The 115,343-nt window shown below is 52.9% G+C and carries 101 protein-coding genes and 2 pseudogenes (2 of these 103 running past the window's edge); 42 read left to right on the top strand and 61 right to left on the bottom strand.

What is annotated here, in order from left to right; genetic code table 11:
• Positions 1-430, top strand: partial view of an AraC family transcriptional regulator gene (locus E1N14_RS09410; RefSeq protein ID WP_037436471.1) — the final stretch only. Its footprint begins 461 nt before the window's first position; the window shows 430 of its 891 coding nt (coding positions 462-891); the start codon falls outside the window, past its left edge; its stop codon occupies positions 428-430.
• A 127-nt stretch (positions 431-557) separates the two neighbouring features.
• Here E1N14_RS09410 and trhO read toward each other — a convergent pair whose 3' ends face one another.
• Positions 558-1,538, bottom strand: coding sequence for an oxygen-dependent tRNA uridine(34) hydroxylase TrhO (gene trhO, locus E1N14_RS09405; RefSeq protein ID WP_025009513.1), 981 nt, complete (start codon positions 1,536-1,538; stop codon positions 558-560).
• A 305-nt stretch (positions 1,539-1,843) separates the two neighbouring features.
• Between trhO and E1N14_RS09400 the strand changes: the two genes are divergently transcribed.
• A complete protein-coding gene (locus E1N14_RS09400; protein ID WP_025009512.1) occupies positions 1,844-2,488 on the top strand; it encodes a glutathione S-transferase in 645 nt (214 codons plus the stop codon).
• Positions 2,489-2,543: 55 nt separating this feature from the next.
• On the opposite strand, the gene E1N14_RS09395 is transcribed toward E1N14_RS09400, so the two are convergent.
• On the bottom strand, positions 2,544-4,331 hold the full coding sequence (locus E1N14_RS09395; protein ID WP_062793667.1) for a SulP family inorganic anion transporter: 1,788 nt from the start codon (positions 4,329-4,331) through the stop codon (positions 2,544-2,546).
• A gap of 268 nt (positions 4,332-4,599) precedes the next feature.
• Here E1N14_RS09395 and E1N14_RS09390 point away from each other — a divergent pair, with 268 nt between their 5' ends.
• The 3 genes from E1N14_RS09390 (at position 4,600) to ilvN (ending at position 8,535) form a co-directional block, all read left to right on the top strand.
• Positions 4,600-5,832: a multidrug effflux MFS transporter gene (locus tag E1N14_RS09390; protein ID WP_025009511.1), complete on the top strand. Its 1,233-nt coding sequence runs from the start codon at positions 4,600-4,602 to the stop codon at positions 5,830-5,832.
• A gap of 484 nt (positions 5,833-6,316) precedes the next feature.
• Positions 6,317-8,038 carry an acetolactate synthase 3 large subunit gene (locus E1N14_RS09385; protein WP_025009510.1) on the top strand — a complete coding sequence of 574 codons (1,722 nt, stop codon included), beginning with the start codon at positions 6,317-6,319 and terminating at the stop codon, positions 8,036-8,038.
• Positions 8,038-8,535 (top strand): acetolactate synthase small subunit, encoded by a 498-nt coding sequence (gene ilvN / locus E1N14_RS09380; protein ID WP_025009509.1) that lies wholly within the window; start codon positions 8,038-8,040, stop codon positions 8,533-8,535. Before E1N14_RS09385 ends, ilvN begins: the two co-directional genes overlap by 1 nt.
• A 73-nt stretch (positions 8,536-8,608) precedes the next feature.
• Here ilvN and E1N14_RS09375 read toward each other — a convergent pair whose 3' ends face one another.
• On the bottom strand, positions 8,609-9,481 hold the full coding sequence (locus E1N14_RS09375; protein WP_025009508.1) for a flagellar protein MotY: 873 nt from the start codon (positions 9,479-9,481) through the stop codon (positions 8,609-8,611).
• A gap of 141 nt (positions 9,482-9,622) precedes the next feature.
• Between E1N14_RS09375 and rnt the strand changes: the two genes are divergently transcribed.
• Positions 9,623-10,285 carry a ribonuclease T gene (gene rnt, locus E1N14_RS09370; protein WP_025009507.1) on the top strand — a complete coding sequence of 221 codons (663 nt, stop codon included), beginning with the start codon at positions 9,623-9,625 and terminating at the stop codon, positions 10,283-10,285.
• A 220-nt stretch (positions 10,286-10,505) separates the two neighbouring features.
• On the opposite strand, the gene E1N14_RS09365 is transcribed toward rnt, so the two are convergent.
• Both E1N14_RS09365 and E1N14_RS09360 read right to left on the bottom strand, forming a co-directional pair.
• Positions 10,506-11,522, bottom strand: a complete 1,017-nt coding sequence (locus E1N14_RS09365; protein WP_025009506.1) for a DUF3137 domain-containing protein — start codon at positions 11,520-11,522, stop codon at positions 10,506-10,508.
• A 144-nt stretch (positions 11,523-11,666) separates the two neighbouring features.
• Entirely contained in the window at positions 11,667-12,272 is a 606-nt protein-coding gene (locus E1N14_RS09360; RefSeq protein ID WP_025009505.1) for a peroxiredoxin, read from the bottom strand.
• Between the two features lie 313 nt (positions 12,273-12,585).
• Here E1N14_RS09360 and E1N14_RS09355 point away from each other — a divergent pair, with 313 nt between their 5' ends.
• Positions 12,586-13,905, top strand: a complete 1,320-nt coding sequence (locus E1N14_RS09355) for a Na+/H+ antiporter family protein (protein WP_062793666.1) — start codon at positions 12,586-12,588, stop codon at positions 13,903-13,905.
• A 113-nt stretch (positions 13,906-14,018) separates the two neighbouring features.
• Here E1N14_RS09355 and E1N14_RS09350 read toward each other — a convergent pair whose 3' ends face one another.
• The 3 genes from E1N14_RS09350 to E1N14_RS09340 form a co-directional block, all read right to left on the bottom strand.
• Positions 14,019-14,468, bottom strand: coding sequence for an Hsp20 family protein (locus E1N14_RS09350; RefSeq protein ID WP_025009504.1), 450 nt, complete (start codon positions 14,466-14,468; stop codon positions 14,019-14,021).
• A gap of 268 nt (positions 14,469-14,736) precedes the next feature.
• Positions 14,737-16,431 carry a bifunctional UDP-sugar hydrolase/5'-nucleotidase UshA gene (gene ushA / locus E1N14_RS09345; protein ID WP_044734341.1) on the bottom strand — a complete coding sequence of 565 codons (1,695 nt, stop codon included), beginning with the start codon at positions 16,429-16,431 and terminating at the stop codon, positions 14,737-14,739.
• Between the two features lie 677 nt (positions 16,432-17,108).
• Positions 17,109-17,780, bottom strand: coding sequence for an alpha/beta hydrolase (locus E1N14_RS09340; RefSeq protein ID WP_025009503.1), 672 nt, complete (start codon positions 17,778-17,780; stop codon positions 17,109-17,111).
• A 180-nt stretch (positions 17,781-17,960) separates the two neighbouring features.
• On the opposite strand from E1N14_RS09340, the gene E1N14_RS09335 reads away from it, so the two are divergent.
• Positions 17,961-18,971: a glutathione S-transferase family protein gene (locus E1N14_RS09335; protein WP_025009502.1), complete on the top strand. Its 1,011-nt coding sequence runs from the start codon at positions 17,961-17,963 to the stop codon at positions 18,969-18,971.
• A 4-nt stretch (positions 18,972-18,975) separates the two neighbouring features.
• Here the strand turns inward: E1N14_RS09335 and E1N14_RS09330 are convergent, their stop codons facing one another.
• The 4 genes from E1N14_RS09330 to E1N14_RS09315 form a co-directional block, all read right to left on the bottom strand.
• Positions 18,976-19,203: a DUF3389 family protein gene (locus tag E1N14_RS09330; protein ID WP_025009501.1), complete on the bottom strand. Its 228-nt coding sequence runs from the start codon at positions 19,201-19,203 to the stop codon at positions 18,976-18,978.
• Positions 19,204-19,273: 70 nt separating this feature from the next.
• Positions 19,274-19,756: an FKBP-type peptidyl-prolyl cis-trans isomerase gene (locus E1N14_RS09325; RefSeq protein WP_025888361.1), complete on the bottom strand. Its 483-nt coding sequence runs from the start codon at positions 19,754-19,756 to the stop codon at positions 19,274-19,276.
• Between the two features lie 70 nt (positions 19,757-19,826).
• Complete coding sequence (locus tag E1N14_RS09320) at positions 19,827-20,711, bottom strand: WYL domain-containing protein (RefSeq protein WP_243899610.1); 885 nt, start codon at positions 20,709-20,711, stop codon at positions 19,827-19,829.
• Between the two features lie 136 nt (positions 20,712-20,847).
• The gene (locus E1N14_RS09315) at positions 20,848-22,059 is read right to left on the bottom strand and encodes a lytic murein transglycosylase (RefSeq protein ID WP_420877391.1); all 1,212 of its coding nucleotides are present in this window, start codon (positions 22,057-22,059) and stop codon (positions 20,848-20,850) included.
• A 209-nt stretch (positions 22,060-22,268) separates the two neighbouring features.
• On the opposite strand from E1N14_RS09315, the gene E1N14_RS09310 reads away from it, so the two are divergent.
• Both E1N14_RS09310 and E1N14_RS09305 read left to right on the top strand, forming a co-directional pair.
• Positions 22,269-22,628, top strand: coding sequence for a DUF2750 domain-containing protein (locus tag E1N14_RS09310; RefSeq protein WP_025009498.1), 360 nt, complete (start codon positions 22,269-22,271; stop codon positions 22,626-22,628).
• Positions 22,629-22,699: 71 nt separating this feature from the next.
• A complete protein-coding gene (locus tag E1N14_RS09305; RefSeq protein WP_025009497.1) occupies positions 22,700-23,338 on the top strand; it encodes a hypothetical protein in 639 nt (212 codons plus the stop codon).
• Here E1N14_RS09305 and E1N14_RS09300 read toward each other — a convergent pair whose 3' ends face one another.
• The 15 genes and pseudogenes from E1N14_RS09300 to E1N14_RS09230 form a co-directional block, all read right to left on the bottom strand.
• Entirely contained in the window at positions 23,339-24,277 is a 939-nt protein-coding gene (locus tag E1N14_RS09300; RefSeq protein ID WP_025009496.1) for a chemotaxis protein CheV, read from the bottom strand.
• 233 nt (positions 24,278-24,510) lie between these two features.
• On the bottom strand, positions 24,511-25,122 hold the full coding sequence (locus tag E1N14_RS09295; RefSeq protein ID WP_025009495.1) for a class I SAM-dependent methyltransferase: 612 nt from the start codon (positions 25,120-25,122) through the stop codon (positions 24,511-24,513).
• 64 nt (positions 25,123-25,186) lie between these two features.
• Positions 25,187-25,780 carry a C40 family peptidase gene (locus E1N14_RS09290; protein ID WP_025009494.1) on the bottom strand — a complete coding sequence of 198 codons (594 nt, stop codon included), beginning with the start codon at positions 25,778-25,780 and terminating at the stop codon, positions 25,187-25,189.
• A gap of 148 nt (positions 25,781-25,928) precedes the next feature.
• Positions 25,929-26,600, bottom strand: coding sequence for an exonuclease domain-containing protein (locus E1N14_RS09285; protein WP_037436465.1), 672 nt, complete (start codon positions 26,598-26,600; stop codon positions 25,929-25,931).
• 1 nt (position 26,601) lies between these two features.
• Entirely contained in the window at positions 26,602-28,449 is a 1,848-nt protein-coding gene (locus tag E1N14_RS09280) for a DUF294 nucleotidyltransferase-like domain-containing protein (protein ID WP_025009492.1), read from the bottom strand.
• 220 nt (positions 28,450-28,669) lie between these two features.
• Positions 28,670-30,403, bottom strand: a complete 1,734-nt coding sequence (locus E1N14_RS09275; RefSeq protein ID WP_025009491.1) for a sodium:solute symporter family protein — start codon at positions 30,401-30,403, stop codon at positions 28,670-28,672.
• Positions 30,404-30,414: 11 nt separating this feature from the next.
• Positions 30,415-30,681: a DUF4212 domain-containing protein gene (locus E1N14_RS09270; RefSeq protein ID WP_025009490.1), complete on the bottom strand. Its 267-nt coding sequence runs from the start codon at positions 30,679-30,681 to the stop codon at positions 30,415-30,417.
• 439 nt (positions 30,682-31,120) lie between these two features.
• Positions 31,121-31,741 carry a thiol:disulfide interchange protein DsbA/DsbL gene (locus tag E1N14_RS09265; protein ID WP_025009489.1) on the bottom strand — a complete coding sequence of 207 codons (621 nt, stop codon included), beginning with the start codon at positions 31,739-31,741 and terminating at the stop codon, positions 31,121-31,123.
• 35 nt (positions 31,742-31,776) lie between these two features.
• A complete protein-coding gene (locus tag E1N14_RS09260) occupies positions 31,777-32,598 on the bottom strand; it encodes an SDR family oxidoreductase (RefSeq protein WP_025009488.1) in 822 nt (273 codons plus the stop codon).
• A gap of 117 nt (positions 32,599-32,715) precedes the next feature.
• The gene (locus E1N14_RS09255) at positions 32,716-33,924 is read right to left on the bottom strand and encodes a cyclic di-GMP phosphodiesterase (protein WP_062793665.1); all 1,209 of its coding nucleotides are present in this window, start codon (positions 33,922-33,924) and stop codon (positions 32,716-32,718) included.
• Positions 33,925-34,202: 278 nt separating this feature from the next.
• Entirely contained in the window at positions 34,203-34,682 is a 480-nt protein-coding gene (locus E1N14_RS09250) for a DUF2919 domain-containing protein (protein WP_037436491.1), read from the bottom strand.
• A 325-nt stretch (positions 34,683-35,007) separates the two neighbouring features.
• Positions 35,008-35,289 (bottom strand): annotated as a pseudogene (locus E1N14_RS09245) (IS4 family transposase); the annotation flags it as partial.
• Positions 35,290-35,437: 148 nt separating this feature from the next.
• Complete coding sequence (gene ligA, locus E1N14_RS09240) at positions 35,438-37,444, bottom strand: NAD-dependent DNA ligase LigA (RefSeq protein ID WP_025011789.1); 2,007 nt, start codon at positions 37,442-37,444, stop codon at positions 35,438-35,440.
• A 74-nt stretch (positions 37,445-37,518) separates the two neighbouring features.
• Positions 37,519-38,487: a cell division protein ZipA gene (zipA, locus tag E1N14_RS09235; protein WP_062793862.1), complete on the bottom strand. Its 969-nt coding sequence runs from the start codon at positions 38,485-38,487 to the stop codon at positions 37,519-37,521.
• A 21-nt stretch (positions 38,488-38,508) separates the two neighbouring features.
• Positions 38,509-41,934 carry a chromosome segregation protein SMC gene (locus E1N14_RS09230; protein WP_062793863.1) on the bottom strand — a complete coding sequence of 1,142 codons (3,426 nt, stop codon included), beginning with the start codon at positions 41,932-41,934 and terminating at the stop codon, positions 38,509-38,511.
• Positions 41,935-42,177: 243 nt separating this feature from the next.
• Here E1N14_RS09230 and cysZ point away from each other — a divergent pair, with 243 nt between their 5' ends.
• A complete protein-coding gene (gene cysZ / locus E1N14_RS09225) occupies positions 42,178-42,948 on the top strand; it encodes a sulfate transporter CysZ (RefSeq protein WP_025011788.1) in 771 nt (256 codons plus the stop codon).
• Between the two features lie 73 nt (positions 42,949-43,021).
• On the opposite strand, the gene E1N14_RS09220 is transcribed toward cysZ, so the two are convergent.
• Both E1N14_RS09220 and E1N14_RS09215 read right to left on the bottom strand, forming a co-directional pair.
• Positions 43,022-44,146 carry a beta-ketoacyl-ACP synthase III gene (locus E1N14_RS09220; protein WP_025011787.1) on the bottom strand — a complete coding sequence of 375 codons (1,125 nt, stop codon included), beginning with the start codon at positions 44,144-44,146 and terminating at the stop codon, positions 43,022-43,024.
• A gap of 11 nt (positions 44,147-44,157) precedes the next feature.
• Complete coding sequence (locus E1N14_RS09215; RefSeq protein WP_062793864.1) at positions 44,158-45,342, bottom strand: RDD family protein; 1,185 nt, start codon at positions 45,340-45,342, stop codon at positions 44,158-44,160.
• Positions 45,343-45,554: 212 nt separating this feature from the next.
• On the opposite strand from E1N14_RS09215, the gene cysK reads away from it, so the two are divergent.
• The 5 genes from cysK to E1N14_RS09190 all read left to right on the top strand — a co-directional run bounded on the left by cysK (position 45,555) and on the right by E1N14_RS09190 (position 55,192).
• Positions 45,555-46,523, top strand: coding sequence for a cysteine synthase A (gene cysK, locus E1N14_RS09210; protein ID WP_025011786.1), 969 nt, complete (start codon positions 45,555-45,557; stop codon positions 46,521-46,523).
• A 232-nt stretch (positions 46,524-46,755) separates the two neighbouring features.
• Positions 46,756-47,826 carry a methyltransferase gene (locus tag E1N14_RS09205; protein WP_025011785.1) on the top strand — a complete coding sequence of 357 codons (1,071 nt, stop codon included), beginning with the start codon at positions 46,756-46,758 and terminating at the stop codon, positions 47,824-47,826.
• Positions 47,827-47,917: 91 nt separating this feature from the next.
• Positions 47,918-48,925: a TDT family transporter gene (locus E1N14_RS09200; protein WP_025011784.1), complete on the top strand. Its 1,008-nt coding sequence runs from the start codon at positions 47,918-47,920 to the stop codon at positions 48,923-48,925.
• Positions 48,926-49,350: 425 nt separating this feature from the next.
• Positions 49,351-52,245: a TonB-dependent receptor gene (locus E1N14_RS09195; RefSeq protein ID WP_062793865.1), complete on the top strand. Its 2,895-nt coding sequence runs from the start codon at positions 49,351-49,353 to the stop codon at positions 52,243-52,245.
• A 301-nt stretch (positions 52,246-52,546) separates the two neighbouring features.
• On the top strand, positions 52,547-55,192 hold the full coding sequence (locus E1N14_RS09190; RefSeq protein ID WP_037437496.1) for a TonB-dependent receptor plug domain-containing protein: 2,646 nt from the start codon (positions 52,547-52,549) through the stop codon (positions 55,190-55,192).
• An 82-nt stretch (positions 55,193-55,274) separates the two neighbouring features.
• Here E1N14_RS09190 and panF read toward each other — a convergent pair whose 3' ends face one another.
• Together panF and E1N14_RS09180 are read right to left on the bottom strand one after the other, a co-directional pair.
• Positions 55,275-56,723, bottom strand: coding sequence for a sodium/pantothenate symporter (gene panF / locus E1N14_RS09185; protein WP_025011782.1), 1,449 nt, complete (start codon positions 56,721-56,723; stop codon positions 55,275-55,277).
• Positions 56,720-56,932, bottom strand: a complete 213-nt coding sequence (locus E1N14_RS09180) for a DUF997 family protein (protein WP_025011781.1) — start codon at positions 56,930-56,932, stop codon at positions 56,720-56,722. The genes panF and E1N14_RS09180 overlap by 4 nt, the downstream gene beginning before the upstream one ends.
• Positions 56,933-57,879: 947 nt before the next feature.
• Here E1N14_RS09180 and focA point away from each other — a divergent pair.
• The 3 genes from focA to pflA are packed head-to-tail and all read left to right on the top strand — an operon-like array spanning position 57,880 to position 61,871.
• The gene (focA, locus tag E1N14_RS09175) at positions 57,880-58,761 is read left to right on the top strand and encodes a formate transporter FocA (protein WP_062793866.1); all 882 of its coding nucleotides are present in this window, start codon (positions 57,880-57,882) and stop codon (positions 58,759-58,761) included.
• A gap of 29 nt (positions 58,762-58,790) precedes the next feature.
• Positions 58,791-61,073, top strand: coding sequence for a formate C-acetyltransferase (pflB, locus tag E1N14_RS09170; RefSeq protein ID WP_028779374.1), 2,283 nt, complete (start codon positions 58,791-58,793; stop codon positions 61,071-61,073).
• 57 nt (positions 61,074-61,130) lie between these two features.
• Complete coding sequence (gene pflA / locus E1N14_RS09165; protein WP_025011778.1) at positions 61,131-61,871, top strand: pyruvate formate lyase 1-activating protein; 741 nt, start codon at positions 61,131-61,133, stop codon at positions 61,869-61,871.
• 1 nt (position 61,872) lies between these two features.
• Here pflA and yfbV read toward each other — a convergent pair whose 3' ends face one another.
• On the bottom strand, positions 61,873-62,316 hold the full coding sequence (yfbV, locus tag E1N14_RS09160; protein WP_062793867.1) for a terminus macrodomain insulation protein YfbV: 444 nt from the start codon (positions 62,314-62,316) through the stop codon (positions 61,873-61,875).
• A 158-nt stretch (positions 62,317-62,474) separates the two neighbouring features.
• Here yfbV and ackA point away from each other — a divergent pair, with 158 nt between their 5' ends.
• From ackA to xthA, 6 genes are all read left to right on the top strand, one after another.
• Positions 62,475-63,674 (top strand): acetate kinase, encoded by a 1,200-nt coding sequence (gene ackA, locus E1N14_RS09155; RefSeq protein ID WP_025011777.1) that lies wholly within the window; start codon positions 62,475-62,477, stop codon positions 63,672-63,674.
• 94 nt (positions 63,675-63,768) lie between these two features.
• Positions 63,769-65,910 carry a phosphate acetyltransferase gene (gene pta, locus E1N14_RS09150; protein ID WP_028779376.1) on the top strand — a complete coding sequence of 714 codons (2,142 nt, stop codon included), beginning with the start codon at positions 63,769-63,771 and terminating at the stop codon, positions 65,908-65,910.
• A gap of 564 nt (positions 65,911-66,474) precedes the next feature.
• On the top strand, positions 66,475-66,915 hold the full coding sequence (locus E1N14_RS09145) for a hypothetical protein (RefSeq protein ID WP_025011776.1): 441 nt from the start codon (positions 66,475-66,477) through the stop codon (positions 66,913-66,915).
• Positions 66,916-67,010: 95 nt separating this feature from the next.
• The gene (locus E1N14_RS09140; RefSeq protein WP_025011775.1) at positions 67,011-67,556 is read left to right on the top strand and encodes a septation protein A; all 546 of its coding nucleotides are present in this window, start codon (positions 67,011-67,013) and stop codon (positions 67,554-67,556) included.
• Positions 67,556-67,855, top strand: coding sequence for a YciI family protein (locus tag E1N14_RS09135; RefSeq protein WP_025011774.1), 300 nt, complete (start codon positions 67,556-67,558; stop codon positions 67,853-67,855). The genes E1N14_RS09140 and E1N14_RS09135 overlap by 1 nt, the downstream gene beginning before the upstream one ends.
• Positions 67,855-68,661: an exodeoxyribonuclease III gene (xthA, locus tag E1N14_RS09130; protein ID WP_025011773.1), complete on the top strand. Its 807-nt coding sequence runs from the start codon at positions 67,855-67,857 to the stop codon at positions 68,659-68,661. Before E1N14_RS09135 ends, xthA begins: the two co-directional genes overlap by 1 nt.
• 148 nt (positions 68,662-68,809) lie before the next feature.
• Here xthA and E1N14_RS09125 read toward each other — a convergent pair whose 3' ends face one another.
• The 4 genes and pseudogenes from E1N14_RS09125 to E1N14_RS09110 form a co-directional block, all read right to left on the bottom strand.
• Positions 68,810-70,225 carry a methyl-accepting chemotaxis protein gene (locus tag E1N14_RS09125; protein WP_062793868.1) on the bottom strand — a complete coding sequence of 472 codons (1,416 nt, stop codon included), beginning with the start codon at positions 70,223-70,225 and terminating at the stop codon, positions 68,810-68,812.
• A gap of 56 nt (positions 70,226-70,281) precedes the next feature.
• Complete coding sequence (locus E1N14_RS09120) at positions 70,282-70,785, bottom strand: DUF1097 domain-containing protein (RefSeq protein WP_025011772.1); 504 nt, start codon at positions 70,783-70,785, stop codon at positions 70,282-70,284.
• Positions 70,786-71,005: 220 nt separating this feature from the next.
• Positions 71,006-71,315, bottom strand: a pseudogene (locus tag E1N14_RS09115) (transposase).
• 162 nt (positions 71,316-71,477) lie between these two features.
• Entirely contained in the window at positions 71,478-72,125 is a 648-nt protein-coding gene (locus E1N14_RS09110; RefSeq protein ID WP_025010510.1) for an MBL fold metallo-hydrolase, read from the bottom strand.
• 193 nt (positions 72,126-72,318) lie between these two features.
• Here E1N14_RS09110 and E1N14_RS09105 point away from each other — a divergent pair, with 193 nt between their 5' ends.
• Positions 72,319-73,605 (top strand): alpha/beta fold hydrolase, encoded by a 1,287-nt coding sequence (locus E1N14_RS09105; RefSeq protein WP_062793795.1) that lies wholly within the window; start codon positions 72,319-72,321, stop codon positions 73,603-73,605.
• Positions 73,606-73,809: 204 nt separating this feature from the next.
• Here the strand turns inward: E1N14_RS09105 and E1N14_RS09100 are convergent, their stop codons facing one another.
• Genes E1N14_RS09100 through E1N14_RS09090 form a run of 3 tightly spaced genes read right to left on the bottom strand, consistent with a single transcriptional unit; the run spans position 73,810 to position 77,461 of the window.
• Complete coding sequence (locus tag E1N14_RS09100; RefSeq protein WP_025010509.1) at positions 73,810-74,193, bottom strand: cytochrome c3 family protein; 384 nt, start codon at positions 74,191-74,193, stop codon at positions 73,810-73,812.
• A 44-nt stretch (positions 74,194-74,237) separates the two neighbouring features.
• Positions 74,238-75,875 carry an HAL/PAL/TAL family ammonia-lyase gene (locus E1N14_RS09095; RefSeq protein ID WP_025010508.1) on the bottom strand — a complete coding sequence of 546 codons (1,638 nt, stop codon included), beginning with the start codon at positions 75,873-75,875 and terminating at the stop codon, positions 74,238-74,240.
• A 26-nt stretch (positions 75,876-75,901) separates the two neighbouring features.
• The gene (locus tag E1N14_RS09090) at positions 75,902-77,461 is read right to left on the bottom strand and encodes a flavocytochrome c (protein ID WP_025010507.1); all 1,560 of its coding nucleotides are present in this window, start codon (positions 77,459-77,461) and stop codon (positions 75,902-75,904) included.
• A 167-nt stretch (positions 77,462-77,628) separates the two neighbouring features.
• Between E1N14_RS09090 and E1N14_RS09085 the strand changes: the two genes are divergently transcribed.
• Positions 77,629-79,152, top strand: a complete 1,524-nt coding sequence (locus E1N14_RS09085; protein ID WP_025010506.1) for a sigma-54-dependent Fis family transcriptional regulator — start codon at positions 77,629-77,631, stop codon at positions 79,150-79,152.
• A gap of 171 nt (positions 79,153-79,323) precedes the next feature.
• Here E1N14_RS09085 and E1N14_RS09080 read toward each other — a convergent pair whose 3' ends face one another.
• Both E1N14_RS09080 and E1N14_RS09075 read right to left on the bottom strand, forming a co-directional pair.
• The gene (locus tag E1N14_RS09080) at positions 79,324-80,076 is read right to left on the bottom strand and encodes a nucleoside-specific channel-forming Tsx family protein (RefSeq protein WP_152134900.1); all 753 of its coding nucleotides are present in this window, start codon (positions 80,074-80,076) and stop codon (positions 79,324-79,326) included.
• A gap of 158 nt (positions 80,077-80,234) precedes the next feature.
• Entirely contained in the window at positions 80,235-81,407 is a 1,173-nt protein-coding gene (locus E1N14_RS09075; RefSeq protein ID WP_025010504.1) for a porin, read from the bottom strand.
• A gap of 523 nt (positions 81,408-81,930) precedes the next feature.
• Here E1N14_RS09075 and E1N14_RS09070 point away from each other — a divergent pair.
• Positions 81,931-82,122, top strand: coding sequence for a DUF4250 domain-containing protein (locus E1N14_RS09070; RefSeq protein WP_025010503.1), 192 nt, complete (start codon positions 81,931-81,933; stop codon positions 82,120-82,122).
• A 10-nt stretch (positions 82,123-82,132) separates the two neighbouring features.
• On the opposite strand, the gene E1N14_RS09065 is transcribed toward E1N14_RS09070, so the two are convergent.
• The 3 genes from E1N14_RS09065 to E1N14_RS09055 all read right to left on the bottom strand — a co-directional run bounded on the left by E1N14_RS09065 (position 82,133) and on the right by E1N14_RS09055 (position 85,139).
• The gene (locus E1N14_RS09065) at positions 82,133-84,169 is read right to left on the bottom strand and encodes a DNA topoisomerase III (RefSeq protein WP_062793796.1); all 2,037 of its coding nucleotides are present in this window, start codon (positions 84,167-84,169) and stop codon (positions 82,133-82,135) included.
• A 174-nt stretch (positions 84,170-84,343) separates the two neighbouring features.
• Complete coding sequence (locus E1N14_RS09060; protein ID WP_025010502.1) at positions 84,344-84,718, bottom strand: hypothetical protein; 375 nt, start codon at positions 84,716-84,718, stop codon at positions 84,344-84,346.
• Positions 84,719-84,824: 106 nt separating this feature from the next.
• Positions 84,825-85,139, bottom strand: coding sequence for a VOC family protein (locus E1N14_RS09055; RefSeq protein WP_025010501.1), 315 nt, complete (start codon positions 85,137-85,139; stop codon positions 84,825-84,827).
• 364 nt (positions 85,140-85,503) lie between these two features.
• Between E1N14_RS09055 and E1N14_RS09050 the strand changes: the two genes are divergently transcribed.
• The 3 genes from E1N14_RS09050 to E1N14_RS09040 all read left to right on the top strand — a co-directional run bounded on the left by E1N14_RS09050 (position 85,504) and on the right by E1N14_RS09040 (position 88,426).
• Complete coding sequence (locus E1N14_RS09050) at positions 85,504-85,731, top strand: hypothetical protein (protein ID WP_025010500.1); 228 nt, start codon at positions 85,504-85,506, stop codon at positions 85,729-85,731.
• Positions 85,732-85,757: 26 nt separating this feature from the next.
• Positions 85,758-87,995, top strand: coding sequence for a TonB-dependent receptor (locus E1N14_RS09045; RefSeq protein ID WP_062793797.1), 2,238 nt, complete (start codon positions 85,758-85,760; stop codon positions 87,993-87,995).
• A gap of 107 nt (positions 87,996-88,102) precedes the next feature.
• On the top strand, positions 88,103-88,426 hold the full coding sequence (locus E1N14_RS09040) for a hypothetical protein (RefSeq protein ID WP_025010499.1): 324 nt from the start codon (positions 88,103-88,105) through the stop codon (positions 88,424-88,426).
• An 80-nt stretch (positions 88,427-88,506) separates the two neighbouring features.
• On the opposite strand, the gene E1N14_RS09035 is transcribed toward E1N14_RS09040, so the two are convergent.
• The 3 genes from E1N14_RS09035 to E1N14_RS09025 all read right to left on the bottom strand — a co-directional run bounded on the left by E1N14_RS09035 (position 88,507) and on the right by E1N14_RS09025 (position 91,482).
• Positions 88,507-89,058 carry an AAA family ATPase gene (locus E1N14_RS09035; protein ID WP_025010498.1) on the bottom strand — a complete coding sequence of 184 codons (552 nt, stop codon included), beginning with the start codon at positions 89,056-89,058 and terminating at the stop codon, positions 88,507-88,509.
• Between the two features lie 106 nt (positions 89,059-89,164).
• Positions 89,165-89,590, bottom strand: coding sequence for an HIT family protein (locus E1N14_RS09030; protein WP_174539799.1), 426 nt, complete (start codon positions 89,588-89,590; stop codon positions 89,165-89,167).
• A 92-nt stretch (positions 89,591-89,682) separates the two neighbouring features.
• Entirely contained in the window at positions 89,683-91,482 is a 1,800-nt protein-coding gene (locus E1N14_RS09025; RefSeq protein WP_025010496.1) for an acyl-CoA dehydrogenase C-terminal domain-containing protein, read from the bottom strand.
• A gap of 205 nt (positions 91,483-91,687) precedes the next feature.
• On the opposite strand from E1N14_RS09025, the gene E1N14_RS09020 reads away from it, so the two are divergent.
• The 11 genes from E1N14_RS09020 to E1N14_RS08970 all read left to right on the top strand — a co-directional run bounded on the left by E1N14_RS09020 (position 91,688) and on the right by E1N14_RS08970 (position 107,013).
• Positions 91,688-92,536 (top strand): D-hexose-6-phosphate mutarotase, encoded by an 849-nt coding sequence (locus tag E1N14_RS09020; protein ID WP_025010495.1) that lies wholly within the window; start codon positions 91,688-91,690, stop codon positions 92,534-92,536.
• Positions 92,537-92,559: 23 nt separating this feature from the next.
• Positions 92,560-96,195, top strand: coding sequence for an intermembrane phospholipid transport YdbH family protein (locus E1N14_RS09015; protein ID WP_062793798.1), 3,636 nt, complete (start codon positions 92,560-92,562; stop codon positions 96,193-96,195).
• A gap of 38 nt (positions 96,196-96,233) precedes the next feature.
• Positions 96,234-96,407 (top strand): YnbE family lipoprotein, encoded by a 174-nt coding sequence (locus E1N14_RS09010; RefSeq protein ID WP_224866993.1) that lies wholly within the window; start codon positions 96,234-96,236, stop codon positions 96,405-96,407.
• A 30-nt stretch (positions 96,408-96,437) separates the two neighbouring features.
• A complete protein-coding gene (locus E1N14_RS09005) occupies positions 96,438-96,758 on the top strand; it encodes a YdbL family probable chaperone protein (RefSeq protein ID WP_025890142.1) in 321 nt (106 codons plus the stop codon).
• 266 nt (positions 96,759-97,024) lie between these two features.
• Entirely contained in the window at positions 97,025-98,182 is a 1,158-nt protein-coding gene (locus tag E1N14_RS09000; protein WP_062793799.1) for an MFS transporter, read from the top strand.
• A 60-nt stretch (positions 98,183-98,242) separates the two neighbouring features.
• The gene (locus E1N14_RS08995) at positions 98,243-98,668 is read left to right on the top strand and encodes a DUF7079 family protein (protein ID WP_025010491.1); all 426 of its coding nucleotides are present in this window, start codon (positions 98,243-98,245) and stop codon (positions 98,666-98,668) included.
• Between the two features lie 158 nt (positions 98,669-98,826).
• Complete coding sequence (locus E1N14_RS08990; RefSeq protein ID WP_146508644.1) at positions 98,827-99,849, top strand: non-structural maintenance of chromosomes element 1 family protein; 1,023 nt, start codon at positions 98,827-98,829, stop codon at positions 99,847-99,849.
• On the top strand, positions 99,846-100,379 hold the full coding sequence (locus tag E1N14_RS08985) for a hypothetical protein (RefSeq protein WP_025010489.1): 534 nt from the start codon (positions 99,846-99,848) through the stop codon (positions 100,377-100,379). The genes E1N14_RS08990 and E1N14_RS08985 overlap by 4 nt, the downstream gene beginning before the upstream one ends.
• Before the next feature lie 89 nt (positions 100,380-100,468).
• Entirely contained in the window at positions 100,469-100,903 is a 435-nt protein-coding gene (locus E1N14_RS08980; protein ID WP_025010488.1) for a hypothetical protein, read from the top strand.
• A gap of 16 nt (positions 100,904-100,919) precedes the next feature.
• Positions 100,920-104,519, top strand: a complete 3,600-nt coding sequence (locus tag E1N14_RS08975; RefSeq protein ID WP_062793801.1) for a DEAD/DEAH box helicase — start codon at positions 100,920-100,922, stop codon at positions 104,517-104,519.
• Positions 104,520-104,961: 442 nt separating this feature from the next.
• Positions 104,962-107,013 (top strand): TonB-dependent receptor, encoded by a 2,052-nt coding sequence (locus E1N14_RS08970; protein WP_062793802.1) that lies wholly within the window; start codon positions 104,962-104,964, stop codon positions 107,011-107,013.
• Positions 107,014-107,080: 67 nt separating this feature from the next.
• Here E1N14_RS08970 and E1N14_RS08965 read toward each other — a convergent pair whose 3' ends face one another.
• The 14 genes from E1N14_RS08965 to E1N14_RS08900 form a co-directional block, all read right to left on the bottom strand.
• Entirely contained in the window at positions 107,081-107,968 is an 888-nt protein-coding gene (locus E1N14_RS08965) for a hypothetical protein (protein ID WP_062793803.1), read from the bottom strand.
• Positions 107,969-108,020: 52 nt separating this feature from the next.
• Positions 108,021-108,428: a PaaI family thioesterase gene (locus tag E1N14_RS08960; protein ID WP_025010485.1), complete on the bottom strand. Its 408-nt coding sequence runs from the start codon at positions 108,426-108,428 to the stop codon at positions 108,021-108,023.
• A gap of 99 nt (positions 108,429-108,527) precedes the next feature.
• Positions 108,528-108,869: a hypothetical protein gene (locus E1N14_RS08955; protein ID WP_025010484.1), complete on the bottom strand. Its 342-nt coding sequence runs from the start codon at positions 108,867-108,869 to the stop codon at positions 108,528-108,530.
• Between the two features lie 134 nt (positions 108,870-109,003).
• A complete protein-coding gene (locus E1N14_RS08950) occupies positions 109,004-109,429 on the bottom strand; it encodes a DUF6559 family protein (protein WP_025010483.1) in 426 nt (141 codons plus the stop codon).
• A gap of 54 nt (positions 109,430-109,483) precedes the next feature.
• Complete coding sequence (locus E1N14_RS08945; protein WP_025010482.1) at positions 109,484-109,867, bottom strand: hypothetical protein; 384 nt, start codon at positions 109,865-109,867, stop codon at positions 109,484-109,486.
• A gap of 21 nt (positions 109,868-109,888) precedes the next feature.
• Positions 109,889-110,470, bottom strand: a complete 582-nt coding sequence (locus E1N14_RS08940) for a GAD-like domain-containing protein (protein ID WP_025010481.1) — start codon at positions 110,468-110,470, stop codon at positions 109,889-109,891.
• Between the two features lie 260 nt (positions 110,471-110,730).
• Positions 110,731-111,120, bottom strand: a complete 390-nt coding sequence (locus E1N14_RS08935) for a hypothetical protein (protein ID WP_025010480.1) — start codon at positions 111,118-111,120, stop codon at positions 110,731-110,733.
• Positions 111,121-111,164: 44 nt separating this feature from the next.
• A complete protein-coding gene (locus tag E1N14_RS08930; RefSeq protein WP_025010479.1) occupies positions 111,165-111,470 on the bottom strand; it encodes a hypothetical protein in 306 nt (101 codons plus the stop codon).
• Between the two features lie 44 nt (positions 111,471-111,514).
• Positions 111,515-111,808, bottom strand: a complete 294-nt coding sequence (locus tag E1N14_RS08925) for a hypothetical protein (RefSeq protein ID WP_025010478.1) — start codon at positions 111,806-111,808, stop codon at positions 111,515-111,517.
• 129 nt (positions 111,809-111,937) lie between these two features.
• Positions 111,938-112,606, bottom strand: coding sequence for a Type 1 glutamine amidotransferase-like domain-containing protein (locus tag E1N14_RS08920; protein WP_025010477.1), 669 nt, complete (start codon positions 112,604-112,606; stop codon positions 111,938-111,940).
• 110 nt (positions 112,607-112,716) lie between these two features.
• Positions 112,717-113,574 (bottom strand): hypothetical protein, encoded by an 858-nt coding sequence (locus E1N14_RS08915; protein ID WP_025010476.1) that lies wholly within the window; start codon positions 113,572-113,574, stop codon positions 112,717-112,719.
• Positions 113,575-113,643: 69 nt separating this feature from the next.
• Positions 113,644-114,780 (bottom strand): alpha/beta hydrolase, encoded by a 1,137-nt coding sequence (locus tag E1N14_RS08910; protein ID WP_062793804.1) that lies wholly within the window; start codon positions 114,778-114,780, stop codon positions 113,644-113,646.
• A 36-nt stretch (positions 114,781-114,816) separates the two neighbouring features.
• Entirely contained in the window at positions 114,817-115,236 is a 420-nt protein-coding gene (locus E1N14_RS08905; protein ID WP_152134898.1) for a DUF6228 family protein, read from the bottom strand.
• 41 nt (positions 115,237-115,277) lie between these two features.
• Positions 115,278-115,343, bottom strand: the 3' portion of a protein-coding gene (locus tag E1N14_RS08900) for a 7(1) septoil knot domain-containing protein (protein WP_025010474.1). Its footprint extends 216 nt past the window's final position; only the last 66 of its 282 coding nucleotides appear in the window; its start codon lies beyond the right edge, outside the window; its stop codon occupies positions 115,278-115,280.

Below are 115,343 nucleotides of genomic sequence, written 5' to 3'. Positions count from 1 at the left end.
GTATCTCGCGAGTTTGGTGCCACTGATAAAAAAGGAACTCGTGATCCGCTTGCTTCATGGGCCGCATGGCATGCAACTGCGCCATATTGCATCAGTCGGTTCGCCCAGCAATCACATCCTGAAAATCGTGACGTGGATGAAGAAGAACTTCACCGAAACCGTCGGCATGAATGAGCTAGCGGGGCAGGCGCACATGAGCGCTTCAAGCTTTCGAGTGCACTTTAAAGCCTTGACTGGCAGCAGCCCGTTGCAATACATGAAAAACCTAAGGCTACAAGAAGCGCGGGAGCAGATGCTATTAAATGGTCTTGACGCAACTCAAGCCAGTAATCTGGTGGGCTATGAAAGTGCCTCTCAGTTTAGTCGTGAATACAGTCGTTTATTTGGATTACCGCCCCAAAAAGATATTCAGCGCCTGCGACAATATTAGAAACGTGGAAACGAGCAGTAAACCGCATTCGCTGTAGTAGCTCAGACCAAACTATTTGCCCGAACTCACAGTCGAACGACAGAATTCAGTAGCTACTGCTCATTTCCTGCTTCAACTTTTACCGCTATCAAGAGGTTTGCTTGGCCTGCTCTTTCTGACGCTGTTTTTGCTCACGGCGCTTATGGATCACTTCTTTGACATCGGCGCCTATGTGAGCCTCACCGCGGCGCTTGGCCAGTTGCATCTGCCGCTCACGCTCGATAAAGCGCCGGCGCTGCTTTTCATCCAGCTTATCTATGCAATGGGGACAGCTGACACCCTGCTCATAGGCCGGGCTCTGCATATCGGCCTCGGTTATCGGCATCCGGCAGGCATTACACTGATCGTACTGGCCTTTTTGCAACTGGTGATCCACTGAAACCCGGTTGTCGAAGACAAAGCATTCTCCCTGCCACAGACTCTGCTCTTCGGGCACTTCTTCCAGATATTTGAGGATCCCACCTTCAAGGTGATACACCTCATCAAAGCCTTGTTGCTTAAGGTAGGCGGTGGACTTTTCACAGCGGATCCCGCCGGTGCAAAACATGGCTACCTTCTTGTGCTTGGCCGGATCCAGCTGCTGCTTCACATATTCCGGGAACTCGCGGAAAGTCTCGGTCTCGGGATTGACGGCATTCTTGAAGGTACCAATTTGCACTTCATAGTCGTTGCGGGTATCAACCAGCAGCACATCGGGATCGGAGATCAGCGCATTCCAATCTTGGGGTTTGACATAGGTGCCGACCACTTCTCTGGGATCTATGCCTTCCACCCCCATGGTGACTATCTCTTTCTTGAGTTTGACCTTGGTGCGGTAAAACGGCATCTCATCATCAAATGAGCGCTTGGAGACGATATTATCCAGGCCATTCTGGGCATCCAACCAGGCCATCAGGGTATTGATGCCGCTTTCCGAGCCGGCCACTGTGCCATTAATGCCTTCGGCAGCCAGCAGCAAGGTGCCGCGAATGCCATTGTCTTCCATGGTCTCGAGCAACGGCTGACGCAAAGCCTCATAATCCGGCAGGGAAACAAACTTATATAAAGCGCATACAACTATTTTGGACATCATTACCTCAACTTCTGCTGGCTGGAACCTAATTTCCAGTGCATAACAGCCTCACCTTCTGGAACCTTCCTTAGGTGATCGGCCTCCCAAAATGGGGGCGCCATTCTACCCCAATCACAGTAGCGCAAATAGACAGAAAAAGTAGGGTTATTAGGCGATTTCTGAATCAAGTAGCCGTATCGTAACGACTTAATCCTATACACGTCTTTGGGCAGGCGACCTTGCCTGTCACCCGAGTCATTCCTACAATGGCTGTTTTATTGAAATGCCAAGGGACTCTTGTGACTCAAGTAAGCAGTCGAACTATGCTGTACAGCTTTCGCCGCTGCCCCTATGCCATGCGCGCCAGACTGGGCTTGATTGCCGCCGACCAGTCTGTTGTGGTGCGGGAAATTCTGCTGAAAAATAAGCCGCAGGAGATGCTGGCCCTATCGCCAAAGGGCACAGTGCCTGTGATGCAACTCGCTGATGGAAGAGTGCTGGACGAGAGTCTGGATATCCTCTTCTGGGCATTGGCACAAGCCGATCCCCACTCATTGCTGCCGCAAAATCCTGAGGAAGAAAACCTTACCTCGGCACTGATTGCAACCAATGACAGGGCATTCAAGCCTTTGCTGGACAGATACAAGTACTTTGACCGTTACCCTGAGTTCAGCCAGCAAAGCTATTTCGAACAAGCGCTCGAGTACTTGCTGCCACTGGAGCAGAGACTGGCTGAGGCTCAAGGGCAGCAAGAGCAAGCCATGTTGCTCGGGCGTATGAGCGCGGCGGACCTCGCCATCTTCCCTTTTGTGCGCCAATTTGCCCATGTGGATAGCGCCAGGTTCAATGCAGCCCCCCTGCCCTGTCTGACTCAATGGCTGCAGGCCTGGCTCGAGCACCCCTGGTTTATCCGCGCCATGAAACCCAAGCCACTGTGGCTGGAAAGCGGCGAGCAACAGCCACTTTAGCGCCTGCCGAGCAATCTTGGCAGGCGTTTGCGTGCTATCGGGAGCCCGCCAGGTTTTACAGGTGTGACGGTCTGGGGGCGCTGGTATCATCGCCGGCCAAACGCCGCACTTCGGGGGCCTGGCCCTCAGCGACCGCTTGTTTGTAGTTTTGATGCATACGCACCGCCAAGGCCAAATCAGGCCTGATGATCAAACCATCCTCCGCCACATCTATGCCACTTGCTTCACACCAGCTGAGCAGTTGACGTTTACGGCCCGCCAGTACCAGGCTGACACCGCGGCGCTTCAACAGGTGCGCCAAATCGGCAATCATGGCCATCACACTGATATCCAGATGACTGAAACAGGCCACCGCATCGACTATCACGCAATCCACCGGCTCGGGCTGCTCTTTTAACCTGGCCAGCAACTGGCGTTTGAAATAACCTGCGTTGAAATAGGTCAAGGGTGAGTTGAAACGGTAGATCATGATCCCCGGGATCGCCGTAGCCTTGTCACTGCGGTCGATACTGCGCAGCACCCCTTTGCGATCGACACCGAGCAGCTGCTCCGAGGGTTTCATCACTACCCGGATAAATTGGAACAAGCCCAGCAGCACTGCCAGGGTGATCCCCGGGATCACCCCGATGAAGAGCACGGCCAACAGGGTGATCAACGCCAGGGTAAAGGCGCCGTTGTCACGCTTTCTCAGCTTCCAGATCCCCTTGATATCAATCAAAGAGAGCGATGCGATAACCAGCACCACCCCGAGCGCCGCCGAAGGGATATATTGCAGCGGCGCAGTCAGGAACAGGGCCACCAGGGCTATCAGCAGCGCCGCTATCACAGAAACCAACTGCGACTTGCCGCCATTGGCATCATTAACCGCGGTGCGCGAATCAGCGCCGCTGATGGCAAAACCCTGAGACAGCGCCGAGGCGATATTGGCTACCCCAAGCGCGCGAAACTCTTTATCGGGATCTATGTCGTAGCCGTTTTTGGCGGCAAAGCTGCGCGCCGTCAGCATCATGGAGACAAAGCTCACCATGGCAAGGTTAAGCGCCGGCATCACCAGTTCACGGCTGAGCCCCAAATCAAATACCGGTGCCTGAAACTCCGGCAGCCCCCCTTCAATAGTGCCGACCACCGCCAGTTGATACTGCTGCAAATCAAACAGCCATACCAATAATCCGGCCACCGCAATCGCTACCATGGAGGCAGGCAGTTGCGGCCGCAGACGCTTGACCAGCAGGAACACCAGCAAGGTGGCCAGACTCATGCCCAATGTTGGCCAGTGGGTGCGCGACAGATACTCGGCGCCGCCTGCCAGGCGCTCCAGCAAATAGCGGGAGTCGAAGCTAAAGCCAAAAATCTTCGAGAACTGGCCGACGATAATGGTTATCGCCACCCCGTTGAGCAGCCCCATCAAAATCGGCCGCGAGAGAAACTCGGCAAGCACCCCGAGCCGAAAACGGCTGGCCAGCAAACACCAAATACCCGTCATCAGGGTCATAGTCATCACCAACTGCCAGTGCACCTTGGCATCGCCGGCGGCCAGTGGCGTCACCACAGCGGCAATTACGGCGCAGGTCGCGGCATCCGGACCCACTATCAGTTGCCTCGATGTACCCAGCAGGGCATAAATCAACATAGGTAAAATACAGGAGTATAGCCCGGCCACGGCACTAACTCCGGTAAGCTGGGCATAGGCGATAGCTACCGGCAAGGCCACCGCGGTTACCGACAAGGCGGCGCGAAGATCGTCCCGCAACCATTCTTTCTGATAATTCAGCAATCCTGCCAACCCTGGAAGTGATTGAGTCAGCAACTCCCTGGTGTTCCATTGTGGAAAATTAACTCGCATATTCAGCACTCAACTCCATCAATTTAAGCGCATACTGTCCTGAGTGGATAATGTAGTGAGCTTATGCCAGGAAGTCATCCAGGGCGAAATAAAATATTCTCACTATTCACATTTCCGCTTTTGTTTGTCAGTAATGTAAAGAAAACACTTGGGGGGATTGGCTAATTGGCCGCCACGACTTAACATAAACTCCAAGCCCTTTTTCGTGGCATGAATCACACTCCTGACCAAGCATCCAATGCTTTTTGGCCAATATAATGAGGTTAAATTGGATACCCAACCCCAGATAACCAGGCGCACGCCCCAAGGGCTGCATCTGGCCTTGCTTATTCCCATGCTGTCGGCCATCGTGGCGATAACGCCTTTGGCTATCGACATGTATCTGCCGGCCATGGCTACCATAGCCGAAAGCTTCCATTCCGATATCACTACAGTGCAGCAGTCTCTGAGCCTGTATCTGGCCGGGTATTCTCTGGGTATGCTTACCTTTGGGCCTTTGGCCGATCGCTTCGGCCGTCGCCCTTTGGTGATCATTGGCCTATCGGGATTTATGTTGGTCAGCCTGGGATTGGCGCTGTCGCAAACGATAGAAATATTTTTAAGCCTCAGATTTGTCCAGGCGTTTATCGGCGCCGCCGCTACCGTGGTGATCCCCGGCTATATCAAGGAGGTCTATGGTGACAATACGGCCAAGGGCATGTCCTATGTCAGCCTAATAATGATGCTGGCGCCACTGCTGGCTCCATCCATAGGCAGCTTAATTCTGGAGCTGGGTGAATGGCATTTGATTTTCTTTATTCTCGCCTTCTATGCCCTGCTGCTGCTCATGCTGGTATTGCTGAAACTACGTTTGCCTTCGGATATGCAAGGCGCCGAGCGCAGCCGCAAGTCATTCTTTGGCGCCTATGCCACCGTCTTTACCCGGCCAGGGGTTAAGCTGCATATTGGCAGCGGCGTGCTGACTTCATTCGCCTTCTTCTGCTATCTGACAGCCTCGCCGTTTGTCTATATGTCGGTATTTAACTTGGATAAGTCACTGTTTGCCATACTATTCAGTACCAACGTAGGCGCCTTGATGCTGGCCAATATTATCAACTCACGCATTGTTGGTCGCTATGGCTCAAGACGCATGTTGGTTGCCGCCACTATGCTCGGTAGTATTGCCGCTACCGGGCTGTTACTGGTGAACCTGCTCGACTTGAGTTACCACTTTACCGTGGCCATGCTGATCCCCCTGATGGGATGCCTGGGGATAATGTCGGTTAACGCCGATGCCATAGTACTGATGAAGTTTCAGCAGGAAACAGGCACAGCCACCGCGGTTATCGGCACCCTGAGGTTTGGCTTTGGTGCTCTGGCGGGACCGCTGCTGGCGCTGTTTTACACAGGTACTGCCGTGCCCTTTGCCGCGCTGATGCTGGCCTCTGTGCTACTGGTGGGTCTGTGCCAGTTCGCTGTCAGTCGCCGCCCTGTGCCCGAATGCCGCAGTACCGGTTCCTAAAATAAAGCTGGCGGTAAAGCACGCTCAAGCGTTTGAAACCGCTTGAGCGAAAAGCGCCGTTTGTAGACTTTCTGCAACCCCAAGAACCACAATTTTCAAAGACTGGGTTCATACACAAGGAATTAGCGGCGCTTTAGACCAAAGTCTAAAAAGATCCTCAATTAGGAATAAAACATAATAAATTCAATGTATAATAAATAGCACTTTAGCAAAAGCCTACCGCAATCAAGGCCGCTTTTCGGCGGCAAAAATGAAATTTATTCATGCTCATAAAAAAGCCGCTCCCAGGGGCTTGAAAACTTCTCTCTTTCCAATATGATGAAATTCTGTCCATTGGTGACAGAGACCCCTTCCCTACAGGGAAGTGTGCCCCAAGGCCGGGTCGACAGCTGGCCGGAACTACCCTTCCGGCCCGAATTAGAGCGATAACCGTCGCTGTAAAAGTTACTGTTTACCGTAACGGTATCTTATCAAGGAGTACCAAATGGAGATGCTTTCAGGCGCCAGCATGATAGTGCGTTCGTTAATTGACGAAGGCGTAAAACATATATTCGGCTACCCGGGTGGCTCAGTTCTCGACATCTACGATGCCCTGCATCAAAAATCCGATATCGAACATATTCTTGTCCGCCATGAACAGGCGGCCGTGCACATGGCCGATGGTTACGCCAGAGCCACGGGCAAGGTCGGCGTGGTGTTGGTGACATCCGGCCCGGGAGCGACCAATGCCATTACCGGCATCGCCACCGCCTACATGGATTCAGTCCCTCTGGTGGTGCTTTCGGGCCAGGTGCCCAGTAACCTGATCGGCAATGATGCCTTTCAGGAATGCGACATGATAGGGATCTCCCGCCCTGTGGTGAAACACAGCTTTTTGGTGACAGATCCCACCGAAATTCCCACCATTATCAAGAAAGCCTTCTATATCGCGGCCAGCGGCCGCCCAGGCCCTGTGGTAGTGGATCTGCCCAAAGACAGCCTCAACCCGGCGATACTGCACGAGTATCAATACCCGGAAGAGATTAAGATGCGCTCCTACAACCCGACGCTTTCGGGTCACAAGGGCCAGATCCGCCGGGGTTTGCAGGCCTTGATGGCCGCCAAGAAACCTGTGCTGTATGTGGGCGGAGGCGCCATTATCTCCGGCTGCCACCAGCAGCTGTTGACACTGGCCGAACAACTGAAACTGCCTGTGGTCAATACGCTTATGGGGCTGGGCGCCTTTCCCGGCTCTCATCACAACAACCTGGGCATGCTGGGGATGCACGGCCTGTACGAAGCCAATATGGCCATGCACCATTCAGATTTAATCTTCGGCATTGGCGTGAGGTTCGATGACAGAACCACCAATAATGTTGCCAAATATTGCCCGGATGCCACCATACTGCACATAGATATCGACCCTTCATCCATCTCCAAGACCATCAAGGTGGATATTCCGATTGTGGGCTCGGCCGATAAGGTGCTGAACGAGATGCTGCAATTGCTGGATGAAGACAAGGTAACGCCTCAGGATGACGAGGCGCTGCAACACTGGTGGCAGCAAATTGCTTCCTGGCGCAGCCGCAACTGCCTCGAGTATCAGCGCAATGCCGAACGGATCAAGCCTCAGCAAGTGATAGAAACCCTCTATCGCCTGACAAACGGTGATGCCTATGTGGCCTCGGATGTTGGCCAGCACCAGATGTTTGCCGCACTCTATTATCCTTTCGACAAACCGCGGCGCTGGATCAACTCAGGAGGCCTGGGCACCATGGGATTCGGCTTGCCGGCCGCCATGGGGGTCAAGATGGCGATGCCGGATGAAACCGTTGTGTGCGTCACCGGCGACGGCTCGATTCAGATGAATATTCAAGAGCTTTCCACCGCCTTGCAATACGATGTGCCGGTGAAAATCATCAACCTCAACAACCGCTTCCTCGGGATGGTGAAACAGTGGCAGGACATGATCTACTCGGGCCGCCACTCCCACTCCTATATGGACTCAGTCCCTGATTTTGCCAAAATCGCCGAAGCCTACGGCCATGTGGGGATCAATATCGACCATGTGGATGAGCTGGAGAGCAAACTGGCACAAGCCCTGGCCATGAAAGACAGGCTGGTGTTTGTGGATATCAGTGTCGATGAAACCGAGCACGTCTACCCGATGCAAATTCGTGGTGGCGCTATGAATGAAATGTGGCTGAGCAAGACGGAGAAAAGCTGATGAGACGTCGAATCATATCTGTATTGATGGAAAACCAGCCCGGCGCCCTGTCAAGAGTTGTCGGTCTCTTCTCCCAACGCGGCTACAACATTGAAACTCTTACGGTTGCGCCCACCGATGACCCTACCCTGTCCCGGCTGACAGTCGCGGTTGAGGCCGATGAAAGCATTCTGGAGCAGATAGAGAAGCAGCTGCACAAGCTTATCGATGTGCTCAAGGTGTCCAACATCACAGAGTCCACCCATGTGGAGCGGGAACTTGCCTTGGTCAAGGTCAAGGCAAGCGGCGCATTGCGGGAAGAAGTGAAACGCACCGCCGATATCTTCCGCGGCCAAATCGTTGATGTGACAGCCAATCTCTACACAGTACAGATGGCCGGCACCAGCGATAAACTGGATGCCTTTATTGCCGCGCTGACCGAAGTCACCAAAGTGGTGGAAGTGTCTCGCTCCGGAGTCGTGGGGCTTGCCAGAGGCGACAAGGCGATGCGCGCCTGAGTCTCCCCGCCAAAGTCCACGCATGAAAAAACCAGGCTTGAACCTGGTTTTTTACTGTCTGTGAAAACTTATGTTATTGCAGAGGTTTGCTTATCCGGATAACCACCCGGCGGTTGCGGGCCCGCTCGTCACTGGAGTCGTTTGAAGCCACATGGCGGCGCTCGCCGTGCCCTTCGGTATGGATCCTGTCACCCGGGATACCCCGCGCCACGAAGAACTCTTTGACTGAACCGGCGCGCTGCTGAGACACCTTCTGGTTGATACTACGACCACCATAGCTGTCGGTATAGGCGTCTATCAGCACCAGTTCCACTTCGGGATCATAGGCCAGGTACTCCTGCACCCGCGCCAGCTGCGCCTTGGAATAACGGGTCAACTCGGTACCGCCCATCTCATAGGTAAGCACGGTAAAGGCGATATCATCGAAACTGTAAGGCAATAGATTGGCCAGGCACTGCTTGAACTCGCGGTATTTCTGGGCAAAGTTGGCCGCAGAAAGGCCGACCGCCACCTTGTTGCTTTGGTTGTACCAATCGCTGTAGTAGAAAGTGGGTTCCATACCGCGATCCAGCTCTGCCAGCATGGACCAGGCGGCCTTTTTCGGCACTTCACCATTGAAGTATTTCTGGTAGCTCAACTCGGTAATCGCCTTGGATGTCACCCCGGGACGCCAGGCCGGCGCCTTGCTCATCAAGCGGGCATGGGTCACGGCATCAGGCTTTTGCCACATATCCAGAGTAAACTGCAGATTCAGCTCTTTACCCGCATGACTGGAAAACACCGCCTTGCCGTAGGCGGGGATGTCGTGCTCCAGGCTGCAACCTATGGGGGTATTTTGCGCCACGCGCCAATGAGAGTCGTCAAGTGACGCCACATAGTGCCTGAGATCCGCCATCGCCGACAGCGGCAGACAAAGAGTCGACAGCAGGAACAGTTTACGCCACATAGAAATCTCTCTTTTCGCATACCATGTTGTCTCTATCGGCAAAGAAATTCATTCCTTTAGCCTATAAAAACAACAATCGAACATGACACCCTGTTGATGTTTTAGCATAATAGCCGCTTCGTTATTTTCCAGGGGAAATGCATGACTCAGCCAAGCCTAGCCAACCAACTCAAGCACAGATTCAGGGGCTATTTCCCTGTGGTGATCGACGTGGAGACCGCTGGCTTCAATGCGCAGACCGACGCGCTGCTGGAGATTGCCGTCACCCTGCTGAAGATGGATACCGAGGGCAATCTGGGAATAGACAGAACCCTGCACTTCCATATCGAGCCTTTTGAAGGCGCCAATCTCGAGCCGGAGGCACTGGCATTCAACGGCATAGATCCCAACAACCCTCTCAGGGGCGCCGTCAGCGAGAAAGAAGCTTTTCTGGAAATATTCAAGGCGGTGAAGAAGGCGCAGAAGGCGGCCGATTGCCACCGTTCTATCATAGTGGCTCACAATGCCGCCTTCGATCACGGCTTTGTCAGTAAGGCAATTGAGCGCAATGATATCAAGCGCTCGCCGTTTCATCCCTTTGCCACCTTCGATACCGCCACTCTGGCCGGATTGGCCATAGGCCACACAGTGCTGGCCAAGGCCTGCGCCTTGGCCGGGATCCCCTTCGACAACAAAGAAGCCCATTCGGCGCTTTATGATACAGAGCGCACCGCCGAGCTGTTCTGCTATATAGTGAACCGCTGGAAAGCCCTTGGCGGCTGGCCTTTGCCTGCCGCTGCCGAAACCCCACAGGATGTGGTCTAAACCCGCTCAAAGATACGCTCAAACATAGCAAGTCGGCTCGGACATATAAGCCGACTCAAACTAAAGTGTTTCCCGTCCTCACGCCAAATCCTTTGAGCATCTGGTGTGAGGGCGCATCAAAACCCAGCGACCAAAGACCAGCGTTCAGAAACCCGTTCAGAAACCAGTGACCGGAAACCAAAGATAGCCTGGCTCAAAACCAAAGTCTTGAGCCTCATGTTTAAAGCCCGGTGCGACTATCGAGTTTCAGGGCTTTAATCAAGTCGAATACTTCATGGATTTCTTTGAACACTTGCTCTATGTCTGCGCTGAGATCCAGCGGCTTGAGAAGATCCAGTTGCGGCTCAAAATAGCTGTGCTGACAGGCTATTTTGACAAACAATCGCCCCTGTCTAAAACAGGCTTCCAGCTCGCCTTGATAAAATCCTGATAGTGACAACAAACGTTCCATAGTCGCTGTATTGAGCACATATCTGGCTTCGAGCTGATCGTCACTGTAGACCTCAAATCTACGCTCAAAGTCCGGGTCTTCCAGCTTTACCCTCGAGAGCTTGTTTCTGAACTGCGCCAAGCCATTGGCCATAAAACCTTTATCGCGGCGCACTTGGATGGTCGCGGAAAATGTCTTCGGCAGGTCAAACTCTATCACTATGCCATCGAACAGCGTCTTATATTGGGGACCATTATCGTTCTTGCCTGTGCGTTCGAGTAACGTCAGTTCCCTAAGCAGAAAAGGCACATTAAGATATTTGCCTCTGACCGAGTTTTGAAAATAACCTTTGTCATAGTCGGGAAAGAGACCATAGTCTTTATAGCTTTCCAGTTCAGGCAATCCCGAGGGGTTGAACGCAAAGCTTTTACCGAAATACCCCAGCAGTAGAGGATAGATCTCCTCAACTATCTGGGTACGCAGTTCACTTATCTCACTGCCAGCCCAGATGTTGGCCAACACCACCACCGCCAGAGATAGCACGGCGCCGCCAAAGCCGATAAAAAACACCCCTTCTTTAAAATCCAGCATGAAGGCGCCGTAGAAACTCATGGCAAAAAACAGCAAAAATGCCGGAATGCCAATAAAGGTGAGAGGCGCAACTATCTTTCTACGCTCTTTATACCTGGCAGCAGCGGCCTCTCGAACCGACTCATAACGTCGACACTTGGGTGCAATCTTTTGCGCATAATATTGGCCGAAGGCCTGCTTGTCTTGCTCCGGAATAGCAAACTCCATTGAATTCATCCTGTTTTCCTTGCTATTTTTCCGGTTCAATTAGCAACTATCTTGAACCTTTCGTCAAGTTCTGAGCTCTGGAATGGGCAATAAAGGTTTAGATAGGTGTAAAAAAAGCTGCCCGAGGGCAGCTTTATAAAGCCATACATGCAATTACAGCTCTTCAGCGTTCTCAGACAGGTAGGCAGCAACACCGTCTGGGCTGTCTTTCATGCCTTTCTTGCCTTTTTCCCAACCTGCAGGACAAACTTCACCGTGCTCTTCGTGGAATTGCAGCGCGTCAATCATACGCAGCATTTCATCGACGTTACGGCCAAGAGGCAGATCGTTAACGACCTGGTGACGCACCATGCCTTCTTTGTCGATCAGGAAAGAACCACGGAAAGCCACACCGGCTTCAGGGTGCTCAACATCGTAAGCCTTACAGATATCGTGGCGAACGTCGGCTACCAGAGTGTATTGAACCTGGCCGATACCGCCTTTTTCCACTGGGGTGTTACGCCATGCATTGTGAGTAAACTGAGAATCGATAGAAACACCGATCACTTCAACGCCACGCTTCTTGAACTCTTCCATGCGGTGATCGAAGGCGATCAGCTCAGATGGGCACACGAAGGTGAAATCCAGTGGGTAGAAGAACACTACCGCAGGCTTGCCTTTGATTGCTGCAGTCAGGTTGAAGCTGTCAACAATTTCACCAGAACCCAGAACAGCTGCTGCAGTAAAGTCCGGAGCCGGACGGCCTACTAATACGCTCATTTTATACCTCCATCTATGGATTGAGCTGTGAATAAAACAGAATCCGTTTTAACTACAAGCCATTATAAGAGGTGCCATGCACCTGACAACCTATTTAGGATCAATATCACGCTTTTGCTGCATTTTAAGGCTTGTCTGGGTAAGAAATCGGCAAGTGTGCGGCCACCGCAATTACCTGGCTCACAAAGCGACTCAATAACCTTAGGATCCAGTTCACAAAGAGAGATTTTTTCCCGCAAACACTGATTGCAGCTGGACATCCAAGCCACCCCAGTCAAAAATAGCCCCTTTGTTTAGCGAATAAGACTTTACTATGAACGCAGTTGTGATTGCCGTCTGTCTGATGCTCGCTCTCAGCCTGGCCCGGGTCAATGTGGTGATCGCCTTGACGATCAGCGCCCTGGTTGCCGGCTTGATGGGAGGACTGGACATCCACCAGACCATAGAGGCATTCAATACCGGCCTGGGCGGTGGAGCCCAGATAGCCCTGAGTTATGCCCTGCTCGGCGCCTTTGCCGTGGCCCTGTCCCATTCCGGGCTGACCACTTTGATCTCCACCTCTGTGATCAAGGCCCTTGGCAAAGATCCCGATAGTCAAAACCTCAAGTGGGTTCGCAGCCTGTTGCTGCTGTCCCTGCTGGCCATGGCTATCAGCTCACAAAACATTCTGCCGATCCATATCGCCTTTATCCCCATTCTGGTGCCGCCACTCTTGCATCTGATGTCCAAACTCAAGCTGGACAGGCGTTTGGTCGCCTGTGTTATCACCTTCGGCCTGGTCACCACTTATATGGTGTTGCCTGTGGGCTTTGGCGGCATATTTCTAAACGACATACTGCTGGCAAACCTGCAGTCCAACGGCTTAGAGGCCCAGTCAGGGGATATTCCCCAAGCCATGCTTATTCCGGCCGCCGGCATGCTGGCCGGACTGTTGACGGCCGTGTTTATCAGCTATCGCAAGCCAAGAGAGTACCGGGAAGAGCAGATCCTCGCCGCCGAGCCGGAAACCGGACTCAGCAAGCGCAACATCATCATTGCCGTGCTGGCCATTCTGGCGACTCTGCTGGTGCAACTGCAGACAGATTCGATGATTTTCGGCGCGCTGGTTGGCTTTATGATCTTCTCATTCAGCGGCGCGCTCAAACATGTGGCCGATGAAGATATCTTTAACCAAGGCGTGCGCATGATGGCCAACATAGGCTTTATCATGATAGCCGCCGCCGGTTTCGCCGCCGTGGTCAAACAAACCGGTGAAGTGCTGACTCTGGTGAGTGCCATAGGTGAGTTGATTGGTGACAACAAGGGCCTGGGCGCATTGTTGATGCTGGTGGTGGGTCTGTTGATCACCATGGGTATTGGCTCATCCTTCTCGACTATCCCCATTATTGCCACCATCTATGTGCCGCTGGCGCTGAACTTTGGTTTCTCTGTGCCTGCGGTTATCGCCCTGGTCGGCACCGCCGCAGCGCTTGGGGATGCCGGCTCACCGGCATCGGACTCGACGCTCGGCCCCACCGCCGGCCTGAATGCCGATGGTCAACACGACCATATCCGCGACAGCGTGATCCCAACCTTTATTCACTACAATATCCCACTGCTGATCTTCGGCTGGATTGCCGCCATGGTACTCTAAGCACTGCCTTGGGGAATGATGGCCCTGAATACAAAAAGCCAGTCTGTATCAGACTGGCTTTTTTGCTTTAGCGGCCTGCTTTACAAGCCGGGGCCGAGCTTATCAGCGCGGTTTCAGGCCTGAATTTCTTCTATCAGGCGGTTACCTGAGCCTATCTCAATTTTCCGCGGTTTCATGGCTTCAGGGATCTCGCGCACCAAGTCTATATTGAGCAGGCCGTGTTCCAGATGGGCGCCTTCGACGGTCACATAATCGGCCAACTGGAAGGTACGTTCAAAGCCGCGCTCGGCAATGCCCTGATACAGATATTTACGCTCCGGAGCCTGTTCGCCCTTGGTGCCTTTCACCAACAGCTTTTCGCCCTCGCTGGTGATCTCCAGCTCATCCATGGCAAAACCTGCAACCGCCATGGTGATCCGGTACCGGTTCTCACCCAAGAGTTCAATATTGTATGGAGGGTAACCGGCATTGCCATTGTTGGCGGCGGCATGTTCGGCCAAACGGGCCAAACGATCAAAACCGATAGCGCTGCGATAAAGGGGAGTCAAATCATAGTTACGCATAGTCATATCCTCATAGATTAAGCAATATGTAGTGTCGGGCCGAATCATCGCACCCTAGGTTCAAACGGCCGCCCAATGGCACGGCCTTTAATTTATCGGTCAAGGCGCTTCCCCTGCCGACACTCAATAGATAGGGCCGGGCAATGGTATTTCAAGTCCAGGTAGAATTATTTGGTTAAAAATCACCCAAAGCTACATGACCACCCTGCTCTTTTGCCACAAAAAAGCAGCCCCGAAGGGCTGCCTGTAAAGTGACTTAAAATGCTATTTACTGAGGCACTTCACAACCCAGTGGGCTGTTGGAGTTTTCATAAACGATATCGCCTACCGGCTCGTAATCAACGGCCTTGATGCTTTGCTTCTCTTTCAGGAAGCTGTAGAAGACTTCGGCATCAACATAGCCGGTTTGTACAGGATCCAGCTTGGGATAGCCGTCACCGCCCGCGGCGTTGAAGCTGGGTACAGTGAAGGTGTAGCTGTCTGTTGCACTGTAATCCTTGCCGTTGACTTCGCTGATAGCGACCGACTTGGCCTGACAGTCAACTGTCATTTTCACACCCGTGATCTGGGCATAAGCCCCTGAACCGCGCTGCATGGTAGCCACTACCCCCAGATAATCGCTGAGCTCGGCACCTGTCATAGTGCTCAGGGTGATCATGTTACCGAAAGGCTGCACTGTCAGTACATCACGGTAGCTGATATCACCGGCGGCGATAGAGTCACGTACACCACCCGAGTTCATCACGCCGATATCGGCATTAACCTTGGTGGCCTGCGCCATGGCGAGCAAACGGCCCAGGTTGGTCTGCTGACCACGAACCACGGCGCGATCGCCTTCCAGTTTGCCATCGGTAGTGGCGATGATTTCGCCCAGTTTTTCACTACCCTTGTCCTGATATTGCTGCAGCACAGCCTTCACTGTGGTATCGGCAGGGATAGGCTCACCGGCCAGTTCCTCTGTCTTCTTGCCTTCGGCATCCAGTTTTCTCAGGTTGACCGGGATCAGCTTGTAGCTGGCCAGGTGCAGTTTGCCGCCATAATATTCAAAATCGGCGCGGCCAACATATTTACCCCATTCATGGGCCTGCATGATCCAGGTGCCGTTTTGCTGATCAGGGCGACAATCATCACCTGGGTTGAAATCGGCATAGCTCTGGGTACCCGGTTCCATACAAACCGGGTTCTGTGAGTGGCCACCTATGATAACCTGCAGCTGTCCCTCTTCCAGGGCGCGAGCCATGGCCACGTCACCCGGGGCGTTGCTGCCGTTCTGGCCATCGGCATAGTGACCCATGTGAGTGGTCGCCACTATGATATCGGCGGCTTTGTTATCATTGATCTCTTTGATGACCTTTTTGATCTCTTCTTTGGGATCAGTAAACTCAAGCTCGCCGATAAACTCAGGGTTACCTATCTTGGCGGTATCTTCTGTGGTCAAACCTATGACAGCCACTTTAAGACCTTTAACATCGAAAACCTTGTAAGGCTCGAAGTAACGGGTGCCATCTTTTTTGTAGATGTTGGCAGCCAGCATAGGAAACTCGGCGAGCTCGCGCTGCATATCCAACACGCTCAGTGGGTTATCAAACTCGTGGTTACCCACGGCCATGGCGTCATAGCCAATCAGGTTCATGCCGATAAAGTCAGGCTCGGCGTTTTGCAGATCCGACTCAGGCACACCTGTGTTGATATCACCTCCGGAGAGCAACAGAGTCTGGCCACCGTTGCTTTCCACTTCGTTGCGTAAGCGCTCAACCAGCGTCTTACGGGCTGCCATACCATACTCACCGTCACTGTTTTCCCAGAAGCGGCCATGGTTGTCATTGGTGTGTAAAATGGTGAACTTGGTGCAGTTATCGGCGCCGCAGACTTCCGGTGCCGGATCCTTGTCATCACTGTTACAACCGGCGAGAGCAGCCAGAATGGCTGTCGCCAAAAGTCCTTTCATCAGTTTATTAGACATAATTAAATCAACCCCATGTTTTTATTTATTTTTACCATCATCATTAATAAGCGGTGAAGCGAACTTCCCGCGCCCGACATACTAGCAAGATTAAGTCGAACATGTGTCATTTTTATTAATAAAAGTGAGCTAAATGTGTGATTTTAAGGCGGGAAATAATACAGTTTGTTTACGTTACCAAATAACCCCCTAAACGAGGGGGATATCAAAGCGGGATATGCTGCGGGACCAGGATTTAAGAACTCTAACCAACCATAGTTATCTTGCTGTTATTTAAGATAATAACTAAAGCTTGCCATGAGACATGGCTATTGTTTGGCAAAACAAACAGCCCGGGTGATAATTTTCTTGCCCCAGGCTGCTTAATTTTCAGGCGCTCAACCCTTAACTGTCACTTAGGGAAGGTGCGAACAAGTCCCATGCATGCTCTGCGTCGGCTTACGGGCCTGGATGCAAGGCGTGGTTCGCAGCAAATGGCCTGAGTCCTTTGCAAGAAGCACAACACAGCAGACAGGTCTGTAAGCCACGCCCTTCGGGGCTTGCACAGCAACCGGCTCTCTGCGTTATCCGACTTTGACAGGCCCCGGCATGCCTTCAGTCAGATGCCTTGAACGCCAATTGGTGTGCAAGCCACTCTCTACAAAAGAGAAGGCCACGATGACTTATTCGCACCTTCCTTAGCTCAAACGCGCCTGCAGCCACTGACTGATGAGATTAAGCTCCTGCGGTACCACGCCGTGCGCCATTGGGAAAGTGTGCCATTCAAGCCGATATCCCCCCTGCTCGAGCGCCTCTTTAGCCATAAGCCCGGCACTGAGGGCAACCACATCATCCTGCTCGCCGTGGCATTGCAAAATCGGCGTATTACAGTTGGCGCTGCTCACGTCTTCCGGTAGTTGCTCACCCCCCGGCAAATAACAGGACAGCGCCATAATACCGGCCAAGGCTTCGGGATAACGCAGTGCGGTAAAGAGGCTCATCACCCCGCCTTGGCTGAAACCGGCAAGCACAATACGGTTGGCGGCAATGCCCTGAGCGACTTGCTGCTCTATGAGTTGTCGAACCAAACGCTCGGATTGCAACACCCCTGGCATATCGGCTCTGTCATGGAGATTGAGGCTCTTGATGTCATACCAGGCGCGCATCACATAGCCACCATTGACAGTAACAGCCTGCTCAGGCGCATGTGGAAACACAAAGCGTATCGAGTGATCGGCAGGCAGTCCCAATGCCGGCACCACAGGGGCAAAGCCGTCACCCGAGTCACCCAAACCATGCAACCAGATAACACAGGCCGTGGCCGGCTCCCGGGGTTCAACAACAACGGCATCCAGGGTGGCTGACGACATAACAACATCCTTCTTGATAGGCAAAAAATGTGACCGACATCATATCAGGCTGAAGATTCCTTGCCAGTACCATTCTAAAAATTCGAATAAAAACACATGTATTTCGCGCTTTACCCATAAATAACCACCACCTAGACTGAGATGCGAGCCATGAAAGCAAAGCCGTTAAAGGAGCGACAGATGGGATTATTGCAGCAGGGCAAATGGGTTGATCAGTGGTATCAGACAGACAAAAGCGGCGGCAAGTTCGTCCGTGAAGATGCAAAGCTGCGAAACTGGATCACCCCGGACGGCAGTCCGGGCCCCAGTGGCCAAGGCGGATTCAAGGCCGAGCCGGGCCGCTATCATCTCTATGTTTCACTCGCTTGCCCCTGGGCCCACAGAACCTTGATATTTCGCGCCTTGAAGGGATTGGAAGCGCTGATCCCTGTCACTGTGGTCGAGCCCCACATGTTGGAAAACGGCTGGGAATTTGCCACAGAGGCGGCGGGCCCCAAGGGCGGCCACCATATCCAGGGCGCCGAGCAAGACCCTTTGTTTGGCAAAGCATTCCTCTACCAAATTTACCAGCTCGCCGCGGCCGATTACAGCGGTCGGGTGACAGTACCTGTGCTGTGGGACAAACATCATCAGACCATAGTCAACAATGAATCGTCGGAAATCATCCGTATATTCAACTCCGCCTTCGATCATCTGACCGGCAATAACCTGGACTTTTACCCGCCCCATCTGAGAGAGGAGATAGATACGCTCAACGAGTTCATCTATCCCAATATCAATAACGGGGTTTACCGGGCCGGTTTTGCCACCTCACAACAAGCCTATGAAGAGGCCTTTGAGCAGCTGTTCAGTGCCCTTGACAGATTGGAGTTGCAATTGAGTGAACGCCGCTTTCTCACAGGTTCACAAGTCACTGAGGCCGACTGGCGCTTGTTTACCACCTTAATCCGTTTCGATGCCGTCTATGTGGGCCACTTCAAGACCAATAAACGCCGCATTGAAGACTACCCGGCGCTGAGCCAATACCTGCGCGATCTGTATCAGTACCCCGGCATTGCTGCCACGGTCAACTTTGAACATATCAAACAGCACTATTACTACAGCCATGGGCAGATAAATCCCAGTCGCGTCGTACCCAAGGGCCCCGAGTTAGACTATCAGCGCAGCCATCAACGCCACAGACTGGAATAGTAAATCACTCGGGAGTCAGGCCGTAAAAGTCTGCCAGTTGCTCGAGCTGCTCATCGGAGTCGAGCCGCAGCTGCCAACGCACGGCGCCGGCATCGGCCAGCAGAATGCAAGGGCCTTTGAGCAAACGGATATCATCGCTCAGCGCCATCAACACTGTCTGCATGGCCGGCAAGCGTACCTGCAGCTCATTGGGACTCAGCAGCAATCGCCCCTGCTCGCAGTCAATTTTCATCCCCTCTCCTCTCAATGGTTTCTCAATCAAAAACGCCCGCAGAAGCGGGCGTATTCAGTTAAAGCCAAACTCAGTGGTGATGGCCACCGACGCCATGGGCATGACCATGGGCTATCTCTTCATGGGTGGCTTCACGGGCTGAGACCACTTCGATATCAAAGGTCAGCTCGCGACCGGCCAATGGGTGATTGATGTCCACAGTGGCCATAAACTTGCCCACCTTGACCACAGTCACTTGACGCTGGCCTTGATCTGTATTGACGACCGCGCGCATGCCTGGCTTCCATACTTTGGCGCCCATCAGGTGTTTTACCGATACGCGCTGCTCGGCGCCTTCAACCCGCTCACCGTAAGTTTCAGAGGCAGGCAAGGTCACACTGAACTTGGCACCTACCTCTTTGCCTTCGATGGCTTTCTCGACTCCAGGCATCATGTTGTCATGGCCATGCAGATAGGCGATGGGATCGTGCCCCTCGTTGGTTTCCAGCACTTCACCCTTTTCATCGCGCAGTGTGTAATTGAACTGCACCACCATATCTTCTTTAACGCTCATTCTGAGTCCTCAGTATTCATGATTCCGGCGCAGCTTAACAAAACTGTCGCCTGCACTCCACTGCTTTGGATTACCGCCCGGCACCCGGCACTATCGCTAGATGCTCGAGTCGCTCCAGCACCTGGTGGTTTTTAAGTGCCAACTGACAAACACCACCATCGATTTGATGCCTGGTGGAGCAATCCACACTCCAGCTGCGCAGCAGATATCCGGCCAAGGCCGCGTTGCTGGCCACCTTGAGCTCGCCATCCTCCATACGATAGTCGAGCATAATCGCCTCCGGATGCTTCAGGCTCGGATGGGGTACCAACACCAGTTCCACCGGCGTCAACCAGTTGCTGTCGGCCGCCGGTTGCTCCTTGGGCAAGGGAGAGCCTTCAAGTTCTCTGGCCTGCTTGATACGGGTCACCACAAAGTCGTTGAACTTGCCATGCTGTCTGTCAAATGCCCGTACATGCCAGCGCTGGCCGTTGTTGACCAGGGCATGGGGCACAATTTCGCGAAGGGTTTCACCGCTTGAGGTGGAAACATATTGCAGCGCCAGCGCCTGCCCTTGCTGAATCGAGCGCATCAGCGCCGCGATAATCTCGGTATCCGGATGAATAAGCCGCACCGCATCGAAACAGACCTGGCTGGGAACCAGGGGCTGTGACAAACCATCACCAAAGCCACGGGCCAAACCCGAGAGAATGGCTTCGGGATCGTGATGAAACAAGGGTTTGAATTCATGCTGGCGCTGATAATGACGACTGGGGTGCATCAGCTTGAGGTTCTGCGGCGCCAATTCGCGATAGAGGCTGAAGTCGCGGGTGGCGGCCGCCAATCCGGTGGCAAACTTGGCAATCAGATCCTGACGACTGACCTGGCCAAAATACTGCAGACTGAAATCGATAAAGGCCAGACGCTGACGCTGGCCGTGACTCAACTTATCTATGTTGCTCATCTCGCTGCTCATATCATTCCCTGAGTTCAAATAGGTGAGGGAGAACGCCAATTTCTGCTGCCGGCATTATCCGGGCAGTTTCTTGGCGCCTTTATGAGCTAACATTAGCCAATCCCTTGGCTGCTGGCAATCATTTTGATTAGCAGAACTAGAGTCCCAGAGCTTTAAAGGTTTCGGCAGAGGGGAAACCGTCAGCCACCAAGCCTTTGCTGAGCTGAAACGCCTGTAAACTGGCGCGAGAGTTACGCCCGAGAATACCGTCCGGCTTTCCGGCATCAAACCCCTGCTCATTGAGCTTTTGCTGCAGCGCCTTTATCTGGGCGCGGCTCAAGCGGGTTTGCTGCGGCGGTGCTTTGGCCAGCCGTCCGGCGCCACTTATTCTGTCGGCCAAATGGCCTACAGAGATGGCATAAAACTCAGAGCGGTTCCAACGCTGGATCACCTGGAAGTTATCGTAGCCGAGAAACGCAGGTCCCTCGTGCCCGGCGGGCAGATAGAGTGTGGCTTCCATCTGGGCCTGTGGCAGCACCTCGCCATTGCTCTGGGTCAATCCCAGCGCCTGCCAGTCGGCGAGAGACTTTTTCTGCCCCAGGTGCTGATAATCAAACGCCTCAGGTAAGCGAACCTCCCTGCCCCAACGTTCGTTGCGCTGCCACCCCAGGTGAGCAAGAAAGTTTGCCGCCGAGGTCAGGGCATCATCTATGCTGTTCCAGAGATCCGCCTTGCCGTCACCGTCACCATCGACGGCATAACTGGCGTAGGCACTGGGCATAAACTGGGTGTGTCCCATGGCACCGGCCCAGGAGCCTTGCATATCGGCGGCAGCAAAACCATATTTCTGGCTCAGCTTCAGCGCTGTCATCAACTCCTGGGTAAAGAAACCCGAACGGCGGGAGTCACAGGCCAGAGTCGCCAGCGAGTCCAGGACCGGCATCTTACCCTTGTAGCCTCCGAAATTGGTCTCCATGCCCCAGAAAGACAAGAGATATTGCGGCGGCACACCATACTCGCGCTTGAGCTTGTCCAGCAGCGCCTTGTGCTCAACCAGCAGTTCCCGGCCCTTGGAAACCCGCCAATCTGTTACCCGTTTATCGAAATAGTTGGCAAATGTCTGGGTAAACTCGGGCTGACTGCGATCCAGCTCTATCACTCTGGGGACAAACTTGAGTGGCTTAAGATGTGAGTCGATGGTCTGTTGACTAATGCCATCGTTAAGGGCCTTGTCCTGCAACTCCACAATACACTGAGGAAAAGCCGCTTCTCCGGCCTTTATCAGGGCTTCTACAGGATCCTCATTCTGGGGGGCGGCCAGCGTTTGCGTGGCCAGCAGCAGGGGAAACCAGGATAATACTCTGAACACCTTCCGACTCCTTAAAAGATTAAACACCCCATCGAGTTCCATCCTAACCAGTCGCACAGCGTTTTTTAAGCCCCGCAGGCATAATTCCCTGTCGTTGAGCCGATTTTTAAGCATTTATTCCTGTTTGTTCATCTGAGGTTAAGATTCACTTGGACTCCAGTGCTTATGCCGTATAATGGCGCCACTAACCCTTGCTCAAGAGAGAGATCATGACTGATTTAGCGCCGGCACTGAGCCAATTTATCGATAACGTCAAAGAGCACCAGCAGGTGTGGGGCTTACAGGACGACTCCGGCGAAGGCTGGGTGGTGTGTGACTCCAGCGAATATGAAGACACAGATGTCATGCCTTTATGGTCTGATCAGGCAGTGGCCCAGAGTCATTGCACCGAGGAGTGGGTCAACTTCGCACCGGTAGCTATCTCACTGGAAGAGCTGCTGGAGTTCTGGATTGAAGATCTCAACGAAGATGGCGTATTGATTGGTATCGACTGGCGCGCCGAGCAGGAATGTCCCGAAGTTGAGCCAGTAGAGCTGGCCAAGTTCCTGGTAGACGTGGAAGCCGAATAAGCCTTACCCGGTCGGGAGTCACCAAGGCTCCCGACTTCTTTTAAGACTCAGAGCAGCATCTGCACAACCCTATGCCCTGTCCCTTGGTCGACATCCCCTTTAATTGCCGTCACAGCTGCTGGTTTTGTGCCGAACCCTGTGAGCACGTTTTTGCCTTTAGAGCCTCCCCCCATGCAGAACATGCCTCACTGAGCGTGCCCGCCTGTAAGGAGTGCCTGACGCTGGCCCGCCAACATACTCTCACCTCGATATACGAGTGCCGTATTGCGGTTAAAGATGCGTTGATGAAGCGCTACGCCAAACATCTGGCCATAGGGCTGAATTGGACCCGTGAAGAGCTGGAAGAATCGGAGTTTTCCTGCAAAATTCTTGGCGGCTTTAAACGCAGCGCCTGGTTTATGTATGAAGTGGCCAGAGACAGGATCAATGCCAAGGGCTGGCCCCTGTGTATTGAGGGGGTTCCACTGAGCGACGAGACGCCAAATACCGGGTTTGACTTCGACGGTTTGCACTACAGCTCAGTGTTTGCCGCCATAGAGCACTACGCCAAAAACTTTGCACTGGATAAAGACTTTCTGCAGGCCTTGACTGCGATCTGCGGCCGCGACAGATTTGCCTTTGCCGTGCGCCTGGCCAGACTCAACATCGCCGCGGACAAACGCACCAAGAAGCAACTTATCCGCGAACTGGAGCAGGAAAACAGCCGCTAATCAGCTCAGCTGACGAATTCTGTCCTGCACCGCTTCCACCAGCAGATCCGGCTGAAACTTGGAAATAAAGCGATCACAACCCACCTTTTCCACCATCGCCTTATTGAAACTGCCACTGAGTGAGGTATTGAGGGTGATATAGAGATCGGCCATCCGCTTGTCGTTGCGCACCTCATAAGTCAAACGGTAACCGTCCATTTCAGGCATCTCGGCGTCGGTGATCATCATCAAAATCTGATCTGTCACCTTGAGCCCCTGATCGCACCAGGACTTGAGCAGCGTCAGCGCCTCGCGCCCATCGCTGCGTTCAATCACTTCAAGCCCCAACTGTCCCAAAGTATCGCGAACCTGGCGTCTGGCGGTGGGCGAATCGTCGACAATTAAAATCTTGTGCCCCGGCATCTTGGCCACCAAGGACTCATCCAGCACACCTTCTGAGAGACGCACGTCATAGTGGATGATCTCCGCCAACACCTTTTCCACATCGATAATTGACACCAACTCGGTTTTACCCTGAGTCTCAATACGGGTAATGGCGGTAAGGTAATGATTGCGGCCGGCAGTCTTCGGCGGTGGCATGATATCGCCCCAGGTCATGTTGACGATATGCTCAACCTTGCCCACCAGAAAACCCTGCACGCTGCGGTTGTATTCTGTGATGATAAGGTTAGCGTCTTCGCCCACCGGCATGGGCGAAAAACCTATGGCACTGCGCAGGTTAATGACAGGGATGGACGTACCGCGGATATTGGCGACGCCACTGATGGCGGGATGACTGCCGGGCATGGCCGACAGTTCCGGCAGTTTCACTACCTCTTTGACCTTGAATACATTGATGGCAAACAGCTGGGTCGAACTGATCCTGAACAACAGCAGTTCCAGACGGTTCTCACCCACGAGTTGGGTACGTTGATCTACGGATTCCAATACTTTTGCCATAACGACTGCGTTTCCAATTTAACTTCGGAGTATTGAGCAAATTATAGTGGTAAAGCGGCACAACAAACCATGCTTCAGGGCAAATTTAGGCTAAATTGTCTTAAATGATACGCACTTGGATGCTGTTATACCGCTTGCAAAAGGATTAAACGCATAAGTGCTTATAGAGTGGAGCCGGGCAAAACCAAACCGCCAAGCACGACAAGGCCCGGCTTGACCCGTCATTATCCTGCTCAAGCTTTGCCAGCGGTTTTACGGGCCAGGATGATACCCGCCAGCGCCGGCAACTGGTGTTGGCGGATAATCTCAAAGTTGCCGGTATCTTCAAGAACAGCCAAGAGTTCAGCGTGATTGAAACGGTTTTCCTGGGGATGTTCAAACAAACGCCGACTCAAGGGATTACAGATAGCAACGCGATAAAGCTCTTCCATGACGAAATAGCCGCCAGGGCGCAATACTCTGTGTACTTCGGCCACCGCCTGTTGCCAATCCGGAATATGATGAAAGGCGGCAAAATCGACCACAAGGTCAAACTGGCTATCGGCAAAAGGCAAGGTGCTGCCATCGCCCTGGCACAGATGCAACCAGTTTTGATCCGAATACCGCCCGGCGCAGTGGCTGACCATGTCGAAATCAAAATCGAGCGCCCACACTTCTTCCGCCCCCAGATCCTGACGCACAAGCGCGATTCCCTCACCAAAGCCGCAGCCTATCTCCAAGGCGCGACTAAAAGCAGGTAAAGGCTTGGCAAACAGCTTCAACAACATCCGCCGCTCCAGCTGTCTTTGCAGCCACAAACGCAGCGGATGCCTGACTATCGATTTTTCAAAGCGATTGAGTTGCATGAATGGCAAACCACCCAAGATAATTCATGGTTAATATTTAAGGCCCTTGCGGCGACAATCATCTTCACTCTTCCCCAAAGGGTTCCAGCGGCAGTTGATCCCAATAGATGCCCTGACCGAAGAAGTCTTCCAACAGTTGATTGAGCCGCGAAAAACTGCTCACCCTTTGCGGCTTGCCACTGATACAGTGCCACACGTACCTGTGGCAGTTATTGTCAAACAAGTCATAATCCCGATACTGAAACAGGCTCTCGCCGGCGCGGGCCAGCGCCTGTTCACTGACCAGGGGCATTCTTTGATGATCGCAGGCAACAAACACCTTGCTGCCGCTGCGACCTGCCAGGAAACGCTTCACCGACACTGGCCGCACAAGGCCGCTGCCGTGGAGTTCGGCCAACATACCGTCACCGAGCCAGATACCTGTGTGTTCAATGACCCCGAATACGTGGCAGCACACCAGCATCCCGGGCTGCACTCGTTTGACACTCTGACTGTGAAACCATTCACTGGGTGTCAGCCGCGCCTGCCCCTTGGCCCCCTTTGTCGGCATATCCTTGAGTACTCGATTGCGGGCGACTTTCTTACGCTTCTGCCCTTCATCGGCAAGCCACACGGCGCCGAGTGCGGCAGAGCCGAGCCAGAGTAACGGAAGTGCCATAGCTTTGCTCCTTAACGCCTTGAGTGGCACTTTGAAATTAATCGAATTCGGGCCGCTTGGCAAAGTTCAATTCGACCAAGCTCAGTTCTGACAACGCTCTGCTCATTGTCAAACCAAGGGAATACACCCAGGAAGTGCTCACCGACTGCTATACCCAGGAGAGGAAATCGGCCACAGGCTCTTTGGCAGCATCACAGCTTTGCGCCAGAAACAGCTCACCACAGGCCAGCGCGTCAGTCAGGGCATTGTGGGCCGAATACGGCGGCAGATGATAGCGGCTGCGGCAAGCGCCGAGGCGCAGACTACCGCTTGGCAGCACCTCCTGTTGCCGCTGCAGGCGGGTCTTTTCCAGCAGCAGGGTATCTATCACGGGAAGATGCAGCTTAGTACCGTATGCCTGCTGACAAAGCCTGCTGAGAAAAGCGCAGTCCAAAGGAGCATGATGCATCAGTAAAATGCGCCCCTGACTTTGCCGTAACAGCCAAGGCAAGAGCTGTTCGGGCGCCAGCGCCCCCTGTTCAAGATGGCGATCCATAATGCCGTGAATCGTGGCGCTCTGACCGACACTGCCGGCAATACTCACCAATTTGTGGCGGGCGCCGCTGAGCTCCAGTCTGCCTTTGTTGATGGGCACCACACCGATGGAGAGTATCTGATCGCAACCCGGCTCTAGGCCGGTCATTTCCAGGTCCAGCGCCATCAAAGGCGCCTCTGCCACAGGCTTGGATAACACAGGACTCAAGGACTGGTAAAAAACCTTAAGTGGCTCCTTAGCCTGCCAACAATGCCAGGCCAGGCGGGCTTTGTGCAGCAAAGGCATCCTAGAAACTCCGGGTAAACTTGAGTCTCAGCGCCGCCTGGGCATCATGCACGACCTTGAAGGCATCCCTGAGTTGATGACGCATCAGTGAAGAGAGTGCCTGCGGCATCAGAAAATTGCTTATCCCTTGGCCTTGCTCAAACTGACGCCCCTGATTGGCCAGCCGCATATGGGCAATAAATTCATGGGCATCGGCAAGATTAAGGGCATCTTTGCGGCTCAACAGCTTGCTCTCCATCAAGGCGCGGATCCGTTTGGCGGTATTAACCTCTTTGACGCCGGCGGCCAAGGCATATACCCGGGCGATGTCATTGATAAGGGCGCTGCCCCTGTGTTTAAGATCCATCCCCTTGACCTCACTGCCATCCCTGTCGAGCACGAATTGGCGGAAAAATCCCAATGGCGGCGACTCACTTAAGGCATTGCCGGTCAGGGCCGCCAGAAAGATATCCTTGTCTTTGGTCTGCGCCAGCACCTTGTCTTGCAGCGCATCGAACAGGCTGTCCGGCCCATATACGGAGCGCATATCGAAAAAGATGCTGGCATGCATCAAGGCCTTGGGCTCAGGGGTATTAACCCAAGAGGCAAACTTCTGCTGCCAACTTGCCAGCGACAAACACCAGTTGGGGTTTTGCGCCATGATATCCCCGGGGCAGTATACATAACCGCATTCGTTGAGCCCGGCGCACACTCCCTTGGCCAAGGCCTGAAAGTAACCTCTGGCATGCTCATCCGGCTCTTCGGCCAGCAATAAACCATTGTCCTGATCCGAGCAGGCGGCCTGATCCTGCCGCCCCTGAGAGCCAAATGCCAACCAGCAAAACGCCATCGGCGCCTCCCCGAGCAGCGCCTGATGGAGCTGGATAAGTCTGCGGGTAAGCGCATCTGTAACTGAGGTCAGTACCCGGCCAATCTCCTCGGCACGGGCATCCGCACTGATAAGGTTTTGCAGCAAAAGTGGAATTTGTCGACTGACCCCGATAAGGCTTTGCAAATCTTTTTGCCGCTCTATCTCGCCTATCAGCAGCAAAGGTTGGGATGCCTGACTTCGCAGTATGTCTGTGCTGGTGATCATCCCGACCGGCTGCTCTCGCTCCATGACCGGCAGATGGTGAATGTTGTGCTCGCTCATCAGCAGCATGGCTTCAAATACCAGGGCCTGGGCATCTATGTATACGGGCTGGCGGGTCATGGCTTGAAACACGGCTTCATTGCCGGTAAGCCCCTCGGCCAGCACCCTATTACGCAGATCCCTGTCGGTGAGGATCCCCACCAGTTTGTGATTATCCAGTACCAAGACAGACGATACCCTGTGCTTGCGCATCAGCTTGGCCGCATCCGTGATACAAAGGCGGTGATCGACACTGACAGGCTCGTGGGTCATCAGGGTGCTGATCCGGCTGGTCGTGGTCAAATCCCTAGCCCGAAAACGACCTTGGTGGCGCAACCGCTTGGCATAGGCGCGGTTAAAGAAGCGATCGAAGCTGCGGCACTCCAGGCGCAGAGTGTCAAACAGCGCTGGTGGCACATGATAGACCAGGCCATCTTCGAGGATCAGCACCTTGTTACTGATCTCCTCGCCCGACAGCAGAGAGGGAAAGCCAAAGCAATCGCCCTCCCCCAAACGGTCCAGCAACTCGCCTTCGGCATCGCGCACTTCAAAGGCACCGCTGCGAACGATATAGAGCATGGGGTTGGCCGAATCCAGCGGCACGGCTTTCATCGACTTGCTGTAATAACCTATGCCGATGGCGCGGCAACATTGCTCCAGCAAGGGTTGCGGCAGTTCATCGAAAGGAACCGTCTGTTGCAGAAAGCTGCGAATAGGCAGCAGTTCACTTTCATCCATGGGCGGCCTTTAGAGTTGGACTGACTAATCTCAATATTGCCCACTCTGTATCATGCTGGCTATCTGGCTTTAGTCGAATACCGCCAGAACCAAGGCAGAAAATCCGAAACAGAAGCCCAAACCAATAAAAAATAGAAAGTTGAGTATCCAACCCAAACTACACTGATAAAAAAATCCCCCGGCCAAGCGGGGGATCTTCCATTTATGCAGCATCAGACTATCAGTGTTCCTGCGCCGTGCCTGCACCTTTGGGGAAACGGATGGATTCAACCATTTCCTGTACATGCTCTGGAACAGCGGCTGTCATCTTGGCAACAATAATCGCCACAACAAAGTTGAGTATCATGCCAATCATGCCTATTCCTTCAGGTGAAATACCAAACAGCCAGTTTTCAGCGCTGTTATCGGCAGGATTAATGAACTTGAAGTAGATGATATAAGCCGCGGTAAAGCCAAGCCCCACCACCATACCGGCTATGGCCCCTTCCTTGTTCATCGACTTGGAGAAAATACCCATCACAATTGCCGGGAACAGTGACGATGCCGCCAAGCCAAAGGCAAAGGCCACCACTGCCGCCACAAACCCGGGCGGATTAATCCCGAAGTAACCGGCAATCACTATACCAACAGCCGCCGCGGTTCGGGCGTAGAACAACTCCTTCTTGTCTGAGATGTCCGGCATAAAGTTTTTCTTCAACAAGTCATGGGATACCGAGGTTGAGATAACCAGCAGCAAGCCCGCAGAAGTCGACAGCGCCGCCGCCAGACCACCGGCTGCAACCAGAGCAATCACCCAAGCCGGCAGATCGGCGATTTCAGGGGTCGCCAACACCATGATATCGCGGTCGATATTCATCTCATTGCTGCTATCGTCGGTGAGATTACCCTTGGCGTAGTACATCTTGCCGTCGCCGTTTTTATCATTCCACTTGATAAGCCCGGTGGTTTCCCAGTTTTTGATCCACTGCGGCGCCGACTCATAGGCAACACCGGTCGATTCAGGACCATTGATGGTTTCTATCATGTTCACCCGGGAGAACGCCGCCAAGGCAGGCACAGTGGTGTACATAATGGCAATAAACACCAGCGCCCAACCGGCACTGATACGGGCATCTTTCACCTTGGGTACGGTAAAGAAACGCACAATAACGTGTGGCAAACCGGCAGTACCTACCATAAGCGCAGCAGTGATGGCGAATACATCTATGGTGCTCTTGGCGCCTTCTGTGTATTCAGTGAAACCCAGCTGGGTTTGCAGGCCGTCGAGTTTTTGCAGCAGATACACCCCGGTATTATTCCCGGCGGCGTCTATCAGTTCAGCGCCAAAACCGATTTGTGGAATGATATGGCCTGTCATCATCACAGAGATAAAGATGGCCGGAACCATAAAGGCGAAAATAAGCACGCAATATTGGGCCACCTGAGTGTAAGTGATCCCCTTCATGCCACCGAGTACGGCGTAGAAGAACACCACTGCCATACCTATATACACCCCGGTATCGACATCCACTTCCAGGAAGCGGGAGAACACCACCCCAACACCGCGCATCTGCCCGGCAATATAGGTAAAGCAGATAAAGATGGCGCAAATCACAGCCACCACTCGGGCCGCTTGGGAGTAATAACGCTCACCAATAAAGTCAGGCACAGTGAACTTGCCGAACTTACGAAGGTAAGGCGCCATACACAAAGCCAGCAACACATAGCCGCCGGTCCAGCCCATCAGGTACACACTGCCATCGTATCCGACGAAAGAGACAATCCCCGCCAGCGAGATAAAGGAAGCGGCCGACATCCAGTCTGCAGCCGTCGCCATACCGTTCATCACTGGGTGAACCCCGCCACCGGCAACATAGAAATCTTTGGTAGAGCCGGCTCTTGACCAGATGGCAATCCCTATATAAAGGGCAAACGAGAGCCCCACAATCAAAAACGTTAATGCTTGAACATCCATCGGCCCGCTCCTTAGTCTTCGTGTACGTTATATTTTTTATCTAAGGCATTCGCTTTGGCCGCATATACGAAAATCAGCACTACGAATACATACATGGAACCTTGCTGGGCAAACCAGAAGCCAAGCTTGAATCCCATAAAATGAATTTCATTGAGAACATCCACCAGCAAAATCCCACAACCGTAGGAAACCACGAACCAGATAGCCAGTAGTGCCAGTACCAAGCGCAAGTTTTCGCGCCAGTACCCCTTTGCCTTGTCATTGTTTTCAAAACCCATAGCGACTCCCCTGTGGTAATAATTATTAAGTCACAGTTAATCTAGCAACCGCCGGGAGTGCCACAATCAAGACCTTAGTCTAACCCCAAATTTACACATTAATAACAATTGTAAAAATCCAATATTTATCAGCTGGTTAAAACAAAATACGCCAATAAAACGCTCGTTTAATTGGCGCTTATTATTAGACCAATGTCGAAGTGATTTTCAGGATGGTTTGCATCAGGAAGCGGCCCTTCTCCGCCATGGGAAGGGTCGAACAAGCACCCAAAGCTGCCATAAACGCTTTTATCGAACCGAGGTGGAATAAACTCTTAGATAAATTGACCATTCAGGCTCTTGTCTGAATTTGCTCGGCAGATAATGCCCAAAAGGCGTAAAAAAAGAGGCCATTCGGCCTCTTGATTGCATTTTCTTGACTGCATTTGCAAAGTGGTCGCTATGGCGCTTCCTGGTTCAAATAGAGGACTAGCGCTGCCAGCTCCTTGGGATCTGAGCTTTGGGAGGTGATCAAATACTTGCCATTGACCAAGAGTGAAGGCACACCACGGATCCCGGAGAGCTGAGTCTGGGTATCATAATTGGCCAACGCCAGCTTGCTGTCGGCCGAGCCCAAGGTTTGGTTAAGCTCTCGCTCATTGACCCCCTGCGCCAAGAAGAAATCCTTCAACTGCTGCGGCCGATCAAAGGCCTGATGTTTCTCATGGATCCTGTTGAAAATATTGCCGTGCACCTGATCGGTTATCCTGAATTTTTGCGCCAGATAATAAGCTTCCTGACTGAGGATCCAGGAGGGGCGCCCGGCACCGACCGGGGTTCGTTCAAAATCCAGTTTCCCCTTCAGCAGGGCTGCTGTTTGCTGCATCAAGGGATCCTTGTGATAGCAATGGGGGCAGTTATAGGAGAAAAACTCTCTGACTATGCCACTCTTGGCTTCCGGGATCCCTGGCACCTTGACATAATCGCGCCCTTCCTGAAAATCGGCCGCACTGGCACTGAAACTGCCGAAGGCCAAGAGTATCAGCGGCAAGGCTCTCACCATTCTGGATAAAAAAGACATAGGGTTTCCTCTTGTTCTGTTTTTAGTCACGCTTTTTATTGGCAAGCGGCAATAAGGCTATCAGCCTCGGGGTAACTGTATTCAAAGTCAAGCTCGCGGCAGATGAGAGAGCCATCCACCCACTTACCGGTTTCACTCCCTGTTGCAAACTCAGGCGATGCCAAGCCAAGCACCTTGGCGGCAAGCGGATAAAATTCTTGCCTGGTTGGATGACACGGCGCACAAAGGTTATAGATGGCCCCGGGGTTAGCAGCGGTCAATAACTGCAGGCAGGCCTTTATGCAATCATCGAGATGCACCAGATTCACCACGGCGTTTGCTCCGGGCAGCCCTGTTTTGCCGGCCAGGAAGCGCCCGGGGTGACGGCCAGGTCCGACCAAGCCGGCAAATCGGATGACAGTGACTTTGAGACCTTCATTGGCAAGCGCCAGTATCTTCTGCTCAGCCATCGCCAAGGTGCCGGAATAGCTGTCAGATGGAGCATCAACAGATGTTGCCTCTGTGACCACGCCCTGAGACTGTGGGTAAACCCCTGAACTACTTATAAACAACAGACGTTTGATGGAACTTGCTGCAATCACAGGCAATAAACGCTCGAGAGAGGACAGATAATCATTGGCGCCGCGCCTGAGGCCGGGGGGGATATTGAGCACCAAGGCATCACAGCCATCCGGTAACGAAGGTAAAGGTGCAGGCTCAGCAAGATTGAGGGTTACGGCATCCATCCCCTCTTTTCTCAACAGATCCGCGCCCTCCTCGGTACGCTTACTGCCGCAAACCTTAACGCCTCTGGCCAGCAGTTCCTTCGCCAGTGGCAAACCAAACCAGCCGCAGCCCCAAACCGCAATATGTTTCATCGCCCTACTCCGTTGTCAACCGAGCTCAAGCATAAGACAAATAACAATAAAAACCAGAGGTGGGCCTATGAGTGGCCAAACTTTGGCCGCTCACGGCAAGAGAAAGCGGGTTGCAAGCTATTCCAGGGCGCTAAAATAGAAACTGATGCTGGCACCGGTTTGCAGGGTTTTTGAGGCGCCTTCGGTCAGTTCATCAGACTTGAGCACGGCCTCCACGCTGACCTCCTCATCCATCAGAAAGCGCAACTTAGGCTCGCTGCCATCGCGTTTACAGGCCCAGACCTGGGGTTGTCGCACCTCTGCGGTCGTCATCATCACCTTGCCGACACTGTTGTCAGACAGACTCACCAGGGTGCCAGGCGGATATATACCCAGCACCTTGACCAGCGCCGAAATCAACTGCTCCTGATGTTGGCCGACCCGATTTTTAAACAGATAACCCAGGGCAATTTGCGGTGACACCATCTCCTGACGCGCCAATTGGCTGTCATAGTCATTGGCCAGTGCCACTATCTGAGTGGTCAGGGGCAGCTTGGTCAGCTTGAGCCCATCGGGGTAGCCTGAGCCATCGATAAACTCATGGTGATGCATCACTATATGCAGTACCTCATTGCCGAACAGGCCACTGCGCTTGAGCATGTCATAGCCAAAATTGGGATGCATGGAGAGAAAATTGCTTTCATGGGGGCTCAAGGGGCCGCGCTTGCGCCTGATGGCATCGGGCACCTTGAGTTTGCCTATATCGTGCAGCAGTGCCCCCAGAGCAATATCCCTCAGCTTGTCCTTGGACAACTCAAGCGAATGACCGATCATCAAGGCCAGTACCGCCACCGATATCCCGTGCTGAGTCACGCTGGGAGCGCCTTCACCACTGGACACCAAGGCCAACTTGGGATTATCGGATTCCAACAGATGCTCCAGCATCAGCTCTACCAGAGCTGAGGCTTCACGAACGGCGCCTTCGGGATCGGACACCAACTTACTGACCACGGTACGACTGTCATTAATGGCATTCAAAAAACGCCCCTGGCTCTTGCGTATCGCCTTGCGGGCAGAGGCTTTGGGATCCGGTTTATTGTCCTTTGTTTGCTCTGTTGCCTGCTGCGCCTCGTCTTCCTCTTCAATCACATCATTGAGCAGCTCCTCGTCGGAGAGCAAGATGACATAGGGCACCCCGAGATTACGGATCATCTCTATCTGGCTGGCATCTTTGATTTCTATACGATTGAACAAAAAGGGATGATCTGTCCAGGACAGAGGCAACTTGACTGTAATGCCGGTTTGCAGGCGTGACAGCGGGAGATGGATCCTTTCAGCTTTGGCCACTCAAAGTTTCTCCAGAGAACAACTTGATAAACAAGGTTTTAAAAACCAATACCCAAGAGTCTTAACTATAGACCATTGAAAACCAAGCGTAAGACTTCAGCGCCAAATTTATGACAAAAACAGCATATTTGACAGTGTTTTAGTTCCTAAACGGCCGCTGAAGCCCTTTTCTGTTCATATTTCATCCAAAATAGTTGCAATTGATAACTATTTAAGCCGAAATATGCCAAGGGGTCTCTGTTTTATATAGCAAAAAACTGCCAACCTTGCCTTGTATGTCACTCCAACTTGTCTTGTTTTTGCCAGTCGTTCAAATAGTGGCGCAAATGAGCCGACTTGGCGAGGTACAGCAAAGACCAGAACAGCAGCAAGGCATCCAGCGCCAAATTCCAACTGAACAGCCAGTCGCTGTGACCAAGACGTTGAATAAGCAGCATGCCGTCTATCCCCAGCAACAGCGCCAACCACCAACGAATTTGCCGAAATAGTGGGATCACCACCTCAAATACCCGTTTACGTTCCGCCACGATCAAACCATAGACCAGCAAGGCGCCGGCGCCGGCGGCCAGAGCCAATAGGAAGTCGCTCTTTTCCGGATAAAACAGCCGCACCAGAGCAGCCCTGTCGCTGGCCTGGGTCAGAGACGCTGCAAACACACACCAGCCGCGGGCCAGAAACAGCACTATGATGTAAAGCAGTAACGGCGGCTTGATATGCCCGTTATTGTCGAGCCAGCGTACATGTTCAAATTTAAGCAAGGGCAGAATTCCATCATTGTGACTCACCCAGACAGGGCCTGGCGCAGCCATCATAAAAAAGTAACCGAAAGCGCTCACGCTTGTGACTGACCCCGGCTTCTAGGCAGATGAACCTACAGGCCTTGAGTCCGAAGCATCTTCCAAAACAATGAGGTGGGTCCTGCGGCGGCGCAATTCAAGTTGTGTAAGGCAAATAAGCTAAATAAGGGGGGCTTGAACAGACTGTTTGGCTTTTTTGAGTCTGAAATGTTAAGAGTCCTTATCAACTCGGGTCAGTTGATGCTAAGTGAACATAAAAAAGCCCCGCAGCTTAGCGCAACGTAGTTCACTTAAGCGGAGCTGCCTTGTGATTAACAGGATATCGGGTCTTTGATATTTTTACCGCCCTGGGCCGATTTGGCTTAGGGCGTTTGTCTATAAAAAGGATGGACAAGTCTCCTCGCAGACTGTTTAGACGCTTCGGCGTATTACCTGGTGACACCGCTTTGCTCATGACTTTGAGCTGACTTGCGATGAACTGACAAGCGTACTTAAAGCTGATTTCATTGGGCATTCGACCATGCTCTACTGCCGCTTGGCTCGCTTCTCGTCTCACCAAGTTATAACCAAAGTCGGCAAAGCAGTTTTGAATAGACATAAAAAATCGGAAACCTACAAACAGGTTTCCGACTGTCTCTCATCAGGAGGTTCGGTCAACCGATCCTTATCTGATCTACGTTGCGCAGCTTGGCGGGGCTTAAACAGAGAAATAAAGCTCAGGGCTGCAGCAGCGCCAGCAGGCCGGCTTCATCCAACACCTTGACCCCCAGCTCATTGGCCTTGGTCAATTTGGATCCAGCGGCCTCGCCGGCCACCACGCAGTCTGTCTTCTTGGAAACACTGCCGGACACTTTGGCGCCGAGCGCCTCCAGCTGCGCCTTGGCGTCAGTGCGGCTCATCTGGCTCAGGGTGCCGGTCAATACCCAGGTCTGCCCCTTGAGCGGTTGCTCGTCTTCAGACGGCGCTTCGATGGCCGGCCAGGTCACCCCGGCGGCCAGCAGCTTATCTATCACCTCAAGGTTGTGGGGCTGAGCAAAGAAGTGCGCCACATGCTGAGCCACTATGGTACCGACATCTTCCACTTCGATAAGCTGCTCGACACTCGCCTGCTTCAGGGCATCCAACTCTTTAAAGTGCCGTGCCAGGTTGGCAGCGGTAGACTCGCCTACCTCACGGATCCCCAAAGCGTAGAGAAACTTGGCCAGGGTTGTTTGTTTGGCCGCTTCTATGGCCTGCACCAGATTGGTGGCCGACTTGAGCCCCATCCGCTCCAGCATGGTCAGGGCCGAAGCCGTGAGTGAGAACAGATCCGCCGGGCTCTCTACCAGCTCCTTATCGATCAGCTGCTCGACTATCTTGTCGCCCATGCCGTCTATATCCAGCGCCTTGCGGGAGGCAAAGTGTTTGATGGCTTCCTTGCGCTGCGCTTCGCAGAACAGGCCACCTGTGCAGCGGGCCACGGCTTCGCCCTCGAGGCGTTCTACCTGAGAACCACAAACCGGGCATTGCTCCGGGAAACTGATCTCTTTGGCACCCTCAGGTCTTTTTTCCGGCACCACGGCAACCACTTGCGGGATAACATCACCGGCGCGGCGAATGATCACAGTATCGCCAACTTTAACCCCAAGGCGGGCGATTTCGTCGGCGTTGTGCAAGGTGGCGTTGGAAACTGTCACCCCACCGACAAACACAGGCTTGAGCCTGGCGACCGGTGTCACGGCGCCGGTGCGGCCTACCTGAAAGTCGACCCCTTCGAGCAGAGTCATCTCTTCCTGGGCCGGAAACTTATAGGCGATGGCCCAGCGCGGTGCACGGGAGACAAATCCCAGTGTCTGCTGTGCTTCTATACTGTTGACCTTGAATACCACACCATCGATTTCATAGGCCAAAGCACTGCGGCGCGCCATAATATCCCGGTAGTAGTCATCCACTTCGCTGAGGTCCTTGGCAAGGCGGATCTCACTGCTGACCGGCAATCCCCAGGTTTTAAGCTGCTGCAACTGCCCAAGATGGGTGTCCGCCAGCGGGAAGGATTCCGGCTCAACCACACCCAATGCATAAGCGTAAAACGCCAGTGCCCGGGAGGCAGTGATCTTGGAGTCCAGCTGCCGCAAACTGCCGGCGGCGGCATTACGCGGATTGACAAACAGCTTGTCTCCCTTGACCCGGTTACGCTCGTTGAGCGCCTCGAAGGCCGCCTTGGGCATGAATACTTCCCCGCGCACTTCCAACAGCGGCGGATAATCATCGCCCCTGAGTTTCAGCGGCACCGCCCGAATGGTACGAACGTTTTCGGTAATATCTTCACCGACCGCGCCATCGCCCCGGGTGGCGGCGCGCTCCAGCACACCATCGCGATAGAGGATACTGACCGCCAGACCATCGAGTTTGGGCTCGCAGCAATAGCTGAACTCGCCGACTCTGTCAGTCACCCGCTTATGGAAGGCGGCAAAGTCTTCTTCACTGAAGGCGTTGTCCAGACTGAGCATAGGTTTGAGGTGAGTCACCTGTTCAAACTTGGCCAGCGCCAGACCACCGACTCTGAGGCTTGGCGAGTCGCTGCGTTGCAGCTCAGGGTGCTCGGCCTCCAGCATCTTGAGCCGCTGCATCAGGCGGTCATATTCGGCATCGGGAATGCTGGGGTTGTCATCCACATAGTAGCGAATGTTGTGCTCGTTAATGGTACTTATCAGCTGATCAATTTCGTTTTCAATGGCTTGCATAAAAATTCCGCACAAAACAAAGGCCGCAGAGGCGGCCTTGGATAGAGAGACTCACACAGGCTCCCTGATGGATATCAGCCCTGAGCCCGAATACGGCCCAGGTAAGCTTGTTTGGTGTCCTGATGCCATGGCTGACGCTGGCCGTCCAGCAGATCGGCACCAAGATCATCCGCCAATTGATGGGCGGAATTGAGCATGATGGAAAAGTTCATCAGTGGATCACCGTGACAAGGCAAGGTCATAAACAGAACTATCCCTTGAGTGTTGAACTGCTCCATGTTGTCCGGGTCAAACACCCCGGGCTTAACCATGTTGGCCAGGGAAAACAGCACCCGACCTGTGCCGGCGTTGTCTTCATGGCGATGGAAAATGTTCATGTCACCAAACTTGAAGTTCAGTGCCAACAGGCAAGGCAGCAGCTCAGCGCCGCTGAGGCTCTCGCCCTCTTTGGCAACCACATGCAGTACCAAAACATCTGTGGGATCGGGCAATTCATCGTGGCGCGATTCTTCCTTGGCCTGCTCGCGGGTCTGTTGTTCAGTGGCAAGTTGTGGCTCTGGCTGGCTGTTTACCTGATGATCGGCCTGGGGTGTGGTTTGAGTGTCGCTGTGATTATCAGCACCCAGCCCAAGCTCCATCTGCATTTCGGCAATATCTTCTTCATCATCGATATGTAACACAGGCTCTTGTCGTTGTGGCTTGCTGTTCACTCTCGGCTCGGGTTTGGCGCCTGAGAGGGAAAACGACTGTTCGCCTTCAACTTCATCCTGCTGAGGCGGCTGGAAACCAGGTTTACGCAACTTGCTGCTCTTGAGCTTGGGCGGCTTCTCGTCCGGCGAAACTTTACGCACCCTCACCTCACCAATTCCATCGGCATCGAAACCTTCGCTGTCACGCCGGGCCTGGTCCTTGTAGAAACCTGTCAGCGGATTTTCTTTAAGCGACTTGGGCTGCTGTTTGCGGATAGACCAGAAACCGTGAACCAGCACGGCGATGATGGCAATCGCACCCAACACAAACAATACCAGTTGCAAATTTTCCATTGGTTACCTGTTTTCCTATGGTTATCCGGCGTCGGCCATAGCCACCGCTTCTTCAATATCGACTGCGACTATGCGAGAGACACCCGGCTCATGCATAGTGACACCTATCAACTGATCAGCCATCTCCATGGTGAGTTTATTGTGGCTGATATAGATAAACTGTACGCTGTCCGACATCTCCTGCAAAAGGCGGCAGAATCTGTCGACGTTGGCGTCATCCAAGGGTGCATCGACCTCATCCAGCATACAAAAAGGCGCCGGATTGAGCCTGAAAATCGCAAACACCAATGATAAAGCCGTCAGTGCCTTTTCTCCACCCGAAAGTAGATGAATCGTGCTGTTCTTCTTGCCCGGTGGCCGAGCCATGATGGTCACTCCGGTATCGAGCAAATCATCATCTGTCAGTGCCAAATAGGCACTGCCGCCACCAAATACCTTGGGAAACAACTCGCCCAGTCCGGCATTGACCTGCTCAAAAGTCGCCTTGAAGCGACTGCGGGTTTCCCTGTCTATCTTGCGGATCGCCTCTTCGAGACTGGCCAGCGCCTTGTTGAGATCTTCATCCTGGGCATCGAGATAAGCCTTCCGCTCTTTTTGCTGCTCATACTCTTCAATGGCCGCCAAGTTAATGGCGCCGAGGCGACTTATCTTGCGCCGAACCGATTCCAGCTGGTCCTGCCAGGGCGTTATTTCCGCCTCATCCGGCAGGTTTGCCGCCACTTCATGCAGCTTGATCTGTTGCTCGCTGAGCTGCGCCAATTGGCTGTCGGCCTGACCTTTCAATCCCTCGCGACGTAACTTTAACGTGCTGATTGTCTGAGTCAAGTGCTCCAGTTGTCCAAGCTGTTGTTTTTGCTTTAAAGCTGTACTATCCAACTGCTGTTGCTGCTCGGCAAGTTTGGCCCGGGTGCGCTCAAGCTCCGTCTGCATCCCGTGTTGCTGCGCAAGCAATCCTTCCAGGCGTTGCTCCAGCGGTTGCAGCTCGGCTGTATCTGCATCTTGCTGCGGTTTATCCAACAATTCCCTGCGCTTGTGCTCGGCCTGCTGCAACTGCTCGGTCAACTGTTTACGCCGCTGCGATGCCAACGCCAAGGCGGTTTTCTGCTCCGCCAGAGTCCCGTTCAAGGTTTTTAACTGGCGCTCGAGTTCGCTCAGGCTGACTTTAAGGCTGTTTTTTTGCTGATTGGCCTCGTTGTGGCGCTCACTCAGCAATCGCTCCTGCCGCTGGCGCTCATACAGAGTATCATCGGCAGCAAACTGACTCTCAATCAGCGTCTCCAGCTCAAACTGCTCCTGCTCGAGGCGCTCTTTCAACTCGGCGATTTCCGCTTCTATCTGTTGCCTTTGTCTGAGTTCGCGTGCCGCCTGCTCGGTGGCCGCCTCACAAGCCATCACTGCGCGGGCCAACGCCAGTTGCTGTTGCTGTAGCGCCTCGGACTTGAGCTGCTGAGCCTGCCTTAATTCGTTGAACCTATCCTGAGCCGCAGTGGTTTGTTGCTGCGCCTGCCGGCTCTCGCTTGCAAGCTTATCGAGCTCAGCCTGAATGGCGCCCTGCTCGCCGGTCAGCTTCACCAATGACTGGCCATCCTCGGCGAGCGTCAGCTTTACATCATGCGCAAAAAGGTTGCCATCGCGGCAGAGGATTAGCTCCCCCTCTGCCAGCCCCTGCTCGAGCAAGTTCGATGCCTGCTGCGCCGACTCGGCCCAGCGCACCCTGTTAAGCCAGGGACTTAAGTTGACGCTGGCGCTGACCGGCCCCCAACTTTGGCGACGAGTCTGAGCAAAACCTTTGCCATCAAATGGTTTGGAGTCAGGATAGACAGCGGCACGCATCAAGGGGCCAAGCCAGGCCTCAACCACTTGCTCCCAACCGGCCTCAACCTGAATTTCCTGCCAAAGCTGAGTCAAGGCAGTTTGTGTTTCTTGCGTTGCTTGAGCGGCGCCTTCGAGCCACTGACTTATCAGCTCCAGGCGGCCAACTAGCCCCGAGCGGCGCTGCACCAACTGCTGCTCCGCTTGTCTTGCCTGCTCCAGCGCCTCCTGGGCCTTGGTCAACTCTGCGCCATGCCGTTCGATATCGGTTTTAGCTGCCGCCAATTGTGACTCACACAAGCTGACCTGCTGCTGAAGTTCTGCCGGGTTTGCCCCGTTATCGGCCTCAGGTTGCTGCAATCTTGCACTGAGCTTATCAAGCTGCTCGCTGCGCTGGGCATGTTGCTGCTTAAGATGCTGCTCCCGGGTAGCGGCCAGCTCCTGTTGATGCTTGATATCTCTGACCGCAGTCACCGCCTGTTGCAACTCGCCGGCAAGGCTTTCACTTTGCGAGAGCGCCGCTTCATACTGCTGGCTCAGTTCAAACTGCTGCTCATCCAGCTCTTCCTGGCGCGGCAAATGTTGCTGCAAACTGTCATCCAGGGTTTGCTCCTGCTGCTTGGCCTGAGTCAGCTCCTCATTCAATGTGGTGATTTGCTGTTGCAGCGCACCCAATTCAGATGCCTGCTGTTTATCCCGTTCTTTGAGATACTTGAGCTGCTGCTCGATACGGGCGATTTCAGTGTTGTTGTGATAAAAATCGGCAACCTGGCGCTGCTCCTTTTCACTGAGTTCATCCTGAGCCAGCTTTTGCCGAGTCAGGCTCAACTCCAACTCTTGCTTCTGCGCCTGCTGCTGGGCCAGCTCTGTCTCCAGCCTTTCTATCTCGCTGTTTTGCGCTTCGGCCTGCTCATTGAGCTCCAAGAAACGCATCACCAAGAGTTCGGCATGCAAGCGCCGCTCGCTTTGCTTGTATTCCCGATAGCGTTTGGCGGCCTGAGCCTGAATCGTCAACTTATCCAGTTGCTTACCCAGCTCGGAGCGAATATCCCCCAGGCGCTCAAGGTTTTCGCGGGTATGGCGAATACGGTTTTCCGTGTCCTTGCGCCGCTCTTTGTAACGGGAGATACCTGCGGCCTCTTCGATAAAGACCCTGAGTTCCTGCGGTTTGCATTCGATCAAGCGGGAGATGGTGCCCTGGCCTATAATGGCGTAGCTGCGCGGCCCAAGGCCGGTGCCCATAAAGATATCCGTAATATCCTTGCGGCGGCATTTTTGACCGTTGAGAAAATAAAGGGCTTCGCCATCGCGGGAGACCTGGCGCTTGACGGAGATTTCGCCGTAGTTGGCATACTGGCCGCCGATACGCCCAAGGGCGTTGTCGAATACCAGCTCAACGCCGGCGACAGAAACAGGCTTACGAGCACTGGAGCCGTTAAAGATAACATCGGCCATGGAGTCACCGCGCAGGTGTTTGGCCGAGCTTTCACCCAGCACCCAGCGCACGGCATCAATCACATTGGATTTACCGCAGCCATTGGGGCCGATAATGGCCGTCAGCGGATTGAGAAAAGGGATTTTGGTAGCATCGACAAATGACTTGAAGCCAGCGAGTTTTATCTGTTTGAGTCTCATATTTGCCGTTGGATGTCAGTGCCGATTGTTTTTGTTTTGCGGGCCAATCCTGAAGGGAATTCAATAGCCTGATTGAAACGCCGCCGTCCTGGCCCAATAAGCTGTATAAGCGCTGTCACTTTAGCAAAGCGGGCCGCATTTTGTAACGCTTTTTATTCCCTTGGCTGCGTTTTTCCCTTGTTTTCGTGGCCTTGGTTGCTCAAAATCGGCCCTAAGTGTTCTTTTATTGAGAGTAAGTGGTACATGTCCGCATCTTCAAGACCCGCCAAGAGCGGCGTCAACTATTTTCTCGAAGGCTTTAGCCTAATCAAACGTCCGGGCTTGCGCAGCTTTGTGTTTATTCCGCTGATGATCAACCTGCTGTTGTTTGCCGGAGTCATCTATTTTGCCATAGGCCAACTGGGGAATGTGTTTGCCTGGCTCGAAGGCCAACTGCCCGACTATCTCAGTTGGCTTAATGTGATCCTCTGGCCACTGGCGATTATCACCCTGTTGGTGCTGCTGTCGTTTATCTTCAGCTCTGTGATGAACTGGCTGGCAGCGCCATTTAACGGCCTGTTGGCCGAAAAGGTGGAGCAACTACTGACCGGCAAGCCGCTCAATACCGGCGGCACCTTGGATTTAATCAAGGATCTGCCGCGGATCCTCGGCCGCGAATGGCAAAAGCTGGTGTATTACCTGCCGCGAGCCATACTGATCTTACTGCTGTTTTTTATTCCTGTGATTGGCCAAACCGTTTTCCCTGTGGTCTGGTTTATCTTCAGTGCCTGGATGATGAGCATCCAATACTGTGACTATCCTTTCGATAACCACAAGGTGGCGTTCAAAGAGATGAAGTTTGCCCTGAAAAATACCAAGGGCAGCAGTATGAGCTTCGGCGCCGCCGTCACCCTGTTTTCCATGATCCCTATTGTCAACTTTATCGTGATGCCGGTTGCCATTTGCGGTGCCACCTCCATGTGGGTCGACAAGTATCGCGAAGCCTATCGCAATCCGGCCATAGCACCAGATTAAGCGCCGTAAGGCCAATTGAGACACAAAAATGCCTGCAGTTGCAGGCATTTTTATTGCTGAGGAAAGCTCTGTCTTAACAGGCACGCAGAATTAAACTGCCGATGGAGTAACCCGCACCAAAGGAGCTCAACAGGCCCAACTCCCCCGGTTTGAAGTCCTGGTGATATTTATGGAAAGCGATTACCGAGCCGGCCGATGCCGTGTTGGCGTATTGATCCAGCACCACGGGCGCCTTCAAAGGCTCAGGGGTTTCACCCAGGAGCTTTTTCACCACAAACTGGTTCATATTGATATTGGCCTGATGCAGCCACAGACGCTTGAACTGCTCCGGCGTGATACCTGCTTCTTCGAGCTGCGCATCCAAATGCTGGTATATCATGGGTAGCAGCTCTTTAAAGACCTTGCGCCCCTGTTGATGAAACAGCTTATCTGCCTCGCAGGAAGTAGCCGGATCACAACGGTTAAGGAAACCAAAGTTGCTGCGGATATTGTTCGAGTAATGGGTAAAGCAGCGGCTCGACAGAATTTCAAAGACTTGCTGGGCGCGGCAAGTCGCTGCCGGCTCCAATACCAAGGCTGTGGCCACATCACCGAAAATGAAGTGACTGTCGCGGTCTCGATAATTAACCTGAGCCGAACATATCTCAGGATTGATGACCAACACGCGCCCGGCGCTACCACTGCGAATGGCATTGGCCGCTGTCACCAGGGCAAAAGTCGCTGAGGAACAGGCGACCTGCATGTCAAAGCCATAACCCCGGGTACCGAGGGCTTGTTGAATTTCAATCGCCATCGCCGGATAGGCCCGCTGGGTGTAGGCACAGGCGACTATCACCAAGTCAATGTCATCCGCCTTGAGGCCGGCATTATCAAGCGCTTGCTTGGCCGCATGCAAGCCCATTTCAGCCTGCAGTGACAGGCTGTCGCTGGCACGTTCAGGGATCAACGGCATCATGACTTCAGGATCCAAGATCCCCTCTTTGACCATCACAAATCTGTGTTTGATGCCTGACGCTTTCTCAATAAACTCACTCGATGAGTAATTCAGCGCCGCCACATGACCAAGATCTATCTGGGCACGGTTCTCGGTATTGAACAGGTCAACATACTGATTGAAGCTGTCCACCAGTTCTTGATTGGTTATTCCTTCCGGAGGGGTAAACAGCCCGGTACCGGAAATGACAATCGCATCCTTCATAAACTACCTTCTTATTGTTTTGTGACCGGATCCGCCTGCAGCACCGTCTCTGTTGGACTCATGCGTGGCTTACTCAGATCGATGACAACTGTTGCTGAGATCTTATCCTGGATGGCTTGCCTGTTGGCATCCCAAAAAATCTGCAAGAAACCCAGCAGTCCAGTGGCAAAGCCTGCACCGTATCCCCCGTAACGGCCAAAGGCGTCCCATAGGGAAAGCTTACCACCTCCGAGGGAAATCACCCGCACCCGCATGATTTTTTTGCCTAAAGTCTGACCATCAAACCAGGCAGTGAACAAGGTAAAATAGAATGCCGCCCAGCCAAATCCAAACCCGAGGTCATTGAGCATCCCCTTGGCCCAAGCGAGCAAACTGTATTGTGTTTCTTCCTCCTGCTCGTCCTCTTCAGCTCCCGGTCTTGAGTCGTCTTCGGCAGATGCTGGTTGGGTTTGTGTGTCGATTTTTGCATCGATTTTTGCATCGGTTTTTTCATCGGTTTTTACATCGTTTTTTGCATCGGTTTGTGCGTTAGCCCTTTCATTGAGTGCCGCTACAGACTCGGGCTTGATTGAAGCCAACTGCGGCATCAAGTCTGCATTTATCGCCGCAATATCGGCTGAAGCAAGCGGCAAGTCATCCAATGCACCTTGCAGCATGGTCTCGGCCTGGGTACGTGACAGCCCTGCCTCAGCCGCGGCATTGACCAGCAAACCCGCTTCATGTTGGGCACAGGCCTTGTCCTCACACAAACTCAAACGCAACAGCTGCGGCGTCAAGGTCAGCAGTGTCTGCCCCTGAATTTCATTATCGCGACGCTCTTGCAGGCCGTTGACTTTTATCATCTGCGGCACCGCAGACCAAAGCAAAACCACCGCCATAAACAGGTACAAAAGCCCCTTGGCCCAAGTGGAGATCCTGTTGGCGTGATTGTGTATATAGTAAGCCAGCAGGCACACCAAAAGCACAAACAGCGGGCCGGCCTGTTCGGCCAGTACTGCGATCAACAAACCGTCTATCGTGATAGCCAGCGCCCTTTTCCAAGGCTTTGCCAAGGGGGTGTAGAGTAGCTCCGGCGCCACACTGAATGCGGCCGGTGTCACTATGCTGCGGGGATCTTTGCCCGGATACAGCTTAAAGCCGCTCTGTTCCCCGGTTCGATTCGGATTTGCCTCCTCGGCATTGAAGTTGTGATCCAAGCCTGCTCTCCTATTTGGAATAGAATGTTGATTTTTGGTTAACATCGAATTGGCGTTGAGATTAACATAAAGCTAAACTGGCTTACTCCGAAGTTACGAATAACAGAGATTCATGTAATAACTAAAAAGAATAAAGAAGAACAAAGATTCACTTCTCTTTGATCTCATGGAGATTATGCTTTAGGGATGCAATCAAAGGAGGCCAGCAAGCCATGAGCAAAATTTTCGAAGACAATTCCTACACCATTGGTAACACTCCACTGGTTCGTCTTAACCGCGTCAGCAACGGCAAGGTGCTGGCCAAGGTAGAAGCCCGTAACCCAAGCTTCAGTGTCAAATGCCGTATTGGTGCCAATATGATTTGGGACGCCGAGAAAAAAGGCCTGTTGACCAAAGACAAAGAGCTGATTGAGCCCACCTCGGGAAATACGGGTATTGCGCTGGCCTATGTTGCCGCGGCCCGAGGTTACAAGTTGACTCTGACCATGCCCAACACCATGAGTCTCGAGCGCCGCAAGCTGCTCAAGGCACTGGGCGCCAACCTGGTACTGACTGATGGTGCCAAGGGCATGAAAGGGGCCATCGAAAAGGCCGAGGAAATCCGCCAATCGGCGCCGGATAAATATCTGCTGCTGCAACAGTTTGACAACCCAGCCAACCCTGAGATCCACGAAAAAACCACAGGTCCTGAGATCTGGAACGATACCGATGGTCAAATCGATGTATTTGTTGCCGGTGTCGGTACCGGCGGCACCATCACAGGGGTGAGCCGTTATATCAAGAACACTCAAGGCAAGGCGATCACTGCTGTGGCCGTTGAACCAGCCGACTCACCCGTGATCAGCCAGACTCTGGCGGGCCAACCTGTGCAGCCGGGTCCGCACAAGATCCAGGGAATAGGCGCCGGCTTTATTCCGGGTAACCTAGATCTGGAGCTGATTGACAAGGTAGAGCTGGTCACCAATGACGAAGCGATAGAGATGGCTCACAGGCTGATGAAAGAGGAAGGCATTTTGGTGGGGATCTCCTCCGGTGCCGCCGTCGTTGCCGCCAACCGCATCGCCGCTCTGCCAGAATTTGCAGACAAAAATATAGTGGTGATCCTGCCATCTGCCGCCGAGCGTTATCTGTCCTCGGCCCTGTTTGTCGGCCAATTCGGCGATCAGGAAAACGTGCAGTAAGTAAGCATAAACCGCAACTTGAAAGCCCTGTCTAATGACGGGGTTTTTTTATACCTCTAACGCTATCAGCCCAAACGCAGCGAACTGAAGACCCCCTTTTGATGCCACAATTCAAAGCAGCAGTAACCACATATTTGCCCTCTTGATCAAAGTTTTATGCAACTGGCCTGTACTTGACTTGGGCTTTGGGCCATAAAGGCTTTTTTGAACCTTTCCCACGGCTCCCTAGACAATGCCCTTTTTCAGTGAACCCGCCAAACTCAGTGCCTTCGAAGCCAAATTTGAAGCACAAAAAATCGCCTTCGCTCCGGTCAGTTTTCAGGTGACCCGCTGCCTGCTGCAGTTCGACATCCTCAAGCATATAGATGCCGCAGGCGATGAGGGCATTAGCCTTGAGATACTCAAAGAACAAACCGGGCTGACAGAATATGCTCTGGGCGTTCTGCTCGATATGGCGCTCTCCATGGGGCTAGTTTGGCACAAGGGAGACAATTACATCCTCGACAAGACAGGCTGGTTTCTGCTGCATGATGATATGGCCGCCACCAACCTCAATTTTATCCACGACATCTGTTACCAAGGCCTGTTTCATCTGCAACAGGCGCTGGAGCAAGGCTCTCCCGAGGGACTGAAAGTATTCGGCGATTGGCCCACTATTTACCCAGCCCTGAGCCAGTTACCGACAGAAGCGAAACACAGCTGGTTCGCCTTCGATCACTATTATTCAGATCATGCCTTTGACAGCCTGATGCCGCGCATATTTGCCAAAGGGCCGGCTCATTTGGTGGATATCGGTGGCAATACCGGCAAATGGGCCTTGAAATGTGCCGGCTACAATACACAGTGCCGGGTAACCATAATGGATCTTGCTCCCCAGCTTGAGCTGGCCGCCGAGGCAGCAAAAGCCGCAGATTTGAGCGGGCGGATATCCGGCCTGGCGTGCGATCTGCTTGCCCCTGACGGCCCCTTTGTGACCGACGGCGATCTCTATTGGATGAGCCAATTCCTCGACTGTTTCAGCGAGGCACAAATCCTGGCCATCCTGCAGGCTTGTGCCAAAGCAATGCCGGCGACAGCCGAGCTCTGCATTCTGGAAACCTTCTGGGACAGGCAGCCCAATGCCGCCTCCGCCTACTGTGTCAATGCCACCTCGCTCTACTTCACCGCCATGGCCAATGGCAACAGTCGCATGTATCACTCCAAGATACTGCTGAAACTACTGCAACAGGCAGGTTTCTATGTCGATGAAGATATCGATGACATAGGGCTTGGGCATACTCTGCTACGCTGCAAGCTTAAATAAATTTGAATCAATGAATAATTTAATTTCAATTTTATTAATCAAAGGCCGGTTTTAGACTAGGACCATCAAATCGGAATCTAGAGGTCACAGTATGAAACTCGTTGCCACTACCACTGAAGAACTCAGCACTCGCGAGTCCAAATTCAGTAAAGCCGCCTTCAGGCGGCTGCCAAGCCCACTGGCCGGATTGGCGCTGGCTATCGCCAGCCTGGGCTGGGCCTGGGAAAACGTGTCAGCAGAATTTCCCGGCCTGGCATTGGGCGCGGCGATTGCCGGCATATTACTGTCTCTGCTGACAGTCAAATTCATTCTGCATCCTGAATTACTGAATGAAGAACTGCGCCACCCTGTGGTCGGCAGTGTGCTGCCCACCTTTGCCATGGCACTGATGGTGATCTCCAAAGCCGTAGGGATCCATCTTCCTTTGTGTGGCTTCCTGATCTGGTTGACGGCTATCGCCATTCACTGCTGTTTACTGGCGGCCTTTGTGCTGCATAGAGCAATGGACTTCAACCTGGAGCATATGGTGCCCAGTTGGTTTGTGCCCCCTATCGGCATGGTGGTGGCCGCCGTGACCTTTCCCGGCGCCGAAGCCGGCGAGGTAGGCGCCCAAATCGCTCACATCATTCTGATGTTCGGCTTGGTCAGTTACTTGGTGATGCTGCCTGTGATGCTCTATCGCTTGATCTTCTGCAATCCGGTCGCTGATGCAGCCAAGCCGACCATAGCGATTCTGGCAGCACCGGCCAGCCTGTCTCTGGCCGGCTATCTGACCCTGACTCCGGAGCCTGAGCTTTGGTTGGTCGCCCTGCTGCTGAGTCTGGCCCTGCTGATGACCCTGGTCATCTATCTGGCCTTCCTGCACTTGCTGCGCCTCCCTTTCAGCCCTGGGTTTGCTGCCTACACCTTCCCCATGGTGATAGGAGCCACTGCCCTACTGAAAACAGCCGCCTGGTGCAACAGCCAACCCATGCTGCAATCGTTGCACCGGCCACTGGCGTTACTTGGAAATATTGAGCTTGTGATAGCCAGTGCTATTGTCGGCTTCGTCGCTATCAGTTACCTCAGACACTACCGCCCCTGGTCTCTGGGAAACTGAAATTCCCATACACAGAAACCCGCAAAAGCGTGACGCAAATCACGCTTTTGCGATTTATTGGATCTTCAATGGTCCATTGAAATCTACTCAAGCTCCTAGACAAAACAAATTCAACTCTTCACTACGAACAAGTTTAAACATTAATAAAACATTTAACTCCACACAAATTTACAGTAGAGAATAATTTACTAATTAATATGACTAATTAGTCAGCAAGATAGAGAGTCAGAACAAATAAACGCTGTACGTTATATTTATGATAACAAGATGAGTAAATTTGGTTTCAGTATAATTTAATTACATCTGTATTATCCTTGTTGCACTTTTTATTTCACTAAGGTTATATTCCTGATACATCCGGAAACATTTTTTAATTAATTCGGATGAAAAAAATAAAAACACACATAAGTATCAGGGAGAAAATAATGCAAGCTAATTCTAAATTAGCCAAAGCAGTGCGCTTTGCGTTAATTGGTGGTGTTGCAACTGCAGCTTATTCCGCACCAGCATTGTCGGCAGAACAAGATCAGCAAACGGCTAATTCTGCCGTTGAGCGTATCTCTATCACTGGCTCACGTATCGTACGTGAAGGTGCCGTGGCCCCTACCCCGGTGACAGTAATTTCGGGTGAAGAACTTCTGTCTACCGGTGTTACCAACATAGGTGAAGCCCTCAACCAGTTGCCTGCTCTAGGTAACACCTATTCTCTCGCCAACTCTGGACGTTACATTGGTACTGCCGGAGCCAACCTGTTGGATCTGCGTACCATGGGTACCGACAGAACCTTGGTGCTGGTTAACGGTAAACGCCATGTTGCCAGCTCAGCGGGAAGCTCTTCGGTTGACGTAAACACGATTCCAAGTGCCTGGGTCGAAAAAGTGGAAGTCATTACGGGTGGTGCATCTGCTATTTATGGTGCAGATGCAGTAACAGGCGTAGTTAACTTCATTCTGAAAAAAGACATTGTCGGCTTGGATATTTCCGCTATCAAAGGTCGAGCCGATGACAGTGGTTTTGGTAAAGACAGAGTTTCGCTTTCTTACGGTACAGATATCAATGATGGTCGCGGTAATATCGCCTTCGCCGCAGAATACAGCGCTCAGGATAGACTCAGAGCGTTCGATCGTGATCAAACCAAAACCTCATTTACCAGTCTGAAAAATACCAACAGACCCAAGGATGCCGACGGTAACTATATCGATTCCAATGATTCGTCTGATCCAGACAAGTATTTCCTGCCAAACGGCGGACATTATAAGATCAGCAACGCCGGTACCTTCTTCCTGGATGGTTGGAAGACCTTCAATCCAGACGGGACTATCCGTGATGTCTACATCGGCCCTAAAGTTGATGGGAACTATTGTGTCGACTGTGACTTCACCAACTTGAGACAGTTTGAAGATCTGCAACCAGAATTCAAGCGTTATAACCTCAACCTGAAGAGCAATTATCAGCTGAATGACGATATGAACCTCTACTTTGAGGCCAAATATGTCAACAGTCAGGCCAGTGATTATGGTCAGCCTGCCTTCTTCTTTGGCAACAAGGTAAACACAATTAAGGTTGATAACCCTTATCTGGATCCCAACCTTGTTGCTCTGATGAAGAGCAACAAGGATGCGGACGGTAACCCTCAGCCACTGGATTCAATCGTCATCAACCGTTTCATGGCCGACCTGGGCCAACGTGTCGAGGACGACACCCGTGAAACCCAGCGCTACGTACTGGGTCTAGAAGGCGTCTTGGCTGATGACTGGGATTATGACCTGTACGCCATCTATGGCCAGACAGATCTGGAACGGGTGAACAAAAATAACCTCATCTATGCCAACTACCAAAATGCCCTCGATGCTGTCATGCTCGACGGTAACATAGTCTGTCGCAGCGAAACCGCCCGTGCTGAAGGTTGTGTGCCGGTCAACATTTTTGGTGCAGGTAACCCAAGCCAGGAAGCCATTGACTACATCAATACCACTTCTGTTGGCACCGCAGTGATCAAGCAAACCGTTTTGGGTGGCACTATCACCAATTCCGGGCTATTCGAACTGCCAGCCGGTTATGTAGGCCTGTCTACCGGTGTTGAGTACCGCAAAGAAGAGAGTGAGATCAAAGAGCCTGAGAATGCTGCAGGCACATTCTTCAACGCCTTGGGTGAAGACAAAGGTGATTTCGATGTCAAGGAAGTATTTGCCGAGGTATCAATACCTCTGCTGGCCGACTTGCCGCTGATCCGTCAGTTGGATATGGATCTGGCCGTACGGTTCGCCGATTACAGCACCATTGGCAATGCGACCACCTGGAAAGCCGGTCTGAGCTGGGAAATCAACGACGAGTTGAGAATGCGCAGTACCTATGCTGAAGCCATTCGAGCGCCTAATATCAGCGAGCTGTTTGGTGCCCCAAGTCAAACTTTCTTCCGGGTTGATGATTCATGCCGTATTGATAACCTCAATAACCTGGCCGATTCTTCCACTCGCCGCAAGAACTGTGCCGCGCTGGGTGTACCTACTGATTTCAATGATCAGTACGATGCCAAAAGCATAGAAGGCAAGAGCAGTGGTAACCGGGAACTGAAACCTGAAGAGTCCACCAGCTACACTGTAGGGCTTATCTATCAACCTGAGTTTATCGAAGGTCTATCTATGACACTCGATTACTGGAATATCAAGATTGATGATGCCATCAGTTCTATTGCGGCTCAGGACATCATAGATCGCTGCCTGGATTCGACCAGTGGTATAGATAACCAGTATTGCGCGCTGATCACCCGTGACCCATCTTCACACCAGATAACGTTGATTCAGAGTCACTCTCTGAACGTTGCAGCCTTGGAGGCCTCTGGTGTTGACCTGGATCTGGCTTATAAGACTGACATTCTGGGTGGTGATTTCAGTGCCAACCTGATTGCGACTCACCTGCTTAAGCGCCGGAACTTCTCCTTCCAGGATAATCCCAGCGATTACGAAGAATTGGCCGGCACTTTGGGATATGCAGATTGGCAGGCCAACCTGACCCTGAACTACAAGTATGAAAACTGGCTCAGCTACTGGCGTACCCGTTTCGTCAATGACGTCAGCTTGTACACAGATAAGGAACTGGCCCGCAACGCAAACCCAAGTTCAAACATGCAGTACGACGATTACTTCATCAGTGATGTCGCCGTGGGTTATCAGTTTGATTCCGGTATAACGCTTAAGTTCGGTATCGATAACCTGTTCGATAAAGACTTGCCTTATGGTACGACCGGTACCACAGCAGGTTCTGCAGCGTACGATAACGTCGGTCGCTTCTACTACACAAGTCTGAGCTATTCCTTCTAAGCTCATTTAAACTGAATATTATTCGGTAAATAAGCGGCGCATTTTGCGCCGCTTATTATTTATTCAACCAACCCCGCAAATGTTAATCAAATGTTTTTATCATGTTTTTAAATGTGGTTACTAATGTTTTTTAATAGTTTCAAAACATCTGATTACATCTTTATTACAATAAATAATCGGGTAACAAGCATTTAACCGCTTGTATTATTTGTATCTTAATGGTTACATTTTGTCGCCGAATTGTTCTATGCCGGCTCGAATAAATACAAAAAGACAAAATAAATATCATAAAAGGATATAAATGATGAATCTCAGTGTCAGCAAAGCTGTGCGCTTCGCCCTCTTTGGCGGCGCAGCAGCGGCCACTCTTAGCCTACCTGCAGTTCAAGCCAACGAAAACGAACAACTGGAGCGCATCGAAGTTACCGGTTCACGTATCAAGCGTACCGACATGGAATCGGCACTGCCGGTAACTGTGATGAGTTCTGAAGACATAGCCAAAACCGGCCTGACAGATGTTTCTGCGGTACTGGCACAAATGCCATATAACACTGCGGGCAGCTTCATCAGCGACGCCGGCAGCTCTGCCAGTAACCATGCCAGCTCGGGCATGCGTGGTCTGGGTTCAAACCGCACCCTGACCCTGATCAACGGCCGCCGTATCGCACCATCAGCCACTTTTGGTGCCGATGCAACCAACCTTAACCTGATCCCTATGGACGCCATCGAGCGCATTGAGATCCTTCGTGACGGCGCTTCTGCCATCTATGGTTCCGATGCCATTGGTGGTGTAATCAACATCATTCTGAAGAAGAACTATGACGGTCTTGGATTCGATCTGAAATACGCCAACCCGACTCAGGGTGGCCGTGATGAAATGTCGGCGTCGATGACCTTCGGTAACACAGGCGATAAGAGCACCAGCCTGGTAATCATAGAGCACAAGAAGTTTGATCCTCTCAAGGGTGGTCAGCGTGATCATTTGACCGCCAACTGGGATGAGGCCTATGGCCGCAGCTCTCTGTATGCACCGGAAGGTACCTGGCGCCCTGTGGCTGCCCGCCCAGGCAAAAAAGAAGACGGAACCTTTGAAACGCCAACCTACACAGGTAACTATGTACCGGGTAAAGACTGTCCGGCCGATCAAATCGTTCAGAGCAAAGATGGTCCACGTTGTGGCTATAGCATGTATGAAGGCACCGATTACCTGCCGGATCAGACCAAAGACTCTTTGTTCAGTAACCTGACTTACAGAATTACCGACAACCTGGAATGGTTCGGTCAGGCGATTGTGATGCGTGACAAGTCCACGACTTCCTCTACCGCACTGTGGACCCCTAACCTGTACATAGCTGCCGACAACCCACTGAATCCAACTTATGGCACGGCCAACGCCAGCGAAGTACAGGCTTACCACCGTCTTACCGGTGTGGCCGATCGCAGCACAACGTTCAAGTCCGATGTGATTGACGTGGTTACCGGTCTGAACCTGGAGCTGGATGCCGGTTCACTGAACTGGTATGTACAGTACTCAGATCAGCAGGTAGACATAAGCACTGACTCCTACGTGTTTGAAGACAACCTGCAACAAGCCGTAGACGCCGGCCTGTACAACCCATTTGTTCTGGGCGGCAATGCGACTCAGGCAACCCTGGACAGCTTCCTGCACACCGCCACCCGTCAAGCTGACTCCAAGACCACAGCGACTGCCATTTCCTGGGCTGCGCTGGCGCCTATCGCACTGCCAGGCGGTGACATAGGTTATGCCGTGGGTGCCGAGTACCAGAAGATGGAATTCAGCGATCGCCGCGACGCGCAGCAAGCTGCCGGCAAAGTACTGGGTACTTACGGTGGTGACTCCGCCGGTGAGCGTAACTACAAGGCTGCCTTTGTTGAGCTGGAACTGCCGGTCACTGACGATCTGAACGTTAAACTGGCCAGCCGTTATGACCAATACAGCCTGCCGGACGAAGGCCAGCTGTCCAGCTCTATCAACCTGCGTTACCAGTTGTTGGATAACCTGGTACTGCGCGCCTCTTACGGCCAGGGTTTCCGTGCTCCGTCACTGGATGATCTGCTGGGCGAAGCCGCGACCAGTTATGACAGAGTGATCGACACCAAAGGCTGTCAGATGCTGCCGGCTGACCAACGCGAAGGCGCTGATGTGTGTGAGTCAACTCAGTATCTGCGCAAGAGTTCAGGTAATCCGGAGCTGAAACCTGAAGAGTCTGATCAGTATGCCTTCGGTGCAGTGTGGAACATCACTGATGATATCTCTCTGGTTGTGGACTACTACAACATAGAGATCAGCAACCAGGTCAGCTACGTTGGTGCCCAGACTATTCTGGATCTGGAAGCCACGACCGGCCTCGGTGCGTACGATCCTAAATATGTCTATGTGAAGCGTGATACCGACGGCAAGATTGAAGAGATTGGCGCCGGCTACATCAACATGGACGGGGTACAAACCTCGGGTCTGGACGTATCTTTCAGCTCGCGCTTCGAGCTGGGTAACTACGGCAACCTGAAGTTCGCACTGGAAGGCACCTATGCACTGGAATACACAGAGCAGGCCAGCCCGGTCGACCCACGTTACGACGTGCTGGGTACCAAGGGATATCCTGAGCTGCGTTTCAACTCCACCTTCAGCTATGAGTATGATGCCTTCAGCGCCTCGCTGATCGCCAAGTACATAGACTCCTATGCCGGTGAAACGCCACAGCAGCAAGCTGCCAATATCGACAAGCAGGACTTCGGTTCCTTCACCACTTGGGATCTGGCCATGAACTATGACTTTGACAAGTTTGGTAAAGTCACAGTCGGTGCCCGTAACCTGTTCGATGCCATGCCTGCGGTGAACTATGAGCTGTCTTACCCAGGTTATGACGCCGATACCCACAACATTATCGGTCGCGTAGTCTACGCGGGTTATCAGATCCGCTTCTGATAAGCGCTTTAATAGCCAAAAGCGCAGTCAATGACTGCGCTTTTTTTGTTTAATTCCATCCTCAACAATCAAGCATGGAGCTTCATTCCGCTTTGTCCTGTGTGGTAACCAAAACTTCCCGTACCGGCAACCATGCCTGACAGCCCAGCATGGCCAAGAGGGAAACCAGCAAGGCCGGTACCACAGGGTGAATATGAAGCGGCAAAGGCAAGGCCAGCCATTGCAGCATTCCATAACTCAGCAATCCGGAAATCATCGCGGCAAACACCGAGTTGCCAGTCAATGAAGGCCAGAATACCGCCGCCAATATTGGCCAGAGAAACACCGCCTGCAGCGCGCCGAAAGCCGCCAGATTGAGCCAGACTATCATGGCCGGCGGCTCCAGCGCCCAGTAACAGGCGAGCGCAGCAATCATCAACATGACAATGCGGCTCAAACGCAGCTGGCTTTGCGCCGAGGTTTGTGGCCTCACCTTAACCCAGGCATCCCGCACCAGACTGACCGCCGCCTGCAGCAACATGGAGTCCACCGACGACATCACGGCGGCGATGGGCGCCGCCAGCAACACCCCGGCCAAAAGTGGCGAAAACAGTCCGGAGATCAAGGTAGGCATGATCTCATCCGGTACCTGCAAATCGGGATAAAGTGCCCTGCCCATCAAACCGATAAGATGCGGTAACAGTGTCATCAAAACACTGATAAGGGTGCCCCAAATAATGCCTTTCTTGAGCGCCTGGGTATCTTTAACCGCCAATAAACGCACCACAGTATGTGGCAGCCCAAGCGTACCGAAACAGATAAGCACCCAAAACGACAGCATCATGGGCCAGCCCAGTTGCCCTTCATTGCCGTGGGGCTGCAACAAGGCCGGATCTTCGCTGGCCACCTTGGACATCAACTCTGTCATACCGCCATGGCCAAGCAGGGTGAAAAACAGCAGCAGGAGCCCCAGTAGCATTACTATTCCCTGAAAGGCATCTGTGATGGTCACCGCCCTAAAACCACCGCTCAGGGTGTAAGCCAACACTGTCACCACAAACAGTGCCAGCCCCAGGCTGTAGTCGATACCGCTGACCCCGGCAAACAACCTGGCGCCACCGATAAACTGCACCGTTATCATGGCGATAAATCCAAGCACCAAGGAGCCCAGCGCCAACGTGCTGACTCCTTTATGTTCGAAGCGAGCGTCCAACCATTCAATTAAGGTGGCGTAAGGCGCCTTGGCCGCGAGGATCTTCGGCCCCAGCACTCCCAGGGTCAGCATGGCGACCGGCACCTGGATCAAGGCAAGCCAAACCCAGCCCAAACCTATCTTGTAGGCGGCGCCCGGACCACCGATAAAAGAGCTGGCGCTGGTATAGGTGGCCACCAGCGTCAAGGCCAACATGGGGCCATTGAGAAAACGGCCACCGATAAAAAAGCGCGCCGCCTTATCCTGATAGAGGCTGGCCTTGTCTTGTCTGGCGGCAATAAAGCGGGTCAACACCAGGCTGAGCAACAGATAAAGTAATACGGGGATAAGAGTGGTCACTCTTTATGCCCTCCCCGGCCAAACAGGTAGAAGAGTCCCATAATGAAAAACAGCGGGGTCAGGATACAGGACAGCCAAAACCACAACGGCAGGCCGTAATAGTCAGGTTTTGAGTCCCAGACACCCATATCGGTCAACAGGGGCCCCAGAGCCCACAACAGGGCGTAAATCAGGGTAAGTATGATGGCCAGACGTGCCATGGATGGCATAACGGCCTCCTTGGATTGCTCCTGGGGTTGGAGCGTGACAGCAAAAAGAAAGCGTTGATTCTAATCAACTCTTCCCCCGAGTGCCAAGGCATGACTCAAGTTACGCTTTGGTTGTGGGATAAAGTTATCACCCAGTTACCTGATGATATTCCGTTAACTTTTTGACTGCATGCCGAATTAACCATGACAGGACTCACAGCCCTGAGCCTGCTCCCGAACAGGTCACAACGGCCCAAAATTCAAGACCTGACTCAAACTTTGACACCAGTTTGTGAAGCCGCAGGAATAAGGATTTACTTAAATAGACTGTCGGCGGATCCCCCAGTGTCGGCGCTATGGCATACAATTGTTAACCTGCTCGCAAAATTTAGCTTTTCCCTGTGGGTAAAGGCCGATATCAGATGCCGACAGCGCGGCTCTGTGTTAATATTTTTGTGGTAAATTGGTAAGACCAATTTTAAGGTTCGATGCATAACGAGCGATTCTTTGAACAGACTTTCTCGGGGTAGCTAAAACCTCAACCTGGGCTCTGTAAGTAAAAAAGGTGGAGATTGCGGCAACATGGGAGATGTAAACATTTCCAGTTTGCAGCCATTCATCGCGAGCAACAGCACAGATTGGACTTTTATAACGTGTTACAAGCTTAGGCTTGGGTTAAACACCAAATAGAAAGCACAGGCTGCGGTAGATAACACTGCAAGATAATTAAGATTGTGGTGAATTGTTTCAAGACTGTTTTTCAGGCAAAAAAGGAATGGCAAAAAGTAGTTTAATTTCATAATTCAGATTGTACGACGATTAAATTGATCTGAATCACGTAATTTAATTACATTTTGCTTATAGTTAACGAATTCGATGGCTCAAGGGTCATCACACAGAACAAGCGATAAATGAATTTCATAACCTAAACCGGTGGCCAGCCACCAAATGAGCGAAAGAAGGCAGCTATGAACAACAGTCCTAGCCCATTTGATGCATCAACCCCTGCCAATACTGCGCAGAAGGTCGAGGATGCGGCCGTCGTCAAAATCGGCCGCGATACCCAGTCGACCCTGTTGCTGGCCATGACTGCGGGGGTGTTTATTGGCCTCGCGTTTATCTTCTATGTTGTCGCCACTGCCGGTGGCAGCGCCCTTCCCTACGGTCTCAACAAACTCATCGGCGGCCTGTGCTTCAGCCTGGGCCTGATGTTGGTGGTGGTTCTGGGCGGCGAACTCTTCACCTCTACTGTATTAACCATTACTGCCAGAGCCAGCAAACGGGTCACCACCAAAGCCTTACTGCGCAACTGGGGGCTGGTCTATCTGGGCAACTTTATCGGCGCCATGCTACTGGTAGGCCTGATGATCACCGCCAAACACTATGATGCCGGCCACGGTTTGATAGGCCTTGGTTATATGAAGACAGCTCAGGCCAAACTGCACCATGACTTTTTCCAGGCCATCGCCCTCGGGATCATGTGTAACATCATGGTGTGTCTGGCGGTATGGATGGCCTATGCCGGTCGCTCGGTCACTGACAAGCTGCTGGCCGTGGTGTTGCCGGTTGCCATGTTTGTCGCCGCAGGCTTTGAGCACTGTATCGCCAACATGTTCCTTATTCCTATGGCCATTACCAGCAAAAATATGGCCGGCACTGAATTCTGGACAAGCGCCGGGGTCAGCCCCGAGCAGTTTGCCGATCTCACATGGAGCCAATTCGTGTTCCATAATCTGGTTCCCGTCACTCTGGGTAATATCGTGGGGGGAGCTTTATTTGTAGGGTTGACTTACTGGTTTGTGTATCGCCGTCCCTTGCTGGCCAAGCAAGGCAGCGAGGCCAGCAAGTAACTTTATCTCAACTAGAAGGTATGAGTACTATGACCGAGAAAACTGAGCTGTTTGCAAGCGCATGGGAAGGCTTTGTTCCCGGCGATTGGAAGACCGAAGTCAATGTACGTGACTTTATCCAGAAGAACTACACCCCCTATGAAGGTGATGAGTCTTTCCTGGCTGGCCCCACCACTGCGACCACAGCCCTGTGGGACAAAGTCATGGAAGGCATCAAGCAGGAAAACCGCACCCACGCTCCGGTCGACTTTGATACAGACAAAGTCTCTACCATAGATTCCCATGATGCCGGCTACATCAATCAGGAACTGGAAACTATTGTTGGTTTGCAGACTGATGCGCCACTCAAACGCGCCATGCTGCCCAACGGTGGTATCCGTATGGTTGAAGGCTCCTGCGCCGCCTATGATCGCGAGCTGGATCCTGAAATCAAATATGTCTACTCCGAACTGCGTAAGACCCATAACCAGGGCGTGTTCGATGTTTACACTCCGGAAATCCTCGCTTGCCGTAAGTCAGGTGTACTGACAGGTTTGCCCGATGCCTACGGTCGTGGCCGTATCATTGGTGACTACCGTCGCGTAGCCCTCTACGGTATCGACTACCTGATGAAGGACAAGGTTGCCCAGTTCACTTCACTGCAGGCTCAGATGGAAGCCGGTGAAGATCTGAGCAACGTTATCCAGTTGCGTGAAGAGATTGCCGAGCAGCACAGAGCGCTGGGCAAGATGAAGAAGATGGCAGCCAAATACGGTTATGACATCTCCGGCCCTGCCAAGAATGCCAAAGAAGCCATCCAATGGACCTACTTCGGCTATCTGGCCGCGGTGAAGAGCCAAAACGGCGCCGCCATGTCTCTGGGTCGTACTTCAACCTTCATCGACGTTTATATCGAACGCGATCTGAAAAACGGCGTGCTCACCGAAGAGCAGGCTCAGGAAATGATCGACCATTTCGTGATGAAACTGCGTATGGTGCGCTTCCTGCGTACTCCTGAATACGATGAGCTGTTCTCCGGCGACCCAATCTGGGCTACCGAATCTATCGGTGGTATGGGTCTGGACGGTCGTCCACTGGTGAGCAAGACCAGCTTCCGCTTCCTGCACACCCTATACAACATGGGTCCAAGCCCAGAGCCAAACATCACTGTGCTTTGGTCCGAGCAGCTGCCTCAGCCATTCAAAAAATACTGCGCCAAAGTGTCTATCGACACCAGCTCCATCCAGTATGAAAACGATGACCTGATGCGCCCTGACTTCGAGTCCGATGACTACGCCATCGCCTGCTGCGTGAGCCCCATGGTTGTGGGCAAGCACATGCAGTTCTTCGGTGCCCGTGCCAACCTGGCCAAGACCATGCTGTACGCCATCAACGGTGGTGTGGATGAAAAGCTGAAAATTCAGGTTGCTCCCAAGGCAGATCCTATCACCGACGAAGTGCTCAACTATGATGACGTCATGAGCCGTCTCGATGGCCTGATGGATTGGTTGGCAACTCAGTATGTCACTGCGCTGAACACCATCCACTACATGCACGACAAGTACTCTTACGAAGCCGCGCTGATGGCGCTGCACGACAGAGACGTACGTCGCACCATGGCCTGTGGTATCGCCGGTCTGTCTATTGCTGCCGACTCACTGTCTGCCATCAAGTACGCCAAGGTGAAACCGGTTCGCGATGAAAACGGTATTGCCGTAGACTTCGAAATCGAGGGTGATTATCCCAAGTTCGGTAACAACGACGCCCGTGTTGACGACATCGCCTGTATGCTGGTTGAAGGCTTTATGGCCAAAATTCGTGACAAGAAGATGTACCGTAACGCCATCCCAACCCAGTCAATCCTGACCATTACTTCCAACGTGGTGTATGGTAAGAAGACAGGTAACACTCCGGATGGTCGCCGCGCCGGTGCACCATTTGCCCCGGGTGCCAACCCAATGCACGGCCGTGACGAGAAAGGCGCTATCGCTTCACTGACTTCAGTGGCCAAGCTGCCCTTCGCTCACGCTCAGGACGGTATCTCTTACACCTTCTCCATTGTGCCCAATGCACTGGGTAAAGATGAAGATGCCCGCCGCACCAACCTGGCTGCGCTGATGGATGGATACTTCTCCCACAAGCCAGGCCATGAAGGTGGTCAGCACCTGAACGTCAACGTGATGAACCGTGAAATGCTGGAAGATGCTGTCGTCAACCCTGACAAGTATCCACAGCTGACCATACGTGTTTCAGGCTATGCAGTGCGCTTCAACTCACTGACCCCTGAGCAACAGCAAGACGTGATTACCCGTACTTTCACCAAAGCACTGTAATCCGCGTTTGAAACCAGGCTGCAGCGGCCGCCGCTGCAGCCATTCCAAGGAGAGCACATGACAGTAAAAGGACGGATCCACTCGGTGGAATCCTTTGGCACAGTAGATGGTCCCGGCATTCGCTTTATCGCCTTTATGCAGGGTTGCCTGATGCGCTGTAAATACTGTCACAACCGCGACACCTGGGATCTGGATGGCGGCAAGGAAGTTACGGTCGCGGAGCTGATGGAACAGATAGTCAGCTACCGACCTTTTTTGGAAGCCAGCTGTGGTGGCGTGACCGCCAGCGGTGGTGAAGCAGTGTTACAGGCTGAATTCGTTGCCGAGCTATTCAAGGCCTGCAAGGCCGAAGGCATTCACACCTGTTTGGACACCAACGGCTTTGTCCGTAAATACACAGAGGTGATCGACCAGTTGCTGGACAACACTGATCTGGTACTGCTGGACATCAAACAGATGGATGATGCCAAGCACATAGATCTCACCAAGGTCAGCAACCAGCGAACATTGCAGTTTGCCGAATATCTGGCTAAACGAGGCCAGAAAACCTGGATCCGTTACGTGGTTGTCGGCGGCTATACAGACGATGAAGCCTCGGCCGAAAAACTGGCTGAATTTATCAAGCCAATGACCAATGTGGAAAAAGTGGAATTACTGCCCTACCACGAACTGGGCAAACACAAGTGGGAAGCCATGGGTGAGCACTATGAACTCGACGGCGTATCGCCGCCGGATCGCGAAACCATGGAGCGAATAAAGGCTATATTTATCCAGAAAGGGATCAATGCCGGCTACTGATTCAGAGTTCTTCCCAAAAACCGGCATCGAGACGTTCAAAGGCCAATTTGAGGATCTGCGCCATATCCATATAGCAGGCCTTGGCTCCTAAAGGACGACTGCTCACCCCAAGCCCGGAAAGCTTGGCATTGAGTTGATTACCCCAATCGAGCAAGGACAGCGGCAAGGGATGGCGAGCACGCCAACCCAGCCACAGATAGCCCTGCAAAGGCAGGCTGAGAAAGAACAGAAAGATAGCTATGGCCTGGGGCAGATAGTCCCAACCATAGAAATAGAGTGGCGTGGCAGCCGATAGCATGGCCAACACAGGCATAAACTGCAACGCCAACTGAGTGGCACGAATAACGCGAAACTCAGGAAAAAAGAAACCCAGTTGTCTGACCATGGGCCAGGTCTTCATATAACGATGACCTTCCCTCACGGTTTTGAGAAAGTTAAGGCTCAATCAAGGCACCTGAAACAAGCATAATATTGCTTTTACCTTAGCACAGTTCCCTATTCGGCCCCAACAACGGCTTGACGGCAGGAACGCAGTGAAACAGGTTACAGGCGAGTCCAGTTCACCCGTAACTCATTAATTAAAAACGGCGAAAGGTTTTTAACATGTCTAAAAAACTGGTATTGGTTCTAAATTGCGGCAGTTCTTCTTTGAAATTTGCAGTCATGGATGCACTCACGGGCGATGATCAGATTTCAGGTCTGGCCGAGTGCTTTGGTCTGGAAAACTCCCGCATCAAATGGAAACACAATGGCGAAAAGCATGAAGCCGCACTGGGCGCATTTACCGCGCACCGTGAAGCCGTGGAGTTTATTGTAAACCAGATCCTGGCTCCCCTGCCTGAACTGGCGTCACAGATCCTAGCGGTGGGTCACCGTATCGTGCATGGCGGCGAAAAATTCACCCGCTCGGTTATCATTGACGACCAGGTGATCAAAGGTATCGAAGACTGTGCCTCACTGGCACCGCTGCACAATCCGGCGCACCTGATAGGTATTCGTGCTGCCATGGCCTCGTTCCCAAGCCTGCCTCAGGTTGCCGTGTTTGACACCGCCTTCCACCAGAGTATGCCTGAGCACGCTTTTGTCTATGCCCTGCCCTACAAGCTTTACCGTGAGCACGGCATTCGTCGTTACGGCATGCACGGCACCAGCCATCTGTTTGTCAGCCGTGAAGCGGCCAAGGTGCTGGGTAAAGAGCTGGCAGATACCAATGTAATCTGTGCTCACCTGGGCAACGGTGCTTCGGTCACGGCGGTTAAAGGCGGCAAGAGCATGGATACTTCCATGGGCCTGACACCACTGGAAGGTTTGGTGATGGGAACCCGCTGCGGCGATATCGACCCCTCCATCATCTATCATCTGGTGCACCAACTGGGTTACACCCTGGAAGAGGTCAACAACCTGCTGAACAAGCAGAGCGGCCTTTTGGGGATCAGCGAACTGACCAATGATTGCCGTGGTATCGAGGAAGGATATGCCGAAGGTCACAAAGGTGCGACACTGGCACTGGAAATCTTCTGCTATCGTCTGGCAAAATATATCGCCTCCTACACTGTGCCATTGGGCCGTCTGGATGCCGTGGTCTTTACCGGCGGCATAGGTGAAAACTCCGACATTATCCGCAAGAAAGTGCTGGAACTACTGTCCATCTTCAACTTCCAGGTCGATGATGAACGCAACCTGGCCGCCCGCTTCGGCAATGGCGGAATTATCACTAAAGATGAAGGCACTCTGGCCATGGTCATTCCCACCAATGAAGAGTGGGTCATCGCCGAAGACGCTATTAGTTTGATAGAAGAATAATATGACCAATCAGCCGCCTGGTTAACCTGGCGGCTTTCATGTTTTTTGACTTTACAAGATTCACCGGAAAACCATCGACTCCGAAGAGGTTTTTATGTCCCGTAACATTATGTTGATCCCCATAGGCACTGGCGTCGGTCTGACGTCTATCAGCCTGGGGATGGTTCGTGCATTGGAACGCCACGGCGTTAAAGTGCAATTCTTTAAACCCATTTCCCAGTTGCGCCCGCAGGATCACGGCCCTGAGCGTTCAACCACCATCCTCAGCAAATCCCCCACGGTCAACCCGCTTGAGCCGTTTGAAATGGCCCACGCCGAAGCGCTGATCCGTGCCGATCAGACCGACGTGTTAATGGAGCAAATCATTGCCCGCGCCAGTGAAATTGCCGACAACACTGAAACCCTGATCATCGAAGGCCTGGTGCACACCCGTAGCCATCCGTTTGCCGATGATGTCAATTATGCCATTGCCAAGGCGCTCGACGCCGATGTGATCTTTGTGGCAACCCCAGGCAACGACAGCCCGACCGGACTGATGAACCGCCTCGAAATCGCCTTTAACTCCTGGGGCGGCAACAAGAACAAGCGTCTTATCGGTGCCATCATCAACAAGATTGGCGCGCCGGTGGACGACGAAGGCCGTGCCCGCCCGGATCTGTCTGAAGTATTCGACCATCAAGGCGTTCAGCGCAGCGATACTGCCGGTATGTTCCAGTTGCCGGGCAAGAGCCCACTGAGGATCCTCGGCAGCGTGCCTTACAACCTGGATCTGGTGTCCCCCAGAGCATCCGACTTGGCCAAGCACCTGCGTGCCCGCATCATCAATGCCGGTGAGATGAACACTCGCCGTCTGCGCAAGGTAACCTTCTGTGCCCGCTCTATTCCCAACATGGTGCAGCACATTAAGACAGACTCGCTGCTGGTCACCTCTGGCGATCGCTCCGATGTTATCGTTTCTGCCTGTCTGGCAGCGATGAACGGCGTCAAGATTGGTGCCTTGCTGCTGAGCGGCGGTTATGAACCTGAGCCTGAGATCATGGCCTTATGTGAACAGGCCTTTGAAACCGGCCTGCCTGTGTTCCTTATCGACACCAATACCTGGCAGACCTCGCTCAATATTCAACGCTTTGACCACGAAGTACCTGTGGACGATGCAGTGCGTATTGAACTGGTACAGGAATATGTTGCCGGTCATATCGATCAGAGCTGGATTGAAAGCGTCACCGAAAACTCGCCTCGCGAGCACCGCCTGTCGCCACCGGCTTTCCGCTACAAACTTACCGAGCTGGCCCGCGCCGCCCGTAAGACTGTGGTGCTGCCTGAAGGCGATGAGCCGCGCACCATCAAAGCCGCCGCCATCTGCGCCGAGCGCGGTATTGCACGCTGCGTACTGCTAGGCAAACGTGACGAAATTCTGCGTATCGCAGCCCAGCAGGATGTCATTCTGGGAGAGGATGTCGAGATTATCGATCCCGATGAAGTGCGTGAGCGCTATGTCGAACCTATGCTGGATCTTCGCCGTCACAAGGGCCTGACCGAAGTGGTTGCCCGTGAGCAGTTGGAAGACAACATGGTGCTGGGCACCATGATGCTGGCCCAGAATGAAGTGGACGGTATCGTTTCCGGTGCGGTCAACACCACGGCCAACACCATTCGTCCGCCACTGCAGCTGATTAAGACTGCGCCCGGCTCCAGCCTGGTCTCTTCCATCTTCTTCATGCTGATGCCGGATCAAGTGCTGGTATATGGTGATTGCGCCATCAACCCGGATCCCAATGCCGAGCAGTTGGCCGATATCGCCATCCAATCGGCCGAGTCGGCCAAAGCCTTCGGCATTGAGCCCAGAGTCGCGATGATCAGCTACTCTACCGGTGACTCAGGGACAGGCTCGGATGTGGATAAGGTGCGCGAAGCCACCCGGATTGCCAAAGAGAAGCGTCCGGATCTGGTGATTGACGGCCCACTACAGTACGACGCCGCAGTAATGCCCAACGTGGCTCGCTCCAAGGCGCCGGACAGCCCGGTTGCCGGTAAGGCAACTGTGTTTGTGTTCCCGGATCTCAACACGGGTAACACCACTTATAAGGCGGTTCAACGAAGCGCCGATCTGATCAGCATAGGCCCTATGCTGCAAGGTATGCGTAAGCCGGTGAACGATCTGTCCCGTGGCGCCTTGGTGGATGACATAGTCTACACCATCGCCCTGACGGCCATTCAGGCCACTCAGAGTAATTAATGGTCCGATAGCCAATTCAAGAAAAGCGTCTGCTCCGGCAGGCGCTTTTTTGTAGTCTATTTCACATAGGAGCTCACTCAGCGAGCATCAAAAGCTGGGGAACAGATTGGGTAATGAAAGGTTTATCGGGATAAATCGATGCCGGCCTGCACACATGCGCGTCTTTTCAACCTACCCTTTGGAACTGGCAGTTCAAACCTCTATAAGAACTGATATTGGATACTGACTGCGGCTTTTATCTGCAAAAGCTGTACAAAATCAACGCAAAGGCTCCTTTACGCCAGTTATGATTCAGCCAGGAATGAGTCATCAGGAGAGAAACGGATAGGGAAAAGTGCCAAGCGTCAAAAAATAACCAGCGACAATTTAACGACGATATCAATCGCTTAGGAAGTATCTATCGAGTCTTCAACACACTTGTCCACAGATTCTGTGGATAAGAATCTCTGCGCTATCCTCTTTATATGCCACAGGATCGCCGATCCCGTCAAGCGTGCGGCATCGGCTTGCGATCAATACTAAAAAAACCGATACTGTTTGGCACCAATCATCAGGGTCAACACTATGAGATATTTACTTTTTCTTTGTCTGCTAGGCCTATTTGGCTGCAATGATGACCCGAGTAAAGCCACCATAGATAGCCCGGAACAAGTCGCCCTGGGATTCTTTCAGGCCATCTACGTAGATAAGGATGTCGAGAAGGCAACTCATTATGTCGATGATCCGATGAAGGAGGTGCTGAAAAGTTACTATATCGCCGCCTCTGTACAGCGCCATATGCTCAATCTACAGATGACAGATGTCACCCTGGAGATTGAAGAGATAGATATCGACTTCTTTCGCAAGTTCACCGATGACGTGACTGTCGTGGTCAAATTTACCGGCCGTAGAGGTGGCCGCCCCTGGGTCGATGACAGAACTATTCGCCTGCATAAGCGGGGCCGGGCCTGGGTGATAGTGGAAATTCTCCCGGAAACCGGCAAGATCAACTCAGGTTCCCTGTAATAATTGTGCACTGCCCCACGCAAGGGCCGAAGAGGTTTATCCCTCAAAGCCCGCCGTGCTAAACTCACAGGCAATTTTCACTCAGTCTGATTACTATGAAACAACTGTTGGATTTCCTGCCGCTGGTCATCTTCTTTGCCGTTTATAAGTTTTACGATATCTATGTCGCCAGTGGCGCCTTGATAGCCGCAACGGCTCTGCAACTCGTGGTGACCTACCTGCTGTACCGCAAGCTTGAGAAAATGCATCTCATCACCTTTGCCATGGTGGCCGTATTCGGTACCCTGACCTTGGTGTTTCACGACGATGCCTTTATCAAATGGAAAGTCACTATAGTCTATGCCCTGTTCGCCTTGGGTCTGGGTGTCAGCCAATTGCTGAATAAGCCTGTACTCAAGGGCATGCTGGGGCAGGAACTCAAGGTCGCCGACAAGATATGGGCCAGAGTCACCTGGTACTGGGTCAGTTTCTTTATTATCTGCGGCCTTATCAATATCTATGTCGCCTTCAGCCTGAGTCAGGAAACCTGGGTCAACTTCAAGGTCTTTGGCTTGACCGCAGTGACGCTGCTGAACACCATAGCAACCGTGGTTTATCTCTTTAAACACATCCCCGAAGAGCAACGCAAGGAACTCAAATAATGTGGTATATGATCTCATCCCAAGATGTTGAAAACAGCCTGGAAAAACGTCTTGCCGCTCGTCCGGCCCATCTGCAGCGCCTGCAATTGCTGGCCGATGAAGGACGATTGATGCTGGCCGGTCCACATCCCGCCGTGGACAGTGAAAACCCGGGGGACGCCGGATTCAGCGGCTCTTTGGTGGTGGCCGAGTTTGAATCGCTGGAAGCCGCCCAGGCCTGGGCCAATGCCGATCCTTATGTTGCCGCCGGCGTTTATCTGAGTGTTATCGTTAAACCCTTCAAACGAGTGCTGCCCTGATGAAAATCGTTTCCTTCAATATCAACGGACTGAGAGCTCGTCTGCATCAACTGCAACAGTTGATCGACAGTCACCAGCCGGACATCATAGGGCTGCAGGAAACCAAGGTGCACGACGAAGCCTTCCCTCTGGCCGAAGTGGAAGCCATGGGGTATCAGGTACATTTCCACGGTGGCAAGGCCCACTATGGCGTGGCTCTGTTATCCAAACAGGCCCCCATTGAGGTTCAAAAAGGCTTTCCCACCGACGATGAAGATGCCCAGCGCCGGCTTATCGCCGGAAAGTTCATCCAGGACAACGGCCGGGTGCTGACAGTGATCAACGGCTACTTCCCCCAGGGGGAGAATATCAATCACGAGACCAAGTACCCGGCCAAGCGTAAGTTTTACGCCGATCTGATGCAGTATCTGCAAAACTCATTCAGCCCGGATCAGGATATTGCCATCATAGGGGATATCAATATCTCGCCGCTGGATCTGGATATCGGCATCGGCGATGCCAATGCCAAACGTTGGCTGAAGACAGGTAAATGCAGCTTCCAGCCGGAAGAGCGTGAATGGTTGCAAACCCTGCTGGATTGGGGTTTGGTGGATACCTTCCGCCAGTTGCATCCACAGCGCAGCGAACGCTACTCCTGGTTTGATTATCGCAGCCGTGGCTTTGATGATAACCGCGGCCTGCGTATCGATGTGATCCTGGCAACCGAGTCGCTGGCAAGCCGCTTGAGTGAGGCCGATGTGGATTACGCGCTTCGCGGCATCGACAAGCCCTCGGATCACGCGCCTATCTGGAGCTGTTTTCGCTGACATTGTTGCTAACGCTGATGGCGCTGCTGATGCTGACCACAGCAAGCGGCACGCCTGAAGCAAAAAACAAAGCTCAGGAAACGCTATAACGCAAAACGCCGACATCTGATGATGCCGACGTTTTTTTATGGCTCAGCTGTCTAGCAGTTCAACTGGTTTTATACTGTGCCAACAGCCGGGTCAGAGCGGCAGAAGCCTGGGCCAGTTTTTGACTCAGCTCTATCGCCCTTTCGCTGGCCTGGCGCATCTGATCCGAGTGGCTGCGGATATCGCCAAGCTGCGAGCTGATCTCCCGGGCCGACACGCTTTGCTCTTCGGCCGAGGCTGCGATTTGGCTGCTGCGATCAAAAACCGCATCCACTGAGCCACGCATCCCCTCAACATCTGTACCCACCTGAATGATCGCCTGGCGGCTTTCGTCGGCCTGCGACACTATCGCCTCGGTCAACTGAGACAAATTACGGCTGCCCGCCTGCAAACCCTCAATCATACGTTGAATTTCCACTGTCGCTTCCTGGGTTCGCCCCGCCAGGGTCCGCACCTCGTCGGCAACCACGGCAAAGCCGCGCCCCTGTTCACCGGCTCTGGCGGCCTCGATGGCGGCATTGAGCGCCAGCAGATTGGTCTGCTCGGAAATACCATCAATAGTGGTCACCACGGCGCCAATCTCGGTGGCATCCCGCGACAGTTGCGATACCGAAGAGAAAGCCTCGGCAATCCGGCCCGACAACTCACCTATACTGGCAACCGTTTCTGCTATGTGTCTGGCGCCCTGGCCCATCTGAGAGGCGTTGTCCCGGGTCTGGGAAGAGGTTTCGGCGGCGTTGTGGGACACTTCGGTAATGGCATTGCTCATCTGCTCCATCGCCGTGGCCACAGTATCGAGAAACTGCCACTGAATTTTGCCCATCTCATCACCGGCGGCGGCTTGCTCGGCAAATTCGGAAGCCGCCATCGACAAGGTTTCGGCATTGCTGCTGATGGCGGTGACCATTTCGCTCATGTTATCGGCGCAGCGGTCAATCTCGCGGGCTATCAGGCTAAAATCATCTGTGCCGAAGAAATTGAGCCTGAAGCTCAAATCGCCGTCAGCCAGGCGTTTGATTGCCATATACATATCCCAGAGTCCGCCGCCAAGAGAGGTGGAGATCCAATAGCTGAGTTGAAACAGTGGCAACAGCCCGACAAAAGCCCACAGCAGCAACCAGTTTGCCCGGCTGAGCATCTCTTGCTCCTGCTGTGTTAAGCCGTCACCGAGCCAGTAGTTGCCGTCGCGGCTACTGAGCATAACTTTCACCTCGGCGCGCGGTTCATTGCGGCTAAGGCCTTGCTGCTGTAGCCAAAGATCGCGCTCCGACTCGGGCGCCAGCTGGAGCAGGGTCTCAGCTTTGGCTTGTAAACGCGCCTCAGCGCCCTGGGTTACACTGGCATCCAACTGCCACCAGTTGGCCAGTGCGATAGCGGCGGTTATGGCGGTAACCAGCGAACACACAAGCCAGAATTTACCGTTGAGACTGAACTTAATCAGCATGGCATCAACTTTTCTAAACTGGATCTGCTTCATCAGTGCTCCTCAGCGCGAAGCTAAAAGCCGGGACAGGACCCTGGCAGTATAATCTATTACTCCACCACCCTTTCGGCCGGCAGAGGTTTTGTTTGAGTTTGACGACTGCGGCTGGTTTGGCAATAGCCCATGAGATCGGTCAAGCGACTCATGGCATAACCGAATACGGCGCCAATCAGCAGCGGCGGCATAATAGCCGCAATATCCGCCGACATGGCAAAGGTAATGCAACAACCAATAAAGGCACCGGGAATAAAGTTAAGTTTACCGAAGCAGGCCTGCAGGCACATGGCGCTGGTGGCTATGCCGGTGAAGATCCAGCCAAATACCGGCGAGACAAAGAAGCTGCTGCCGCTGATGATAAGCCAGGCCCAGAATACTCCCGATGTATTGGTGCACCAGGCCTGAAGCAAACCGGCGAACCCACTGCGTCCTTGAGCAAAGAAAGTACTGCACCCCAGAAACCCTATCCAGGTGATCAGACCAAAGGTGTCGGCAACCCCACACCAGACAGTGGCCAAGAGGCCGGCAGATATTGCTGCATGCCAACGCTGTTGCATAGGAGTATCTCCACAAAATGTAACTATTGGTTAAATTACCCCGTTTTTGATAACAAAAACCGGATCTACACCAAAAAAGGGCCTATTAATGCCGAGACCTGGCTCACTTTGCAAACATTTAGTAGTAAAAAAACAATAATGGAGTGAATTTCAGCCAAGTAAAAAATCCACCTGCATAGCAGGTGGCTTTGAACAGCCCCCTAGAAGGGGGCTAAAAGAATCACCCATCCAAACCAAGCTTGAGCTGACCGATAGATTCCTCTGCCTCTACTTTCTGTTGATACCTTACATATCGACGAATGATCTCTTCGTTTGCTCCCACTGAAGACACTCAAGCTTGGCGGAAGTCTCACCAATAAGTGAACATGGTCTATCAGGACATTTAGCTCTACTATCCGACACCTCTTCATGCCGCTATAGATATAAATACTGCGACAAACCTCCTGCCCAACTCGGCCATACTTTGGCTTCCATACAATGTGATACTGACAGCGATAGAAGACGTGCGATGCACTTTCATATCGGCTCATACTGCTTACTCCTTGATTTGCAGGTAACAAACCGAGTCAGTATGCAGCATGGGCACTCTTCGGGCTGAGCCCCGACTTGACGATCACCACCTCCATAGGAGGTGGTTTTGGGGTGACAATAAAAACCCGGGCATGCCCGGGTCAGTTGCGACTGGGATAGCCTCAATCGGCCAGTAGCTGATCGGCAACGAAAGGGTTGTTTCGCCGCTCTTCACCAAAGCTCGACATAGGGCCGTGGCCGGGAATGAAGTTGACCTGCTCGCCCAAGGGCCAGAGTTTGTAACGAATGGAGTCAATCAACTGCTGATAGTTGGAGCCGGGAAAGTCAGTACGGCCTATAGAGCCACGGAAGAGGACATCTCCCACCCAGGCCAGGTTCTCTTCGCGGTCAAAGAAGATCACATGCCCGGGTGTATGCCCCGGACAGTGAAACACCTGCAATGCCTGCTCTCCCAATGTAACCTCTTCACCATCTTCGAGATAACGGTCTGCCTCGAAAGCTTCACAGGCCGGGAAACCAAAGTTCTGGCTTTGGCGTGGCAGGTTCTCCAGCCAGAATTTATCGTCGATATGCGGGCCAATAATCTGCACGTCACACTCGGTGGCCAAAGCCTTGGCGGCACCAACATGATCTATGTGTCCGTGAGTCAAAAGAATATATTGCAACTGCAGGCCGTGCTGCGCCAGGGCATCCATGATGCGCTCATGGTTACCGCCTGGATCTATCACAGCGGCTTTGCCACTCTTCTCACACCAGATGAGGCTGCAATTCTGCTGGAAAGGGGTCACTGGGATGATCTGGTATTTCATTACACACACTCGCAGGCTGTTATCGTTCCATGATCGATAGATCGTCTCGATGCATGATCCACCAACCCGGCAACAGAAAAATTGATCCCGGGCAGGAAAGCGACAGATAAGCGGCTTTTCTGGCGCCGGTTTGCAGCGCAGGGATTTTTGTATACAATTTTGAGCCATCCAACCTTCAAGCCCAAGGCCCTACATGATAACAGACAGCCGTCTTGCTGGCATCCTGAGCCGCAAACACTTCTTCTCTCTGCCACTGGATTATCAGCATCCCACCGGGGAACAACTGCAAATTTTTGCTCGGGAGCTTATCGGCACCCAGGATAACGCCGCGACCCTGCCACTCCTGGTGTTTTTTCAGGGTGGCCCGGGCTTTGGTGCCGCCCGCCCCCATGCCAATGGCGGCTGGATTAAAAGAGCGCTCAAGGAGTATAGGGTACTCTTGCTGGATCAGCGTGGTACTGGTCTTTCAAGCCCGGTCAGCTTCAAGACACTGGACGGCATGACGCCTGACGAGCAGGCTGAGCACCTGAGCCATTTCCGCGCCGACAACATCATCCGCGATGCCGAGGCGATTCGGGCACAACTGAGCCCTGATACTCCCTGGAGCATTCTCGGTCAGAGTTTCGGTGGCTTTTGCGTACTCAGATATCTGAGCGCCGCGCCGCAAGGGCTCAAGGAAGCCTTTATTACCGGCGGTATCCCTTCCCTTGAGCGCCCCGCTACCGAGGTTTACCGGGCAACTTATCAACGCCTGCTGGCCAAAAATCAGGATTTCTTTGCCCGCTTCAAAGATGCCAAAGCCCTATTGGCCGAGCTCAGAGGCTTTATCAATAGCCATGAGGCGCGCCTGGCCACAGGAGAACGGCTGACCCAGGAAATGCTGCAACTTTTAGGGGTCAACTTAGGCATGGAGCAAGGGCCGGAAGCCGTCTACTATCTGCTGGAGCAAGCCTTGATAGATACCCCAAGTGGCAAGGCGCTCAATCCCCTGTTTGAGGCGCAGTTCTGCCAAATGCTGGATTACAATACCAACCCGCTGTTTGCCATAATGCACGAGTCCATCTACTGCCAGCAGCAAGCCGCAAACTGGGCCGCCCACAGGGTGCGGGGCGAATATCCGGCTTTTGCCCCGGACGCCGAAGAGCTGCTTTTCAGCGGCGAGATGATTTACCCCTGGATGTTCGAACAGTTTGCCAACCTCAAGCCACTGAAAGCCTGCGCCGAATTGCTGGCCGCCAAAGCCGATTGGCCTTCACTCTATGACCCGAACATTCTCGCCAATAACCGTGTACCTGTCGCTGCTGCCATCTACAGCGAAGATATGTATGTCGAGCAGGCCTACAGCCTGGAAACCGCCGCCAGAGTCGGCAACCTCAAGTATTGGTTGACCTCTGAATATGAGCACAATGGCATACGCATGGATGGTGAGCGGATCCTCGATAAGCTGATTGCGCTCAATCGCGGCCAGGCGCTCAGGTGAATTCAGTTTGGGTTAATTTTAAAAGCGCACACTGAACTTGGTTCCACATCCATTGACGCTTTGCTTAAACGCTTGTTTCGGTGTCGTCCCGGTCTGCCCTTTTGGCAGACCTTTTTTTATCCAAAAAAAACCGCAGCCAAGGCTGCGGTGGAAATAACGGACTGGGTCCAATCCAAAGAATACAGGGAGACTCGAACCGCCGACTTAGCGCTTCATTGCTGGATAGGTGAACTCATGGCACTGATTGCAATAAACCTTGCTCTCTTTGTGCTCCTGATGGCAGTAAGTACATGGCAAGTCCGTGCCATAGTGCAGGCTGTCATGGGGGTTGGGTTCAACATCATGACCGGCGTTGGCCGGACGTGCTGTCTGCTTGGCAACATCTTCAGGAGTGCCGTGGCAGGCTTCACAGGCTGTCGCATCGGGAATGGTCTTGCGCTTGGCATCACCATGGCAGGCGGCGCAATCGACACGACCATTTTCAGCCGTCATGACTTCTTTGTGGTAGTCCTTGATCTTCATGGCGTTGGCCGCTCCAGGCAGCAACAAGGCGCAGGCTACAAGAACAGTGGATATCATCTTCAACATCTTGGGCTTCCTGTTGCGGGGCAGTTGCCTGCCCCGCTCTTCTATCAGTAGTTGGCAATAAAGTCGTGTGACGCCTGAATGTCAGGAGTGAAAGGACGATCTTTGCTTACGAAAGGCACTTTCTGACGATAACCTTCATACATGGCACCTGTGGCTTTACCCTGCTTCAGGCTCTTGTCGTGCATCTTGCGCAGATCGATAGCTTGAGTAGAGTGCAACAGCTCCAGACCATAGATGGTGTTGGTGTTGTCAACAATCTGGATCAGGTTGTCAGAAGCCAGTTTCAGGTTGGTGAAAGTGTCTTCGATGTTACCGGCAATTTGGATACCATCGAATGAAACCGGGCTAGCCAATTGCTTGTTACGCACCTGCATGTCAACGAAGGCTTTCTGGATAGCACCGAAAGCATGACCATTGTTTTCCGGACCGGCCAGGAAGCGGCTCAGACGGGTAAAGTGGGCATCAGACAGGTGGATAGTGCGCATTACACTGTTGTGAGACACGTGAGTCAGGGCAGTGCTCAGGTTCTGTACCGCCAGGGCAACAGGCAGAGGCTCGAAGTTGGTGGTTGGGAACACACCACCCTTGCCTTCAACCATGTATTTGGCTACCTGAGGGAACTGGCTGTAGTCCTTGGATGCGCCCAGTACTACGGCTGGGTTATCGTCTGAGTGGTTGATCTGAATGTCGATCACTTCGCCCAGATCCACCAGGGCTTTCTTGGCACTGGCCAGAGTGTAGGCTGTGGTGCGGTAGCTCAGAGGATCCTGCAGCGGACGCTCATCATTCAGTTGCCACAGATAGCTGCCATCCAGCTGCGCCAGAATATCCTTGGTGGTTGCCTGAATATAAGGGAAAGGACGGATATCATTGGTTTGTGGCAGGAAAGGTGCCACGTTACCATTCAAACCTTCAAGGCTCAGACCGAATACGGTTGGAGACACTTCCAGCAGGTGCTTGGCATCCTGATAGCCCTTCATCGCATAGGCTACAGCCACTGCGTTGTTGGACAGGATGGACAGAGCATCTTTACCCATAGGCTCCAGCAAAGGAACTCCGGCATCGGCCATGGCTTCACGGCTGCTGACACGCTTGCCCTTGTAGAACACTTCCCACTCACCAATCATCGCCAGACCGACGTGAGAGGCCAGCAGGATGTCGGCTTCACCCACAGTACCCTGTGAAGGGATAACAGGAGTAATACCCTTGTTCAGGTAGGCTTCGTAAAGGTCGGCAACCACAGGCTGAACCCCGGTTTGACCGGCCAGAATGGTGTTCAGACGCACGGCCAGAGCCACACGGGTCAGACGCACTGGCATAGGCTCGCCGACACCGGCACTGTGAGCGCGCAGCGTGCTGTAGTTGAAGCTACGGGAAGCATCCATAACGGCGGCACTCAGCTCACCATTGGCATCAAACAGCTTGTGGTCTTTGTTCAGGCCCACACCTACAGTCAGACCATAGACAGGCTTACCCAGACGCGCAGCTTCCATCAGCAACTCGTGAGACTTAACCAGTTTGGTGCGTGCCTGAGAGGCTACTTTGACTTTGGCGCCATCGGCAATGGCCCAGGCTTGTTCCTGAGTCATGTGCTTGCCATCCAGAACCACTTGTTCCATTGCCAGAGCACTGCCTGACATCAGGCCCAGCGTCAGCGACGCCAGCATTAGAGATTTGTTCATCATCTTACTCCTTGTTATTGAATTTGTTACGCTTGCTTCAGTGCTACCGGCTTGGCAGCGGCACAGTTACGGCCGGCATTACGGCCGGTGACAATACCTTCAGCCACAGCACAGGCACCGAGGCGGCTGGCACCGTGAATACCGCCGGTGGATTCGCCGGCCGCATACAAGCCTGCAATCGGCTGGTTACTGACCAGATGCAGGACTTCAGAATTGGTATTAACCTTGACACCACCCATGCAGTAGTGAACTTTCGGCCACATACGCACCGCGTACCATGGGCCCTTGTCCAGCACTATGGCTTCCTGCATTGGACGACCAAACTCTTTGTCTTCTCCGCTCTTGACCGCTTCGTTCCAGCGGGCCACCTGCGCCTTGAGCTTGTCGGCCGGCATACCATAGGCCTTGGCCAGTTCATCCAGAGTGTCGGCCTTGGTGATCACCTTGTACTTGATACCCCAATCCAATGTCTGGGCATTCTTGGCACCTTCGGCATTGGTAAAGCCAATGGGATACACAGGGTTGTTGTGCTCATCTCTGCGGGTCATGATGGCATCGGCACGCGCCTTACGGTCGGCCAGCTCATTGAAGAAACGCTCACCGGTGCGCACATCCACCACTATGCCGTGAGGATAAGTGGCAATGGTGTTGAACTGGGATGCAGTACCAAAACCTTTCTCATCGGGTGATGCCCATGGGCCCAGCTGAATTTGATCCAGATGGATAGGGTTGGCCCCCAGAAGCATCATCTGCTTCAGTGCTTCAGAGGTCGCCCCCGGATGGTTTGTTGAGTCCAGGTCATTGTTCAACTCAGGCAGCTGCATCATGCGATATTCGATATCCCGGCCAAAGCCGCCGGTCGCCATGATCACCCCTTTGCGGGCTCCTATGGTGCGTATCTTACCTGTCCGCTCCCGTGGGAAATAATAACCTTCACGAACCTCGACCCCGATCACGCGGCCTTCAGCATCACGGATAAAAGATTCGAGCTTGGTTTGATTTTTCATGATCACGCCTTTGGCGCGGGCAGCCTTGACCAGCGGACGTATGATACCGGCGCCGGAGCTTTCTACTGTCTGCAGTACCCGCTGCACACTGTGACCACCGAAATGCTGTACGAAAGGCTTCCACTTGACGCCGTAGTCAATCAGCCACTGGCAGGATTCTGCCGTGCCGTTACATACCAGCTTGAGCATTTCAACATCATTCATGCCACGACCTGCGCGCAACATGTCGGCCACCATGGCATCTACTGAATCTTCAATACCGGCCTGCTTTTGCAACGGAGAACCGGCAACCGCCATGGCACCACCATTAATGGTTGAGTTGCCACCAAAAACCGGCATCTTGTCGATAACCATTACGCTGACACCGGCTTCACGGGCCTGCAGGGCTGCAGCCATACCGGCAAAGCCACTGCCGACTACCAATACGTCTACCAGTTCATCAAAGGATTCCGGCGCCTGTTCGCGGCACTGGGCCATGGCACCACTGCTGACAGCCATCCCCACCCCGGTCACTGCCAGAGCGGCGCCGCCCTTGAGCAACTGACGACGACCACTGTCTATTTTCTGTTTTTCTGTCATGTACTTATTTTCCTTTCATGCAGGGAAAGAACTCAGTCAACCAGTTGCACTGGCCATGCCAACTAACCAAAAAGAGGTGCTCAGGGGGAGATTTATGATTACGGCCACAGAATCACGAAATATAAAGATCTACAATCACGAAACTTCGCGGTTTATTTGAAATATCAATGGAAAAACACTTTTATTACGAGTGTACCAGGCGGCTCTGTAGTAGCCTGCAGTTGGAAACCTCGCTTAAACACTACTTCGACTATGTACGTGACTCAGTGCCACTCGATGGCCTGTTCATTAATATTTATCGAAAAGAATTCAATGATATACAATTTATCGCCCAGGCCAGCGAAACGCAGGCAAGCACGCTTGATGTCCAGGTTTCCCTCCCAGAGGGACTGGCCAAAACGCTGGAAGATCCCGATAGGCCGAGGGTGAGGATTGTTAACGACATTGATCATGATCCCGTGACATCCCAGGTTGCCCCCAAGGTGATCCCCGGGATCCGCTCGCTGATCATTTTACGTATGTCGATGGAAGATACCCATTTGGGCATAGTAGGTTTTTACTCCAAGAGTGCCGGTACCTTCCGCCCCCGACACGCAGATATGTTGGCGCCGCAGATGAGCACCTTTGCCCTGATCACTGCCCTCAACCTCAGAGGTCGTAATCTGCTGCTGGAAAATCAGGCGCTGGCCAAACAAAACGTTAGCCTCAAACGCACGCTGGATGTGCAAAACGGTGTGGTCGGTGCCAACTCGGGGCTGAAACAGGTGATGCAACAAGTGCAATCCATCGCCCATCTCAACACCACAGTACTGATGCTGGGGGAAACCGGTTGCGGAAAAGAGGTGATTGCCAACGCCATTCATGAACTCTCGGCCAGGGCCGGCAAACCCTTTGTCAAAGTCAACTGCGGCGCCATTCCCGAGACCCTTATCGACTCAGAGCTGTTCGGCTATGAGAAAGGCGCCTTTACCGGCGCCGAATCGCGCAAGGCCGGTTATTTTGAACAGGCCAACGGCGGCACCATCTTCCTCGATGAGATTGGTGAACTGCCACTCTCGGCTCAAGTGAGACTGCTGCGGGTACTGCAAAACAGCACCATTACCCGAGTCGGTGGCCATGAACAGGTACACCTGAACATCAGAGTGATAGCGGCAACCCACAGGCACCTGCAAGCCATGGTGCATCAGGGGGATTTTCGTGAGGATCTCTGGTATCGGCTGGCGGTATTCCCGATAGACATCCCCTCTTTACGCCAGCGGCGCACAGATATCCCTCTGTTGGTGCAGCATTTTATTGAACAGCTGAGCGCCCGATTCCAGTTGATCAAACTGCCCTGTATCCGCCCTGAGCAGTTGGCCATTCTCAGTCAGTACAATTGGCCCGGCAATGTCAGGGAGCTGATCAATGTGCTGGAGCGGGCCATCATTCAAAACCCGGCCGGACCACTGGACTTCAGTTTCCTGGCGCCGCAAACCGAAGCCGTGGCCACCGCCAGCGGCCAGACCATAGTGGTCGACCCCAGCCATGCGGGCAATCAACTGGTACCGCTGGAAACCATGACCCGTAAATACATAGAGCACGCCCTTAAAGTGACCGGCGGCAAGCTCTACGGCCCCGGCGGCGCTGCCGAGCTGTTGGATATTAACCCCAATACTCTACGCAGCAAGATGAAAAAACTGGGGATCGTTTAGAAACAGGACATGGCAAACGACTCCGGACAGGAGCAAGCTCATTCCGACGGGGAAAAATAACATAAAAGGCCGAAAGTCATCACTTTCGGCCTTTTTATTGCACCTTGCTGCCGGGTCTGGCTGTTGCATCTTGTCTCATCGACGGGCTTGAAAGCGCATATACCAGTGGCGTTAAAAAGCGTAGCGAAGCGAGAAGCTGTACTCCAGGCCATCGTTGGGAGCAGTGCCCCAACTCTTGTAGTGCGTCAGTTGCAGCTTGAGACTCAAATCTTGTGCCAATGGGCCGGAAACAGCGGCAAACAATTGATGACCATAATCGTCGTCATAACCAAAGACAGCCGCATGCTCGCGGTCACGGCCAAAAGCCGCAGTATAATCCAGGTTTAATTTCCAGCCCTTGGGGAGCACTGGCAAATCGTAATAACTGTTGCCATTGAGCACCACGCCGGATAACCCTGAGTAATCTTTATCGGTCAGATTGGACTGACTCACAGTATAATGCCCCGCCAATCCCAGGTTGAAACGCAGCGCGCCGCAGTCAAAATGCTGCTTCAAGCCGAGATAAAAATTATCCTCGGTCAGATGCTTATGGGTGCCGAGAAAGTTTTGCAGCCACAGGGCGGTACGCTCTTCGTTGAGCCGATAATGCCAAACCGTCAATGACTTGAAGGCGACCCGTTTATCCGCCACCCATTTACCGGGGTTTTCCACCTTGAGCATCTGATAAAAAGTGTTGCGCTCGTCACGACTGAAATGACTGAGCGCGGCAAAGCTTTGGTTGAAAGCCCCGGGATTATCGTCACGGGTGGCACTCGTAAACCCCAGATAACCGGCCTCTATTTGAGTCGATGCGCTGGCATCAGTCGTGCCAAAACCGCCAAGCAAGGTAACGGCTAACCCGACTATTTTACTATTGAGTTTCATCTTTTCCTTGTTCAATCAGAGTCTCCTTCACACCCTGGACTCATGTCCGTGATGGCATCTAGTTTCCCTTGTCCAATGCAATGGATAAGCTCGTGAATAAAGTGAATAAAAAAAAGGCCACCCTAAGGTGGCCTGTGCAGGGAAATACAGGGAGCCCCTTAGAAGAAGTAACGGATACCTACCGCATAGTTGTTGTCCTGCAGATCTTCCCAGGACTTGTCATCCATGCTGCTGAAGTCAATCTTGGCTTCGGCATACATCACAGTGTCACGGCTGTAACGGTAGTGCAGACCCAGAACCGCAAACTGGCGGGTCCAATCGCCTTGGATGGCGGTGTTGGCATCTGTGTCCAGATCCTGATAGCTCAGCAACAGAGAAGGAACAAAGCCGTTGTCATACTGGTAAGCAAGGATGAATTCGCCGCCGGTGGAGTCGTACAGGCTGCCGCCAACCAGTTCGTTCTGCTTGCTCTTGTGAGCGTTGAAGCCCACGTACAGACCATCGGCGTCACGGCCTGGAGCATACTGGTAGAAGCTGCCGTACTGGGCACCGATACCGACGATCTGGTTGGTATCATCAACGGCAACACCGGCCAGGTTGCCTTCAAAGTCGCCACGGTTGAAACCGGCCAGAACCTTGAACTTATCGGTCACATAGTAAGTCACGCTGGCACCATAGCTGGAGTCAAAGCTCAGCTCAGAGCCATCGTTCAGAGCGGCGCCGTTTTCGTCAAACAGGGCGACATCGTCATTTTGCTTGGAAGCATACTGCAGGGCGATATGCAGCTTGCCGAAGAAGGTATTGCGATACTGGAAGGCAGCATCGGCACGACCGGCGCCGGTCAGGCCACCGTCACCAAAGGTGTAGGCACCTACAGACCAACCTGTGAAGGCATTGAGCACGTCGGTAGTGTAAGCCACATCATAGTATGCACCCCACTGCTTACCGAAAGTCAGAGTACCCCACTTATCATGAGCCATACCCACATAACCCAAGCGGTTGAACAAGAAGTCACTGTTCTTCTCGGCACGCATCTGACCGCCGCCCTGGCCTTGGGTGTAGATCAGGCCGTCATCGCTGGTCACCATGTTGATGCCCCACTCTGTGTGGGCAAAGGCACGCCAGCCGTTACGCTCCTGACGGTCAAAACGGAAACCTACGCGAGAGAAGTTATCAATAACAGAGGTTTCATGACCATCATTGAAGGCAGCAAAACCCAACCAACCTATCATGTTCACACTGTTGGTCTGATCGTTATACAGTTCCACAGCCTGAGAAGCGCCACTCGCCAGCATAGCCGGGATCATAAGTGCCAGGATCTTCTTGTTCATATTCATTACCCTTTTATAAGTAAAACGCGTTTAATACGCTGATTTATTAGACATATTTCTATGTGTTACTCGAGGGCTGCAGTTTGCGTGCCAGCTGTTAAAAAGCCAATCCCAACCCCTGGTTTCCTGAGCTGGATCGACAAATCGTGAAATATCGTGGTTGGCGGGCGTTAAATGCCGTGAGAAGAATTAAATATCGTTGTAACAAGCGAGCAGTTTATGCAGCAAAAGAGATGCATGCGTATCGACAAGAGCCGAGTTTACTGCCACACAGGCAAGAATAACGGTTTGATTTTTATACAGTTAAAGCTAACTCGGTTCGAATCATCACGAATGCTTGATGTAACAAGAGTTGATAAAGAAGGGGGGATAAAACAAAGGCAAAACCGCCGGGAATAGAAAATGAAATTGCTTTATTAAGATATTGATTTTATCAAACTTTAAATATATTCAGGCAAGATTTGCAACCCAAGCCAACTCTATTGCATTATGAAACAGTCAACCGCTGACACCTGGAGGGAATATGGAAAGCCTGCAACATCTGCCCGCCGAAATACTGCTGGGCATAGTCAATGAGAAACTGAGACTGCAATGCCCGGACAGAGATGCGCTTTATTACGAGCTTGACCTGTCACCTGCCCAGCTCGAGCATAAGCTCAGTGCGCTGGGATACGAGTACCATGCCCTGTCCAACCAATACCGACGCTTGAAATAACCCCAAGTTCTCAGGACGTTGCGGACTGGGCTTTGGTTTTGCTCTTGGTCGCTGAGCGATAGCTACGCTTGCCGGTGCCGGTCTTAACGCCAGTGCTCTTCTTGGTGCTTGTGCCCTTGGGGGCACCGGCCTTGCCGGCATAAGCGCCACTGCGACGTTTACGTCCTTTGAAGCCTGTACTTTTCACGCCACTCAAGGCCGTAGGCAGTTGTGCCTTGGCCTGCTCAATAAGCTCGCCCAGTTTAGCCGTCAAGGGCTGCATAAAGGCCTGATATTTAAGTTCACGGCGACAAATCGCATCCAGGCTACTTTCCCACAGCGCCGTCATATCCGGCGTGGTGGCCACTTCAGGCAGGCTTTGAATAAGCCCGCTACCGGCCTCGGTAGCCAAAATACTCTTGCCCTGACGTTTCAAAAAGCCACGTTTAAACAAGAGTTCAATGATCCCGGCGCGGGTCGCTTCTGTGCCCAGACCATCGGTTTCCTTGAGAATTTTGCGGATCTCTGGGTCTTTCACATAGCGGCTTATTCCTGTCATCGCCGCCAGCAGTGTGGCATCGGTAAAATGCTTGGGGGCCTGGGTCATCTTTTCCACTAATTCACCTTTAAGGCAATCCAGTATCTGCCCCTGAGTCAGCTCAGGTAAGCTGGTTTGAATATCTTCCGCTTCATCGTCGGCTTTTTGTTTGCCAAACAATTGCTTCCAACCCTGTTTCAATGGCTGTTTGGCCTTGGCCACGAAACAACCTCCAACAATGTCGATCACGGCGTGGGTTTCAAGGTACTCATAATTAGGGTAAAACTGCGCCAAATACTGACGGGCAATCTGCAAATACACCTGACGCTCACGCTGTGATAAAACACCGAGGTTAGCCGTCTTTTCCGTAGGCACTATCGCGTGATGGGCGTCCACCTTGGCATCATTCCAGGCCTTGGACTTAAGGGCGGGATTGGGCGCTTCACAGCCTTGCAGCAGTTCTGCCGCCCCTTGGGTAATGGCATTCAAGACTGTCGGGGCCAGCTGTAACTGCGCCTTGGGCAGGTGACGGCTATCGGAGCGCGGATAGGTTATCAATTTATGCCGTTCGTACAGGGACTGCGCCGTATCCAGCACCTCTTTGGCGCTCATACCGAAGCGTTTGGCGCAATCAATCTGCAGCGCAGACAGACTATAGAGCAAAGGCGGTGCCTGGTGTCTTTGCTTACGCTCCAGCTCATCTACCCGGCCGGGTTGGCCGGTGATCCTGCCGACCACATTCATCGCCAAACCGCGGGAGAGCACCCGCCCCTCCTCATCCATCCAAGGTTGACAGGCCTCACTGGGCTGCCAGCGGGCGCTGAAACAGCTCCCCTCTTGGGTGCTAAGATGGGCCAGTACTTCATAAAAAGGTTTGGGCACAAAGGCAGCGATTTCCTGATCGCGCCGGACAACCAAACCAAGCACAGGGGTTTGCACCCGACCGACCGACAGCACCCCCTGATAGCCCACCTTGCGCCCCTGCAGGGTATAGGCACGGGTCATATTCATGCCGTAGAGCCAATCGGCTCGGCTACGCGCCAGTGCCGAAGTCGACAATGGCACAAACTCGCGGTTGCTGCGCATCTGCCCCAGGGCGCGTTTTACCGCCTGCGGGTTGAGATCGCTTATCAACAAGCGTTTAACCGCTGCCAACTTATCGCCCTTGACCCCAAGATGGGCAATCACTTCATCCACCAACAACTGCCCTTCCCGGTCCGGATCGCCGGCATTGACCAACTCACTGGCCTGCTTGACCAATTTACGCAAGACACTGAGTTGGCCGCGACTGCTGGCTTTGGGTTTAATCTGCCAATCGGACGGGACAATAGGCAGATGTTCCAACTGCCAGGACTTGTAGGCGGGATCGTAAGCATCCGGCTCAGCTTGCTCCAGCAGATGACCTATACACCAGGAAACACAATCTCCGTTGCCAAGCTCGATATAGCCCTCATGTTTGCGATGGGGTTTGGGGAGCACCTCGGCGATGGCGCGCCCAAGGCTGGGCTTTTCGGCGATATAGAGGATCATCCACTGCGTCCTTTGGCTGTCACTGAACAGTATTACTGGATAAAATTACAGTAATTCTAGCCAAGTCATCTGTCGGCTGCAAACCCTCTGTGGGTAATGGCATGATTAACTAAGCTGGATGGGGCAAAGTTGATAGAACAAGGCAACTAAACAAAGCAACTAAACACAGCGCAGCTATCTATTTTCCTCCTCAAGCTCCGCCAGGAATTCTTCACTTACCCAGTCAGCCGTTTCGGGAAGGACTTCTTCTGACAACCAGGAAAAAATATCCTTGTACACGGCCCTGGCCGGAAAACCTTGCTGTTCGCGCTTTCCTGTCCAGGTTAAATGGACAGAGACCAGCTCTTTTTGTATTTCGCCGTCAATCACTTTAAACCCGGCCACGCTGTCATTGTCTTGCCGCCTGGCGATGGGATAGAAGTCCTCCCCGGTTTCTTTTTGGTATTCCATTCTCAGCCCGGGTCCGCCGGGTTCATCGATAAACCACCAAGGCATGAGTCCTGCAAATTTATGCGCTTTCAACCAGTAATATTCTATGGGTAACTGCATCTGCTTAATTCCTTATTGTCCCGACGCTCTGCCCCGGGGTAAAAGCAATTCTCCTGGGGTGGCCATAGTGAAATCAATGGGTTATTTAAGTAAAATCATCCACTATTCAATTTGAAGTTAGGAGTATATCCGGATCATGTTGAAGTACATTGAGCAATTTCCCAAATGGATCTCTGATATAAAAGCGGCGCACACCCCAAGGCTCTGAGATTGGCCCGTATTCAATCTCTATGTTTTGCGCTCTCAGCCGATGAAGCACCAAATCAAGATTGTCCACCTCAATAGAGAGATCTGGCACCGGCGTCCCTGAGCCGCCTTCGGTTGCCAAACTGATTTGAATGCTCATCTCTTCGGCTGAGCCGAGCGTTTTAATGCGGCCAGGCGCTGAAAAGTGCAGCGTCATCTCTTTTATCCAGCTCATCAGATCGCGTTAACAGCAGCCTTCCCTGTAAACTCATCCATTGCGCTGATTACAAGCTATCTCAGTATGGTCCCTCTCTGCCTTGCCGTAATCTATGCCCTATCGGCGGCTGAAATCAACCATGAAAGCCCGGCCGAGACTTTCCAGGCCAATAGCCAGTTCTCATCTTTGCCACAGCCAACATTAAGTGCCTCGCGCGGAAGTCCTTAAAGCACTATTCGAAAATCCATTTACATACCCATGATTTCATTATGGAAATAATCATCTATCCATAAGCTCACTTTTCCATCACTCAGTGTAAATTCAATTGCGAACCATTCTTGTTTGCAATTAAAATGCAACATCTTTCAGGAGGCCAAATAATATGGAAACGTCCCCGCTGTTGTTGCGCTGTAACCAACTGCTTTGGTGTGAGGGATTGGTCTTGCTGGCAATCATGCTGGTATTGGCCAGTTTTGGGCTGGATGCCCGGCTGTTGATCCTGCTGTTGGCACCAGGCTTGGTGCTGTCTTTAGCCTTGGGATACCAACCCGGCAAGAAGACGCTCAGCCTGGTGTTTGCCTGCTGGATCCCTGTCTGGTGCCTCATTTAACCCCTTGAGTTGTTTAGGAGAATGTTATGCCCAAATCCATGGTTCGGATGAGCCTTGTCGCCGCTGCTGTCAGCAGTCAATTGCTGCTGATGGGGGCCGCCATGGCCGAAGAAACCCAGATGGAGCGCATGGTGGTCAGTGCCAACCGTACCCCTACCCAGATAAGCGAGCTCTCCAGCACGGTTTGGTTAATCGATGAAAACAGCATCCGCGAGCAGATAGACAGCGGCAAAGGCGTGAAAGAAATGCTGGCCGCCCTGGTTCCCTCCATGGACGTATCCAGCCAGGGCCGAACCAACTTTGGTCAGAACATGCGCGGCCGCGCCATGGTGGTGCTGATAGACGGCGTATCCATGAACACCTCCAGAGGGATCAGCCGCCAGTTGGACAGCATAGATCCCTTTAACATCGCCCGCATTGAAGTATTGGCCGGCGCCTCAGCCCTCTATGGCGGTGGTGCTTTGGGCGGCGCTATCAATATAGTGACCAAAAAAGCCGCCGACAGCCAGGATACCTTTGAAGCCGAAGCAGGTTTCAAATCGGGTTTTAACGGCAGTGATGACTTGGATTACCGCGCCGCCTTTGCCGTGGCCGGAGGCAGCGATACCCTCAAGGGACGTTTCAGTGCCGCCTGGCAGGAAAATGGCCAATGGTTCGACGGCAGCGGCAATCAGGTGATGCCGGATATCACCCAAACCGGCATGCAGTATACCCAAGGTTATGATCTGATGGCCAATCTGGACTGGAGCCTACCAAACAATGCCACCCTCAGTGCCATGGTGCAGTTTTACAACAATGAGTCCGATGGCGACCACGGCCTCTATATGGGGGAAAACTTCAGCGGCGTTACCTCAGATGCTTCCCTGCTCGAAAGCCGCAAGGGATTGAATGCCGATCGCAGTCCCAAAACCGATCGTACCTTACTGAACCTCAGCTATACCCAGGCTGACTTTCTCGGCCAAACCTTGTACCTGCAAGGCTTTTATCGCAAGGAAGATCTCGACTTTCACCCCTTCCCTTACGTCAGTGAAACCCTCGGGGTTTACAACTTCTCTGCCTCGTCACAAAACACCGGCATTTATGGCCTGAAAGCCGTGTTGGAATCCAGACCCAGCGACAGCCTCAAACTCACCTGGGGCATCGACTGGGACAAGGAGAGCTTCGACTCGGATCAGATGAGTTTTGATCTCGACGCCGCCAACCAGAGTGGCGGTTTGACCATGAAGGAGCTGTTCACCACAGGCCGATATGTCGACTTCAGTGTCGAGTCGATCGCAGCCTTCCTGCAGGGCAGCTGGGATATCAACGACTATCTGGTGCTCAACGCAGGTTATCGTTATCAGCAGATGGACAACAACGTCGATGACTTTATCGGCTATAACCAACAGGTGGCGATTGCCCAGGGTAAGGCGCCGGGCGCCGATGCTATCAAGGGCGGCAGCACCGACTACCATGTCGGCCTGGTTAACCTGGGATTGGTGGCTAAACTGAGTCGGGATCAGCAACTGTGGCTTGCCTACTCACAGGGCTTTGAGCTGCCGGATCTGTCCAAATACTATGGTCGCGGCACCTATCAGGCCAATGCCGATGGTTATCTGCAGTTGACCAACAGCATCAATATCAATGATTCCCGCCTCGATGGTATCAAGACCGACTCCTTTGAGCTGGGCTGGCGCTATCTGGCCGACCGTTGGCAGGCCCAGGCCAGTCTGTATTACGCCATCTCGGATAAGGTGATTGAGGTCAATCGCAGCGATCTGACCATAGAAGTCAAGGACAACGATAAACGCACCTATGGCCTGGAAGCCCAGCTGAACTTCGATATCAGCAGCGCTTGGCAGGTGGGCAGCAACCTGCATCTGGTTCGCAGTGAAATCAAAAATGGCGCCGACTGGATTGATGAGACAGTCACCTATGCTTCACCTTCCAAAGCCACGGCCTTTATCGCCTGGCGCGGTGACAGCCAGCAGTTAAGATTGCAGGCCGAGCACAGCTTCAGCGCCGACTCTGACTATCGCTTCAAGGCAAATGATGGCCAGAGAAGTGAGTTAGATAGCTATACCACTTTGGATCTGCTCGGCTCCATCGAACTGCCGGTCGGCACTTTGAGCTATGGCATCGAAAACCTGCTTGACAAGGACTACAGCACCCTTTGGGGCCAGCGAGCCGCTTACTTCTACAGCCCGACTTACGGCCCGGAGAAGATGTTTGACTATCACGGCCGTGGCCGCACTTTTGCCATCAATTACCACCTGAGCTGGTAAATAACCTCAAAAAGCGTCGCCCCTGCGACGCTTTTTCTCTTTTGCGCTTGTCAGCTCATCTCGGATCCCGTAGTTTGTGGCGGCCATTTTATTTACAGGGAAGTGTCATGCTACTTTTAATCGCGGCGATTATGATTGTCCTGCTGCGCCGTCTGCTCAAGGCCGATGAGCCCTTTAAGGGCTATGAATGGCTCGCGATTGTCACCTTGGCTATTTATCTGCTCTGTTACTTCTACCTGCCGCCATTTGCACCGGCAAGCAACCAGAGAATGGGGTTACTGTACGAGATGATCCCAAGCTTCAGCCTGGGCGCTATCCTCTTTCCCGAACTGGGTTCACGCTACCCTGAAAAAGTGGTTTGTATTTTGGGCGGTCTTGGACTGCTGACCTCTGCTGTGATATTGGCAATATTCAAACTGAGCGTTTGGTAGGGTCGGGCCGGGGATTCAACCGGAACCTCTGGTTTAATGGCAGAGAAACAGAAAGTAACGGAGAAAATGTGAGCGACGGCTTAGGGCGTTTGCAGTGCTTCGCTCACCTTGGCCAAAATGAAACCGGCTCTCTTCGCAACCGACCATTTGGGAACTTCAATTAACTCATAACCGAAAGCCTCATAGGCTTTTTGCATCTCATGATAAGTCGCCACCGCTACACTGAAGTCCTGCTTACGTTCCATATCATTGGCATAAATGGCTTGCCAGGGCGGAAAGATGAATACCCTTGGGTGATAAACGAGCTCACGGCAATGACTCAGCAAACTCTCGGGAATAGTTAAGTTCTCAAGCAGGCTATAACCGTAGGAATCCAGCATACTGCGGTCAAAGAAGATAATGCCGTCATCGCCGCTGAAGGTTTGATAACGCGTCAGCTCTTCATCAACCATGGCATCACGAAAAGCGCTCTTGTCATCCCAGGGCAGCGCCCTTCCAGCTTGCGCCAGTTGAGCCTTTATCACCTTACGGCCGACTTCCGGCGCACTCGGGTAACCCAGGCTTTGCAAAAAGTCGATGACAGACGTCTTGCCTGAACCCGGCCCACCGGTAAATACAATGCGATTATGCAATCAAACCTCTCTTTGCTCATCAACGGCAAACTGACTTTAAGCAGATTGAGATAGCACTAATAGTAAACAACCGCCCTGTGGCGGCTGTCTGGCGGGGGAAAACAACTCAAGATCCGATACAAGCGCGAATTCTGTCGGCTATGGTGTGCAGCTCATCCATATCCCCCTGATGGGCCGCGTGCTCCATCAGGCCTTTGAGCGGACCGGGCAATACATGAAAATGTACATGGGGCACACTCTGACCGGCGGCGCTGCCGTTGTGTTGGAACACAGTGGAGCCCGGGATACCCATGGCCTTTTCCACTGCCTTGCCCATCAGTTTGACGGTACGCATGCAGGCCGCCGCCGCTTCATCAGACAACTGATACAGGGTCACGGCCGGCTCTTTTGGCAACACCAATAAGTGGCCCTTGGTTTGCGGCATGATATCCATGAAAGACAGAGTATGCTCATCTTCATAGAGTTTGATACAGGGCAGCTCTCCGCGAAGAATGCGGGCGAAAATATTGTTGTTGTCGTAATTCAGATCCATCTTGTCACTCCATACTGACGAACCGATTGGCTTGGAAGCTATTGGTGTACCACAAAAAAGGGCCGGTTGCACCGACCCTTTGGTATTGAAGCTTAGCCGAAGTAACTGTCGTCGAAGGCCATGATGGATTCACTGGCCGCGGCGATTTGACGCCGATAGCCACTGGCGCTGCTGACATAGTAGTCCATAAAGAAACCCGCCGAGGCCAGTTTGCCGGCATAGAAACCGTCGGCATCATCTGCCAGCCCATCGAGCGCCAGCTCGGCCATCCGCGCCCAGATCCACGCCAGCGCAGCTGTGCCAAACAGCTGCATATAAGGCATTGAGGCCGCACCCAGGTTGTCGGGATTCTTCATCGCCAACTCCATCAGGCTCTGAGTACCACGCTGCATATCCGTTGCCGCCTGGCCCAAACCTTCGAGCACTTTGGCAAACCGGGGATCTTGAGCGGCCTTGGGTTTGGCACCTTCGATAAAGGCCTCCACCTCTGCGGCCCAGAGTTTCAGCGCCGCGCCCTTGTCCCCCATCAGCTTGCGTCCCACCAGGTCCAGGGCCTGCACGCCATTGGTTCCTTCATAAATCATCGCGATACGGGCATCACGGACAAACTGCTCCATCCCCCACTCATGGATATAACCATGGCCGCCAAACACCTGCTGGGCATCGACACAGGCGCTGAAGCCTCTATCTGTGATAAAGCCCTTGACCACAGGGGTAAACAACGCCGCCAACGCCTTGGCTCTGGCCTTTTGCTCGGCATCCTGATGCCGCTCGGCTTCATCGAGCCACAGCGCCTGCTGGCCGATAAGGGCGCGGGCGCCCTCATTGAAGACTTTTTGCGACAACAGCATCCGCCGCACATCACCGTGTACCAGAATAGGATCAGCATTTTGCTCCGGCGCCTTGGTGCCGGACAGTGCCCTTCCCTGAACCCGCTCTCTGGCGTAGGCCAGCGCGTTCTGGTAAGCGATTTCAGAGACGCCCAGCCCCTGAACCCCAACACCCATGCGCGCCATGTTCATCATGGTGAACATGGCTCTGAGGCCTTGATGGGCTTCGCCCACCAACTCGCCTTTGGCGCCGTCGAACAGCATCACACAAGTGGAATTGCCGTGAATGCCCATCTTATGCTCGAGGCCGCTGGCCTTGACATTGTTGGCCTCGCCCAGGCTGCCATCTTCCTTGACCCAATACTTGGGCACGGCGAACAAACTGATCCCCTTCACCCCGGCCGGGGCATCGGGCAACCTGGCCAAGACCAGGTGCACTATGTTTTCGGCCAGATCGTGATCGCCACTGGAGATAAAGATTTTCTCACCGCTGACAAGATAGCAACCGTCAGTGCTGGGCTCGGCCTTGGTGCGCAGCAGCGCCAGATCGGTACCGGCATGGGATTCGGTCAGATTCATGGTGCCGGTCCACTCGCCGCTCACCAGTTTGGGTAGATATTTGGCCTTGAGCGCCTCGGAGCCATGGGCAAAAATGGCACTGTAAGCACCGTGGGTCAGCCCGGGATACATGGCAAAGGCCATGTTGGAGGAGGTCTGCATTTCGGTGGCAAAAATACCCACAACTTCCGGCAGGCCCTGACCACCGAACTCAGGATCACAGGTCAGCGTTGGCCAGCCGTTGTCCACATACTGGCGATAGGCATCGATAAAGCCCTCGGCGGTTTTCACCCCGTCGGCTTCCAGTCGACAGCCCTGCAGATCGCCGACACTGTTGAGCGGCAGCATCACCCCAGTGCTGAAATCGGCCATACCTTCGAGAATGGCATTGACCAACTCAGGGTCAATTTCATCGAACCCCTGCAGCTTTGGCTGCTGATAAATATCCAGTAACTGTTCAAGAATAAAGCGGTAATCCCGCATCGGCGGCTGATAACTTGCCATATGCTTATTTCCTTTTCCCTGTGATTGATGTCTCACCTTAGCCAATTCTGAGTAAAAACTCAGCACCTCTGACCAGTTTTATATCACTTTTTTTGAATACAAGAACAGCGCTCTGCGTAAATTCGCTTGAACAGCCCCTTATCTCGGGCTGTAAAACTTTGTAAGCTAGGGGCATTATCCTGTTCGCCCGCTAAAGGAATCCTGCATGGCCAGCGTCAACACCCGCAAACACCCCAATGGTCTGGACTATATCGAAATCGATACTCCACTCTGCTACGGCCGTATTTTTTTACAGGGTGCCCAGATAGACAGCTTTGTGCCCAAGGGCAAGGCGCCGCTGCTGTGGGTTTCTCCTGCCGATGACTATCTGCCAGGCAGTGGTATTCGCGGCGGTATTCCCGTCTGCTGGCCCTGGTTTGGCATGCATGCCAATGAGAGCTGGCCCCAGCATGGCTTTGCCCGCACCCGGCTGTGGCAACTTGAGCGAACTCATATCAGCAATGAACGGGTAGAGCTGAGCTTTACCCTTAAACTCAGCGACGAGGACAAAGGTTACTGGCCCCACGATACCGAGGTGCGGCTGGACTTTGTCCTCAGCGACAGCCTCAGAGTCAGCCTGATTAACCGCAACCTCGGAGAGCAAAGCGTGACGCTGACCCAGGCGCTGCACTCTTATTTCCCCATCGGCGATATCCACCAGCTGCGCGCCACAGGCTTTGCCGGCAGCCAATATATCGAGTTTGGTGAAGGCCCATATGCACAAGTCGAGGACGAAGTGCGCTTTGAGCGCGAGACCGACCGGGTTTACACCGGCTTGTCCGAGCTGCAAAAGCTGCATACCCCCAACGGCACGATTCTTGTCAGACGTGAGCAGAGCCACTCGGCAGTACTTTGGAATCCCTGGATAGACAAGTCCAAGCGGCTGACCCGTTTCCAAGAGCAGGATTACCTGTCCATGGTCTGCCTGGAAGCCGCCAATGTGCTGGAAGATAAACTGGTGCTCGGCCCCAAACAGAGTCACACTCTGACCACAGAAATCCGCTGGCAGGAGTGAGCGGCCAAGGCCGGGAAACACCAATGAGGTATCGACTCCCAAGCAAGAAACGCCTGACTGTATGGGCTGTTGGCCTGTTGCTTCTGCTGGTGCTGCTTCCGGGTGCCCTGCTGATGGGGCTGGCTTGGTCCCTGTATGAAAGGCCGCAGTGGCTGCTGCCGCATATTAATCAATATCTGGCTGCGCAAGATATTCGTATCGACGAGTTGCGCCTGGCGCCTGAAGGCTGGGACAGACTGAGCTTCGATTATCTCAAGCTTGATTACCAGGGCAGCGAGCTTGAGTTTCATCAACTCAGGCTTCAGCTCAAATCGCCTGTCAGCGCAAAACGGATTTGGCAATTGCTGGCAGGCGAAGCATCGACGCCGCCCCCTGGCTCCACCGACTGGTTGATGGCGCAACTTCAAAAAGTCAGCTATCAAGACGCCGGTTTTAGTTTGACGCCTGAGCTACTCTTGCCCGGCGGTGATGATGGCGGTCAGAGCCTGGCGCTGGACTTGAACTCTGTGCCCGAAATAGCCCTGGGGCCGACCCGAATAAGCCTGCAACCCGAGGCGGGCGTATCCGATACGCCCAATACGTCGCTGACCTTGAATAAGGCAGGTAATACCCCAAGCTTTACTCTGATGCTGCAAAAGTTGCAGCTCAGCCCTTCCGGGCAACTGGTTACTGAGCTGGCCACCCGGTTACAAGGAGTGCAACAAGAGACTCACTCAGGAACTCAAACAAGACAAGAGACGCCCCTGCTGGCATTAACCGCCGACTTGAAAGCCAAACTCGCCAACGGTGCCCCCGCCTGGCGATTGACCAGTCAACTGCATCTCAAAGCGCTGCAACAGGCGCTGGCAAGTGTTGAGCAGGACCCGGCCGCAGCGCCCCTCATCAGCGCCTTTAAGCTTGATGAAATAGTGAATGCCGAGCTAATGCCGAGCCTTGGCGGAGATCTCTTCTCGCAACTGACTCTGGATTTAACCCAAGGCAACATAGACTCGCGCCATTGCTGGTCAACGCCGACTATTGCCATGCCAGGACTCGAGCAAGTGGCGCTTAAGATAACGCCGCTGCCTCTGGAAGCTAAGGCACACAATTCATTGACCGATAGCCCTCTGTGCCCAAGTTCCAACGCTGCTGCCAGTTTCAATGCCAATCCCAAGGCAAGTGCAAATGCCAAGGCTGAGGTTAAGGATAGTGATGGCGCAGGGTTGCGCTTTCGCTTCTCGGGCTCCACCAGCGAGCAGATTTTTGAGCTGGCGCCACTGAGACTCACGCTTTCAACCACTCCGGCTCAGCGCCAAGCGCTGCTTGCCTTGCTCGCAGCAACACCCGCACAAACATCAGCAACCAAGGCCGCGGAACTCGAATCGCAATTGGCGCAGCTGCAGCAAGTCTTGGCGCAAGAGCCAGCTGAAAAAAAACAAGTAAAACCCCTTATCGCCGCAATTGAGCTGGCGCTTGATCAGGGCCTCGACGCCGAATTCAAACCCACCAAGGTCACTGATACAAAGAACAATGCGGCAACGGGCAATGAGACATCCATGCGGGTATCGCTGCCGAGTCTGACAGTGCGGCCGTTACTGCCCGCCCTGATGACAGAGAAGCAGCAAGCGTCGTTCGGTACGCCAATTAATCAGCCAAGTGCTGCGAAACTGAGCCCGGCAGCGCTCAGTAGTGGCGAGCGGCCGAGTTTGCTGCTGACCCTTGAAAACCTGCAATTGCAACTGCCAAAGGCCACAGGAGCACAGCAAGACACTTCTGTTTCTTTGCCGCAAAGCGCCAAACCTCAAGGGTTAAATTCACCGGGCTCTGGTTTATCAAGCTCTGGCTCATCAGGCTCAAGCTCACCAAACTCCTCAAACTCAAAGCCCTTGTCGGCCGAGCAGCGACTCGAACTGGCGCTGCAACAGGCCATTCAAGGGCTGCAACTCAGCCTAAATCAGTTGCCACTGGAACAAGCAAGCACAGACTGGCGCCTTGAAGCCTCCCTGCCGAGCGGTTTTCGCTGGCAGTCGGCTGCTGCTGAATTGCAACTCAATGAGGGCGCATCACTCAATAAGGGCGCATCAATGGCGCTTAGCGGTAAGCTGGCACTGGAGCCGACAAGCGAAGGGCAACAACTGAACTTCAGCCTCGCGGCCAATCCCGGGTTCAGCACTGGTGCCATTCAAGCCGGTATAGAGGATAAAAGTATCCAACTCTCGGGCTTTAAGTTGTCACTGCTGGACCCGCTCAGTGGCAGCTTCAACCAAGGCAAACTTAAGCTGTCTTTGCCCGCGGTCAGCAGCCAGTTGGGTGAATTGCAGGCTAAAAGCGGGCCGCTGGCACTGTCGATTGCCCAAACCTCACTCCTGAGCCCCGGGCTCAGTCGAACCCTGGATGCCAACCTAAATCAAAAACGGCACTTGCCACTCTTGAGTCAACTCTTGGATGAGCGTTTTGCCAGTCGTCTGAATCTGGCCTTCGATGGGCTCAACTTAAGCCAAACCCGGCATACCAAGCTCGGACCTCGCACCGAAACCCTGCTCAATCTGGGCTATGGCAGCTTCAGCCAGACCATTGACTGGCAGGATAACCGTCTTATCAGTGAAGAAAACTGGCAACTGGATAATATCCCGCTTCACAGCCGCCACGACTTTATGCCCATCTGGCCCAAGCGGGCCAAAGATCCGCTTGGCTACCGCTTGAACAGTTGCTGGACCCTGGATACGGATCTCGCTGATATCAAGGCGCTGGCAGCCAAGAACCTGCCCTTGCCTCCTGAGTTGGTACTCAGGGGCGAGACCCATATGATTGCCGACCTCAAGCTCGAAGGGCTTGGGCGAGCGTTGCAATTGCAACTGGATTTCAACCCGCTGCTGTCGGATCTCTCCGGCAGTATCAGTCAGTTACCATTTGAAGGCGCCAACCTGTCGGCCTTGTGCCGTTTGACCCTTGACAAGGAAGCCAAGGCGCCAGCAGAGGCCGAACTCAACTGTCAGCAGCTCAAGGCTTCGGTACAGGCCTTCAACCCCGGAGTGCTGTTGACCAATCTGGGACTGGAAGGCCAGCTCAGCCTGACCCCTGAACTCGACAGCAACCAAAGCACTCAAGCCAAGCTGTTGCCCGGGTTTCGGGATGCCGATATTCAGGTGCGCGGCCAAGGCGAGTTACTCAAGGGACAAATGCTGCTGCCCAGCTTCCGCTTGCGGCTCAACGCGCCATCCAATGCCTATTTGGTGTTGCAGGGCCTGAGCCTGGAAGAACTGTTGGCCATCCAGCCTCAGGAAGGCATCTACGCCGACGGTATTTTCGATGGTGTCTTGCCGGTATTTATTACCGACGGCCAGGTGTCGGTCAAAGGCGGCCGCCTGGCGGCCCGAGCCCCAGGCGGACTTATCAAGGTCGGCAATAATCCGGCTGTAGCTCAAATGCGTGCTGGGCAACCCTATCTGGACTTTGCCTTTTCCACCCTCGAACACTTGCAATATTCTACCCTGGCCAGCACTTACGATATGGCACCGGATGGTGAGGCCTGGCTCAAGGTTGAAGTAAAAGGTAAGGCCGAGGGGATTGAACGCCCTATCCACTTGAACTACTCTCATGAGGAGAACATGCTGCAGCTCCTCAGGAGTCTGACCATAGGTGACAAGCTTCAAACCCAAATTGAAGCTTCCATGCAGTGAGGACACAAAAGGACATGAATGTGAAACAGACTAAATTTCTGCTGCCGCTGGCTGCAGCCTTGCTGCTGGCGTCGGCTTGTACCCCAACGGTCAAGATTGAGCCACCGGATAAGCCAATCGTTATCAACCTGAATGTGAAAATCGAACATGAAATTCGCATTAAGGTCGATAAAGAGTTGGATCAGCTGCTGACCAATGATGAACTCTTCTAAGGTGCCAGAATTCGCGAAAGGAAAACACAGATGAAAACCAAGTTGATGACCCTGACTGCCGCCCTGTTGATGAGTTTCTGCGTCTTTGCCATAGGTTTGCAGGACGCCAAGAGCCAAGGGTTGGTGGGTGAACAGCAAAACGGCTATTTGGGTGTGGTCAAATCCAGCGCCGAGGTGACGGCGCTGGTTAAGGATATCAATGCCAAACGCCGGGCACATTATGAAAAAATCGCCCGTCAAAACGGGATTTCCGTGGATGATGTTGCCAAACTCGCCGGCGCCAAGGCGATTGCTGCCGCCGACAAAGGCCATATAGTGCAGGATGCTTCCGGCAAGTGGGTTCGTAAATAACCCGTTAACCCCCTTAATAAGGACTGGCTCGATGCTGGTCCTTTTAACCCTTATCAAAAATATTCCCCGGCCCTGACATAAGCGCAGCCCGCTTGTGTCGCTTCAAAGGTGCCCCCACCCCGCAATTCCCGCATGGCATAGCCCCATAACAAGTTTTCATGAGCGTGGCAGCACAGACGGGTCGTAAAATCGCATTTGCTGAATTATTTCTGAACTATGACTACAGCACTCTCTTTCGTCGCTTGCCACTATCCACAGGAGTCAAGATGCCACTGGCTATTCTTGCGTTGACTCTCGCCAGTTTCGCCATCGGAACCAGCGAATTTATCATTATGGGTTTAATGCCCGAAGTCGCCGGGTCACTCAATGTCAGCTTGCCTCAGGCCGGCCTGTTGGTGACCTTCTACGCCCTTGGCGTAGTATTCGGTGGCCCTGTACTGGCGATGGCTACTGCTCGGATCCCCCGCAAGCGCACCCTACTCGGGCTTATGTTACTGTTTATTGGCGGTAACCTTTGCTGCGCCTTGGCCAATGGCTATGAAACCTTGATGCTGGCTCGCGTACTGAGCGCTTTATGTCATGGCACGTTTTTTGGTTTGGCCTCCATAGTGGCTGCCGATTTGTCCCGGCCGGAAAAACGGACCCAAGCCATTGCGTTGGTCTTTATGGGCGTTACCCTGGCCAATATCCTGGGAGTGCCCCTGGGTACAGCCATAGGTCAGGCACTGGGTTGGCGCAGCGCCTTTTGGGGAGTTGCCGCAATAGGATTGTTGGCACTCGTTGCATTGTGGTTTTACCTGCCGGCCAATCTGGTTCAGCAAAAGGTAAGGTTTAAAGATGAACTCAAGGTACTAAAGAACCGCAAAGTCCTCAGCGGCCTAGCCTTATCCGTGGTGGCCAACGCCAGCCTCTTCAGTGTTTTCACTTATATTGCCCCAACCTTGGGACAAGTTAGCGGCGCCTCTCCCAAGGAGATCACTTTGGTACTGTTTGCCTTGGGGTTGGGATTGTCTCTTGGCAGTTTGCTTGGCGGCTTTCTCGGCGACAGAAAACTCCTGCCCTCGCTCACATTCCTGAGTCTGGCGTTGATTGGCATTCTAACCCTGTTGCATTTTTGCCTCGGCAGCTTGCTGTTAACCGTGCCGCTGCTGATGCTGTGGTCAGTTGTCGGCTTTGCGCTTTGCCCCATGCTGCAGATGTTAGTGGTCAAGAGTGCCGCCAAGGCGCCTTTGTTAGCGTCAACCTTTAACCAAAGTGCCTTTAATCTGGGGAATGCCCTCGGTGCCTGGATTGCCGGGACTCTGCTGGCATTGGGCACAGGACTGAAAGAGCTTCCGTTGGCCGGGGCCTTGCTGGCGCTGATGGCTTTGCTCCTCGCCATGAGTCTGGGTTGGCGCCGCGAACCACAGGCAGCCAACACTTGATGTCGATTGCCGCTTTGGTTAACCTCACGGCACAGACTGCAGCCCCAAAGGAAGGACCCTATGGCTGAATCCCCCGCACAGATCATGCTTGAAGACGCAGAAACGCTCCACACCCGCCAGGCGGTATGGAGCGCACTGTCGGACTTGTTTCTTGATACAGATGTCGCCCTGCACTACCCCGGCATCACCCGAGTATGTGCACTTTCACCCTATTCCCTGCCGGAACTGGAGCATATTCTGTACCGCGAAGTTGCCCCTGTGTGCGGCCCCAATCTATTCGATGTCTGTGGCGAATGGGCCGGTTTCGATGAACAGTGGCTCAAGGAGAGTATTATGTTGCAGTTCACTACTCCTCCCGGTCTTTGGCAAAGATTGAAGCAGCGCCTGGCACAAAGAATGTTCGCCCGTTACCTGACGCCTCATTGGCAACTCTTGTCGCTGCAGATCCAAAGCCGGCGCAATAACACACTCGCTGACAAGCTTTGAAATCATATTGAATCAATTTTATGCAAGCTGTTGCATATATTAATATTTTTTCAAAAAAACACTCAATATCTGGTTTTTTATTTCAACTTTCGTGTTAAGGTTTGCGCCGTCTCTCATGACATAAACCTCCAGCTCAAACAGATAAGTAAGATCCAACAGTGGCCCATACAAATAGCCTTCCAGCCCCTTTGAATATTCTTCTGCCCATGCGTCGTTATCGGTTGAGCTTTCGTCATCAACAGTTGGATATCCTGGGTAAGGTCTCACGTTTTTTGCTGCAATCTTTTACCTTATACGGTGTAACCCAGGAACAGATCCAGCAAGTTACGGCACTGACAAGCTCACAACTGACGCCACTACTCGAACGTTTATGTGCGCTCGGCTGGCTGGAAGATGATCTGCGCCAATTGACCCCACAAGGGAGTCAGATGGCGCTGGCTTGTGAGCTGACCGAGCTGAGCTTTGTGCTGTGGCTTGATGTGATGGATCCGCAACTCAATCCCGTTTGGTGCCACGAAGAACAACTATTATTGAAAAATAACCCCTCCGAACCCTGGATGACCTTGAGAGAGTACGAAACAGACTGGAATATTCAGACGGTGCTGCAACAGCAAAGACTGAACCGCCGATTGGCCTCCAGCCTGGAAAATCAAGGGGAGCTAACAGAGCTGATGCAACAGCTTTGTCCGACCAAGTATCACAGAATGCTCCAGGAGCAGCGTACTGCCTGGCAGCCACTGCTTGAGATTATCGGCGATGAAACAGAGCTTCGTTATGCCTGGGTCGAGCTTGATAGCGAAACATCATTAACTTCGGAAAAACGCGGCACACTGCTATTAAAAGCCCCGACACTCGAATATCAAGCTAATTACACTGTGCCGCCCCTGCTCGATTCAACACTGGCAAGTCCCCCTCCCAGTCGACTCCACTTGTGCCAGTTGAGCGGCGCCATTATCAACACCAGCGAGCGAGTTGAAGGCAACGCTAGTTGGCCCAAGAGCGCTGAAAAGCCCATAAGCGAACTGTTGCAGGTCATCGGCACGAAAGATGAGCCCCTTGATACCGGCATTAGTCGTCACATCACGCTGAACCAGAGCCTGCGCCCACTGCGACTCGACAAGCCGCAGCTGATGGCGGCACTCAAGGCACAATTTGAAACCTCGTTGGAGCCAAACCAATGAAAACTGTTTCACTGTTTGCCAGTAAGACCCTGGAAATTGGCAGTGCCCGGCAGGCGAGGCTCTACCAGGCTGGCCGAATAGGTTACCAACTGATGCGCGGCGCCAAAGGGGTTAACCCTGTATTGGTGTGGGTCGATGCCGCCATTTCGGTACTTGACTGCCTCAACTCCTATTTTAAGCTGCAGCGTGCCAAAGAAGTCACCGAGCAGTTGCAAGCACAAAAACGTACGTTGCAGCATCAACTCAAAAACCTCAGCAAACAGATGGCACTGGAGCAAACGCTCTGGCAAATGGAGGCCGAGGAGCGCATGACACTGCTGCAACACAGATTACAGCACGACAATCACCTGACGACTCAACTTGTCGCAGAACTACAGAGTCGCCGCCAGAGTCTGGAGCTATTTCTTGGACAGTTGCAGCATCTGAGAAGTACCGCTCGCCGTGAGTGCCCAGAGCTCAGACGACTCAGCAGACTGACCGATGAGTTAATGAAGGCACAACTCTTGTGCTTGGTCAGCGCTTTTGAGTAACACCAAGCTTAGTTAAAGATTTGCGATTCATTATCGTCAACCCTAATTCACCTAAATCAAGGCTATTGAAGTTCAGAGGGCATACACAAATGAAAACTCCCAGCCGAATTGGCACCAAGTCCCCGGCCAAACCACAAAGCAAAACCCCGGAGCTAAGCGGCGCAGAAGTCGTTGCACTAGCCAAAGAGGCGGTCAGTGCTTATCAGAGTTACAACCAACTGGAAACTGCCAGAGCGGAAACTGAAAGAGTAAAAGCCGAAGCGTTAAAAGAGATAGAGCTGTCCGACAACGAATTACGTCAGGCGCAACTCAAACATCAGGAGCGCTGTCAGGAAATCGCCCTCGACAGGCTCAAGGCCGACAATGAACATCAACTCAATGAACAGGCCCATCAACGCTGGCGACAGAATCATCAAAGTCGCGAGCAAACGATTGAGATTTTGCGCCGTAAGGTGAGTTTGGGTGAAGCCAGCGATGAAGAATATCAGCTGCTGCAACTGTTGCATAAATTGCCAAACCTTTAATCCAGGAGTTTATTGAGTGCTGCCAGCCATCATCATAGGCATAGGGGTTACTGTCACAGCAACTGCGACCGCTTGGTTGTTCGATAGAGCCACAGCTAAAGAACATCAGCGCCACGACGAGTTGCGCGGAGACATAGACGCTCTCAATCGGCGTTATAGCCGCATGGCGGCAGAGCACGACAGGCAGCAAGCTCTACAGTTGAGTCAATCGTTGCAGCAACTCTTCTCCAAAATGGAAGCTCAATATCATGAGCTGCTGAATAAAGTCAGCCTGATAGACGCCGAACTCCAACTGTTACCCGAGCAAATAGCCACAGAGCTCAATGATGAGGGGCTGAGCCCCTATCGGCGCCGGGCGCTGCAGCAAAGTTATTGTCAGGTAGAAGATGCCCGCAGCCGCCTGGTTGCCTACAAAGACTATCTCGACTGGTATCTGGCACAACTCAAAGCCGTGCGGGATACGCTCGACACCGAGCCTTCGGTATCTGAACTCAAAAAACACCTGGATGAGCTTACGCCACCGAGCCCGACCTTACCCGCAGAATGGCTCTATGTCGGGAAAGTGGTGCTGGTAGAGCAAGATGAACTGGATACAGACCTGCCCTTCAACAGCAGGCTGCATCTTGGCAATAACCTGGGCTTGCAGGGCTGGAGCAACGACCTGCAGCGCAAGCTGTTTTTCAGCTATGACGATCCACAAGCCATTCCGCTGCAAATAACTCACCAACGCAGCGGCAAGAATGGCACCCGGTTATTCTATGCCTGTGTCGCCAGAGGTGTCGCCTGGGTAGAGGCGATAATGTCTGCCAGGCCAATGGCATTCGAAATTGAACGCCGGGTAGCCAAAGGTTATCTGGCCCATACTCAAGGCAAGGCCATATCCGCCTTTCTGCCAAGGCAGATGACCCCCAACCCCATGTTGGAACTGCTACCGGGCCAACAGATACAAGCCTGGCCAGAGCTTTACAACCTGACGCTAGACGCCAGCCCTGGCCAGCAGCAATCCCGGGGAAGAATTCAACTCAATATGCTGGACACGGCCGAACTCGGCGGCACAGATGAAGGCTCACTCTATCTTTACCTGCCTTCAGAGCTATTTTCTGAGCAGGAGCTCATGGCGCTGCGGGCGGATGATCCAACGCCCTGGCGCTTGCTCCATTCCGATATGGAACAGCACAGCGGTGACTTGCGACTGGCCCGCCACACTCTGGCGCTGAACTGCCAAATTGATACCAAGCAAGCCTGTTTGCGGGTCAGCGATGTCGAAGACTTTGAAGACAGAGGTCAGGGGTATGAGCTGCCCTTTATGTTGATCCCGGCAGACAGTGCTCTTGAGTCCAGTGTGCTGGCCAATCCGGATGGTATCAGTGCCCTTGTCGCCTTTATCAACCACTTGAGCAGCAGTGAAGCCGACAGCCAGACGCGGATGGCGCAACTGAAAATGCTGTGTCAGTGGCAAAGCGTGCTCGATTATCAGCAGGCGCAGTTGGATATCACCTTAGTGGGACGGGCCGACAAGCTGCAGGAACAAGAGCAGGACTTACTGCTGCACTTTATCGTCGATGGCAGTCAGCACCAGCTGCTGGCGGATTTCAAAGCCGGGTTCAAAGCGCAGCAAAGCAGTGGTTTTTCGCCTCGTTGCACCCTCGAATACTGGGGCGAAACCGCCGCAGGCGAATTTGTCTGGCTCAATCCCCTTCCCGCCCGGCAACAAAACCGCCTCGAAGTGACTATCGATTCCGGTAGTATGCAGCTGAGGTTGCCGCAAAAATGGGCACAAGAGCTGCAATCCACTCAGGTCGGTTCAACAAAAACATGCCTGCGGCTCAGTCTCAAGCTGTTTGACGATGCGCTTCAGCGACAACAAGCGGCTTTGGATGCATTTCGTAACGATGCCTTGGTCGAGCCCAGGCTAAAGCAGATACTTCTGGCACCGGGCAGCTATACGCCGCAACAGGATCCATTCTGGCAACACAGATTGCGCGCAGATCTTTGCTGGCAAAATACCCAACTGACCGAACGCCAGAAGCAGGTTATCCGCACAGCACTCAGTGAGCAGTATCTTGCTCTGATCCAGGGGCCACCCGGTACCGCCAAGACCACCTGCATAGTGGAGATGCTGCACCAGATTTTCCACCATAGTCCAGAGACCCGGGTATTATTGGTATCGCAGCAACATGCGGCGGTGGACAACGCCCTGGCACGCTTTATTGATTTACACCAAGCCTTGCTGGAGCAGCAAGAGGTACGGCTATTGAGAATTGGGGCCGATGACAAGGTCAGTGGCAAACTCAGCGACTACACCATTAAACAAAAGCTGAATGACTTTGAACAGCGAAGTCGCCGCAGTGCCCTGGCCTGTACAACCGAAGCCGAACCTTTGCCTGAGCTAGCTCACCGTTGGCTTTACGGCGTTTTGGGCACAGAGCAGGAACAACAAAGGCTTGATAAAGAGCTCAACTGGATGTTACTGGCAGATCATAATCTGGTTGGCGCGACTTGCGTTGGACTGGCTTCCAGACGTCAAAGCATAGATCAGCTCAGGTTCGACCTCGTGATCATTGATGAAGCCGGTCGCTCCACGGTACCCGAACTCATGATCCCTCTGCTCAGAGCCCGCAAGGTGATACTGATTGGCGATCATTTCCAACTGCCTCCCAGCGTTGCGCCGCTACTGCAAACAGATAAAGCCAATGACGAATTACCCTTTTTGAACGAATGTTTCCTGGAAACCAGTTTCTTTGAAGGCCTTTATGAACAATTGCCGCCCACAAGCAAAAGCTTTTTGGCTGAACAGTTCAGAATGCCGGAAAAGATAGGCGATCTGGTCGCCGAGCTCTTTTACAGCCCGGACGGTGAGCGACAACTGTTCAACGGCCGACAACTGAATGAACAAGACTTCGTCCTGCCGCACACCTTGATTTGGAAAGATGTCGCCGGTCAACAGCAACAAGAAGGCACCAGTAAGTACAATCGCGAAGAAGCCGAGGCGATAGTCACCTTTATCAAGAATCTGGCAGACAAAAATAATCTCCAGGAAAACACCACTGAGAGCCGGGTGACTCATCAGCCTGCCACGCCTCTGGGCATCGCCGTCATCACCCCCTATGGCGCCCAAAAACGACTGATCCGTGCCCTGATGAGCGAGTTATCATCGCCCGCGGCAAGTGGGGAATATCGCCTGGGTCAGTTCAATATCCGCATCAATACAGTGGACAGCTTTCAAGGCAGCGAAGATGAGATAGTCTGTTATTCCACAGTGCGAACCCGGGGCAACCTGCGCTTTATTCTCGACTGGAAACGACTCAATGTGGCCTGCTCCCGCGCCAAGCAAAGCCTGCTCTTCTTCGGCGATCTCGAGTTTCTGAGTCGCCCTGGCGCCGCCGGGAAATACAGAAACCTGTTTGCCGAAGTGATAGCCAGAATTCCCAAACATTGCCGATTACGAAGAAAACCGGATGCCGACGGCAAAAGCCCAAGACAAGCTACAGGCAAAAAAGCGACACATTCACCCAACAGACCAATGGGAAAACCGTCAAAGAATCGGCCTCCCAATGATAAACAATCAAGGCATAAACGGCACAAACGCGCGCCCAAGACCGAGCAGACGGTTTAATAACTGTCTGTTTTCCTTGGGCCTGCCCCGAAATGGAGTTCGGGCGCCAAACGACTATAACCCCTCAGGTAAGCCATGCTCACTTATCCGAAGTGTGGCCTTCAAGTAGCCGTAAACTTCAACTGCGCCCGGTTAATTGTAAAGGCCAGTTTATCAAAGCGACGGCAAGCCTTTTGTTCGTATCTTCCCTCAAAGAGCAAACTTAACTCTGACAACTCACCTTGTGAGCGCTCAGATACTTGCCCCATCTATTCCAACGTCTGCGGCCACTCATTTCGTGTATCCAATTTGTCCCTTTTACAAAAGATTTCCCTGCATTCGATCACAATTTATTAAATGATAACAATTATCACTTGCACTCATATTTGTAACAATATAAATTTTCCCCCCACTTAACGCTTATTTTCTCAATCGCTTCATTTGTTAATCAGGACAGATACTCATGCCTAGCTACACGTTTAAGCTCAACGCCCTGCTGCTCGCTATGCTGGCATCACCGGCCTTTGCCGACGATGCTGTCGAGCGCGGAAATCAATCAATCGAAAAAATTGTCGTTTTGGGGGAAAAGACAGAGAAATCATTGAAAGACGTGAGTTCATCTGTATCTGTCATCACGGAGGAGCAGCTTAAGACGCTGCAATACCTGTCGGTGCATGACGCCATCTCTGAAATACCCAACCTGGTAGTGCTGTCCGGGCAGATGCCCAATATCCGCGGGGTTTCCGGTAACGGAGCCGCCACCGGCTTTAGTGGGGTTTCCGGCGGCGCCAAGACCCGGGTATCGACCATAACCGATGGTGTGGCAGAACCTTTTATGGCGGATTTGACCGGCGATACCGGCATGTGGGACATAGAGCAGATTGAAGTGTTTCGTGGTCCCCAATCCACCAGCAATGGCCGCAACAGCATAGGCGGCGCCATGTTTATCAAGACCAAGGATCCGACTTTTGACTGGCAGGGTGCCGCTCGGGTGGGTTATCGCAGTGAGAGCCAATATATAGACTCGGCCGCCGCTATCTCCGGCCCTTTGATTGAAGATGAGCTGGCCTTTCGCCTGTCGGCGCAGCATACCGATGGCGAAACTTACGCCAACCCGGTTATCCATGAAGCTAACCCGCCGGGCTTTGATCTGAATAAGCTCAACACAGACAGAATAAGAGCCAAACTTCTGTGGGAGCCCGCAGCCATTGACGGCCTCAAGGCCATGCTCAGCTATGCCAAAAACCATGAGCGCGGCAACACGGGACGGCAATACTTCAGTGGTGACGATCCCTGGAAGTATCAGCCCATCAACCCCAGAAACATGGACACTGAATCCGATACCGGCAGCATCAAGCTGGACTACAGGATCAGTGACAATTTCTCGGTCGACTTCTTGCTGGCCAGAATGAACTACAACTGGGTGATGGATACCTATGACAAGGATCCTGCTACCGAGCAAGTGGTGAGTATGGAGGAGTCCAACACCACGGCTGAAACCAAGCTGCATTTTGGCCTTAACAGCGAACTCTACAGCGGCTTTATCGGCCTCTACTATTTCAAGCGCGATCAAGACTTCAACAGTATCGGCGGTTCGGTTTATCGCGGCGACGACAATAGTGACTCCAAAGCGGTTTTCGGCGAATTTACTTATAACTTCACCGATGACTTCAGGATCACCGCCGGAGGCCGGGTCGAACGGGAATCGCAGCTGCGTAACTTCTGGATGAAGCAGCCGCAAACGCCCATAGAAGATACCCTGGACAACAGCAAGACCATCAAGTTGCCCAAGCTGGTGCTGCAATATGATATCAATGCCGAGACCATAGTCTCCTTAAGCGGTCGCCGTGGTTACAACGCCGCCGGTGCGGCGATAGGCTTTCCGGAGAATGAGTTCTACTTCTACGATGAAGAGTACGTTAACGCCTATGAACTTGGGCTGAGAACCAGCCTGGATGGCGGTAATATCAACCTGAGCGCCAACCTGTTCTACAACGACTACGACGGATATCAGGCCACAGGTTCTGCCAGACGGGTTATCAACATGGACAAGGTGATTACCTATGGTGCCGAGTTTGAAGCCTCAGCCATGGTGACCCGGGATCTGCGCCTGCACGGCGGCCTTGGGCTGTTGAGTTCGGAAATCAAGGAACCTGGAGAAGGTTATGCCTCTGCCAAGGGCAATGAGCTGGATTCGGCCCCCTCAATGACCGCCAATCTCGGTGCCCAGTATTGGCTGACAGATCAGCTTACCTTCAGTGTCTCCGCCAACTATGTCGGTGAGTACTATGGTGACTTTGAGAACACAGAGGAACGAGTTGCCGGTGACTATGTGCTGGCACGTATGTCGCTCAATTATGAGACAGACAACTGGATCTTCAACGCCTTCGTCAACAACGCCTTTGATGAGAAAGCCGTGTTGAGTCGCTCTCCGGCAGCCCGTAACTACCCGGATGGCTATGCGGCGATAGTCGATCCCCGTAACTTTGGGGTCTCAGTCACCTACCAGTTTTAACCTTAGATAAGCCAAAAGGCTCCCAAGGGAGCCTTTTTAATTTTATTGAAGCCCCTTTGACCAAGAGTTACGGATTCCAAGCCGTTTCATGACTGAGTCTCACGCGGCGATCATTCCCTAAGTGCGTTAAACACAAGGCGGAAAACTCGCTTTGCCAACGGGTCAGCTCAAACCCATAGCGTTCTTGAAAGGCCTGAGTCTCAAAGTACATGGAATAGGCATAGTTTTGATACAGCATCAATCCAGGCAGCACTTGGCCAGCCTCTAGATACTCCCTGGATGCCGCCAGCATGATGGGATAGTTGTCGTTATGCTTTTCACCGCCGAATCCCGGCTTAAAGCCATCGAGCCGGCGGATGAAGGGATCATCTTCAAGATAAGTTTGCAACTGCACCTGGCTGAGCATTCGCATTACGCCATCGGAGGGGATGCCGAAGGCCCAATTACTGTGAAACGCCCGTAGAGCAGCATGAGCCGCCAGTTCATTTCGCCCCAAACGCCTCAACTGCGATGCCAGTGCAAACCAATAGTCACCCACTTCCGATAATTGCTCGCAGGCCTGCTGCAGTAAAATAATACCTGCCTCAATATCGTTCTGCGTGGCTGGCCCCTTCTCTGCTCCACGAAAAAACGCCTTGGCGCTCTGAACCAACATTGGCGCAAAGTCTGCGTCTTGCGGCTCTTCATCGCCGCGCTCCCAGTCGTTGGCTTCGAGCCAGGCAACAAATTTACCGGCGCCGGAAAAGGCCGGTACCAACTTGGCCTCATCGTGCCACATGTCACAGACTATCGGCGCCTCTGTCTCCCGGCCCAAGGGCCAATAGAGCCCAAAATAATCACCGTTGCCGAGCTCGGCATCGAACAGAGGCAGAAAGCCCAATGAAGGATAGGGTCCCATGGGCTGCTCGTCCGCAGCAAAAGGTGATAATAGATTGATTTCAGGAGGAATATACATGATGCAACATCTCTCTATCAGCGCGGAGGACAACAACTGTTTTTGAATGAGGCTAGCTCGCCGGCGGAATGGAATAAGTGCCCACGGCATGGGCCACCAGGTCGCTGTGTCCGTCCGAAAACACAGACACCTCGGCAATCGCCAGTGATTTACCCAGTTTCAGCAGCCTACAATCGGCGACAATGTCACACTCGGCACTGGGTTTACGCAGAAAGTTAATATTCAGGTTAGTGGTTACCGCCAGCGGCACTATGCCTATTTCCCCCAGCAAGGCGACATAGATGGCAATATCCGCCAGCTCCATCATGGTCGGCCCTGAGACAGTACCACCGGGGCGCAGGTGCGCCTGAGTTATCGGCTTACGCACTCTGGCTGACTTATCTCCCAGATGTTCAATCACAATGCCGCTATGTGGCAGCTCGTAGTTAATAAAAGCTTGCAGCTCGGCGATAGTCACCATCTAAACCTCCTTGATTGTTAGGCCAGTCGTTGCGGGTATCAATGGGCCATGGGTAATACTTGGTCATTGGCAGCCTCTGGTTTGGCCTTGTTTGCACTTCTACTCCTGTTTGGTCGTGGGCTTTGATACCGCTTTTGATTGTTGCCGCCGTTTAAGCTCACGCCCCTGAAGGGTGAATATCGACCAGACCAACAACAAAGGCAGCATTGGGACTATCCCCCAAAGTAAATCCACAGAGCTTGCCACCGAGTTATATTTAAGCTGATATACCGGCACCAACACCCAAAGGGGATAGCTGTAAAACAACCCTCGCACCAGGCGCATAGACAAACTGCGACGCAGCTCGGCGCCGGGAAGCGAGGCAAACATCAAGGCAAACCAGCCCAAAACGCCCGTCAGCAGCGCAAAACCCAGCACTAGCTGGATCAATAGTTCCGGCATTGCCCTCTCCCTGAGTATAAGCTTCTAACCCTTTTGACCGATTTACAGCGCTGACCGGAGCACTCCTGTCAGCCAGGAGTGGTCATCGCAGCAGCAAAGGCCAAGCGCCCACGACCAGCTCGCTCACTTTCAGCTTAATCACTGCCAGAATCACACCCCGGATCCGCAGCGGCGGTTTCCGCTGCACTATGGCCTGTACAGGCATCATGCAGGCTCGTGATAGAAAAATCCTGTGGCCGGCCAAAGATAACCTCCGCAGCTTCCCTTCTCAGTTGCCCATAGTCCGGCTCACTGGAACCTTGGGCGATGGAAGTTTGCATCGAAATGCGGGAAAACTCGGCCGGTGAGCAGTACATGGCATAGGCATAATATTCGTTGGTCGAAATCCTGCCATTGCTGTCACCGTCTCTGGCCGGACGCCTGAGCTTTTGTCTGATTAAGGCCCTTTCCAGCTGATTTCTGGAGTAATATCTCTTCTTGCCATAATGCTTTAGCAAATCCCTGGATAGCTTACGGGCATATTGCCTTATCTTTCGTTTTCGAAGCAGATGGGCAAACATAAGAACTCACTCTGCTTGGCTCGCTTCTCCAATATGCCGCTTTGTGCTCAGAGCCTAATTGGAGCCCACTTGCCGAGCGGCACCAAAGAACAGATATGGCGCGGCAAATAAGTTGATGATTAAGCTGTAAAACAGCGGCAACAAGGCCACGCCCAAACCGGCCATGATGGTTTCGGCGCCGCCTAAGCTTTGCATCAAAACCCGCAGCAAACCGTAAATAAACATAAGCCCGGCGGCCAACCAGCATACTTTGATGGCACCCCGTAATTTGGCGCGCCTTGTCGCAGCCAAAGGGGTAAACCAACAAGCCAGGGCGGGCGCAATAACGCCAAGCATGGAGGGGAAATCGATAAATATGGCCCAGTGCGCCGACAAAACCAGCTTGCCAAGCGTATACAAACAGACCAACCAGTAGACTATGACTGCTGCCCGGTTCAATTTCTCCTCCTGTTCTCGAAGTTAGGCTTCAAGTGCCAATTGCAGTAGTAAGTCCAGCTGAACCCTGGCATCGCCTCTTTGAGTCTTATCAATGGCAGGTTCACCACCGAGACGCAGTGCCGGGGTGTAAAAATAGATCTGGTTCTGCTGCAGCTTACCTTGCAGATCACTGACTTGCTGAAGATCCTTCTTCCTGAAGAAGCTGGCTTGCACTTCATCGTCACAACACCAGTCGTTGAAGAAATCTTCCATGCTCCAGGTGAGCACATCTGTCTGCGAAGTGTGGGGATCGATAAAGGCGATATCTTCATCCCCTTCATCGCTCAGGAGCCGATAATAAAAAATGTCGCCAAAACAGCTGATAGCGAAAGGGATGCGACTCATGTCTTCATCCAACATCAGCCAGCCCCAGAGATTGTCCAGGTATTCATCCGGATCAATAAGTTGGATTAAACCATCACCATAGTGGCCAAAGCCATGTTGTTGCCACAGTTCCAACAAGCACTCGGGCAAATGGTCCTGATATTTGGCAAGAGTTGGCGCCGATACTGATTTAATATCTGCACCGGGTGGCAGATGGTCGATAAAAGATTGCAGAAGCATTGAGGTAAAATTCCTTTTCCTATCAGAATAACTGTCACAAAACCTTGGGTTTTCCGTGACCTTGATTTGAAAGCCTTAGCAGGCACTTAGACATGGGGCGAGGATAAGCCCGTTGCCGATTATGCGGCCTTTGATAGCATGATTGCAATCCCGAGAGACGCACCGGCTATACACAAAGCCCAAAAATCGCTGAGACAGTATCGATATTTGTCCGCAATATCTATTCGATCGCAAAACTCTCGGCGACAAGCTTTAAGGTATCAGTCTGAGCTTGGTACAGCCCTGGCATCGAGCCGTAAAATGGTGAAGGCGATGCTTTCGCCGCTAATATTGCTATCGAAAGGTGCCTCCAGCCGACATAGGCCGACATCTATGACAGCACCTTGGGTAATATCGGTTATGGTGCCAAATGCGCGGTAGCTCCATCCCTGAATATGCTGCAGCTGCCTTAACCCCTCCGGGTTGCCGGCCAACATGGTGTTTTGATCCTCCTGTTCACAGGCGATACCGACGCTCAGCTCAATATCAATGATCTCACCATAAGTCAGGCTGTCACCACCGAATTCATCCATCACAGTAAGCGGCTGCCCCGCCACTTCAATAACGGCTTCGAGGTAATCGCCCTCGGTTTGCTTAAATACTGCTTGCACGGTTTTCCTTATAAAATTCTTTTTTGAGGCTGTTTCTCAGTTGGTCATTGCTCAGCTTCTTTGACCGCCAGCCACTCACATTCGGCTGTGGTGGCCAATTCCCCCAGTTGACGACGCTGATCCCGCCCCTGGAAACTGGAACGAGCCCCCTTGAGGATAGGTACCGCATATTGAATATCACGGGCCAGTTGCCCGAGAAATAGATTGCCGGAACGGCGATATTCCGCCATTTCCTGCCCATTGAGCTGGATCATAAAGCGGTTGTTATGTCGGCAAAGCACATCCAGATATAGTTGTCCTTCATGCTCCAACAGGTACCATTGCGCTTGAGACATTGCCAATACTTTCATACCCAGCTCCCGACTATGCCGCTTTTGCCGAAAGAGGCACTAAATTACAGCAGCGTAAGCCACTCTGAGGTATCTGCCAGAATAAACTCATAGCGTTTGCCATCATTGAGAATGACCCGCAGCGCATCTGCCGATATAGGGAAAATACCGCCGCCAGTAGCCAGACACTTTTCTACCGCGCAGATATCATCACGCTTGAGTGTGTAGGGCCCCAGCCCCAGTTGCTGATTGAAAGGCACAAACCTGAGTTCATTGCCGGTCAAAGAAATCTTGCCATCGGCTTTGGCCACTCCGTTCTGCACTGTAGTCATTGACGATTTGATCAGTTCTGCTGCCATCCTTGCTTCCTCTTGGGTAATGCCTTGCTTCCTTAAGGCCTTGTTGGCATAAGCCATCAATAATGTTCAAACTACCCCAATAAATGAGGTTTGTCATCCCGATGAACGGGCACTGCTACACAGCAAAACTCAGGCGATAGCCTCTGGCAGGATGAGCTCCGGCGCACCAAAACTGTGAAGTCGGCCATCAATAATGGCCAGCGCGTCTTCATCCGAGCAGAGATAAACGGGCAAACCATGCCGCTTAGCCAATTGCTTTGCACGCTGTTTTTGGCTGAGGCCATGGGATTGGTCTCGGCTCTGCGAATGAACCACATGGGGCACAAATAAAAGGTCGGCCAAGCCAAGCGCCTTCAGGTTTTCAAGGCCCACTGTATTGCTGTCACCACAAAGCGCCGCGGTTTCTATGTTGGCGGTCAGCAGCATGGCACCGGCACTGACACCAACCAGAAGATGTCCGGATGCAGCATAACTCTTGAGTTTCTGCTGTTGATTGCGACTATGCAAGCCGCGCAAAAAACGGTAAGTATCCCCGCCCGAGAGATGCACTAAAGGCTTATCCAGTAACGTCTGCATCACAGTATCGTTAAAACCCTGCTCAAAATCCAGGTAGGTGTTGAGACCTATGCCAAGGCCTTGATAAAACGCCTGTGTTGCCCGGTAGAAATCTCCCTCGGGATCAGGCTCTGAACCTATGTAACCACCCGCTTGTCCTTTAAGCCCCAAAGCCTCAATAACAAACGCTAGCGCCTTATGGCCGGTTGCGCTTTGGTGATTACTGAGCAGCAGTAGATTCATACTTTTTCGCTCCTTGAAAGTCGGCAGTTTCTTGCAACACCCAGAGTTTCCCGCTCACAGCCTCAACGGCCATTCGCGCCGTGATTGATAAAGTTCTTCAGCCTAAGACATCAGCGCAGGGAGTCAAAAGCAGCCAGCAGTGCTTCATCTTCTCTTTCTAACAGGCATTCGCCAATCTCATCTATGGGTAACGCAGCGCTGCGGTACAACAGCTTAAGGGCTTCAATATGCTCAAGAGTCAGTTCATGCTCGGTAAGCAAGAGCGACCAATCGAAACTGTCGACAAGCGCCTGCTCGACACCATCGGCATACAGCTGGTTAAACCTTTTTGGGTTGTGACCGAAGATCAATGCCGCCAAGCAAGCATATTCGCCGAATTCACTGTCATCATCAAAGCAGTAATCCAACGCTATGCCCCGACTTAGCAAGGCAGCCAAAGCCTGTTCACCGGCTCCATTCAAATGGTATTCATTGTAAAACAAACAGGCCGCCGCCGTAGCCAGTGCCTTATGGGAGAAGGCGTATCTGGGCAGTAGAAAATTAAAAATGGCGTAAGCGTCAGACTCTCCTGCAAAGACCAATTCCAACAACCGGTTATGGTCCAGGCGGCCACCCACTGAAATAAACGCGCTAATAAAACCGAGATAAACATCGTGACACAGCCGGTAAAGATGTTCAGGGTCGTCTTCGACCAAGCTGCCATCCGGGCCGTTGACTTTGATGATGTCAAATAGCGGCGTAAACTGCTTCGGCTCGGAATAATACGCCACACGGCAATACATAAGGTAATAGATTTGATAGTCCTTGATAACGGCGTTCGCTCTGAGATAAGAGATGATCTCAAGCCAGGCTGGGTCTTTCTCTATCCTGAACATATATTGGGACCAGGCTTTCGGCATGTGCTGGCGCAAATAGTCCAGATTGCCTTCTTCAATATGTTGTTTTATCTCATTTAATCCACGAAACACGGCATTCCTCTCATAACAGGTGTAAATTTTCTCCGGGAAATCCCGGGCTTGGTAGGTAAAAGACCTGAGTTAGGGCTGACTCAGTTTTTGCTCAAGCGCCCGGTTCTGAGCCATAATCTCTTCGAGAAAAACCGAACCATGCAGCCTGGCCAATTGCAGCGCCTTGATAGACGCCGCCATAGCCTTATCGAGCTGTTGGTTAAGCGTATAGGCCGTTGCCAGGCTGTCCCAAAGGATTTCCGAGCGAGCGAATTTCTCTACTCCTTGCTCCAATATGGCAACGCCCCAGGCAGTTTGGCCCTCATAGGCGGCCTTTAGGCCGTATACATTGAATTGATGTGCCGACAACGGAAAGGTATAATAGCCATACTCGGCAGTTTTTTCCCTGTAGAACGCCAGCAGCTGTTGCAGCGACATCACATCGACTTGTGGTACCGCGTTCCAGCCACTGAAGATGGCTTTAAGCCCCTCGACATTGCCAATCAAGGGAGTGCTGTCGTGGGTTTCTCGGGCAAAACGGGCATTGAAAACCTGTAGCTTTGACGGCTTCTTGGTTTCCAGTTTTTGCAGCATGGCATCAAAGGCCTGCGCCATCTCGCCTGGCTCACTCGCCATACTGAGAAACCAGCGCATGGGCGCTTTGCGCTCGCGAGTCTGGTATTTGTCGTAATCTGTAATCAAGGCACCATCGTCCCACCACAGGCTGGGACTAATGGCTATCGCGGCATTGAAGGACGATGCCGGACCGAGCACCTGATAACTGCTGTAAAGCCCGGCCAAAGAGTGGCCAAATATCATCCGGTAAGGCGCCAGACGGTAACGTTCACTCAATGTAGGCAGCAGTTCCTCTGCGATAAAACGGTTATAAACATCGGCCTTTCCCGCCCTTGCGGCGAAATCTTCCGGCTCTGTGGGAGTAAAGTACTTGAGTCTGTCGCGGGTGCTTATGCCCACCACTATCATTTCCGGTACTATGGCGTATGTGCTCAGAAAGCCGACGCTGGATGCCACATGATGAAACTGAGTCGAACCATCAAGTACCAACAGCAAGGGGTAATGAAAACTGTCTGAATGTCGATAACTCTCGGGCAAAGCAACCTGAACTGTCACGGCTTCATCGATAAGCCCGGCCGCAAGTGTAAAACGCTGCTCTTCGGCCAATACAGTCAGCGACAGCAAGGCACAAAGCAAAAATACGAATCTCATGGAAATCCTTGTCAGTAAAACGTCTTTAAAGGGCATTCAAAGGCCGGCCGGCGCGGGATAAAAGAAATCTTTGCCGTTCATCGCCAATGCCTGCAACTGCCCGGCATCTATCGCCAGGCTCACCTCGGCGCTCCAGGCAGGAAAACCACCTTTGGCTAAAAGGCTGACGGTCAATAGCAGATGGCCACAGGCATCTGTCGTTGCCACAAGACTGTACTCACCTTCTATGGCAGCCCAGCTTTGCTCGCCTTGCCAACCCTGCCACTGCCGGGCAAGCTCCTCAAAGAAATCCGCCGGGTTCCGTCCGTAGGGAAGATTATCCACCCTCACACTTGCCTGCATGCCTTCTCCCGAGATGGTCACGCAATAGTGTTTAAGCCAACCACTGATGTCCAGCTCGGGTTTATGAAAACGCACAGAGCAGCCAAAGCTGTTTTTCAATATCCATTCTTTCACCTTCCCGGCGTCCTCTTTACCTGGATTTAAAAGCAGCCGGGTTACAAACGGCCTTTGAGCGGGTGCTGAGTTTGCCAACCACTGGCTCCACGACTGCTGACAAAATA

The sequence above is a fragment of the Shewanella algae genome, assembly GCF_009183365.2.
GTDB lineage: Bacteria > Pseudomonadota > Gammaproteobacteria > Enterobacterales > Shewanellaceae > Shewanella > Shewanella algae.
This window is presented reverse-complemented; position numbering and strand designations above follow the sequence as displayed.

What these genes read in the sequence shown, in the direction of transcription:
- trhO (WP_025009513.1), bottom strand. Translation starts at nt 1,538, where the DNA reads ATGTCCAAAATAGTTGTATGCGCTTTATATAAGTTTGTTTCCCTGCCG.
- E1N14_RS09400 (WP_025009512.1), top strand. Translation starts at nt 1,844, where the DNA reads ATGCTGTACAGCTTTCGCCGCTGCCCCTATGCCATGCGCGCCAGACTG.
- E1N14_RS09395 (WP_062793667.1), bottom strand. Translation starts at nt 4,331, where the DNA reads ATGCGAGTTAATTTTCCACAATGGAACACCAGGGAGTTGCTGACTCAA.
- E1N14_RS09385 (WP_025009510.1), top strand. Translation starts at nt 6,317, where the DNA reads ATGGAGATGCTTTCAGGCGCCAGCATGATAGTGCGTTCGTTAATTGAC.
- ilvN (WP_025009509.1), top strand. Translation starts at nt 8,038, where the DNA reads ATGAGACGTCGAATCATATCTGTATTGATGGAAAACCAGCCCGGCGCC.
- E1N14_RS09375 (WP_025009508.1), bottom strand. Translation starts at nt 9,481, where the DNA reads ATGTGGCGTAAACTGTTCCTGCTGTCGACTCTTTGTCTGCCGCTGTCG.
- rnt (WP_025009507.1), top strand. Translation starts at nt 9,623, where the DNA reads ATGACTCAGCCAAGCCTAGCCAACCAACTCAAGCACAGATTCAGGGGC.
- E1N14_RS09365 (WP_025009506.1), bottom strand. Translation starts at nt 11,522, where the DNA reads ATGAATTCAATGGAGTTTGCTATTCCGGAGCAAGACAAGCAGGCCTTC.
- E1N14_RS09360 (WP_025009505.1), bottom strand. Translation starts at nt 12,272, where the DNA reads ATGAGCGTATTAGTAGGCCGTCCGGCTCCGGACTTTACTGCAGCAGCT.
- E1N14_RS09355 (WP_062793666.1), top strand. Translation starts at nt 12,586, where the DNA reads ATGAACGCAGTTGTGATTGCCGTCTGTCTGATGCTCGCTCTCAGCCTG.
- E1N14_RS09350 (WP_025009504.1), bottom strand. Translation starts at nt 14,468, where the DNA reads ATGCGTAACTATGATTTGACTCCCCTTTATCGCAGCGCTATCGGTTTT.
- ushA (WP_044734341.1), bottom strand. Translation starts at nt 16,431, where the DNA reads ATGTCTAATAAACTGATGAAAGGACTTTTGGCGACAGCCATTCTGGCT.
- E1N14_RS09340 (WP_025009503.1), bottom strand. Translation starts at nt 17,780, where the DNA reads ATGTCGTCAGCCACCCTGGATGCCGTTGTTGTTGAACCCCGGGAGCCG.
- E1N14_RS09335 (WP_025009502.1), top strand. Translation starts at nt 17,961, where the DNA reads ATGGGATTATTGCAGCAGGGCAAATGGGTTGATCAGTGGTATCAGACA.
- E1N14_RS09330 (WP_025009501.1), bottom strand. Translation starts at nt 19,203, where the DNA reads ATGAAAATTGACTGCGAGCAGGGGCGATTGCTGCTGAGTCCCAATGAG.
- E1N14_RS09325 (WP_025888361.1), bottom strand. Translation starts at nt 19,756, where the DNA reads ATGAGCGTTAAAGAAGATATGGTGGTGCAGTTCAATTACACACTGCGC.
- E1N14_RS09320 (WP_243899610.1), bottom strand. Translation starts at nt 20,711, where the DNA reads ATGAGCAGCGAGATGAGCAACATAGATAAGTTGAGTCACGGCCAGCGT.
- E1N14_RS09310 (WP_025009498.1), top strand. Translation starts at nt 22,269, where the DNA reads ATGACTGATTTAGCGCCGGCACTGAGCCAATTTATCGATAACGTCAAA.
- E1N14_RS09305 (WP_025009497.1), top strand. Translation starts at nt 22,700, where the DNA reads ATGCCCTGTCCCTTGGTCGACATCCCCTTTAATTGCCGTCACAGCTGC.
- E1N14_RS09300 (WP_025009496.1), bottom strand. Translation starts at nt 24,277, where the DNA reads ATGGCAAAAGTATTGGAATCCGTAGATCAACGTACCCAACTCGTGGGT.
- E1N14_RS09295 (WP_025009495.1), bottom strand. Translation starts at nt 25,122, where the DNA reads ATGCAACTCAATCGCTTTGAAAAATCGATAGTCAGGCATCCGCTGCGT.
- E1N14_RS09290 (WP_025009494.1), bottom strand. Translation starts at nt 25,780, where the DNA reads ATGGCACTTCCGTTACTCTGGCTCGGCTCTGCCGCACTCGGCGCCGTG.
- E1N14_RS09285 (WP_037436465.1), bottom strand. Translation starts at nt 26,600, where the DNA reads ATGCCTTTGCTGCACAAAGCCCGCCTGGCCTGGCATTGTTGGCAGGCT.
- E1N14_RS09280 (WP_025009492.1), bottom strand. Translation starts at nt 28,449, where the DNA reads ATGGATGAAAGTGAACTGCTGCCTATTCGCAGCTTTCTGCAACAGACG.
- E1N14_RS09275 (WP_025009491.1), bottom strand. Translation starts at nt 30,403, where the DNA reads ATGGATGTTCAAGCATTAACGTTTTTGATTGTGGGGCTCTCGTTTGCC.
- E1N14_RS09270 (WP_025009490.1), bottom strand. Translation starts at nt 30,681, where the DNA reads ATGGGTTTTGAAAACAATGACAAGGCAAAGGGGTACTGGCGCGAAAAC.
- E1N14_RS09265 (WP_025009489.1), bottom strand. Translation starts at nt 31,741, where the DNA reads ATGTCTTTTTTATCCAGAATGGTGAGAGCCTTGCCGCTGATACTCTTG.
- E1N14_RS09260 (WP_025009488.1), bottom strand. Translation starts at nt 32,598, where the DNA reads ATGAAACATATTGCGGTTTGGGGCTGCGGCTGGTTTGGTTTGCCACTG.
- ligA (WP_025011789.1), bottom strand. Translation starts at nt 37,444, where the DNA reads ATGCAAGCCATTGAAAACGAAATTGATCAGCTGATAAGTACCATTAAC.
- zipA (WP_062793862.1), bottom strand. Translation starts at nt 38,487, where the DNA reads ATGGAAAATTTGCAACTGGTATTGTTTGTGTTGGGTGCGATTGCCATC.
- E1N14_RS09230 (WP_062793863.1), bottom strand. Translation starts at nt 41,934, where the DNA reads ATGAGACTCAAACAGATAAAACTCGCTGGCTTCAAGTCATTTGTCGAT.
- cysZ (WP_025011788.1), top strand. Translation starts at nt 42,178, where the DNA reads ATGTCCGCATCTTCAAGACCCGCCAAGAGCGGCGTCAACTATTTTCTC.
- E1N14_RS09220 (WP_025011787.1), bottom strand. Translation starts at nt 44,146, where the DNA reads ATGAAGGATGCGATTGTCATTTCCGGTACCGGGCTGTTTACCCCTCCG.
- cysK (WP_025011786.1), top strand. Translation starts at nt 45,555, where the DNA reads ATGAGCAAAATTTTCGAAGACAATTCCTACACCATTGGTAACACTCCA.
- E1N14_RS09205 (WP_025011785.1), top strand. Translation starts at nt 46,756, where the DNA reads ATGCCCTTTTTCAGTGAACCCGCCAAACTCAGTGCCTTCGAAGCCAAA.
- E1N14_RS09200 (WP_025011784.1), top strand. Translation starts at nt 47,918, where the DNA reads ATGAAACTCGTTGCCACTACCACTGAAGAACTCAGCACTCGCGAGTCC.
- E1N14_RS09195 (WP_062793865.1), top strand. Translation starts at nt 49,351, where the DNA reads ATGCAAGCTAATTCTAAATTAGCCAAAGCAGTGCGCTTTGCGTTAATT.
- E1N14_RS09190 (WP_037437496.1), top strand. Translation starts at nt 52,547, where the DNA reads ATGATGAATCTCAGTGTCAGCAAAGCTGTGCGCTTCGCCCTCTTTGGC.
- E1N14_RS09180 (WP_025011781.1), bottom strand. Translation starts at nt 56,932, where the DNA reads ATGCCATCCATGGCACGTCTGGCCATCATACTTACCCTGATTTACGCC.
- focA (WP_062793866.1), top strand. Translation starts at nt 57,880, where the DNA reads ATGAACAACAGTCCTAGCCCATTTGATGCATCAACCCCTGCCAATACT.
- pflB (WP_028779374.1), top strand. Translation starts at nt 58,791, where the DNA reads ATGACCGAGAAAACTGAGCTGTTTGCAAGCGCATGGGAAGGCTTTGTT.
- pflA (WP_025011778.1), top strand. Translation starts at nt 61,131, where the DNA reads ATGACAGTAAAAGGACGGATCCACTCGGTGGAATCCTTTGGCACAGTA.
- ackA (WP_025011777.1), top strand. Translation starts at nt 62,475, where the DNA reads ATGTCTAAAAAACTGGTATTGGTTCTAAATTGCGGCAGTTCTTCTTTG.
- pta (WP_028779376.1), top strand. Translation starts at nt 63,769, where the DNA reads ATGTCCCGTAACATTATGTTGATCCCCATAGGCACTGGCGTCGGTCTG.
- E1N14_RS09145 (WP_025011776.1), top strand. Translation starts at nt 66,475, where the DNA reads ATGAGATATTTACTTTTTCTTTGTCTGCTAGGCCTATTTGGCTGCAAT.
- E1N14_RS09140 (WP_025011775.1), top strand. Translation starts at nt 67,011, where the DNA reads ATGAAACAACTGTTGGATTTCCTGCCGCTGGTCATCTTCTTTGCCGTT.
- E1N14_RS09135 (WP_025011774.1), top strand. Translation starts at nt 67,556, where the DNA reads ATGTGGTATATGATCTCATCCCAAGATGTTGAAAACAGCCTGGAAAAA.
- xthA (WP_025011773.1), top strand. Translation starts at nt 67,855, where the DNA reads ATGAAAATCGTTTCCTTCAATATCAACGGACTGAGAGCTCGTCTGCAT.
- E1N14_RS09125 (WP_062793868.1), bottom strand. Translation starts at nt 70,225, where the DNA reads ATGAAGCAGATCCAGTTTAGAAAAGTTGATGCCATGCTGATTAAGTTC.
- E1N14_RS09120 (WP_025011772.1), bottom strand. Translation starts at nt 70,785, where the DNA reads ATGCAACAGCGTTGGCATGCAGCAATATCTGCCGGCCTCTTGGCCACT.
- E1N14_RS09110 (WP_025010510.1), bottom strand. Translation starts at nt 72,125, where the DNA reads ATGAAATACCAGATCATCCCAGTGACCCCTTTCCAGCAGAATTGCAGC.
- E1N14_RS09105 (WP_062793795.1), top strand. Translation starts at nt 72,319, where the DNA reads ATGATAACAGACAGCCGTCTTGCTGGCATCCTGAGCCGCAAACACTTC.
- E1N14_RS09100 (WP_025010509.1), bottom strand. Translation starts at nt 74,193, where the DNA reads ATGTTGAAGATGATATCCACTGTTCTTGTAGCCTGCGCCTTGTTGCTG.
- E1N14_RS09095 (WP_025010508.1), bottom strand. Translation starts at nt 75,875, where the DNA reads ATGAACAAATCTCTAATGCTGGCGTCGCTGACGCTGGGCCTGATGTCA.
- E1N14_RS09090 (WP_025010507.1), bottom strand. Translation starts at nt 77,461, where the DNA reads ATGACAGAAAAACAGAAAATAGACAGTGGTCGTCGTCAGTTGCTCAAG.
- E1N14_RS09085 (WP_025010506.1), top strand. Translation starts at nt 77,629, where the DNA reads ATGGAAAAACACTTTTATTACGAGTGTACCAGGCGGCTCTGTAGTAGC.
- E1N14_RS09080 (WP_152134900.1), bottom strand. Translation starts at nt 80,076, where the DNA reads ATGAAACTCAATAGTAAAATAGTCGGGTTAGCCGTTACCTTGCTTGGC.
- E1N14_RS09075 (WP_025010504.1), bottom strand. Translation starts at nt 81,407, where the DNA reads ATGAACAAGAAGATCCTGGCACTTATGATCCCGGCTATGCTGGCGAGT.
- E1N14_RS09070 (WP_025010503.1), top strand. Translation starts at nt 81,931, where the DNA reads ATGGAAAGCCTGCAACATCTGCCCGCCGAAATACTGCTGGGCATAGTC.
- E1N14_RS09065 (WP_062793796.1), bottom strand. Translation starts at nt 84,169, where the DNA reads ATGATCCTCTATATCGCCGAAAAGCCCAGCCTTGGGCGCGCCATCGCC.
- E1N14_RS09060 (WP_025010502.1), bottom strand. Translation starts at nt 84,718, where the DNA reads ATGCAGTTACCCATAGAATATTACTGGTTGAAAGCGCATAAATTTGCA.
- E1N14_RS09055 (WP_025010501.1), bottom strand. Translation starts at nt 85,139, where the DNA reads ATGAGCTGGATAAAAGAGATGACGCTGCACTTTTCAGCGCCTGGCCGC.
- E1N14_RS09050 (WP_025010500.1), top strand. Translation starts at nt 85,504, where the DNA reads ATGGAAACGTCCCCGCTGTTGTTGCGCTGTAACCAACTGCTTTGGTGT.
- E1N14_RS09045 (WP_062793797.1), top strand. Translation starts at nt 85,758, where the DNA reads ATGCCCAAATCCATGGTTCGGATGAGCCTTGTCGCCGCTGCTGTCAGC.
- E1N14_RS09040 (WP_025010499.1), top strand. Translation starts at nt 88,103, where the DNA reads ATGCTACTTTTAATCGCGGCGATTATGATTGTCCTGCTGCGCCGTCTG.
- E1N14_RS09030 (WP_174539799.1), bottom strand. Translation starts at nt 89,590, where the DNA reads ATGGATCTGAATTACGACAACAACAATATTTTCGCCCGCATTCTTCGC.
- E1N14_RS09025 (WP_025010496.1), bottom strand. Translation starts at nt 91,482, where the DNA reads ATGGCAAGTTATCAGCCGCCGATGCGGGATTACCGCTTTATTCTTGAA.
- E1N14_RS09020 (WP_025010495.1), top strand. Translation starts at nt 91,688, where the DNA reads ATGGCCAGCGTCAACACCCGCAAACACCCCAATGGTCTGGACTATATC.
- E1N14_RS09015 (WP_062793798.1), top strand. Translation starts at nt 92,560, where the DNA reads ATGAGGTATCGACTCCCAAGCAAGAAACGCCTGACTGTATGGGCTGTT.
- E1N14_RS09005 (WP_025890142.1), top strand. Translation starts at nt 96,438, where the DNA reads ATGAAAACCAAGTTGATGACCCTGACTGCCGCCCTGTTGATGAGTTTC.
- E1N14_RS09000 (WP_062793799.1), top strand. Translation starts at nt 97,025, where the DNA reads ATGCCACTGGCTATTCTTGCGTTGACTCTCGCCAGTTTCGCCATCGGA.
- E1N14_RS08995 (WP_025010491.1), top strand. Translation starts at nt 98,243, where the DNA reads ATGGCTGAATCCCCCGCACAGATCATGCTTGAAGACGCAGAAACGCTC.
- E1N14_RS08985 (WP_025010489.1), top strand. Translation starts at nt 99,846, where the DNA reads ATGAAAACTGTTTCACTGTTTGCCAGTAAGACCCTGGAAATTGGCAGT.
- E1N14_RS08980 (WP_025010488.1), top strand. Translation starts at nt 100,469, where the DNA reads ATGAAAACTCCCAGCCGAATTGGCACCAAGTCCCCGGCCAAACCACAA.
- E1N14_RS08970 (WP_062793802.1), top strand. Translation starts at nt 104,962, where the DNA reads ATGCCTAGCTACACGTTTAAGCTCAACGCCCTGCTGCTCGCTATGCTG.
- E1N14_RS08965 (WP_062793803.1), bottom strand. Translation starts at nt 107,968, where the DNA reads ATGTATATTCCTCCTGAAATCAATCTATTATCACCTTTTGCTGCGGAC.
- E1N14_RS08960 (WP_025010485.1), bottom strand. Translation starts at nt 108,428, where the DNA reads ATGGTGACTATCGCCGAGCTGCAAGCTTTTATTAACTACGAGCTGCCA.
- E1N14_RS08955 (WP_025010484.1), bottom strand. Translation starts at nt 108,869, where the DNA reads ATGCCGGAACTATTGATCCAGCTAGTGCTGGGTTTTGCGCTGCTGACG.
- E1N14_RS08950 (WP_025010483.1), bottom strand. Translation starts at nt 109,429, where the DNA reads ATGTTTGCCCATCTGCTTCGAAAACGAAAGATAAGGCAATATGCCCGT.
- E1N14_RS08940 (WP_025010481.1), bottom strand. Translation starts at nt 110,470, where the DNA reads ATGCTTCTGCAATCTTTTATCGACCATCTGCCACCCGGTGCAGATATT.
- E1N14_RS08930 (WP_025010479.1), bottom strand. Translation starts at nt 111,470, where the DNA reads ATGAAAGTATTGGCAATGTCTCAAGCGCAATGGTACCTGTTGGAGCAT.
- E1N14_RS08925 (WP_025010478.1), bottom strand. Translation starts at nt 111,808, where the DNA reads ATGGCAGCAGAACTGATCAAATCGTCAATGACTACAGTGCAGAACGGA.
- E1N14_RS08920 (WP_025010477.1), bottom strand. Translation starts at nt 112,606, where the DNA reads ATGAATCTACTGCTGCTCAGTAATCACCAAAGCGCAACCGGCCATAAG.
- E1N14_RS08910 (WP_062793804.1), bottom strand. Translation starts at nt 114,780, where the DNA reads ATGAGATTCGTATTTTTGCTTTGTGCCTTGCTGTCGCTGACTGTATTG.